Genomic DNA, 115,343 nt, shown 5'->3' with positions numbered 1-115,343 from the left:
GATCTCGCTCAGGCCAACGCTGGTGAAGCCCTTTTCGGCCATCATGCGGTGGCCGGTGTCGAGCAGGTGTTGGCGGGTATCGTCGTAGGTCGGTTTCATGGGGCGCAAAATACCAAACATTAGACCAGTCGTATATTTCTGATGAGCAGCAGTTTGCCACAGTGACCACTCGGGGACACGGTCGCAAAAATTTACTAGACGACCGGTCTAATATAAACCTATTCTGTGCCCGTCACTCCTTCCGAGGTGTCGCTGACGAACCCGTCGAGGACACCAGACCAACACAGGGCGCTCTATGAAAATCTTGATGGTTCTGACTTCCCACGATCAACTTGGCAACACCGGCAAGAAAACCGGCTTCTGGCTCGAAGAGTTCGCAGCTCCCTACTACGCCTTCAAGGATGCCGGTGCGCAGATCACCCTGGTATCACCGGCCGGCGGCCAGCCACCGCTCGATCCGAAAAGTGATGAGCCCGATGCACAGACCGCTGAAACCGACCGCTTCCGCAAGGACCCTGCTGCCCAACAGGCACTGGCCAATACCGGGCGCCTGGCGGATGTCAGCGCTGACGATTTCGATGCCGTGTTTTATCCGGGTGGCCATGGCCCGCTGTGGGATCTGGCCGAAGACGAACACTCGATCGCCTTGATCGAAGCCTTCGACCGCAGCAACAAACCTCACGGTTTTGTCTGCCATGCACCGGGCGTTCTGCGTCACGTGGTGGCTGCCGATGGCAAACCGTTGATTCAAGGCCGGGACGTCACCGGTTTCACCAATGCTGAAGAAGCCGCTGTGGGCCTGACGGATGTCGTGCCGTTCCTGATCGAGGACGAATTTCAGCGTCTCGGTGGGCGTTACTCCAAGGTGGCTGACTGGCAGGTTCACGTGGTGACCGATGGTCAACTGGTGACGGGTCAAAACCCTGCCAGCTCGGCAGCCGTCGCTGAAAAACTGCTGAAACTGTTGGCCTGAGCCCTCCAGCGCCCCAAACACCGTGCGCGTGACGCACGGTGTTTTTTTTACTGCATTACTAGTCGACTGGTCTAATAAGGTCAAAACAGGAATTACATGAAAAACAGCCCTTACTTCACCCCCGTCACCCTGGGCCTGCACACCTTGAAAAACCGCATCGTCCTGCCTCCCCTCACCCGCCAGCGCAGCACACAACCGGGCAATGTCGCCAACGCCTTGATGGCCGAGTATTACCAGCAACGTGCCGGCGCCGGTCTGCTGGTCACCGAAGGTACGCAGATCGAGCCTCGTGGTCAGGGCTACGCCTGGACGCCTGGCATTCATACCCCTGAACAAATTGTCGGATGGCGCAAAGTCACCGAAGCGGTGCATGCAAAGTACGGCGTGATATTCGCGCAGCTTTGGCACGTCGGACGTGTGTCCCACACCGCGTTGCAGCCCGATGGCGCGGCACCCGTTTCAGCTTCTGCCATCGCCACCGAGCGTGTCAGCGTGTTCATCGAAACCGCGCCGGGTGCTGGCGAGCTGGTTACACCCTCCGCGCCGCGAGCGCTGAGCACCGATGAAGTCCAGGAACTGGTTCAGCTTTATATTCAGGCGGCGCGCAATGCGATGGACGCCGGCTTCGACGGGATCGAACTGCACTGTGCCAACGGCTATCTGGTGAACCAGTTCATTTCTGCCCACAGCAATGTGCGCACCGATCAGTACGGTGGCTCGCTGCACAATCGCCTGCGTTTTCTGCGCGAAGTGGTATCGGGTGTCGCCGAGTGCATCGGCAAGGAGAAAGTCGGCGTGCGGTTCGCGCCATTGTTCACCACCACCGATGAAGCGCGAACCTATCTGGGCATGGTGGAAGAAGACCCGCACACCACTTATATCGAAGCGATCAAGGTGCTTGAGGATGTGGGCATTGCCTACCTGTCAATCGCTGAAGCTGACTGGGACGACGCGCCCGTGATGCCGCAGACCTTCCGCCGTGCAGTGCGCGACACCTTCAGTGGCGCGATCATCTATGCCGGGCGCTACAACGCTGAGTCCGGCGCACAATTGCTTGAGTCGGGACTGGCCGATCTGGTGGCTTTCGGTCGTCCGTTCATGGCCAACCCGGACCTGCCGGCGCGCATCGCTAATGACTGGCCGCTCAATCCGTTGAATCCCGCCACGGTCTACGGCGGCAATACCGAAGGCTATGTGGATTACCCGACCTACAGCGAATAATTCACCGAATTCGCAACGCGCTCCCATTTTCCCCGGGAGCGCATCCTCTTCTCCCTGCTACACCCGCAACCTCACGCGCTGCGATGTGAGGTTCGCGCATCTGCACAAAAAAGATCTCCGATTCATTGTCAGGTGGATTTTTTCAGCCTATCTTGAATAAAACCTATACAAAGCACTTCATTGCGTACAACTCTTCCGCTATGGATTGGCCCTCACGCACAGCACCGCCGCGAGCACCCTGAATGAACCCACTACTTGCCAGCCATTACCGTGAAATCCTCATCGGCGTCGGCGAAGACCCCGAGCGTGAAGGCCTGCTGGATACGCCCAAACGTGCGGCCAAAGCGATGCAGTATCTGTGCAATGGCTACACGATGAGCCTTGAAGACGTCACCAACGGCGCCCTGTTCGAGTCGCAGAGCGATGAGATGGTCATCGTCAGTGACATCGAGCTCTATTCCTTGTGTGAGCACCACATGCTGCCCTTCATCGGCAAGGCGCACGTGGCGTACATCCCCACCGGCAGAGTGCTGGGGCTGTCGAAGGTAGCGCGCGTGGTGGACATGTTTGCCCGTCGCCTGCAGATCCAGGAAAACCTCACCCGGCAAATCGCCGAGGCGATCCAGCAGATCACCGATGCCGCCGGTGTGGCCGTGGTCATTGAAGCAAGACACATGTGCATGATGATGCGCGGCGTGGAAAAGCAGAACTCGATCATGACGTCCTCGGTGATGCTCGGCGCCTTCCGTGACAGCTCCACGACGCGTCAGGAGTTCCTGCAATTGATCGGGCGGCGAAGTTGATTTCCGACCTTCGACAGGTGCGATAAACCTGTACACGGCAAACCCACTGTACAAGCACGATATTCCCAACTTCACCCTCCATACCTGTGCACTCAGGGAGAACGGCAATGGCCCGACTTGTGCTCTTACTGGCTCTGGTACTCGGCGTTGCGAGCTGCGGTAGCGTGGATGTCGCCCGCTATGCGGATCAGCAACCGGCGCTGGATCTGCAGCGCTTTTTCAGCAAACCCGTAAAAGCCTGGGGGATGTTTCAGAAGCGCTCCGGGGAAGTGGTCAAGCGTTTCGAGGTCGACATCGTCAGCCATCGTGAAGGCGACAACCTGATTCTCGATGAGCACTTCCTGTACAGCGACGGCACGCGCCAACGTCGCGTCTGGACCCTGACGCCGGAGGGCCAGGGACGCTGGAGCGGTCGTGCGGGTGACGTGGTGGGTGTCGCCACAGGCCAGGTCGCCGGCAATGCGTTGCACTGGCGTTATCACCTGAATCTGCCGGTCGATGGCTCGACCTATGAAATGAGCATGGACGACTGGATGTACCAGATGGACGAGGACACGCTGATCAACCGCACCAGCATGTCCAAGCTCGGTGTTGAAGTCGGCCAGGTGACCTTGTTCTTCCGTCGCCAGGGCGCGGGGGAAAACCAATGAACAGTGCTGAATTGATAGGCAAGGAGTGAAGCATGAATCTGCAAACCCTGACCGAGCGTGCGGCCAACAGCGAAATACGTGAGCTGGAACTGCTGTCGCTTGAAGGTGGTTTTTACCTGGCCCGCATCCGCTTGGATCACGGCCAGTTCACCTTGCTCGACGACGCGGCGAAACCGATGCACCTGCGCTCGATCACCCATCTGCGTGACTTGTTGCAGACCGTACCGGCATTCCCCTGCGTGCTGGTGCAGCAATGCGTGCACGACGAAATGTGCGGGCGTGATGCAGACCCGGTCGAAGAACTGCGCATTCCGTTTTCGCTGACCACACCGTTATGAAACGAATGCTGCCGGATCGCACTGAATGAACCAGAATCGTCGGTTGTGCCTGGTGCTGGGCGATCAGTTGTCCTTCGACCTGGCTTCATTGCAGGCACTTGATAGCGAGCGCGACACCGTGCTGCTGGTCGAGGTCATGGAAGAAGCCAGCCATGTGCCGCACCACCCGCAAAAGATTGCCCTGATCTTCAGCGCCATGCGTCATTTCGCACAGGCACTGCGAGACCAGGGCGTTCGTGTCGAATATGTGACCCTGGATGATCCGCACAACAGGGGTTCAGTGCCGGGGGAATTACACCGTTGGCAACAGCGGCTGCAGGCCGAGGAAGTGCACATCACCGAGTGCGGGGACTGGCGACTGGAGCAGTCGATCAAGGACTGTGGGCTGCCCGTTTATTGGCACGCCGACACGCGTTTTCTGTGCAGTCGTGCCGAGTTTGCCGCTTGGGCTGCCGGCAAAAAGCAGTTGCGCATGGAGTTCTTTTATCGCGAGATGCGCCGCAAGAGTCGCTTGCTGCTCAACGGCGACGGCACGCCGGTGGGCGGCGCGTGGAATTTCGATGCGGAGAATCGCAAGGCCCTGCCCAAAGGCGTGAAGGCGCCCTACCCGGCCCGCTTCAGCAACGACGCCATCACCCGTGAAGTGCTTGCGTTGGTGAAGACGCGCTTCAGCCAGCACTACGGCGCACTCGACGACTTCAACTACCCGGTCACCCATGCCGACGCGCAGGCGCTGTGGGCATACTTTCTGGATTATGGTCTGGCAGGATTCGGCGACTATCAGGACGCCATGGCCAGTGATGAACCGTTCCTGTTTCATGCGCGGATCAGCGCCGCACTCAACATTGGCCTGTTGGATTTGCGACAGCTGTGCAGCGATGTCGAATCGGCCTATTGGTCAGGAAGGATTGCGCTGAATGCGGCCGAAGGCTTCATTCGCCAACTGATCGGCTGGCGAGAATATGTGCGCGGCGTGTACTGGCTGAAAATGCCGGACTACGCACTGGGCAATGCATTCGGCAACAGCCGGCCATTGCCCGAGTTCTACTGGACCGGTGCTACGCAGATGAACTGCATGCGCCAGGCCATCGGCCAGAGTCTGCAGCATGCCTATGCGCATCACATTCAGCGGCTGATGGTCACCGGCAATTTCGCCCTGCTCGCCGGGATCGCGCCGAGCCAGATCTGTGAGTGGTACCTGGCGATCTACATGGATGCCTTCGACTGGGTCGAGCTGCCCAACACGCTGGGCATGGTCATGCACGCCGATGGCGGTTATCTCGGTTCCAAACCTTATTGCGCCAGTGGCCAATACATCAATCGCATGTCCGACTACTGCCGCGGTTGCGCCTACAAGGTCAGCGAAAGTACGGCTGACAATGCCTGTCCGTTCAATGCGTTGTACTGGCATTTCCTGATGCGCCACGGTGATCTGCTGCGCGGCAATCAGCGCATGGCGATGATGTACAAGAACCTGGACCGTATGCCGCAAGCCAAGCAGGATGCGCTGTGGCAACGCGGGCAGAACCTGTTGGCCCGCCTGGATAATGGCGAGTCGATTTGAAATGAACGCTCGCTTGCGCGGGTGGTGAAACTTAAGCACAGCGCGCCCGGTCAACGGATGATCGGCGCTCGAGTCGCCTGCGAGCGCAACGTCCACTGCTCGTGTTGTGCCTACGCGCGCTATGAAGCCAGACCCTGAAAATTCAACAAAGCAGGTCACATGGATACCCTTGAACACCTTAGCCGCGAAGCGCTTGAGTCAGAGGTAAGGCGATTGCGCGCGGCGCTTCAGAGCACCCTGGTCGACACGCAGGTCGTTGACCTCGATCGCGACATGGCGGCGCAACTGCAAGCCAGTCGGGATGCGCTCGCCCGCAGTGAGGCACGCTTCATCACCATTCTGGAAACCATCGAATCGGCGTTCGCCATCGTCAAGGTCAAATTCGACGCTGACGATAAACCCGTCGATTACTACTTCGTCGAAGCCAACCCGGCGTTCGAACACCAGTGCGGGGTCAACCTGCGCGGCAAATGGGTGACCGAGTTCGCGCCCAATCTGGAAAGTTTCTGGTTCGAAACCTACGGCCACGTGGCCAAAACTGGTGAGCCCGCGAACTTCGAAAATTACGCCAACACCTTTGAACGCTGGTTCGACGTGCGCGCGGTGCGTGTCGGCGATCCGGCCGACCGGCAGATAGCGATCCTGTTCAACGACGTCACCGAGCGGCGCGACGCCGAGGAGCGTTTGCGTGCCAGTGAAGCGCTGGCGCGGGAGAACGTCGAGCGTGTGCAACTGGCGCTCGCCGCCGGCGCAATTATCGGAACCTGGCACTGGGACTTGCCCACCGACCGTTTCGCGGTGGACGAAGCGTTCGCCCGGGTGTTCGACCTCGACCCGGCACTGGGCCGCGAAGGGCTCAGCCTCGAACAAGTGATCACCACCGTGCATCCCGACGACAAGGATGGACTGACCAGCGCGATCAACGAGGCCATCGGCCGTGGTGGCGCCTATTCCCACCAGTACCGTGTGCGCCGTGCGGACGGCAAGTACCAGTGGATCGAGGCCAACGGCCGTGTTGAATGTGCCGATGATGGAACCCCGCTGCGCTTTCCCGGCGTGCTGATCGACGTCGAGGAACGGCGTAATGTCGAAGCGGAGCGCGACCGCGCCATCGCCGCGTTGCGTGCGCTCAACGATACGTTGGAGCAGCGCGTGTCATCGCGCACTGCAGAACTGATGCAAGCCGAAGAGAAGCTGCGGCAGTCGCAGAAAATGGAGGCCGTCGGCCAACTGACCGGGGGCCTGGCGCATGACTTCAACAATCTGCTGGCCGGCATTTCCGGCGCGCTGGAGTTGATGGGCGCGCGGATCAGCCAAGGCCGATTGGGTGAAGTCGACAAGTACATGGTGACCGCACAGGGCGCGGTCAAACGTGCAGCCGCCCTGACCCACCGTCTGCTGGCGTTCTCCAGACGCCAGACCCTTGATCCGCGGCCAACCGACGTCAACACGCTGATGACCGGCATGACCGAACTGATCCAGCGTACGGTCGGCCCCAGCATCGTCCTGGAAACCCGCGCCGCGCCCGGGCTCTGGCCAACGCTGGTCGATGCCAGCCAGTTGGAGAATGCCCTGCTGAACCTGTGCATCAACGCCCGCGATGCCATGCCGGACGGCGGGCGCATCACCATCGAAACGGCCAACCGTACGCTGGACTCCGAGACTGCCCGCGCGCTGGACATGCCCGAAGGCCAATACCTGTGCCTGTGTGTGACCGATACCGGCACCGGCATGACCGCGGATGTCATCGCCAAGGCCTTCGACCCGTTTTTCACCACCAAACCGCTGGGCCAGGGCACGGGGCTGGGGCTGTCGATGATTTACGGTTTCGCCAAGCAGTCCGGTGGCCAGGTGCGTGTGCATTCGCAGGTCGGCCATGGCACCGAGATGTGCATCTACCTGCCTCGTTACCATGGTGAACCGGTGCCGAACCACGATGACCGGGATACTGCTCCGTTGGCATTACCAAAGGCCGGCGAAACGATTCTGGTGGTGGACGACGAGCCTACGGTGCGCGCGTTGTTGACGGATGTACTCGGCGATCTGGGCTACACCTTGATAGAGGCCGCTGACAGTGTGGTCGGGCTGAAGATGTTGCGCTCGGACATTCACATCGACTTGCTGATCACTGACGTCGGCTTGCCGGGTGGCATGAACGGTCGACAACTGGCCGATGCCGGCCGGGAAATCCGCCAGAACCTCAAGACCCTGTTCATTACCGGGTACGCAGAAAACGCGGTGATTGGCGCCGGTCAATTGGGCCCGGACATGCAGGTGCTGACCAAGCCGTTTGCCGTCGACACGCTGGTGGCGCGGGTCAGTGACCTGATGGCGATGAAATCCGAATGAGCGACCGTTGCGGCGCTATAACCCCAGACAGAGTGGCTGCGGCCAAGGAGTGACAATGGTGACTTTTCTGATTTTTCTGATCGCGTGCGGCGCTGCAGCAAGTACCGGGGTGATTTTCAAACCCGGTCAATGGTACGAAGGGCTTAACAAACCCGGATTCACCCCACCCAACTGGGCGTTTCCGGTGGCCTGGACGATTATCTATCTACTGCTGGCCTGGGCCGGCTATCGCTTGAGCCTGATTCCTGGCAGTCAGACAGTACTGGCGCTGTGGGCGGCGCAGATTGCCTTGAACACGTTGTGGACGCCGGTGTTCTTCGGCGCGCATCAGGTGGCGGCTGCCATGGTGATTCTGCTGGTGCTGTGGCTGGTGGTCGCGGTGATGGTGTTTATGGCGTTGCGCCTGGATTTGATCACCGGGTTGATCCTGTTTCCGTATCTGGCCTGGCTGAGTGTGGCGGCGGCGTTGAATTTTTCGATTCTGCGTAATAATCGTGGTTGATGGCGACAGCTGTCATAACTCACATTTTTTCTGACAAAAAGGCTTATTTGCAGGCATTCAAAATATCTTTCCAGCCCCTTGAAAGCGCAGGTCCCCGCTCAGGACGGGGATTTCGCAATGAACAACAGTTCATTACTGAATTAGTGATTTAACTAGGTAGTTACCTATCTATATAATGCACGCCTCATTTCAACGGGACATTCAACGTGAAGCAGAGTCAACGCCTCTCGGGCATATCAAAATTCATTCTGGTCGGGCTGGGGGTGATCATCGCCCTGCTCGGCCTGGCACTTGCGGCTGGCGGAGTGAAGCTGGTCAGCCTGGGAGGGTCGTGGTACTTCCTCGTGGGTGGTCTGGTGATGGCCGTTTCCGGTCTGCTGATCGCTCGCTTCAAGACTGCCGGCGCCTGGCTTTTCGCGGCATTTCTGGTGGGGACAGCGATCTGGGCGGTGAGCGATGTCGGGCTGGTGTTCTGGCCGGTGTTCTCGCGTCTGTTCATGTTCAGTGCCGTGGGCCTGGCGGTGACGCTGGTCTACCCGCTGCTCAAACGTGCCAACGGTGGTGTTCCGGGTCGTGGCGCTTACGGCGTTGCCGCTGTGCTGGCCGTGGGACTGGCGGTGGCTGCCGGCAACATGTTCGTTGCGCACCCGACCGTCGCTGCCACCGGCACTGGCCCGGGCTTGACCCCGGTTGAGCCAGACAAGGCGCAAAAAGACTGGGCGCACTACGGCAATACCGAAGGCGGCAGCCGCTTTGCTGCGCTGGACCAGATCAACCGCAACAACGTCGACAAGCTCAAAGTGGCGTGGACCTACCACACCGGTGACGTCGCCGAGAGCGATGGCAACGGTGCCGAAGACCAGCTCACCCCGTTGCAGATCGGCAACAAGGTGTTCATCTGCACCCCGCACAACAACCTGATCGCGCTGGATGCCGACACCGGCAAAGAGCTGTGGAAGAACGCGATCAACGCCAAATCCAAAGTCTGGCAGCGTTGCCGTGGCATGGCTTATTTCGATGCGACCAAGAGCATCGCTCAGCCAAGCAACTCGAGCATCATCGAAGCCAAGCCTGCGCCGGCTGCCAATTGCCAGCGCCGTCTGCTGACCAACACCATAGATGCCCGCCTGATCGCGGTCGATGCCGACACTGGCGAGTTCTGCCAGGGTTTCGGCAACAACGGCCAGGTTGATCTGAAGGCCGGTCTCGGCGATGTGCCGGACAGCTACTACCAGCTCTCCTCCGCGCCGTTGATGGCCGGCACCACTGTGGTGGTCGGCGGTCGAGTCGCCGACAACGTACAGACCGACATGCCGGGCGGCGTGATCCGTGGTTTTGACGTGATCACCGGGGCCATGCGCTGGGCCTTCGACCCAGGCAACCCGCAGGATAAAAAGGCCCCGGCGGAAGGCAGCACCTATGTGCGCAGCACGCCGAACAGCTGGGCGCCGATGTCCTACGATCCGGCGACCAACACCGTGTTCCTGCCGATGGGCAGCTCGTCCACCGACATCTATGGTGTCGAGCGCAGCAAACTCGATCACACCTACGGCGCCTCGATCCTCGCGCTGGACGCCACCACCGGTGATGAACGCTGGGTGTTCCAGACCGTGCACAACGATCTCTGGGACTTTGACCTGCCGATGCAGCCGAGCCTGATCGACTTCACCAAGGACGGCAAAACCGTTCCGGCGCTGGTCATCGGCACCAAGGCCGGGCAGATCTACGTGCTCGACCGTGCCACCGGCAAGCCGTTGACCGACGTTAAAGAAGTACCGGTCAAAGCCGCCAACATCCCGAACGAACCATACTCGCCAACCCAGCCAAAATCGGTGGGCATGCCGCAGATCGGAGCCCAGCACCTGACTGAATCGGACATGTGGGGCGCCACCCCGTACGACCAGTTGCTATGCCGGATCGATTTCAAATCGATGCGTTATGACGGCTTGTACACCGCACCAGGCACTGACAAATCGCTGAGCTTCCCGGGTTCGCTGGGTGGCATGAACTGGGGCAGCATCTCCACTGACCCGGTGCACGGTTTCATCTTCGTCAACGACATGCGCCTGGGTCTGTGGATTCAGATGATCCCGTCGCAGAACAAGGCGCAGGCCTCCTCTGGTGGCGAGGCGTTGAACACCGGCATGGGCGCGGTACCGCTCAAAGGCACGCCTTACGCGGTCAACAAAAACCGCTTCCTGTCGGTGGCCGGCATTCCGTGCCAGGCACCGCCGTTCGGCACCCTGACGGCCATTGACATGAAGACTCAGAAAATCGCCTGGCAGGTTCCGGTCGGCACCGTTGAAGACACAGGTCCCTTGGGCATTCGCATGCACCTGCCGATCAAGATCGGTCTGCCGACCCTCGGCGGCACCCTGTCGACCCAAGGTGGCCTGATCTTCATCGCCGGCACCCAGGACTTCTACCTGCGCGCCTTCAACAGCGCCAATGGCGAAGAAATCTGGAAAGCGCGTCTGCCGGTCGGCAGTCAGGGAGGCCCGATGACCTACGTTTCGCCGAAAACCGGCAAGCAGTACATCGTCGTCACCGCCGGTGGTGCACGTCAGTCGACCGATCGCGGCGACTACGTGATGGCCTACGCCTTGCCGTAAGCCGCAGCGCCCGTGCTGAACACGGGCGCTTTCTTTTTGCGCGCGGCACCTGAGGGTGCCGCGCCGCTTTCCGATAGCGCTACAGATTTGAGCAGGAAGATCTCCATGTTTGGTTTTACTCGTAACGGCTGGGTCAACGGCGTGCTGTTGGGCCTGACCTGCACCACCCTGCCCGCCTTCGCCGATACCGATTCGAACCTGTTGACCCGCAACACCCTGACCGGCGATTGGGGCGGTCTGCGGCATCAGATGGACGAAGACGGGATCAAATTCACCGGCGATTACACCGGGGAAATGGCCTACAACGCCGATGGCGGCCTGCACCGCTCCGGCCGTTACTCGCAGAACATCAAGCTCGGCGCGCAGTTCGACCTGAGCAAGTTGTATGGCGTAGAGAACGCCGGCAAGGTCCAGCTGACGATCAACGACCGCCGCGGCAACAGCGCCTCGGAAGATCTGGTTGGCAACCGTCTGCCGATCCAGGAAAACTACGGCGGCCTCTACACCCGCCTGACCGAACTGAGCTATGAGCGCAGCCTGTTCACCCCGGCGCTCAACGTGAAGCTCGGTTACATGGCCATGGGCAACGACCTCGGCGGCCTCGACAGCGGCATTCTGTGCAACTTCATGAACGCTGGTTTCTGCGGCCATCCGCTGAACATGTCCGGCGGCAGCGGCTGGACCAACTACCCGAACGCGCACTTGGGTGTGCGGGTGAAATACGACTTGTCGTCCTCGTGGCAACTGCGCGTGGCCGCGTTCAACGTCGATCCCGAAAGCAACGGCAACTCCAGCCGCGCCTGGCATCTGGGCCCGAAACACACCACTGGTACCGTGGTGCCGATCGAGTTGGTGTACAAGCACGCGGGTGAATTGCCCGGCGAATACAAGGTTGGTTACTACTACGACAGCTCCGACGTGAAACGCATCGGCAGCGACAAAGAAGTGTCCGGTCGTGGCGGTCACTATCTGCTGATCGATCAGGCCGTATGGAGTTCGCCAACGTCCGAGGGCCGCAGCCTGCATGCCTTCGGCCAATACTCGGCGGCCAGCGAAGCGGCATCGCCATTCAGCAAGTGGTACGGCACGGGTCTGGTGTTGTACAAACCGTTCGAAGGTCGCCCGCGTGACACCGTCGCTCTTGGCTACGGCCGCGCTGTGCCTAATCCGCGCAGCCGCGACGTGCAACAGGACGCCGCCATGGCCAATGGCACGCAGTTCCCGAACCTGGACAGTGGCGAGCAACTGATCGAACTCGGCTACGGCTATCAGGCCACGCCGTGGCTGACGCTGCGCCCGAACATGCAATACATCATCGAACCGGGCGCGTTTTCCGGGCAGAACATCGACAATGCGTTGGTGTTTGGCTTGCAGGTTAAAGCTTCACTCTGAGCCTTCTGGCGAAACTTCAGGCAATAAAAAGCCCGGCGTGATTGCCGGGTTTTTTATTGCTCGCAAATTGTCGTAACCAAGATGCTCGGTCAACACCGAACCTTTACCCCCGAACCAGCGTCCGAGCTAAGGCGTTCACGCTTACCGCTCGCCACGAGGTTCCCGTTTGAAAGCTGCCATCGTCAAAAAATACCGTCTGATGATCAAGACCATGGGCTATGTGGGCTGGTCGCTGTTCTGGCTGTTGCTCTGGGACATCGCCGTCACCGTCGATTTCATGTTGTTCCTCAACGCCAAGATCAACCTGCCGCTGATGCCTCTGACTTTGCTCGGTTCAGCGCTGGTGGTGCTGATCAGTTTCCGCAACAGCAGCGCCTACAACCGTTGGTGGGAAGCGCGAACGCTGTGGGGCATGATGATCAACAACTCCCGCAGCTTCGCCCGCCAGGTGCTGACGCTGCTGGATGACCCCGATAACGAAGTGAATCCGCTGAAAGCGACGCTGTTGCGCCGCCATGTGGCGTATGTCAATTGCCTAGCAGCGCACTTGCGCGGTCAGCCATGTCCGGAGGAAGTCCGCGCGTTCATCCCGGCAGATGAATTCGCCCGCAGCGGCACCACCAACAACTTTGCCAACAACATCCTCACCGGTTCGGCATCCCTGCTAGCCCGGGAATACAAAGCCGGGCGCCTGGACAGCATTCGTCTGGCACGGCTGGAATCGACGATGGTCGAGCTGTCCAACAGCCAGGGCGGAATGGAGCGGATCGCCAATACCCCGCTGCCCTACCCTTACGTTTACTTCCCGCGCCTGTTTATCTCGCTGTTCTGCCTGATCGTGCCGGTGGGGTTGGTGGAATCGCTGGGCTGGTTCACCCCGCTCGCCTCGACCGTGGTGGGCTTCATGCTGCTGGCCATCGAACGCATCGGCACCGATCTGCAAAGCCCGTTTCGCCATAGCGAGCACCAGATCCAGATGGAGGCCCTGTGCGAAACCATCGAGAAAAACCTGCAGTCGATGCAGCGTGATTCCTTGGGGGATGCGCGCAGGGTTGAAGAAACGGTTTGAAGACGTGATCTGAGGGACGCCAGGGCGTGAAGCCCTGGCGAGTCGCAAGTGTTACTTTTTCTTTTTCGCCGGCTTGTCTGCCTTTTTGGAGTCCTTGGCCTTTTCCGGCTTGCTATCGGCTTTTTTTGCAGACTTCTTCGGTTCGGCGTCTTTCTTCTTGTCTTTCTTGTCGGAAGACTTTGAAAGCGCCGAGGCTGCAGCTGACTTCTTGTCCGGCGAGGACTTTTTGTCTTTCAAATCCTTGCTGGCTTTCGAAGCGTCATCTTTGCTTTTCTTCTCGTCTTTAGCCACGTTTGACCACCTCTCGGAATATGCCGGTATTGGCACAGCGCCTGTGCAATTGATCACAGGTTGATCATTAGGCGTACGCGTTCGGACGGGGTTCAGATTATTTGGAGGCCTCGACTGGTTGAATCCACATCCGAAAGCGGTCATAGGGTTTTGCTGGCAGACGGCACCAGGCCCACGACAAGTGCCTCTATTAATGCACTGACCTTGGGAAGAGCCTGACGGCTCCTTGGCCAAATCAGATTGATCGCCAGACCACCGGTAGGTGAGTGCCCGATTGCCGCCTGTGCGGCAGGTTGCAACTGACTAGAATGAAACGATGGACATGAGAGCTGCAGGCACGGTTTCAGCTCCAATTCAAGCAAAGACGCTAACTCGCAAGCCCTTGGAATGTGCTGTCCATCGTGTGTCGGTCGTAACCCAACAGATATATATGATGCTGACGATACAGCTGTGAAAGAAAATCTTTGTTGGGGCCGACTACATCCATACCTCTGTCGTCGTACGGAAAAACCATGACGTGCTTCTTCAAATTGAAAAGGTATACAGCGCATTCGGGGTTAGGCTGAATTGCGCCAAAGTCACTAGCCAAAGCACACCAAAGAAATGCTTGAAGCAGAGTCGCTGGCGCTTCAAATGCAACGTTGATCCAATACTCCGGCTCACTTTCGCAAAGCCATTCCTCGGGGTCTATTTTTTCACTCCAGACTGAGCGTTGCGTGGGTATGTTGATACCGGCAGAACGGAGAGCGAGAATCCGGGATCTATGAGCAAATTGATTGCTACCAGAATGAACGCGCAGACAAGCAACAAGCGTCGCATCATCAAGGAAGATATCGCTGCAGATCTTCGTTGATTTTAGAAGTGCCGTTTGAAATTGCTGAATCACTCCACCCGTTTCAGAGAGTTCAAAACGCAGACCTCCTGGATAGGAATAGAAAAGTGGTCTGGCAAATGCGCATCCCCCAAACATCCTGTCAATTTCAAGTTGTAGATTCACTTTATCCCTCATGGCTAACTAATAGCCCGATTCTCTAGCCATGGGCGCTGCCAAGATCTCAGCCAAGCCGCAGCGCCCGCGTCGCTTTTAGCCGTTAACGGCCAATCAGCTGTTTAATGCCATCGACTTATCGCCTCCCCGGCCGCACACCCTCTTACTCACGCCTGATCCAACGCCTCGATCACACCTTTGTCCTCACCCAGGAAGCCGCCGCTCTGATGCGCCCACAGCCGCGCATAAACACCATTCTTCTCCAGCAATTCGGAATGGGTGCCCTGCTCGATGATGCGCCCGTCATCCATGACAATCAGCCGATCCATCGCCGCAATCGTCGACAGTCGATGGGCAATCGCAATCACGGTTTTGCCCTGCATCATTTCATCGAGGCTTTCCTGAATCGCCACTTCGACTTCCGAGTCCAGCGCACTGGTGGCTTCGTCGAGTAGCAGGATCGGCGCGTTCTTCAGCATCACGCGGGCAATCGCCACACGTTGGCGCTGGCCGCCAGACAGCTTGATCCCGCGCTCGCCCACCAAGGTGTCGTAACCGGTGTGTCCTTGCCGATCGCTCAACTGGCTGATGAACTCATCAGCCTGAGCGTTGGCAGCGGCGCGGCGGATCTGTGCGTCGGTGGCATCGGGGCGGCCGTAGGCGATGTTGTCGCGAATCGAACGGTGCAGCAGCGAAGTGTCCTGGGTGACCATGCCGATCGCACTGCGCAGGCTGTCCTGAGTCACGTGCGCAATGTTCTGGCCGTCGATACGGATCTCGCCGCTGTCGACATCATAGAACCGCAGCAGCAGGTTGATCAGCGTCGACTTGCCGGCGCCGGAGCGCCCTACCAAACCGATTTTTTCGCCGGGGCGAATACTCAGGCTCAGGCCATCGAGCACCTGACGCTCGCCACCGTAGTTGAACTTCACCTTGTCGAACGTCACCGCGCCGCCAGAAGTGACCAGCACGCCGGCGTCCGGCGCGTCCTGCACCTTGGTGCCTTGGGTCAGCGTGGCCATGCCGTCCTGAACGGTGCCGATGCTTTCGAACAGCGAGGTCATCTGCCACATGATCCAGTTCGACATGCCATTGATCCGCAACGCCATGGCAGTGATCGCCGCCACCGCACCGGCGCCGACATCGCCCTGATGCCACAGCCACAGGGCGTAACCACCGGCGGACATGATCAACCCGACTACCAGCGCCTGGTTGACGATCTCGAACAGGCTGACCAGACGCATCTGGCGAAAACCGGTCTGCTTGAAATCCTCCATCGCCGCCCGCGCGAAGTGCGCTTCGCGATTGGAATGGGAGAACAGCTTGACCGTGGTGATGTTGGTGTAAGCGTCGGCGATACGCCCGGTCATCATCGACCGCGCATTGGCTTGCTCCTGTCCGACCTTGCCCAGACGCGGTACGAAGTACCACATCGCCAAGCCAAACAGCACGACCCAAGCAAGAAACGGCAGCATCAGTTTCAACGCAAAGCCGCCGGCCAGGGCGATGATCGCGATGAAGTACACACCGATCCCAGGCAAGATCTCGATCATGGTGAACAGCACGTCGCGTACAGCGAGCGCCGTCTGCATCACCTTGGTCGTGACCCGACCGGAAAACTCATCGGAGAAAAACGAAAGGCTTTGCCGCAGCATCAGCCGGTGGAAATCCCAGCGCAGGCGCAATGGCAGGTTAATCGCCAGGATCTGATGCTGGACCATGGTGCGCAACGCCACCAGCCCGACACTGAGCACCATGACGATGCCCATGCCCCACAGCACGCGGCTTTCTTGCACAGCCGCTTCGCCGCCAGCCTGCCACGTCGAAAGCAGGTCCACGACCTGACCGAGGAACGAAAACAGCCACGCTTCGTAAATCGACACGGCGGCACTGAGCAACGCCAGCGCCAGGATGTAGCCGCGTGCACCCCGGGTGCAGGCCCACAGGAATTTAGCCAGACCGTTGGGCGGCGGTGGCACCTCGTCAGGCGGGAAAGGGTCGAGTCTTCGTTCAAACACACGAAGCATGGTGTTCTCCAAAACAGTCAAGTCAGGGAGATTCTGCCATCGAATGGAGGCTGGGAGGTCTTTGTGAAAAAGTGTGTGCTCCTGACCTGGCGAGTACCTGCCGTATCTACCAAACCGCGATATGCGAATCCGCCCTCGGCTCAGTCCCCCCACACAACACCCCCGTCACCGGATCACGCAGAATGATCTGCCCTCGTCCGTAATCCGTCAGATCACTGGCGATCTGCACCTCATGCCCGCGACGCGCCAACGCATTGGCCAGATCCCTTGAAGCGCCCTGTTCGATGCCGACCTTCATCCCGCCAAGCCACTGCCAGCGCGGCGCGTCCAGTGCCGATTGCGGGTTCAGGCCGAAATCCACCAGGTTCATGACCATCTGCACATGGCCCTGCGGCTGCATGTAGCCGCCCATCACGCCGAACGGCCCAAGCGCCTGGCCATCCTTGGTGAGGAAGCCGGGAATGATCGTGTGGAAGGTCTTTTTGCCGGGAGCCAACGCGTTGGCATGTTGCGGATCAAGGCTGAATTCCTGCCCGCGGTTCTGCAGGGCGATGCCACTGTCAGGCAGCACCACACCTGAGCCGAAGCCGTGATAATTGCTCTGGATGAACGAGACCATATTGCCCTGCCCGTCCGCCGTGGCCAGGTACACCGTGCCGCTGGCGTGGGGATCGCCCGGCTTCGGCGGCTGGGCCTGTTCGCCGATCTGTGCACGGCGGCGGGCGCTGTACTCGTCGCTCAGCAGATCATCCACAGCCACGCGCATGTGCAGCGGATCCGTGATGTAGTGCAGGCCATCGCTGTAGGCCAGTTTCATTGCCTCCAGTTGCCGGTGCCAGGTCTGCTGGCTGTCACGGTGATCGAAGTCGAAACCCTCGAGAATCTTCAGCGCCATCAAGGCGACCAGACCCTGCCCGCTCGGCGGGATTTCCCAGACATCCACGCCACGGTAATTGACGTGAATCGGCTCCACCCATTGCGCACGGTAATGCTCCAGATCCGTGGCGCGCAGATAGCCGCCCGTTGCCCGCGAATGCGCATCCAGGCGTTGCGCCAACGCGCCGCGATACAAACTCTCGCAACGGGTAGCCGCCAATTCTTCAAGGGTTCGCGCCTGCGCCGGGTTACGGAAAATCTCCCCGGCCTTGGGCGCGTGACCGTCAATCAGAAACGTATCGAACCAGGCCTGCAGCACTTCATCGCGATGGGGACTGAACTCATCCAGCGCGATCTGCCACTGATGGGCAACCACCGGCGACAGCGGAAAACCGTCTCTGGCCAGACTGATCGCCGGTTGCAGCAGATCGGCGAACGGCAACACGCCAAAGCGTTGCGACAGCTCGGCCCAGGCCGATGGGCAACCGGGAACCGTCACCGGCGTCCAGCCATACAACGGCATTTGCTCATGGCCGGCCGCTTTGACCGCTTCGATACTTAACGATGCCGGGGCGTGGCCGTTGGCATTGAGGCCATGCAACTGATCCTTGAACCAGACCAGCGCAAACGCGTCACCGCCCAGGCCACAGCCCGTAGGCTCGACCACGGTCAGGGCCGCCGCCGTGGCGATGGCGGCGTCGATCGCATTGCCGCCCTTTTGCAGCATTTCGATGCCGGCCTGTGCGGCCAGCGGCTGGGATGCCGCGACCATGCCACGACGGGCAAACACGCTTTGGCGTTGCGACGGATAGGGATATTCGTGAGCAGAAAATTTCAACATGGCAGAGGCTCTTCAAATCAGCAATTCATTGGCCGGACTTGATCCGGTTCCATTCGCGGGTGATCAGGCGCTGGATGTTTTCCGGCAGATCGGCGGAGACGAAGGCATGGTTGATCACTTCGTCAGACGGGTAGATCCCCGGGTTGCCGCTGACCTTCGGGTCCATCAGCGCCGTGGCGTCCTTGTTCGGATTGGCGTAGCCGACGTAGTCGCTGACCGGCGCAATCACCTCAGGGCGCAGCAAGTAGTTGATGAACGCATGGGCGTTGGCAACGTTACCGGCGTCCTTGGGGATCGCCAGCATGTCGAACCAGAGGTTCACGCCTTCCTTGGGAATCAGGTAACGAATGTCGATATTTTTTCCGGCCTCGCGTGCCCGGGTCTGGGCCTGCATCACGTCCCCGGAATAGCCGATCGCCACGCAGATATCGCCATTGGCCAGGTCGGCGGTGTACTTCGATGAGTTGAAGTAGGTCACCGAGGGACGCAACGTCATCAACAGTTTAGAAGCCTGTTTGTAGTCGTCGGGCTTGACGCTGTTGGGGTCCAGCCCGAGGTAAAGCAGGGCCTGGGGGATGATCTTCACAGGGGCATCGAGGAAGGCCACGCCGCAGTTTTTCAGTTTGGCGAGGTTCTGCGGATCGAACACCATCGACCACGAATCGAGCGGCACATCCTTGCCGAGCACGGAGCGCACCTTCTCCTCGTTGTAGCCGATGCCCACCGTGCCCCACATGTACGGCACGGCGTATTGGTTGCCGGGGTCGGCAGCCTGCAGACGCTGCATCAGACGTGGATCGAGGTGTTTCCAGTTATTGAGCAATCCGCGTTGCAGCGGCTGGTAGGCGCCGGCGCGAATCTGTTTCGAAAGAAACTGGCTGGACGGCACCACCACGTCGTAGCCCGAATGCCCGGAGAGCAACTTGGCCTCGAGCATTTCATTGGTGTCGAAGATGTCGTACTGAACCTTGATCGTGCTGTCTTTTTCGAAATTCTTCAGCGTGTCGGGGCCGATGTAATCGGACCAGTTGTAAACCTTCACCACCGAATCGGCAGCCTGAAGCATGGGCACCACGGCGGCGCAGCACAGCGCCGCGAAGAAGCTCGATAAACGCATCGTCGAAATCCTTGTGAAGTTCACAGCACGCGGCTGAGAAAGGCCTGGGTACGGGGATGGGTGGGACGACTGAAAATCTGTTCCGGCGGGCCTTGTTCGATCAGTTCACCCTGATCGAGCACCACCACCCGGTCGGCCACCTCGCGGGCAAAACCCATTTCATGGGTGACCACGACCATGGTCATGCCCTCCTCGGCCAACTCCTTCATCACTTGCAGAACCTCGCCGACAGTTTCCGGGTCGAGGGCGCTGGTGGGCTCGTCGAACAGCATCGCCTGTGGCTTCATCGCCAGCGCTCGGGCAATGGCGACGCGTTGCTGCTGACCGCCGGAAAGCATCGACGGGTAATGACTGGCCTTGTCCGCCAGACCGACCCGTTTGAGCAGTGCCTGCGCCTGCTCCAGCGCAGCCTGGCGCGGCACACCCAACACCTGAATCGGTGCTTCGATGATGTTTTCCAGGGCGGTCATGTGCGGGAACAGATTGAAGCGCTGGAACACCATGCCGATGTCCCGGCGCTGGCGAGCGATGTTGCGTTCAGAGTCGCGCACCAGACTGCCGTCAGCCCGCGTGCGATAGCCCATGGGCCGGCCGCTGACGCGAATCTCGCCAGCCTGAATGTCTTCGAGCAGGTTAATGCAGCGGATAAACGTGGTCTTGCCCGAGCCTGAGGCGCCAATCAGCACCACCACTTCGCCACGACGCACTTGCAGCGAGATGCCCTTGAGAATCTGCAGATCGCCGAAGGACTTGTGAATGTTCAGCGCCTCGATGATCAGTTCGTCACTTTGATGCGCCATGATTAACGTCCCCTCAACAGTTTCAGAGTGCTCCGGCCGAACATCCGGCTGGAGGCCGGCGGCGGCGAAGATGGTCTGTCGGACTGGCCGAAACGGTTCTCCAGCCAGCGCTGAAAGAAGCCCCACAGCGTGGTGAGCAACAGGAAATAAATCGCCACCACCAGGTACAACTCGAACACCCGAAAAGTCGCCGAGGTGACCATTTGCGTGCTGAGCAACAGCTCCTGCACGCCGATCACGCTGACCAGCGTGGTGTTTTTCAGCATCACGTTGAATTCGTTGCCCAGCGGCGGCACGATCACCCGAAACGCCTGCGGCAGGACGATACGGCGCATCAATTTGGCGAAGGTCATGCCCAGCGAGCGCCCGGCCTCGTACTGGCCCTTGTCCACGGCGCCGATCCCGGCACGAATGATCTCGGCCATGTACGCGCCTTCGTTGAGGCCCAGAGCAATGATCGCCGCCTGGATATTGCCGGGGATCACCAGCCCGAACAGCTCAATGTCTTCGAAGCGAAAAATCCCGCCCGCCGCCAGCGCCGTGTAGAGAAAGACGATTTGCACCAGCAGCGGTGTGCCGCGCATCAGCCACACATAAAGGCGCACCGGCAGATGCAGCAGAGGGTTCTTCGACAAGCGCAACAATGCGGCGGCCAGCCCCAACACACAGCCCAGCAACATCGCCAACACACTGATCAGGCAGGTCAGCCAGAGCCCGGTGAGGTACACGCCGCTTGGCTGCAACAGGTACTGCCAGAACACATCCCAATTGAAGTTCATCAACGCTTACCTCAATCGAGTGTGTCGCTGGAGACGTGCCACTTGTTCAGAAGCTGGTTGTAGCTGCCATCGCTGCGCATGTCGGTGATGATCTGCTGCACCGCAGCGCTCAGTTGCGGATCGTCCTTGCGAATGCCCAGACCGGTGAGGATCCGGCTGAAGGCTGGTACCCCTTCCTCGAACAGGTCCGGAGCCATCGCGGCGTAATAACCGGCGGTTTCCACCGTGGTGCCGTAAGCGTCGACCTGACTGATGCGCAGCGCCTGAAAGGCATCGGTGTCGGTGTTGTAGACCACCAGTTTCATCGGCGGCTTGCCGGCCTTGGTCAGGCTTTCATTTTCGGTGTCGAGCAAGGTCTTGATGGTCGAACCGTTGAGCACCGCGATCTTGTGCCCGCTCAGATCCGCGAGGGTTTTCAGCGCCTTCGGATTGCCCTTGGGCACCACCACCGCCTGACTGGAATACATGTAGTTGACGATGTCGATCACCTCGCGGCGCTCGGGCTTGTCGAACAACTGATCGACGATCATGTCGCACTGTTTGGCGAGCAACGCCGGGAGCAATCCGGAAAACGGAATCACCCGCCAATCAACTTTCTTGTCGCCCAGACGTTTGGCGATTTCCAGGCCCAGGTCGACGGTCAGCCCTTTGGGCTTCTGCGCTTCATCGAAGGACACCAGTGGCGGCGAATCCATGCCCGAGCAATAGGTGAGTTTGTCGACCTTGACCAGACGCTCCGGCACCGTCGGTGCGGCAAGCGCCCACTGCGAACAGAGCCCGAGGGAAATTGCAGCCAGTAACAGGCGAGACGTATGCATGACCAGACACTCCAGTTCGGTTAGTAACGGGGCAGTACTCAAAGTCAAAACATCGGCGGATTCGGGTTCCGCTCTGTGGTTATTTTTCCGATTGCAGAAACTTGATCAGCTCGGGCACCGTGCCTTCGATGTGTTCACGCACCACGGCCTCGGCCTTGTGGGCGTCGCCGGCGCGAATCGCATCAAGGATCATCTGATGTTCCTGGCGCGCACTCAGGGGCTTTTCGATGTGCTGCAGCCACAAGCGCATGGGCGCTTCGATCAGCGCGTAGAGGGCGCTGATCTGCTTCAGCAGCCGTGGGCGATCGCTGAGGCTGCACAGGTACTCATGGAACTTGCGATGGCGACTGACCCACGCCGCACTCTCCTCGCGGTAGTCATCCATTTCATCGAGAAGCCGCTCCAGCGCCGTCAACTGACGCTCGCTGATCTTTGGTACGGCGATGCGAATCGCCAACCCTTCCAGGGCGCTGCGCATCTCGAAGACCTCATGCATTTGCTCGACATCCAGACCGCTGACCACCGCGCCGCGGTTGGGCCGCAGCGTCACCAGGCCCTGCGCATCGAGGCGGCGAAAGGCTTCGCGCACCGGCATGCGGCTCATGCCGATTTCACTGGCAATGTCCTCGGCAATCAACCGGTCACCCTTGCGATAACGACCGCCGCAGATGCCTTCCAACAGAAAGTTGTAGGCCTCCTCCTCGGCGGTCATCGGTTGACGCTGGTCATAGGCGGGAGCGAATTGCATGGCAGCACCTTTTGTCTTTTTGTATCCAATTATCCACGGATACAAAAAAGCACGATGCATGCCAGATTTCTCCGCACCGTGCCAAGCGCTTGATTTGAATGATTTAAGCGGAAAACGGCGATCAGCTCCTGCTACGCCGAACTTGGGACGTGCTACCCAATAGCTCATTGCGAGCCCCGGAAAGGTGCAGATTGGTAGCTGAGTAACACTCAGGTCAGCAGCACCCTTCCGGTACGTTTTTCAGCAAGTTTTTCAGCGATCGCATTCACTGCGTCACCACCACCTTGCCGATCATCTGCGGATGCAACACGCAAAAATACTCAAACTCCCCCGGTGTATCGAACACCCAGGAAAAGCTGTCATTGGTATCCAGCGCCCCTGAGCGAAACACCTTGTGGGTTTCCGCCACCGTATGCGGAATCTGATCGTCATTGACCCACGTCACCTTGGTACCGACGGCCACGGTCAGGTCCTTGGGGCCGAACATGAATTCCTTGATGTCGATCTTCACTTCCGTCGCCCACACCGGCATCGCCAGCAGCAGGCCCATCAGCGCCAACAGTTGCCTTTTCATTTGCGTGTCCTCGGTTAAACCAGTGTTGAGTCAATCAGTGCCAGCGGGTGATCGCCCTGGGTCGCACGCACGTCGGTGATCCCCAGGTAATTGCGCAGTTGATCGGCCGCTACCGTCATCGGCCCCGGCGACGGTGCGGCACCCGGAGCCGGCTGCGGATAGGCGGTGCCACGGGCGGTGTGGAAGGTGATATTGCCTTCGACTTTCTGGATCACCTGATGGATGTGCCCGTTCAGCACCGTCACCGAACCGTACTTGCGCAGCATCGCAATCGCCTGATCGCCGTCCTCGGTGCCCCAGCCCCACGGCTGATAAATGGTCCACAGCGGGATGTGGGTGAACACGACGATGGGGGTGCTGCTGCTGACAGCGCGCAAATCATCCGCCAGCCAGGCCAGTTGATCGGCGCCGAGGGTGGCTTCGTGACCGGCCTGGAAGTTGAAGACGTTGATCAGCCCGATGAAGTGCACGCCGTGATCATCGAAGCTGTACCAGCCGTTGCCTTTGGTGCCTTTGCCGTAGCGCTCCAGGTAAAGCTTGCCGCCGCCCTCGTCGAGGGTGTCGTGCTCACCGGGCACGTAATGCACGGTGGATGGCAGGCCCTTGAGCAACTGCGCGGCGGTGTCGAATTCCTCAGGCTTGGACAGGTGCGTGATGTCGCCGGTGTGCAGAATCAGTGCGGGACGTTTGGGGAGCGCGATGACCTTGTCGATCGCCACTTGCAAGGTCTTCACCGGTTCCGGATTGGCTTCCTTATTGAAGCCGATGTGCGAGTCGCTGATCTGTACGAAGTGAAAGGTGCTGGCCAGGGCCTTGGGATCGCTGACGTTGCCCGCCTCGTCCAGCGCGAAGGCTTTTGGAACCCCGCCGCTCAAGGCCCAGATGACCCCGGCCCCGGCCCACGCCGAGCATTTGAGCAGGGTGCGCCGGTCCGGGTTGAGCAAGCCGTCGGTGCGCAATGGGTGTTTTGCTTGAATGTCCATCGGTATGTCCTCGCGGGCGGACTACAGTGAGGTAGCTGACACGAGGTAAACCATGCGACGCGAGGGTTTATTCCACGTCGTAAAACAAATTGTTTTTCGGGAATAAAAACCGGTGCAGCACGGTTATAGGGGTGTGACAGTGCGGAACCCACCATGAAGCGATTTGAGGAACTGATTGCGCCGCATCTGGACGCGGCCTACAACCTTGCGCGCTGGCTGACCGGCAACGACAGCGCCGCGCGCGACGTCGTGCAGGAAAGCGCCCTGCGCGCTTTCCGGTTTTTGCAGCGCTTCGCCGATGGCAACGCCAAGGCGTGGTTTCTGACCATTGTGCGCAATGAAAGCTACACCTGGCTCAAGGCGTCGGCCGGGCGCCATTGGGTTGCCATCGATGACGAAAGCGCGGCTGGCGACGGCGCATTGAGCCACAGTCAGACCCCGGAGCTGCTGGCGATTCACACTGAAAACGCCGCGCTGTTGCAACAAGCGCTGTGCGCCCTGCCGCCGGTGTTTCGCGAGGTGATTGTGCTCAAGGAACTCGAAGACCTGCCCTATAAGGACATCGCCCTGGTGGTCGATATTCCCATCGGTACCGTCATGTCCAGGCTGGCCCGGGCGCGGGCCATGCTCAAGCTCGAATTACTGAAGTTGCACGACCATGAATGAACTCGACTGCACGGTTTGCCAGACACAGCTGCACGGCTATCTGGATCAGGAACTTGATCCGGCGACAGCTGCGCAGGTGGCAGCGCACTTGAGCGCCTGCGCCGAGTGCGCGCGGCTGCATGATCAAGCGAAGTTGCTCAAGCTCAGCGTGAAGCGCCATGCGCCCTACTACCCCGCCCCCGCCTCATTGGCGGCCAGCGTGTTCGCCGCAGACAAACCCGCGCCGGGGTTCATCCAGCGCTGGCAAAAATGGCTGACCCTGGCCTTTTCCGCCACAGCGCTGGCCCTGGCGATGGTGCTGTATATCGCCACTCCCGGCAGCGAGCAACCACTGATCGACGAGGCCGTTTCCAGTCACGTTCGTTCGTTGATGGGCGAGCATCTGAACGATGTGGTGTCGTCCGATCGCCATACGGTCAAACCGTGGTTCACCGGCAAACTCGACTTCTCGCCTCCGGTGTTCGACTACACGGCGCAAGGCTTCCCTCTGCTCGGCGGGCGTCTGGATTACCTGCAACACCAGACCACCGCCGCCCTGAGCTACGGGCATGCCAAGCACATCATCAACGTGTTTATCTTGCCTACGAGCGAGGCTGATAAAGCCGTGCAAAGCCAGAGCGTGCGCGGCTTCAATGTGGTGTCGTGGCAGGCCGGACACATGCACTTCGTATTGGTGTCGGATGTGGAGAAAGGTGAGCTGGAGGCGCTGGGGCAGTTGCTCAGGAAAGGTGCCTGATCCGGGCGGCGTGCCGAATCAACACTACGTTTCCGAGCGCTTCACGGGCCTGCCAATAGGAACAGGCAATCCTCGCAGATAAACCGGCATACCCCTCTCGCCCCAGGCTGCCTACCATGGCCTCTCACTTATCCGTCGGAGATTGCCATGCACAGCAGCAAAACCCTGTTTATCACCGGTGTCAGCAGCGGCTTCGGCAGCGCCCTCGCGCAAGAAGCGCTCAACGCCGGTCACCGAGTGATCGGTACCGTGCGCAATGACGCCGATCTGAAGTCGTTCGAGGCCCTGTCCGCGGATCGGGCACACGGGGTGTTGCTCGACGTCACCGATTTCGAACGCATCGACGGGGTGATCGCCGATGTCGAAGCCACACTGGGTCCGGTCGATGTGCTGGTGAACAACGCCGGTTACGGACATGAGGGCATTTTCGAGGAGTCACCGCTGGCGGAGATGCGGCGTCAGTTCGACGTCAACGTGTTCGGCGCGGCAGCGATGATCAAGGCGTTCGTGCCGTATTTCCGGCAGCGGCGAGCCGGGCACATTCTGAATATCACCTCGATGGGCGGCACCATCACCATGCCCGGCATTGCCTATTACTGTTCGAGCAAGTTTGCCCTTGAGGGGCTCTCCGATACGCTGAGCAAGGAATTGCAACCGTTCAACATTTTTGTCACGGCGGTGGCGCCCGGTTCGTTTCGCACCGATTGGGCCGGTCGTTCGATGCAGCGCACGGCGCGTAGCATTGCCGACTACGACGCCAGCTTCGACCCGGTGCGCAAGGCCCGCGAAGAGAAAAGCGGCAAGCAGTTGGGCGATCCGCGCAAGGCTGCGCAGGCCATGCTGCAACTGATCGCCAGCGCCGCACCACCCGCACACTTGCTATTGGGCAGCGATGCGCTGAATCTGGTGCGCGATAAACTGCAACGCAGCCTCAGCGACATCGAGCAATGGGAAACCCTGACCCGCTCGACCGATGGCTGAGTCCCGGCACAGAGATCAATGCCCATGAGTCCATCCGATCCGTACACCGCGCGCATGGTGCAGTTGCTCGAACAGCTCGCGCCGCTGGAGGGCTACAACCTCAGTGCGCTGGAGGACGTGCGTTTTCTGCGCTCGAATCGGCCGCTGAGCAACACTCCGGTGCTGTATGACCCGGGCATCGTGATTCTCTGTCAGGGGCGCAAGCGCGGCTATCTGGGCGATGACGTCTACGTCTATGACGCCCAGCATTATCTGGTGGTGTCGGTGCCGGTGCCGTTCACCATGGAAACCGAGGCCAGTGCGGCTGAACCGATGCTGGCGGTGTATATGCGCCTCGACCTGAAATTGGCCAGCGAGTTGATGCTGCAGGTCGACGAGGTGTTCGGGCCGAGCGACGCTCCGCCAAAGGGCATGTACGCCTCGCCGATGGATGATCCATTGCGCGCCTCGACCCTGCGCTTTCTCGAAGCGATGAGCGATCCGGGCGACGCGCAGATCCTCGGGCCGGCGCTGGTTCGGGAGATCTACTACCGGATTCTGACCGGTGCCCAGGGCGGTTCGATGCGTGCGGCACTCCAGCAGCAAGGGCATTTCGGCAAGGTCAGCCGGGCGATCCGGCGGATTCACAGCAGCTATGAGCAACGTCTGGATGTCGAGTCCCTCGCCGAGGAAGCGGGGATGAGCGTAACGAGCTTTCATGTGCATTTTCGCAACGTCACCGACTCATCGCCGATGCAATACCTCAAGGCCACGCGTCTGCATCAGGCGCGCTTGCTGATGTTGCGTGGCGCCATGCCGGCCGCGACGGCAGCGTTCAACGTCGGTTATGAAAGCGCCTCGCAGTTCAGCCGCGAGTTCAAGCGCTTCTTCGGCCGCACGCCGCTGGCCGAGGTCGCGTGGATGAAAGCCACGTATGCCCTGCCCCAGTCCACCACGCCCTCCCTGTACGTGTCTTCGCACTGAGCACCAATCGCTCCCGGCCATCGAATGCCCGCCGCAGTCTCAAGGCAAAATCCCCGCGCATTCACTACGCTTGGGAAATCCGCCTCGGTGCAAACCCGGCAAACACATTGAACATTGCACGCAGGCCGCTGTTCCAGCTGATTCAGCTACGGATTCAAGGACGAGCATATGGATGTTTTCGCTCCTGCAACGCCGGTTCCACCTCAGCAAAGTGCAATCACTCGCCGTCTGGCCTTCGCGGTCGGCGCGCTGTTTGTCGTTGGGGTGATTGCCACTATCGGCACCTTGCTCAGCATCGCTACTCGACTGGATCGCGAGGATGTCGAGGAGACGCGGTTCTATACCGCCCGTGCGTTGGAAAATCGCATCAGCGCGTCGAAAAGCTATATCACCAGCTACGCCGACTGGACCACGGCCTACGAACACCTTCACGCCCAAGTCGACACCGACTGGGCCTTTACCCAGCAGAACATCGGCAAGACGCTGTTCACCACTGACGGTTATGACGGCGTGTTCGTGCTGGATCGGCAACGCACCAAATACGCCGTGGTGCAAGGCGAGCAAGAAAACGGCGACCTCTCGCGTTGGCTCAAGGTCACCGCCGCCGCGCTGGTGGATCAGGTGCAGAGCCAGGCTGATCTGACCGTGCCCATCAGCACCTACTCGCTGTTCGACGGCTGGCCGGCACTGGTCACGGCGGCGGCTATCCTGCCTAACGATGAGCGTCCGGTGGGCGATCCCAAACAAACCTCGGTACTGGTGTTCGTCGACAAGCTCACGCCCAGCAAACTGCAGGCACTCGGCACGGCCTATGGCCTGAACAACCTGATGCTGACCCAGGATGATCAACTCGCCAAGACGCAACCGCGCGTGCCGCTGGACAGCACCGGTTACAGCCTGACGGCGGATCTGGAACGCCCCGGCCAGCAATTGTTGTGGTCATTGCTACCATCACTCGGCGCGGTGCTGGTGGTGCTGATGCTGTTGACTGCGTATTTCCTGCGCTACGCCTTGCGCTCGTCCACTTACGTCGACCATAGCTTCAGCACCTTGCAGGCCTCGAACCAGGCACTGGAAGCGGCCAACCATGCGCTGGAAGCCAGTGAAGAACGTTTTCGCGCGGTCGCCGAAGCGGCGTCGGACTGGATCTGGGAGGTCGACAATCAACTGCGCCTGACCTATCTCTCGGCGCGCTTCAGCGAAGTGACCGGTTACCCGCAAACCCAATGGATCGGCCAGAGCATCGGGCAATTGGTGACGTGCGATACCACCCCGCTGGAGCTGTGGCTGAAGAAACTTACCGAAGACAGCAATGCCAGCGACCTGCGTTGCACCTACCGCGATCAGGCCGGGCAGCAACGTCATTGCCGGTTGTCGGCACGCCCGATCCTCGACAAGCACACCGTGAGCGGCTATCGCGGCACCGCCAGTGACATCACCGACGAAGTCGCTGCCCATGCGCAGATCCAGCACCTGTCGATGCACGACGCCCTCACCGGCCTGCCCAATCGCAACCAGTTGGCGCGTTATCTGGATGATGCACTGCAACTCAAGGAGCATGCGCCAGCGCTGTCGCTGCTGGTGATCGATCTGGACAACTTCAAGCCGATCAACGACTCCCTCGGCCACCCGGCGGGCGATGCGGTGTTGCAGGAAGTCGCCAGTCGCCTGCGCGAATGCACCCGTGAGCTCGACATCGTCGCCCGCCTGGGCGGTGACGAATTCGTCGTGGTGCTCAATGGTATGGACAGCCGTCAGGAAGTCGAGCGGTTTTGCACGCGGCTGCTCGACAGCCTGCACCAGCCGCTGATCTTCGAACATCATCCGCTGCACGTGGGTGCAAGCATCGGCATTGCCCTGAGCCGGCGTCAGGGCTTCGTGCCAAGCGAGTTGATCCGTTGCGCCGACATCGCGCTGTATCAGGCCAAGTCCGAGGGCAAGAACACCTGGTGCTATTTCGAAGCGCACATGAGCGACCAGATCCAGACACGCCGGCAGATGGAAAGCGATTTGCGCGGTGCGCTGAATAATGACGAATTCGTCCTGCACTACCAGCCGCGCTATACGGTCGACGGCAAGCACATCGTTTCGGTCGAAGCCCTGGTGCGCTGGCAGCATCCGACCAAGGGCCTGCTCGGGCCGGACCTGTTCATCGGCCTGGCGGAGCAGACCGACCTGATCGTGCCGCTGGGGCGCTGGGTACTGCGCGAAGCCTGTGAAACCGCCCTCACCTGGCCGGCGGACATCCTGTTGTCAGTCAATCTGTCGCCGGCGCAGTTTGCCCTCAGCGATGTCGTCGAAGACGTGCGCGAAGTGCTGGTGCGGACGCGTTTGCCGGCCAGTCGCCTGGAATTGGAAATCACCGAAAACGTGATGCTGGTCGACACCGACGGCGCGCTGGCCACGATGAATGCGCTCAAGCAACTCGGCGTGCGCCTGAACATGGACGACTTCGGTACCGGTTATTCGTCCCTCGGTTACCTGCGCGCCTACCCGTTCGACGGGATCAAGATCGACAAGCGTTTCATCGCCTCGATCAGCCTCGGCGCCAATGATCGCGCGGTGGTGCAGGCGATCATTGGTCTGGGCAAAGCCATGGGCCTGACCGTGACCGCCGAGGGCGTGGAAACCGAAGAGCAATTGGAGATTCTCGGCAAGGATCAATGCAACGAGGTGCAGGGCTACTTCATGAGTCGGCCGATCGACAAGAGCGCGTTTGCACAGTTGTTGAAAAGCGTCAGGACCGAGCCGGCCGATCACTCGTCACCCAAGAAAGGGCGCGTCATTTAGCCGGCCTTACATCACTGTCAATATTCAATCATTGAAATGCACAAAGCCCGTTTCGACACGCTTCGTTAATGCGGCTTTCCTGTTGACTTTAATCGGTTCTGTTCAGGGTGTGTTTAGGGCCGTCATGCTTGAATAGTCCTCGTTGCGGGCTAGGCTCGAAGTTAATCTCGCGCCACACACAAGTTCAATGCAGGCGTCACCGGACTGTCAGGATGGCGGTCAAAAGAACAACTTCACTAAAGGGTTAACGATGGATCGATATGATGCCCCGCTGGTTGTAGAGCGCACTTCGCGGGCTGGAATGTTGACGGGACTGATTACGAGAAATCCCTGCCTGAGCATTTTTTTCATGACACTGGCCGTGTTCATGGCATTGCAGTACAAACCCGCTGTCCTCAACTACACAACACGCTTTGTCGACTTTGCCGAGTACATGTTGCTGCACGGTGTCACGCTGTTCCCGATTGCCGACGACCTCAAGCCTTATCCCGACTACACGGTCCTCAATACCTTGTTGGTCTATCTGGTTTCCTTGCCGTTCGGCCGGGTGTCCGTTCTTTCCATGGGTTTTCCGTCCTGCGTGGCCGCGTCGCTGATGCTGGTATTCATTTATCGGCTGGGCGCGTTGCGCAGCAAAAAATGGGGCGCGTATGGCGTTCTTTTCAGCCTGCTCACCTGGGCCTTTCTTGACGGCGTCAACTCGCTGGCACTGGATATCTATCCGGCGTTGTTAACGGTGATGTGCTTCTATTTTGCCTATTCGGCGGAAATGAAAAAGGACCCGCGGCGCCTGGTGTTTCTGTACCTCGGTCTGGCGCTGGGATTCGCGTTTCGTGGGCCTATTGGCTTGATCGGACCTGCGAGTGTCATTGGCGCTTATTACTTGCTGAGCCGGCAGTGGCGCCTGCTGCTGCTGTTTTCATTGCTCTCGGGCGTGATTCTGGCGGTGGGGGTTGTGTTGCTGGCATGGGCGGCCTACTTGCAAGGGGGGCAAGCGTTCCTCGAGGAAGTGCTGAACATGCAAGGCATCGGACGCTTCGGTTCCGACCACGCGCCACGCTATTACTTCTACTTCTCCGCAGGCCTGTTGACCTACGGCATCACGGTGTTTTACGCCATCAACGTGATTCTCAGGAAGTACAAACTGTTCTTTCGCCCAACCCGCGATAAAGACATCGACCTGCTGCTCTATCTGAGCGGGTGGCTGTTGGTGCTGCTGGTGCTGTTCACTGTTCCCAGTTCCAAGAAAGCGCGCTACATCCTGGCAATCACCCCGGCCATTTCGCTGCTGGCCGCCTACCTCTTCGTCAGCAAGGAAGCCGTCTTCGTACGCGCCAGAAACGGCCTGCTGAACTTCTGCCTGAAGTTGCCCATGCTGGGGTTGGGGATGCTGGTGGCGGTGCTGGTCTACAACAACTTCGCCAATGTCCCGTTACAGCCCAACTACCTCGGCGCAGGCCTGGGGCTGTCCGCGTTGTTGAGCTTCTATCATGTTAAACAGGAGTACTTCGTCGAACATCCCTATCGCGAGTTCTTGACGCTTTCGTTTGGGGTAGCGGCATTTCTGATACTGGATATGTTTTTCTTCAACCCAATCACCTACCACTTGGAACTCATGATCGAACCCACGCCGAAGTTTCTGCCGTATTGGTTTTGGTGAAGCCTCTTCCTGATTCATGAGTCAGCGACACGACTGTCCAGTATCCATATGTTGGTATCTGACAGGGTCATGACGCAATCTGGCTACGGAATCGTCGGAAATGTTCGTCGGTTCAGGGCACGCCATTGCCGCAGCAGGGCCGGCACAAAAGCAGTCGTTTGCAGCAGTAAAAAAATAAAGGTGGCGCCCGCTTTCGCTAGCGACACCTTCATCCACTGCCCGCTAATCAGGCCTTCTTCCTCGCCTCTTCCAGCGCTTTTTCAGCGTTGAACCCGTCGAAGTTCTCGAATACGCCCAGAAAGGCCGATTCGTGTGCTCACTGAACTGCTGATCGAGTTCTTCGGCGAAACACCACACCTGGCAGTGCAGCCGCTGTCACATCAGGCAGACTTCAGGTGATGCGGGCAAGCTATCCAGAAATGCGCCAATCTGACGCTTGCATCGCAAGTGCACCGTCGGGATCTGCGGGCCAATGGCCTGACGCACCGCCTCGATACCAGGGCGATAGCCACGATCGAAATTCCATACGAAGTTCAGGAATGTCAGGTACGCCCGATCAAGCTTCTCTGTACAACCTGCAGCAAGGTCTGCACGAGGTCGATTCAATACGCTGCGCAGGATCACCCGAGTGAAGCAGGTGAGCCGCGGCGTATCGAGCCAAATGATCAGATCGGCACGAGGCAGGCGCAGGTCGAATGTGCGACGGGCATAGTTGCCTTCACAGATCCAGGCATCCGCTGATATCGCTTCTCTGACGCGTGCGCGAAACTGCTCGGCGTCTGGCTCGATCCAGCCGGGTTCCCAAAACAGGGTATCCAGATGCACCACCGGCAGACCGAGACGCCTGCCCAAGGCACGGGCAAGGGTAGATTTGCCGCTACCGGCATTGCCAAGAATTACAATCCGTTGCATGGGAACTCCCTGTCGAGAAAAAGCCGGCAATTGTGCGGTTTTTGCAGGGTCAGTTAAAGACTGATGGACAACCGCGCTATCGACGTAAATTTTTGCAGGCTGTTTTGCTATTTGCAGGCCGGGGCAACGTGTCGCCGTCGTTAAGCGGTTGCTTTCGGCCAAAAGCGGTCATCCTGCACCGTTAGGTGTCGACCCATTGCGACCATTCGTAGGAGCCACCACAATCGGAGGACTGTTGGTGGTGAGGTGACACATAGTGAGGATTGAAGTATCAGAGGAAGCCGACTGGAAGCTTTTCGAGGACTTGGCCCGGGTTATTGAGCAAGGGCTGGGCGGTTGCTGGAAAGAGAGGCTTGATGGTCCGGACCAACGCTATTGGGATCTGTTGGTGGATGAACACACGCTTACCCTGCACCTTGAACACTATTTAGGCATTTCAGTGGACATTCCCGATAGCGCAGATGACATTGCTCGAAGAGTATGTGCGTTGCTCAAGCAGCCTCCTTTACGGGTAAGCCCGCTCTAACAAAGATCCCAACTGATCTAGAAGGCAGGTGTGGGTCGATTTCTGTCTGTAGCCACCGTCAGCTTGTGGCCGACAGCGGTCGCTTGCCGATGTCCGCTTCTGGCCGATTTTTGTCTGTCGCCACCGTCAGCTTTGGGTCGAAAGTCGTCGTTCGGTAACCACATCGGAACCTCGCTACTCCCCGCAGGATCGGGTAACAGCGTGGAGATGTGAATCGACTGAGTCGTTGCGTGTTTAACAGATCGCCATCCTGGAAGCGGCTACTTTAGTGGAGATTGAAGTGGACATTGACTGTCTATTAAAAAAAGGCAACTGAACGTGCAAGAGCAAAATGCTCTTGTGGCCCACACACTCATTGTAACCGCCAAAGCTTGGCTGGCCAGAGGGGTCCCTCTCGCCTTAAAAAACTATGGCGAGTCGAAAGGCGTTAGATGGTCAGAAACCGTCGTACTCGGCCTTGAAGTTGACTTTCCCGGAATGCCACGCCTTTATGGTCTTTTGCTCACTCACGCAGAGCGGTTCATAGAGTTTGAAATTGATACCGATAGCACTCATAGGTACGTGGAATCGGTGAGTCAATGGGAGGATGTTTCTGCTAATCAGGACTACGCGTCCCGAAAGCGCGGCACTGGAAAGGGCTTCGCAGCAATTGCTCTCCAGGTGAGGCGCGAACTTCTATACGGCGTTTAGGTGTGAATCACTGAAGCAGAGACTCCATTGTTGATCGTAAGCCGCATTTAATGAGTGGCAGCTTTCGGCCAAGAGTGTGTAAAAACTCCAAAACCAGCTTGGATGATTAAAACTGCCCCCAAATGCGCATTGCCGCACCTGTCCGGCGTCAGTAGGATTCGGTCATCACTGAAACAAATGGATGTGAATATGGAAAGCATGCCGAGAATGGAAATTGAGCGCGTTGCGTATCAAGAGTTTTTAACTCTTTGGGAACGCGGAGCGTTCGATAATCAGCGCTTAGGCCAAGCGTTCTATAACCATTTTCGGCTTCATCGTCTGAGCGACCAAACGCGCCTGTTCGGTCTCTATGAAACTGACGGAGACAAGGCCATGACCGCGATCTCCCGCCTGTTCCAAATCTGATAACTCCGGCCCCGCGTTTCGCGAGAGCAGGGTCAGCCTTGGGTCAATAGTCGCCTCTCATAAGAGACTGAGTTGGCTCAGAGTGTGTAAACGCTTTTGCGAACCCTTGCTATGATTTCTGAGGATTTCATCGCAGGGATCGCCCATGAAGCGCTTTATCCAAGGTGAACATCGAGGCCAAGGCACCTTACTTCCCGAGAGCCTCGACGACTACGTCAGCGATACCAACCCGGTGCGCGTAGTCGACGTCTTTGTCGAAGAACTCGACCTGGTCAAACTGGGTTTTGAAGGTGCCATTCCAGCCGATACTGGCCGGCCTGCTTACCATCCCGCGATCCTCTTGAAGATCTACATCTACGGCTATCTGAACCGCATTCAGTCGAGCCGGCGCCTGGAACGAGAAGCCCAGCGTAACGTCGAACTGATGTGGCTGACCGGCCGCTTGATGCCCGATTTCAAGACCATTGCTAACTTCCGAAAAGACAACAGCAAGGCCATCCGAGGCGTCTGCCGCCAATTCGTGGTGCTGTGCCAGCAGTTGGGATTATTTGGAGAAAATCTGGTCGCCATCGACGGAAGTAAATTCAAAGCCGTCAACAACCGCGACCGCAATTTCACCAGCGCCAAACTGAAGCGGCGAATGGAAGAAATTGAATCGAGTATTAATCGATATCTGACTGCGCTCGACAAAGCCGACCAGCAAGAACCCACAGCTTCCGAGCCCAGTGCCGTGCGGCTGGAAGAGAAAATCGCCAAGCTCAAAACTCAAATGAAGGAGCTTCAAGCGATCGAAATCAAACTCAATGAATCGCCGGATAAACAGGTCTCGCTGACCGATCCAGACGCCCGTTCCATGATGACTCGCGGCACGGGAATCGTCGGTTACAACGTGCAGACAGCGGTCGATACCCAGCACCATTTGATCGTTGCACATGAGGTGACCAACGTCGGTTCCGACCGCGATCAACTCAGTTCGATGGCCAAGCAGGCCGGCGAGGCGATGGCGTCAAAAACGCTGTCGGTAGTGGCTGACCGAGGTTACTTCAAAAGCGAAGAAATCCTCGCTTGTCACGATGCCGGCATCACCGCCTATGTGCCCAAGCCGATGACCTCTGGAGCCAAAGCGGACGGGCGTTTCAATAACGATGTTTTCATCTATGACGCGGCAAAAAACGAATACATTTGCCCGGCTGGCGAGGCGCTGGTCTGGCACTACTCCTACGTTGAAAAGGCCTGAATTTGCATCGTTACTGGAGTTCGAAATGCCAGAGCTGCGCGTTGAAGTCGCAATGCACCCCGAGCACGGAACGACGAGTTCGACGCTGGGAGCATGAAGCCGTATTGGAGAAAATGCAGAACAGGCAGTAACGCCCCGGAGATGATGCGCAAATGTAAAGCACATCATCTATTTTACTTGTCATTGTCAGTATGTCGTCATCGGTCTCCATGAATCGAGCATAGACGGTAATGCAATATATGTTTTACGGGGCACATCTTTACTACTGGAATCGGTCGCCGGGGGCCAGCGGCCCCTCTTGGCCCAGAGTGTGTAAAAACGCTTCGCCAAAATTGAAGTGTGCGCGTCTACGTTAAATCTGAAATTTATCGGCACGTCAGCAGATGTGGATTTCGCGTAGAAGCGCGATTTTCAGTCCGGTTTTCAGTACCTGTCGCGCTCAAAAACGTTTTTACACAGCCTCGGCCGAAAGCTGTCTGCCCACAAGGCCCGCTTTCGACTCAAATCTGGCAATGGCGATACTGAATCGCCCCGGATTTCTTAGATATTGAATGACCGCTTCTGGCCGATAGCTGCCAGCCAAAATCAACTATTTCCAACTCAGCGCAGACATTGCACGGGATGGCGTTGGTTATCTCCAGACGTCATTCGAAGCCGTTCTTTCGCCATCTTCACGCCCGATGTTCAAAATACCTAGTGGCACGCTCATCAATTTTGATGAGCGATGGAATTCACCTGCGCTGAATTCCACCCGGTCATCGCGGGCCCCTGCACCCGATTCGAGTGGTGTGTTGAAACAGCAATCACAAATACCAGCGATACTCCCGCGCACTGATCTCCTGCATGAATGCCAGGTGATCCTGACGCTTGTTCTCGCAATACACGTCGACAAACTCGGCGCCCAGTCCCGCCCGCAGTTGCGGCTGATGCTGCAACGCGCGCACGGCATCGAGGATTTCCGTCGGAAAGTCGATGCCGCTGTTGCGGTCGTCGTTGAGTGGCGGGATCGGTTCCTTGCCTGATTCCAGACCATGTTCCAGGCCCACCAGAATCGCCGCCAGCACCAGATACGGGTTGGCGTCGGCGCCGGCCAGTCGGTATTCGATGCGCAGGTTTTTCGTGTCCGATTCGGGAATGCGCAGGCAGGCGTCACGATCCTCGTAACCCCAGCTCGCCTTGGTCGCGGTGTTCACCGTGCCGCTCAAGCGGCGCATGGCGTTCTGGTTTGGGGCGAAGATCGGCATGCTGTGCGGTAGCAAGTCCAGGCAGCCGGCCACCGCATGATGCAGCGCTTGCTGGTGATTGGCCGCCAGCAGGTTGTTGCCGACCGCGTCATACAGGCTGACATGCACATGCATGCCGCTGCCCGGATGCTCCACGTACGGCTTGGCCATGAAGCTGGCGCGATAGCCGTGCTTGAGCGCAACCCCACGGGTACTGCGACAGAACAGCGCCGCCCAGTCGGCTGCGCGCAAACCGTCGTCCAGATGGCCGAAATTGATCTCGAACTGCCCCGGCCCCAGCTCGGCGGTAATCACCGTGGCGTCGATGCCTTGAGCCCTTGTGGCCTCAACCATTTCGTCGAGCACCGGGGCAAAGCGTGACAGGCGCTCGATGTGCATGTTCGGCTGATCATCGGCGTCGTCGGTCAGCTCATCGCGAGGGAATTGCGGCAGGCCGTCGCGCAGTTTTTTGTCGAACAGATAGAACTCCAGTTCGAAGGCCACCACCGGGTGAATGCCCTTGGACGCCAGTCGATCCAGCACTTTCGCCAGCACTTCGCGGGGTTCGAACTCGATGGGTTTGGCGGTGCCGTCGGAGGTAATCAGCATCTGCCCCAGCGGCTGCGCTTCCCAAGTCACGGGCTTGAGTGTGCCGGGCACCAAACGGCGCACGGCGTCCGGGTCGCCGTCGTTGAAACAGTAATCGCCAATCTTGAACAGACCGCCCTGCACGCCCAGCAGCACACAGTTCTGCGGCAGTTTCAGTGCACTGCCCGCCGCGACTTTTTCGAGCATGTCCACCGGATAGCGCTTGCCGTAGAAGTGCCCCGGAATGTCCAGGGAAATCAGGTCGACATAACGCACCTCGGGGTAGCGTTGGCGAAACGCGCGCACTTCGGCGAGCAGGTCAGAGCAAACAGCGTCCATCGTGTTCATCCTTTGTTGTTATCAGGTGTAGACCCAGAGCACACGGGTGAGCTGCCCCGTGAGGTTGCCGTAGCGGCAATGGGTGTGACTGTCGAATTGAAAGCTGTCGCCGGCCCTTAAGGTGACCGGCTCGTCGTCGTTGCCCAGCCACAAGGTCAGCTCGCCTTCGAGCACGTAGCCGCCCTGCTCCGAGCTGTCGCTCATGTGCCGGTCGCCACTGCTCGCGCCCGGTTCCAGGTGACTTTCGAGCATGGAGAACGACGCGCGCATCTGCGGCGACACCAGAATGTCGGTGATGCCGTTGGCGTAATACAGCGTGCGGCGCTCGTCCGGGCGGGTTACCCACGGCAACTCCTTGGGCTTGGGCAGGCTGTAGAAATAGGTGGTCGGCACGCCGAGGGTTTCGCTGATGGCGGTGAGGTCGGCCACGGTCGGGCGCGACAGGCCGCGTTCGACTTGCGAGAGAAACCCCACCGAACGGCCGATTTTGTCGGCCAGCTCTTTGAGGGTGTATTTCTTGTGCTTGCGCAGGTCGTGGATCAGGATCGCCAGCGCAGCGATTTCTTCTTGTTTGTTCATGGCTGATCTTCTGGGAAAAGCTTCATCAGATACTGTCGCGCAGTCGATACCAGGCTTTGCCGACGGCTTCCAGCGGTGCGGCGAGGTATTTGCCGCCGGGGAAACGGCCATTGCTCAGGCCCTGATACAACGCCAATTCATCCTGCTTGCCGAGAATCGCCTCGGACACGGCGCGGGCGGCGGCCAGCGTCGGTAGCACGCCGTGGCCCGAGTAGCCCTGCAGCCAATAGCGATCGCCTTCGCGGCCAACGTCAGGCGTGCGTTTGATTGTCAGGTCGATGTGCCCGCCCCAGGCGAATGGCAGTTCGACGCCTTTAAGCTGCGGAAACACCCGTTCAAGAAACGGCCGAGTCGCCGCCGCAATGTCCTTGGGCATACCGCCCAGATAAGTGCAGCCGCCACCAAACAGCAGGCGGTTGTCGGGTGTGCGACGGAAGTAATCGAGGACGAACTGGTTGTCGGTCACACAGACGTTGCTCGGCAGCAGCGCAGTGGCTTGCTCCGGCGTCAGCGGCGCGGTGGCGACTTGGTAGGTGCCGACCGGCAGGATGCAGCTTGAGAGTTGTGGATCGAGTTGATCGAGATAGGCGTTGCAGGCCAGCACCAGCACATCAGCCTTCACCGAGCCGCGCTCGGTGTTGACCCGAAAACCGTTGCCCTCCTGCTGATAACTCAACGCTTTGCTTTGTTCATGAATGCGCCCGCCGGCACGCTCGATGGCGGCGGCCAGGCCCAAGGCAAGTTTCAGCGGATTGAGATGCGCGCCTTCGGCGTCAAAGAGCCCGGCCTGATAGCGCTCACTGGCGACCCATTGCGGCAGGTCTTCACGGGGAATGAACTGCAGACCATCGTGGCCCCATTTGTGACTGGCCTCGTGTTGCCATTCAGTCAGCAGGCTGACCCGCCGCGGCATCACCGACGTCCACAAATGGCCCGGGCGGTAGTCGCAATCGAAACCATGACGATCGGGCAGTTCACGCAGTTCCTGCGCGGCCCAACGCATGCCGTCCCACAGACGCCGGGCGCGCTCATATCCAAGCGCTGCCTCCAGTGGCGGCATGTCGCACGACCAACCCAGAATCGCCTGCCCGCCATTACGCCCCGACGCGGCCCACGCCACACGGCTGGCTTCCAGCACCGTGACACGTTTGCCGGCCAAGGCCAGGCGCAACGCGGTGTGCAGCCCACTGAAACCGGCGCCGATGATCACCACCTCGGTGTCGTGCTCACCTTCCAGAGCGGGCCGTGTGCTGAGGATATCGGCGCAACTGTGGGCGTAATAGCTGGCGACATGCTGCTGGGACTGCTGAAACATTCGGCGCCTCATGAAATTATGTTTTTATAATTTCATGAAAATCTATACGAATAATTTCACGCCAACAACCCTGACATGAATCTGCGCAGGTTCTATGCCTTTACTTGTAGGTAATGGTGAAATTCGCCGTGGCCGTCGCACTGCCCGGCTGTGGGCCTGTGGAATTGCCGGCGGTCTGGATGTAGCGTGCGCCAAATTCCAGCACGGTGTTGCCATCCTGCACCGGCATCACCGGCACTTCGACGCCCAGCGGCATCGGCGTGCCGTCCTTCTTCAACACCTGCACGGCAACGCCGCTGGCGGTGGCTTCGGAGTTGAGCCCGAGTACGCCTTGGGTGCCATCGACGATCATCGAACCTTTGGCGCCGTCGAGGCGGATGTTGGCAGTGTTGCCGCTGAAATAGTTCCAGGTCGGGTTACCGGTGTAGGTTCCGGCAATGCAGCTTTCCAGGGTGATGTTGAAGCCCTGAGTCTCGGTCACACTGCCGGGCCCGTTGAATACGCGGCGCTCCCAGTTTTTCATCGGCACGTCGATGATGCTGCCCACGCCTTCGGGCATGCTGCATCCGGCCACGGTCACGCTGCCGGTCAGGCGGCCGTCGATCCAGTCGAACGGCGTGCCATTGTTGTCGATCGTGACGGTATACACCTGCAAATTGCCGAAATCGTGGTTGCCCGCTGGAATGGGACCCGTCTTGATCAGGATCAGGCTGTTATAGGTATTGGAGCCAAAACCACCGCTGTTGCAGCCGACAAACGTCAGCGGAAAGTACCAACTGCCGGAGGTCAGACAGAGGTAGTTGGGGCGACTCTCGTTGACCATCCCTACCCCGACGCCGGGAATGTTCGTGGCGTAGAGCTGGCTACCTTGTACTGAGCCGATGGCTGCGGTGACCGTGGGCAACTTCGCACCCAGCATGTTGGCCTGGATCGAAAACGGTACGGTCGTCGTGCAGTTGATGATCGGGAACCGGGTGTACTTGACCAGACCGATGGTCGATCCCACACGCGCATCCTGGGGAATGTACACATCCCCGATGGGGTGCACGCTCTGGGTCGCGCTGGTTGACCTACAGTCGGCCAACGCCATCTCTGACAGCACAAACGGTACCGCCGCCAACGCGCTCAGCAGCAGGCGCTTTTTCCACGTTTTCATGTGTTTCATGGACGAACTCCTCGACACACGGCATCCATCACCCGGTAACCATCGGTGGCCGGGGTGTTGCCGATATCCAGTTGAATTTCACAGGTTTGTGCGGCTTTCTCGCCCCACTTCATGGTGTAGGTCTTGCCGCTGCCGGCGGACAGCAGCACCTGACCGGCCTGCCCTACCACACCGACGCTGGCGCCCTGCTCGTCATGTACCGTGGTGCCGAACGGCAGCAACTTGCCGTCCTGCAAACGCACGTTGAGCAGGATTTTTTCCGAACGGCTCGCAGCGAACGTCGCCTTGACCACCGCGCCGCGACGCGGCACCACGTTGGTCACGCCCTCGGCGATATCGACGCTGGTATCCAGTTCGCTGGTGTCGACTGCCACGCGGTTTTTGCGGTACGGCGTGACGTACGGCACCAGCGCGTAGCCCTTGTCGTTGGTCAGGGTGCCCGGCGCGTTGAGCACGCCGACCTTAGGCGTGTCCTTGACTTCGACCAGCGCCACGGTTTCGCCAAGGGTCTGGCCAAATTCAAGGCCATCGCTGTGCGCCAGCACCGAACCGGCGGCGCTGACCGACGTCTGCTTGTAACCCTGACCGACGCTGACCCCCGCGCCCAACTGGGCAAACGGTGCGCGATAGCCGACCATTGCCGAGCCGTTGTTGCCGGTGTTCTCCACGCGGTTGGCGTTGACGCTGTAGTTGAGGTTGCCGTCGCGTCCGCTCAGACCGGCACGCTGATCGAGGCTGCCATCGTTGTTGCGGGTCACGCTGAACGTACCAGTGTTGCGCGACTGGCCCAGCGGCATCGAGACGGTGAACACCAACTGGTTGTTGTCACCGAACGAGTCGGTCAGGGTCTTGCTGGCATACACGCCATAGGTCACGCCCTTGTACTGGGTGTTGAAGCCCAGTTGCATCTGCTTGTCTTCGCGCGAGGTGCCCCAGTAGTTCTGCTTGCTCATGTTCAGGTAGAACGAGCCATAGTTGTCCAGCGCCTGGTTGATGCTGGCCTCGACCTTGCTGCGTTTGGAGAACTGGCTGTATTCGTTGGGTTGCTGCAGATCCACGGCCTCGGCGAAATCCCGATAGCCTTCGGTGGAGTAGCGATAACCGGCGAAACGCACCGACGTGCCGGTTTCGAATGCCTTGCCATAGCGCAAGCCGACGCTTTGGCCTTTCTTGCTTTCACCCTTGGCCGAGACCGACGTCGGCACATCGGTCTGCGCCTGAGTCACGTCCATCGAGACCGCACCGAGGCTGCCAAGGCTCTTGCCGATACCGGCGGTGCCGGCGCGATAAAAGTCGGCACCCAGCAAACCACCGTACAACGTCAGGTCGAACGGCAAACCGTACGCCGCCGTAGCCTGGCCGAACATCGGGCGCTCGCCGCCGTTGGCCGCGTTGTACTCACCGGCCGTGACGCTGTAGCGCCAGGTTTTCTCGCGCAACATGTTGGCCAGCGTCGCGTACGGCTGGGTAAAGCGCCGCTCGCGGCCGTCGGCTTCGGTGATGATCACTTCCAGATCACCGCTGCCCGAGGCGGCGTTGAGGTCGTCGATCTCGAAAGCACCCGGCGCCACGTAGGTGGTGTAGAGCGAGTAGCCATTCTGGCGCACTTCGACCTTGGCCTGGGTTTCGGCAATGCCGCGAATGATCGGCGCATAGCCCTGCATCGAGTCCGGCAACATGCCCATGTCCGAGGCCAGTTGCACGCCACGAAACGGCACGCTGTCGAACACATCGCCCGGGGTAAAACTTTCGCCGAGGGTCAAGGTGCCCTTGAGCGAGGTGATATCGCGCTGCGCATAGGTGTTGCTGCGCTGCCAGTCACTGCCACCCTCCTTGTCCTGACGGAACGAAGAGCTGGAGCGAAAGCGCCAGTCGCCGAGGTTGAAGCCACCGTTGGCATAGAGGTTGTACTGGTTGCCGCTACCGCGCGCATCGCTGTGGGTCTGCGCTGCCGAAAACTGGTAATTGAGCATCGCTGCATTGATCCCGCGATCCCACTCCGAAGGTGCGACATAGCCGGCCGCATCGCGGCGCAAGGCGATCTGCGGCACGCTGATGTCCAGCGCGAGGTGACCGGCATCGAAGCTCACCGACGCACCGTCGATCAGCGCCGCCAGATCCATGCAATCGGGGAGGATTTCACCGGGTACCTGGAAGGCTTCGATCTTCACCCCCAGCTCCTGCAGAAATGCGGGTGACAGGCACGCGCGCACTTCGCCGCTGGCCTCGTCTTTGGCAAACGTCATATCGCGACGATCGAAGAAGCTCTGGTTCAGGCGAATCACCACCGGGTAGGCGCCCGGGCCGATGCTGCCGCTGTTGCCGATGGCGTCCAGGTCCAGGTTCGGACCGGCACTGGCACCGCCAAACGACTGCATGAAACCTGCATCGAACTTCGCCGGTTCACCGGCGTGGGCGACGTTGCTCAGGCACGCGGCCACGACGGCCACCCACAACGGCAGCGGCGCAAACGGCACGGAAAAACGGGAGCTGGAGGAGGCTTCGATTCGCATGGCAATACTCACTACTCTGCCGCCGCGCCACAGGTGTGGCACGCCGATTCAATCGCAGGGAAAAGGGATGAAGCGTCAGCGGGCGCCGCTCAGCGCAACGCTCTTGGGATCGGTGTAGCCGCCGTAGTCGTTGATCGCGGAGTACACCACTTCGCCGCTGGTGCCCTTGAAGCCCGGCAGCGGATAACGCTGGCTGCTCATCGGTGCGACCATTTTCGGTTCGGCGACTTCAACGCTCTGTGCACCCGACTTGGCTGTCACACCAATGAACGACACGTGGTACGGCGAAGGGTTGTTGACCACCAGTACGGCCTGGCCCTGCTCCTGCGTCAGGCTCCATTGCAACTGCGACGCGGCATCCAGCGCGGTGCCCTTGAGGCCCGTCGGGCGATAGAACAACTTGACCCGGGTGCGCATGGCGATCTTCAACGTGTTGGCATTGCCCTCGCTGGCCACCGGAATTTCCTGGGCGTTGAAGTAAAAGACCGATTCGCGATCCGTCGGCAGATTGCCCGCGACTTTCTGGATCCGCACCATCTGTTCTTTGCGCGGATCAAGGCGAAACAACGGTGGCGTCGAGACAAACGGCGTCGCCGTGGTCATGTCATCCGCCTCGGTGTTGACCCAGGTCTGCACCATGTACGGTTGCGAGGTGGTGTTGCTGACAGTGATGGACGCATCACGCTTGCTGCCGTCGAACACGATCCGCGTGCCGCCGAGCATCACACCGGCCTGACTGACGCTGCTCAGCAATGTGCTGCCCAGCAGCAGCGCGATGGCCGATGCGGTTTTGAAGGGGGAAGTCAGTTTTTTCATTTCGATCATCCTCTGGCCGCCCGGCCACTGGCACGAGCGAGGGGATGGCCGCTGCCATCCAGGACAGCAGCGGCGCATCAACAGGGCTTACTCGTAGTCGACGGTGAACGCCGCTTTGGCGTTGGCCGGACCGGAAGTCGCAGCACCGGTGGCGATGTAGTTGGCGGTGAAACGCAACGGCTGGGTCAGGTCCAGGTACGGAGCCGACTCAAGGCCCAACTGCACGTCTTTGCCAGTGGCGTCCTTGATCTGTACGGCGACGTTGGTCGCGGCGCCGGCGTCCGGGGTGATGCCAATCCACTGACCGCTGGAACCGGCATTGCCGCTCAGGGACAGGAACTTCACCGTGGCGCTTTTACCGGTGACGCTGCAGCCTGGGGCGCCGGTATCGATGGTCAGGGTGAAGGCGCCGCCGCCAGCGACGTCGCCGACATTGGCCAGTGCGGTTTTCGGTACGTTGCCCAGGCCAACATCGCCGGCACCGGCCGAGCCGTTGAGGTCAGTCACGACCACCGGGCAGGTGTTGTCGGTCACGGTGCCGACGAAATTGATTTCGCCGTCAGCCGCCATGGCAGCTTGAGAACCCGCGGCGAGAACGACAGCAGCAACCAGACTTTTGAGCGCAAACTTGTTCATAACGTTATCCAGATAATGAGGAGGCTTGGGAAACCCGCTCGGGCTTCATCCACTGGTGAATGGCTCACCGGGTTGCGGTTTGCCTTTCAACGGGGTTCATTATCGAGATGCGACAGGACAAACCCTGTAGGAACACGCCCGTCGCGTTGTAGGAAATTTCCTTGCGTGAGCGCTGGCTTCACGCACAAAAAACCCGCTGACCGACAGGCGGAAAGCGGGCGTTTCAGCGGCTGAATCCAGCCTTAATTGCGAGTGCCGACCACTGCGGCGCTATTCGACACGATCACTTCAACCCGACGGTTCAACTGGCGGCCATGGCTGCTGCTGTTATCGGCAATCGGATACTGCTTGCCGTAGCCGGCGGTGATGATGCGGTGGCTGTCGACGCCCAATTGCGCCAGGGCCGAAGCCACCGAGGCAGCACGGCGCTCGGATAGACGCAGATTCAGCTCATCGCTGCCGACGGTGTCAGTGAAGCCTTCGACGCGCACCTTGCGCTCCGGGTTGGCCGCGAGAAAATCCGCCAACTGCTGGAAGTTGCGCTGGCTGCCGTACTTCAGATCAGCCTTGCCGGTATCGAACAGCACATCGCCGAAAGTGATGACCTGGCCACGTTCGGTGGGCTTCGCCTTCAGCGCCTGCAACGCCTTGAGTTGCTGGGTGCGCACGTCCAGCTGCACCTGAGTGCGCTCGGCGGCGATGTTCTTCAGGCTCGCTTCGGCTTCGCGACCGAGAATGGTCTGCTCGGCCAACTCGATTTTCTGACTGGCCAGATACGCCAACTGATCAATGGCCGGATCACGACGATCGTTGTTCGACGCGGCGTCCGCCTTGTTCAGGGCGATGAACGCGTCTTTGGTTTCCAGTGCGGCCAACGTGTTCGATTGCGGCTTCGCTTGCAGCGCGCTGAACTGCGCGTGCGCCTGTTGCAGATGACTGTTGAGCGGTGGTGCGGCGCAACCGGCCATCAAGACTGCGAAAAGCGAAACGGCAGGAATACGTACTGAATGTCGCATGTTTTTTTCCTTATTCGCCGGCATTGGCCGATGGGGTGAAACCCGTATCCGGGGCCTGCAGCATTTCTTGTTTGAGCACCTGGATGCCGGCGCGGGACTGCTGCAATTGTTGCTGCCACTTCACTGCACGTGCCTGGCGTTCAGCCAGGTTGGCGTCGACCTCAATCTGTTCGGCCAGAGTACGCGCCTGTGCGAAGTTACGTTCGCCCATGGCCCGTTCCATGAGGAACAGCTTGTCCTGAGCGGCTTTCATTTGCAGCGGCGCGTACTGCGTGGCGTCTGCCGAAACGGCACGATTGACAGCGTTTTTTGCCAGGACAATCTGGTCGTCCGGTGCCGGCGCGCTGGCGCAGGCACTCAGCGCAGCGACCAGTGCCAGCAACGCTGCCCACGTACCTACCCGTTGTGTATTCGTCATCTACTGCTCCAGCCTGAAAAAGTAATCCCGGGGCAACCTCTCCCCTGCGGATTGATGCTTGTGGAACTGCCTGTGCACAGTCAGTGCCGACAAACTATCCGAAGGCTGCAAGCCGCTCTGTAGGACGTTTCCCAAGCAACGGTTTGAAAAACAAAAAATTTGCGCGCAGGACAGCCCCAAACCGGCCTCAGGCATAAGGCCGGTGTTTTGGGGGGAAAGTGCTGGGGAGTACAGAGCGTGGGAGACAGGCAATGGCCCGCCGCCCTTGGCGTTAGGATCAGGCGAGATAGTCTTCGAGGTGCCCGGCCAGGCGATCCATGTGTTGATGCAAGGCATCCACGGCCTCGGTCACCTGCACGGAGTCCGCGCCGTTGCAGGCCGTTTCCAGCGCCTCGCAACTGTGGATCAGCGCGTTGGCCTTGATGATGCGTGCCCCGCCCTTGACCCGATGGGCCAGGTCGGCCAGCCCCGGCAAATCATGTTTGCTGAACAACTGCATCAGTCGCGCCATGTCTTCGCTGTTGCTGCTGGCCAGGTCGCCCAACAGACTCTTGATCGACGCCACGTCGCCACGGGTCAGTTGCTCCAGGCTGGCAAGATCCATCACCTCGGTGGATTCGGGCATCGGCTCGGCACCGACCTCGACTGTTGTTTCGTCGCCCATCACCTGGCTCAGCCGCGCAGTGAGGTTCTTCAGGCTGATGGGTTTGAACAGGCAATCATCCATCCCCGCCTCGCGGCAGCGATCCTTTTCCTCCGGCTGTGCGTTAGCCGTGAAACCGAGAATCAATTTTGGCTTTAACCCGCGCGCGGCTTCATCGTCACGGATGGCCCGGGCCAGGTCGTAGCCATTCATGATCGGCATGTTGCAGTCGGTGATGACCACATCGAAGTTGCCGTTGCGCCACGCCCGAAGACCATGAGCACCGTCTTCGGCGTCAACCACCCGATGCCCCAGATAACTCAATTGCTGTGACAGCAACAGACGGTTGGCCGGGTAATCGTCGATCACCAGAATATTCAGGCTTTGCCCGGATCCACGGTTCTCGGTTTCTGCCGGCGGCAGTTCCGCCAGCGGTTCGAGGGTGGTCAGATCCAGCGTGACTTCGATCTGCGTGCCCTTGTGCAACACACTGGTCAGGGTCAACTGGCCGCCCATCATTTCGCACAGCGTGCGGCTGATCATCAGCCCCAGGCCGGAACCGCTGCGTGCGGACTGGTTGTGGTTGGCGGCCTGGGTGAACGGACTGAACAGGCGTTTCTGATCCTCTTCACTGATCCCGTGCCCAGTATCTTCGACCCGGATGACCACACTCAGGTGCTGATCATCGGCTTGAGGCTCGACCCGCACGCTCAGGCGCACCTGCCCTTCGGCGGTGAACTTGATGGCGTTGCTCAACAGGTTGGAAATGATCTGCTTGAAGCGCAAGGGATCGACCAGCACGTCACGATTGGCCCGCGCATCCAGGTCCAGTTGCAGTTGCAGATGCTTCTGCCGCGCCAGCCCTTCGAAAATGCGCACCACCGATTCGAGCAACTCGCGCAAGTTGGCGCGCTCCGGCGCCAGCGACAGGCGCCCAGATTCGATGCGGGCAATGTCGAGGATATCGCCGATCAAATCGAGCAAGCCGCGAGCGGCGCCGGAGGCGACTTCGATGGCAAAGCGATCCATCACCCCTTGATCGGCTTTTTTCAGCGCCAGTTCCAGCATGCCGATCACCGCATTCATTGGTGTACGGATTTCATGGCTCATGGTCGCGAGGAACGTAGTCTTGGCGCGGTTGGCGTCATCGGCCCCCTCCTTGGCTTCGCGCAACTCGGCAAGCAAACGCTGGCGCTCGCTGACGTCGATCCAGCCGGCAATCATCCCGCTGACGTCGCCATTGCTGCTGCGATACGGCAGCATCCAGTGGTAAATGGTCAGCACCCGACCGTCGACCATGCTCAGGCTGCGATCCTGGATCTGTGGCAAGCCATCCTGCATGACCTGCTGGTAATCGCGGTGATAGGTCGCCGCTTCATCCGGATTGCCCAGCACGCCTTCAAGTACCGTCTTGCCGATCACCTGCTCGCGCTCGACACCGAACACCTGCAGATAACCGGTGTTGCAGATCAACAAGCGCCCGTCACGATCGCGCACATAAATCGGATGCGGCGTGCCGTCGATCAGTACCCGCATGAACTCGACCTGATCGTTCAACGCCTGCTCGGCCTGCTTGCGCTTGCGCATCAGCATGCGCAGGTAGGCGATCCAGCCCAGCGCAATCAACAACAATGCGGCAGCCGCGACAAAGCCCTGAATGATCGCCGTGCGATTACGCAGCCAATAGCTGTCGCCCACCACCACTTCACTGCGCCAGCGGTTGGTCAATTCGTCCATTTCTTCCGGGGCGATACTCAGCAAAGCCTTGTCCAGAATCGAATACAGCTCCAGCGAGCCACGGGCGGTGGCAAATGCGATCCGGGCATTCATCACCCCCACGGTGCTGGTAATGCGCAGGCGATCACGGTACTGACGGGAAATCATGTAACGCGCGGTAATCAGCGAATTGACGGCCGCGTCGGCCTCGCCGTTGACCACCATGGCCATCGCGTCCTGAGCGTTATCGGCATCGACCAGGTGGATGTTCGGGTATTGCTCGGTAAGCATGTCGCGCGTGGCATTGCCGGTGATCACCGCCAGGCGTTTGCCGGCCATGTCGTCCAGCGTGCTCGGGCTGCCGGCGGTTGTGCGGCTGACCAGGACAAAGGGCGTGGCGAGGTAAGGCCGGGTGAAGCGCAGGACATTTTCGCGCTCGGCGCTGGGCGTCAGAGTGATCAGCAGGTCAGCCTTGTTGCTGACGATCGATTCGATCATTTCCCCAACCGAGTTCACCCGCTGCACATCGAACTTCAACCCGGTGCGCAACGAAACCTTGGACAGCACGTCGGCGCTGATCCCGCGAAACTCGCCCTCATCGGTGTAAAAGGATAACGGCAGAAAACTGTCGTCGACGACCACGCGCAGCCGTGGATGCTTGTCCAGCCAGCGCTGTTCGCTGACGCTGAAATGCAACTGATGCTGGCCCGGCATGCTTGCGCCGCCGGCGCTCCAGCGGCGCAGGATGGTCATGCGTTCGGTGACCGGAATCTCCAGCAGCGCGGCGTTGATGATGCGCAGCAGACGCGAATTGTTGCGGCTCAGGGCGAACGAGAAGTTGCTCACTTCCATCCGCGAAAAGTCGGCCAGTTGCACGTTGTTCAGGTAGTTCTTGTTGATCAGGTAATTGGCACTGATCGCATCGCCGAGGTACACATCAGCCTGCCCGAATGCCACCGCACCAAGAGCGCTGAGCGTTGACGGATACAGCTGCAGCTTCGCTTTTGGATAAAAGGCTTCGACGGTCTCTGGCGGCAAGTAGTGATAGAGCATGGCGACACGCTTGTCGGCCAGTTCCGGATCAAGGTTCTGGCTGTCGCCCACCCGGCTGACCAGCGTCGGCTGATCTTCGGCGTAGGCCTCGGACAGCACCAGTTCGGGGTCGGCGGCTTCAAACTCGTTGGCATTGCCCAGCAGGTCGATGTCACCGGCCTTGAGCGCCGACAACACCTCGGCCCGCGATGAGTAGCGCTGCACTCTGACTTTGACGTGCAACAGCTCGCCGAGCAAATGGGCGTAGTCGGCCGTTACGCCTTCATAATCCCGACCATTGGTGGTGATACTGAACGGCAAGTAATCCGGTGCCGCAGACCCGAGCACCAACGTGCCTTTGCTGCGCAGCCAGCTCCAGTCGGCCTCATCCAGGCCGACGCTGTAATCGCCCACGCTGGAGCGCCCGAGCAGGTGCAGGCTCTGTGGCGGAGCCGCCCACGCCAGGCCACCGGCCAGCGAACAGAACAGCACCGCGCCTGCCAGGCAACGTTTCAGAAGTCTGTTCATTCAGATGAGGTTGTTACGCTTGGCGAAGTCAGCCAGGTACACCACCGACTTGACGTTAAGCTTTTCGATCAGGCGGGTTTTGTAAGTGCTCACGGTCTTGTTGCTGATCAGCATCGCGTCACCGATTTCCTTGTTGGTCAGCCCCATGGAGAGTTGCTGCAGAATCACCAGCTCGCGGTCCGACAGACTTTGGATCAACTCCAGATCGGTCGCTTCGACATCGCTGCGGCGCACCGAGCTGTTGGCCAGATTGGGGAAGAAGGTGTAGCCGTCCATCACAGTCTTGATCGCCTTGACCAACTCATCCAGCTCATTGGTCTTGGAAATGAAACCGGCGGCGCCGGCCTTCATGCAGCGCATCGAATAGAACAGCGCTGACTGCGAGGTCAGCACCAGAATCTTGCTGGGCAGGCGCAATGCGGCGATACGGCTGAGCACTTCAAGCCCATCGAGCCTTGGGATGGCGATGTCGAGAATGATCAGATCCGGCAAGTGTTCGCGGGCCAGTTGCACGGCGTCGGCACCGTTGTCAGCCTCGGCGACCACTTCGAACTGCTCGTGCTGCAACAGCATCTTGACCGAAGAGCGAATGAACGGATGGTCATCCACAATCAAAGCTTTATACATGTAAACCCCTGTAAGACACGCCGGATGACTCCGGTGACAAGACGTCCATGGTGCAACGATGAACCCGTCGGCCAGTCGATAGCTCAACAAAAGTACACGAACCCGACTGAATTGTAGGAAATTTCTGGAAAGCGTCCGCCTAATCTGAGGGCACGTTCTGCGCCTCGAATGCTGCCTGGTGCAACCATTGCAGCAGGTCGTGCCCGGACATCGGCCTGGCCAGGTAAAAACCCTGGCCAATCTGGCAGCCCATGGCGACCAGTGCATCACGAATTTGCCGGCTGCTGACACCTTCGATCACCAGGGTCATGTCCAGCGACCGGGCCAGTGCCAGTGTGCTGGCCACCATGGCGCGATTTCGCGGTTCACTCAAGTTATGCACGAACTGGCCATCGAGCTTGATCTGGTTGAATGGCAGTTGGCACAACAGCTTCAGTGACGAGAAACCCGAGCCGAAATCATCGATCGACAGACCACACCCCAGCATGCGCATGTGCAGCAGGTTCTCCTGAACCTGGGCATGCAGATCCAGCAGACCGTTCTCCGCCAGCTCGAACATCAGGGCCGACCCGCAAATGCCATGACGCTGCAAGGTGCGCTGAATGTGCTCGATCAGACTCGGGCTGGACAATTGCGAAGCGTGCAGGTTGAACGCCATTTCCAGGGCAATTCCCTGTCGGCGCAAAATGCCGAGAATGTTCAGCCCCTGCTCGAACAACTGCTTGAACATCTCGTCAATCAAGTCGTAGGCCAGCACCGCAGCGAGAAAGTCCTTGGGTAACAACAGTCCTTTTTCAGGATGTTCCCAGCGCACCAATGCCTCGGCACCGGCCAGCCGGCCGTCCCTCATCACACGCTTGGGCTGGAACCAGCCACGGAACTCGCCCATGGCCAGGCCCCGGCGCACCTCTTCCTCGCTGGGCAACTCGGTGACGGCCAACGCCTGCAATAGAGGTGGCGGCGGACAACGGTAACGCTTGAGCAGCCGGCTCAACGCACCCAATTGCAACGGCACATCGAGAACACCGAGCAATTGCAGGCCCGACAGACTCGCCATCTGCCCCACCGCACGACGCAATTCCGGCTGGTGTTCGCTGAACAGGGCCACGGCTTTGACCAGTCCGATCGGACTGGCATAACGCAACAGCTCCAGGCAGTCGAGCCCCTTGCCCCCGAGGTCACACAGAACGATATCGACGCCGCCGCTACGTTGCATGGCGATCATCGCCTGCTCGGCATCTTCGGCTTGCAGCACGTCATGTATGCCGAGTTGGCGCAACATCCTGCCCAGAATATTGCGCTCGAACCCATGTTTTTCCATCACCAGAACACGTGGGGTGGTCATCGTCACCTCCATTATTTTGCAAACCTGAAGGCACAATGATGGCGGTTAGGCGGGCCTTTCGAGGAAGGATTTATCTCTGCGTCATGTAGGAAATTTCCCAAGACTTGTTCCGGCGTCCTCTGTGCCCGAGCCGTCGAGATCAGTGATACACGACCTGCACCACCACGATGGCATTGAACGGCCCGACCTGCGGGTCACCCAGCGACACCATGGACGCGCTCAATGGCACGTCGATATGGCTCACGTCCGCGGCAAAACTGGCCAGGTCGAACGGCTCGTTGATCGGCAGCAAGTTGTTTTTCGCATCGCGGATCTGGATCGCGAACTGGCTGTCCGCCGCCGGCAGAATGTTGTATTCGCCCTGCTGGTTGGCCGTCACGAACGTCGCACCGATATTGACCGGCGTGCTGCAATGCTTGTCCAGCGCCAGGCTGAACGGCTTGGTCGGGTTGGGCGGCGAGAAACCGGTGCTGGTTTTCTGCACCACGCCGAAGTCGACGATGCCCGGCTCCGGCGTCACGGTGACATCAACCGTGCAGGCAGTGCCGACGATGTTCTGCAAACCGCTGAGCTGATAACGGAAGTTGCCGGACGGGTTGGACGGCCCGCCGTTCAGACCGTATAGACCGTCGAACTGGAACACGTCGTAGGTATCCTGCGTCGGACGCTGCAACGGTAGCAGTCCGCGTTTGCGGATCACCACCTGAAACGCGATGTTGGGGTAGACCATCGAACAGGCTTTAACCTCATCGGCGGTGCCCGCCGTCGGACATCCCGGAGAAACGAACCCGGTGTTGACGCCCATCGCCGGGTTGGAACTCCAGTCGCCATCCCACGCCGTGACGCCTCGGTACACCAGACCGAACTCGATGCCCCATGGCGTGGCGTCCAGGCGTGCCGGGTTGCCGTAGAAATAGATCGGATCATTTTCGGCAAAGTGTATATCGTACGGCTTCCAGCACTGGGCCGGCACCACCTGGGTTCTTGAACGCCAGATGATCGTACCGTCGGGCACACTGTCCGGCACCGATACTGGGCCGATGTATTCGCTCAGATAGTCGCCATTGGTCATCGACTTGCAGAACAGCGCCATCGACGCCTGGGAAAACCCCAGCAGCAACGACGCGACGCACACTTGCAGCGCCTTGCGTCGATGCCGGCGCAACCAGCCCGTCATTTCTGCACGCCCTTGCACACGTTGGCGGCGCACTGGAACAGCGAATCAGTCTGACCACCGAAGTCGTTCATGTTCAGCACCCGCAAGGTGTTGAACCCGGTTTGGCTCAACGCAAAACGGGTATTGCTCATCGGTTTGAGCATCACCGTGTCGATCGGCATCGCGGTCTTCTCGGGGCCTGCCTGCAATCCGACGATGGTGATGTGAAACGGCGTCGGATTATCCACCAGCAACGCCTTGGCAGCCGGGTCGATCCTGATGTTCAGCCCCAACGCCAGATCGGCGCCCCGCTCTCTCTTCACCCCGCTGGGACGGTAGAACAGTTTGATTTTCGATTGCAGCGCAATCTGCATCGCGTTGACCGCCTGAGTCTTGGGCGGAATCTCGCGGATGTTCAGGTAGAACACCGATTCGCGATCCGTGGGCAACACGGTATCGGGCAGTTTGACGATGCGCAGAATCGTGCTTTCCTTGGCCTCGATCCGTTGCAGCGGCGGCAGCACCATGAATGGCGAGCTGATTTTCTTGCCGCTTTCATCCTCGATCCATGACTGAATGACGAAGGGCAGTTCCGGGCTGCGATTGCCGACGGTGACACTCACCGACGGCGCGCCTTCTTCGAAAATCACCCGGGTCCGATCCGGCACCACCGCGGCGTTGGCCAGTAGCGGCAGACTCATGGACAGCGTCAGGAGCAGCGATTTACAGCGCTGCAAGTTGGGTTGGCAATTCATAGGAAATCTCCAGAAAGTCAGGGCGCCGCCCTACAGGCAGCGCAAGGGATGCGAGACATTGGTCACGATGTCTTCGACGGGCAGTTCGGCCAGGGCGCAGCTTTTGCTGTCGTCCCAACGCGCCACAAGGCGAGCGTCGGTTTTCACGCCCAAGAGGTACGTCACTCCGTCCTCGCCGACGATGCCCACTTCCTTGTTGGTATTGCTGTCCTGAATCGAGGCCCCGAACGGCACTGCACTGCCATCTGCCAACAGCAGCGTGACGAACGCGTTGTGCCCCTGCCCCGCGGGGAAATTCACGTAGCCGATCGCGCCTTCGGTCAGCGCCAGCCGTTGAATCGGGTTGCTGACTTCAGTGTTGAGCGGCAGCTTTTCCATGTTGACCCGGGCCTCGTAGGCCTGAAACGACGGCAGGCCATCCATGACGGCGTAACCGTCCTGGTTGGTTCGGGCACGACCGGCAAACGCCACGTCCGGCACGCCGTCGGTGGACACCAGCAATCGGGTATCGCCGTTCGAGCCGTTGCCGTGGGCCGCCACGCCATAGCGGGTCACCACCAGCGAGCTATCAATTTCACCGGTGGCCGAGCTGTAGGTACTGCCATCGGTGGTGACCGAGGCATTGGCGCGATACGTCGAGGTGCGTTTGCCGACGTAGGCATTGACGTAGCGGTTGTCGCCGACGCCGCCGTAAACCTGATAGTTCACGCCCTCGCCAGTGTCGTGGCTGTAACCGACATTGCCGGCATAGCCACCGGAACCGCTGTGCTGGATGTTGCTCGACATCGTCGAATTGCCGCCCAGCGGAATGGTCACTCCGAGGTAGATCTGCGAGTCGTTCTGCAAGGCATTGCGCGTCTGGTACGCCGACAGGTTGACGTTGATGTTCTTGACGTTGCCCAGGGAAAAACTGCGCGCCAGCGACACGCCAACCCGATCGGCATCCGGCGCATCCCAATAGGTGGAATGGTCGAAGGACAGGCTGGTGGACAACCACGGGAAACTCTTGGCGAGGATCACCGAATAGCGCTGCTTGCCGGCGTTCATCGAGTAGGAGTCGGGGTCACCGATAAACTGCGAAAAGTTGGTGAAGGTCTTGTCGGAAAAGCGATAACCGAGGAAGCGCAGATCGGTGCCAATGCCATCGAAGTGCTTGGAATAGTTGATGCGGTACGAGTTACCGGTGACTTGCTCACCGTTCCAGCGCAACTTGGCGCGGGAGGTGGTGACGTCGGCCGACAAGGCGCCGAACGCGCCCAGATCCTTGCCCAGCCCGACGGCATGAGCCAGATAACCCGAGGAAGCGAGGACGCCGCCATACGCGGTCCAGTCATGGGGCAAGCCGTACGCCAGTTCCGAGGCGACAAAACCCGGTTCGATCCCGCGCGCGCCGTCCAGCCGTGGCTGGCCGCCGGACAGCTTGTAGCGCAACTCGCCTTCACGGGCGAGGAACGGCACCGCTGCGGTGGATACGGTAAATTTCTGCTCGGTACCGTCCTCTTCGCGCACAGTGACGTCCAGCGTGCCCTGGGCGCTGCTGTTCAAGTCCTGAATGCTGAACGCGCCCGGGGTCACGGTGGTGGAATACAGCACGCGCCCCTGCTGGGAAACCGTGACGGTGGCATTGGTGCGTGCCAGACCACTGATCAACGGTGCATAGCCGCGCAGATTGGGCGGCAACATACGGTCGTCACTGCTCAGGGTCGCGCCACGCAGGGCGAAGGTATCGAACACGTCCGAGTTCAGGTAATCCTCGCCCACCGACAGCTTCGAGCGGATCGAGGGCAGCGCGCGATAGGCGTACAAGCGGTTCAGCTGAAACGGCTTGTCGCCGATGTCATCACCCTGGCTGTCGTTGCGTACTTGAGCCTGATAGTCCGCACGCACGCGCCAGGTATCGAAGTTCAGACCGGCCGTGCCGTAGCTCTGCACCGAATTCGAACGAGTGGAATTGCCAGACGCCGATGACTGACGCGAGTTGGCGATCACCCGGTAATCGAGCAGCGCGCCATTCAAGCCATTGCTCCAGGCTGCCGGCGGAATGTAGTTGGGGTCGTCGTACTCGAACGATGCCTGGGGAATGCTGATTGCCAGGCGTGCCAGGTTCTTCAGGTATTTGATGCTCACGCCGGGCACGCTGGCCAGATCCACGCACTGCCCGTTCGCCGTACGCGGCAAGCTTTCCAGCAGTGGCGGCTTGAGGCCGAAGGTCTGCACCAGATCCAGCGTCAGACAGGCATAACTCTGCTGTGGGTCAGCGCCGGGTTTGAATTCAATCGAGCGCGTGCCGAAGTACCGTTGGTTGACAGCAATGTCGAGCAAGTAAGTGCCGGGCACGGTGTAGTCGGCATGCACAAACTGCCCGAGGCTGACATTCTTGTCGTTATCAATATTCAGAAAGTCCGAATTGAACTCGACAGCCTGTGCCTGGCTGATTGCCAACCAAAGAGAGGACAGAATGAAAGTGCGACGATACAAGGGAGAAACCCTATCGAATGATTCAAGCGCAATAAAAAAAGGGGTTTGCACCCCTTTCTCTTACAACTGATAAAGGCTTATCAGTTGTAAGCCACTGTGAAGTTGGCAACGCTGTCAGCTTCACCGGTAGTGACGGTGGCCGCCGTCGCTTCGTACATGGCAGCAAACGAAACGGTGTTGTTGCCGTTCTGCAGAACTACCGGAGCCACTTGTTCTTTACCGTTGTCGAGCATTTCGCCAGCACTGGCCTGCAGGCGGATGCCGACGTTCTGTGCCAGACCGGTAGTAGCGAACAGCTCTGGAACGGTTGGATCCTGCACACCGGTGAAGGTGAAACGGGCGTTTTTCTGAGTCGAGGTATCGCACTCGGTCAGAACGATGTCGAACTTCTCAGGACTCGAACGATCGCCGATTGCCTTGAAGGTGTTGGCAGGTACCTGACCCAGTGGAACGGTCTGGTCCAGGGAGTTGGCATCGATACCGCACGCGCCGGAAACGATCTCACCGGTGAAGCGAATAGTGCCCGGGTTGCCAGTAGGCGGAGTGGCGGCGTTCGCCAAGGAAGCCAGACCCATTACAACGGTAGCGGCAGTAACAACGACAATCTTTTTCATGACTGAATCTCGATGGGATAGTTATTTTTGAAACAACTACTCGCCCTTCTGAGTTCGCACCTGAAATACATTGAAAACACACCGTCGATTGTTTGACTTGTAACGGTCGATGCTGACAGCGAATCTTTCAGGGCGACGAAATGACGAGTACTTCGTTCCGCTGAAAATGATCGCTGACAGCCACTGGCGAACATGTAGGATTCGTCACTGCAAACTGTAGGAAATTTCCCGCTTAACCTGCCCGGGCCGGTGCACGTCCGGGTATGCGTCTATAGTCAAACCCGTGGCAACACCTCTTCAGGCGTTTCTGAATCCTGTTGAAAAAAACATCATTCAAAACAGGTGCGGCAGTCCTTCTCCCTGAGAAAAAAATGAACAATAAAACGCCCATCGAGAAGCCTGCGGTTGTCAGCCACGGTTCATGGGTAAAAAAACTCGGACCCGGGCTTATCACGGGGGCGGCGGATGATGATCCCAGCGGGATCGCCACCTACTCGCAAGCCGGCGCACAATTCGGCTTGAATACCCTCTGGACCCTGTTTTTGACGTTTCCGTTGATGGTTGGCATTCAGATCATCAGTGCCAGGATCGGTCGCGTCAGCGGGCATGGGCTGGCGACCAATATTCGAAGGCATTACCCTCGCCCGTTGTTGTTCGGGATCGTCGCGCTGTTGATGTTTGCCAATACCATCAATATCGCAGCGGACATCGCCGCCATGGGGGCGGCACTGAAGCTGTTGATCGGTGGATCGCCGCACTTCTATGCCGTTGGCTTCGGCATCGTGTCCCTGCTGCTACAGGTGTTCATTCCCTATAAGCGTTATGTGCGCGTACTCAAGTGGCTGACCCTGGTGCTGCTGGCCTATGTGGGGATCGTGTTTGCCGTGCACATTCCCTGGGGCCAGGTCGTTGAGCACACCGCCTGGCCTCAGCTGTCGTGGAAACCGGCGTACATCACCATCGTGGTGGCCATTTTTGGCACGACCATCAGCCCTTATCTGTTTTTCTGGCAGGCATCCCAGGAAGTCGAAGAACTGGAGGCCGATCCGCAGGCGCAGTCACTGATCGATGCGCCAAACCAGGCAAAAGCCAATTTCACCCGCATCAACACCGACACGCTGATCGGCATGGGGATCTCGAATATCGTCGCGTTTTTCATCATGCTGACCACCGCTGTCACCCTGCACCTGCATGGCCTCACGGACATCCAGACGTCCGAGCAGGCCGCGAGTGCCTTGCGACCGATTGCCGGCGAGTTCGCCTTCTGGTTGTTCAGCGCCGGCATCATTGGCACAGGACTACTGGCGGTTCCCGTCCTGGCAGGTTCTGCGGCGTACGCCGTCGCCGGAACATTTCACTGGCGCAACAGCCTGTCGGCCAAACCCCTGGCCGACAAAGCGTTTTACAGCATCATCGCGGCGTCGACCTTATTGGGTGTGTTGATCTGCTTTGCGCCGATTGACCCGATCAAGGCGTTGCTGTGGAGCGCTGTCGTCAACGGGGTGATTGCAGTGCCGATCATGTTCATCATGATGTTGATGGCATCGCACCCGAAGATCATGGGCTCCTTCGTCATTGCGCCCGGGCTTAAAGTTCTGGGCTGGAGTTGCACGGCGGCGATGGCGGTCGTGGTCATCGGCATGTTCTGGGGCCTGTTTGCAGCGTAGCGCCTGGGTATCCGCGTTATTCGCAGTGGGGATGGCGAAGCTGATCGGCATTGATGCGCATCCATTGCGCCAGCGAGTCCAGCGTCCCTTGCAGAGTGCTCCCCAGAGCCGTGATCCGGTATTCCACCCGGGGCGGTACCTGCGCGAAAACCGTGCGCGTCACCAGCCCGCGTTGTTCAAACAGGCGCAACTGGCGCGTCAGTTCCTTCTGGGTGATGGGCGCCACCGCACGCTGCAGATCACTGAAGCGCACAGGGCAGTCCAGCACGATCAGCCGGTACAGGATCGGAATGGCCCACTTGCCGGAAATCAGATTGACGAAATCAACCATCGGGCAGCCCGAGGGCGGTTTCAGCGGCAAATCGTTGGCGCCTGGCAGCGGTTGTTCAGTGTTCATGAGGATCAACTCCGTCCCTTGGTATGCAAAAGGTGCCTACTGGTCAAAGGATACTAATGCTCTGAGAATGGCTATCCAACCCGTTGCAGAGGCGCAAGATATGTCGAGGCTGAAGAACAAATTCGCGTTGATCACTGGCGGCACCTCCGGCATCGGCCTGGAAACCGCACGCCAGTTTGTGCTGGAAGGCGCGACAGTCGCAGTCACTGGACGCAGCGCAAGTGCCTTGCAGGCTGTCACGCACGAACTGGGCGATACCGTTCTCGCGATCCAGAGCGATGCGGGTGACAGCATTGGCCAACAGACGCTGGCGCGCAAACTCGCCGGGGTCTGGCCGCGGCTGGACGTGCTGTTCGTCAACGCCGGCGACGTCACTCACCGCTCTATCGAGGATTGGGACGAAGCGGCATGGGATCAGCTCATGCAGATCAACCTCAAGGGCCCGTTCTTTCTGATCCAGGCGCTGATGCCATTACTGGCCAATCCATCCTCGGTGATCCTCTGCGGTTCCGTCAGTGCCAGGATCGGTCTTGCACAAAGCAGCGCGTACGCCGCCAGCAAGGCCGGGCTGCTGTCACTGGCGCGCACGCTTTCCGGCGAACTGATCCAGCGAGGCATTCGCGTCAATGGCCTCAGCCCCGGCCCTACTGAAACGGCGGCGCTGGACAAACTCGGCTTGCCTGCCGCCGAGCAGCAGGCGTTGCGCGAGCGGATTCGCCAACTGGTGCCGATCGGACGCATGGGAACCCCGTGGGAACTGGCAAAAGCTGCCGTTTACCTGGCCTCTGATGAATCGGCTTACGTGGTCGGGACCGAATTGCTGGTGGACGGCGGCGTCGGCAATTTGTGATTGAAACCAGCGCCCGCAGACGTCATTCAGAAATCATAACGCGCGGTCATTCCCAGGGTTCGCGGCGTACCCAGCACGCCGGTATACGCACCGTTGGGTGAGTTCCACAGCGTTGTGTAGTACGTCTTGTCGAAGACGTTTTTCAGCCACAGCGAAACGTCCCACTGCCCCCTGCCCCAGTCGCCACGCACACCGGTGGCGACGTTCACCAGGCCGTATCCCGGCAACTGACCTTGCGCTGAGTCATCCACTGTGCCGACTGCATGGGAACGCCACGCGTAGCTACCGCTGACGTAGGGCTGCAAGCCGTCGTCCAGATTCCACTGGTACGCGGCGTTGCTGTTGAAGATCCATTTCGACGCGCCCACCACGGCATGCCCGCTCAGATCGCAGGCCGCCGGCGCCCCCGGACGCAAGGCGATCTCGGCCGGGCATGGGGCATCCTCGTAAGACAGATAACGCACATCGTTCCATGATCCATTGAGGTTGATCGTCAGGCCCCGCAGCGGGCGCCAACTGCTGTCGAGTTCCAGCCCGCGACTGCGTACCGAGCCGGCATTGGTCAGATAGCTGGTCAGATTGACGTCGTCGTAGGCATTGGTCTGATAGCCATGCACCACCGTCCAGAACAGGTTGGCGTTGAGCAACAGGCGTTGATCGAGCAACGTGGTTTTGATGCCCAGCTCGGCGTCGTTGGCCCTTTCGCTGCCGATCAACAATGAGTCGGCACCGGCGACCGGGGCACTGGCGACGCTGAGGTTCACACCACCCGACTTTTCGCCGTGGGACAGCGACGCATAGCCCAGCACCTGATCGTTCACATGCCACGCGAGGCTTGCCAGTGCCGATGGGCTGAAACTGTACAGGCTCAAGTCACCGGAATCGTAAGCGCCGACCCTTCCGGCCCGGGCACCCGCTGCGGCGCCGCTGACCGGACTGCCGCCCAAAGGCGCGTTGCGGGTGACCTCTGCCAGCTTGCGCTCATACGTGCCGCGCAGGCCCAAAGTGAAATCCAGGCGAGGGGTCAAATGCCAGGTGCCCTGAGCAAATGTGGCGAAGCTGTCGGTATCGACATTGCCATGCCCTACGCTGGTGACGTTGTTCAATGCACCTTGCGGGGTGCCGTTCCAGGTATCTGCCAGAGGGCCGTAGTCGGTGAAAACGCTGTTGTTCATTTCCTGACGGAAGTAGTAAGCACCGAGCACATAGTCGAAATGTTCCCCCACCGGGGAGGCCAGTCGCAGCTCCTGCGAGTACTGTTTATCGCGAGCGGACTGCCCGACGTTGTGCATCACATCAACGTTGAGTTCGTCATCATTGCGCGGGGTGAAATCCCACCACCGATAAGCGCTGATCGACGTCAGCGTGTAGCCATCAGGCAGATTCCAGTTCGCCTCCAGCGAAGTCCCGCCCTGAAACACCTTGACGCTCTGATCGGCGTTCAGATTGACCCGGCGACCGCTGACCAGCGTTGCCCCGACCGCCGCTGCACGCTGTTCGTAGCGGTTGACGCCATTGATGGTCGGCCCGGTGCTGAACAACGAACGTGTGCCGGCGCTGGAATCCTCTTCGTGATAATCAGCCAGCCAGCGCAGATTGAAGTCCTCGTTGGGTTGGAACAGCAACTGCCCACGCGCGCCCTGACGAACGCCGCCGCCCAGCGTGTGCCCGTCGTACTCGTTGTTCACGTAGCCGTTGTCATGAGTGCGATAAACCGCAAGGCGCCCCGCCAACGTGTCATTGAGCGGTCCGGAAAAACTCGCCTGATTTTGCGTGTAGCCATCCTCGCCCACCGAGGTGGAGAGGCTGCCTTGCGGCGTAAACGATGGGCGGCGCGTGGTGATGTTTAGCACCCCGGCCGTGGTGTTCTTGCCAAACAAGGTGCCCTGCGGGCCGCGCAGTAACTCGATCTGCTCGACATCCAGCAAATCGAACACTGCCATGCCGGGACGGCCGAGATAGACGTTGTCCAGGTAGATGCCGGCGCTGCCCTCCAGGCCGTCGCTGGCCGGGTTGTTGCCCAAGCCGCGAATCGACAGGCTCGATTGCCGCGCGTGCATGAACGCGACGTTGACGCTGGGCATCGCCTGCTGCAAATCCTGCAAGCGATACAAGCGCTGTTCCTCGAGGGTTTGTGCGCCGAGCACGCTCATCGCCGTGGGCACTTGCTGGGCATCTTCGCTGCGGCGTCGGGCCTCAACCGTGACCGTCTGCAGCACATCGGAATTGGCCGGCAGGTCATTGGCCGTTGCCGGCGAAAACGGCATCAGGGAGAACAGGCTCAGTGCGCCAGCGTTAAAGGTGCGCGAATAAAGAAGATTCATCGGTGGTTCCTGGAGCGGCCTCAAGCCGCTCTTCGAGAGGAGTCGATACTTCGCTGCGCGTGGCTTGCGTGAGCGTGATCGTTGCGGTGGGTTGAGTGGGTGTTCAGTCACGCAGCCAGGGAAGGTCCTGGCGCTGATAACGGTGCGCACGGAATATCGCGTTGTTCTCGCCCGGCAAGTAGCGGCGCGATGGCGCATCGGGATAGCTGGCGAAGTGCGGATTGACGTATTCCCACACCACTTCGCCGGCCCGGGTGACTTCGAACAACCGACCGAAGTTGGCCTCGGTCACCAGCGTGTTGCCGTTGTGCAGACGTTGCGCGCCGCCCATGAACGGCGTGAAGAACGCGTAGCCCGGCGTGTCGGCGTATTGCCATTCGATGCGTTGGGTGGCCGGGTTGATTTCCACAATGCGCGAGTGCGGCATGCTGACGTGGGGGCGGAAGATGCCGTTGTCGAACACCAGAACATTGCCGTTTTCCAGTTCGCTCGGGCAATGCTGTTGCGCGACCAGATCGTGCCCCAGACGCCACAGCACTTCACCGCTGCCACGTTGCACGGCAATCACTGAGGAAACGCTGCGCAGGCTGAGAATCACCTTGCCGTCGCGCCCCGGCGTCACGGCGTTGGTCATCGGCCAGTGATGACGCTCAAAGCATTCGTGCAACGGGTAATCCTCGGGGCGCAGGTGCTCCCAACTGCGCCACTCCCAGACCACGTTGCCCTGGCGGTCGACCTCCTTGACCACATCGGCATAGATCACCCCGCCCGGCGCCTCGCTGCCGGGAATACCACCGAGCACACGCCGGGCCAGCTCCGCACTCAAGGGCTCGGCGGTGGTGTACAGCAGGTGGCCGTTGTCCAGCCATTGCGCGTCGTGGTGATGCAGCAGATCGGTGTGCTCCCAGACCACCTCGCCTTCGGGGGTGACTTCGCTGAACGCACCGCCATGCCACACCGACCAGCCCGGAAACAGGTCCGGCGAATCCGGATGGTTACCGTTGTAGCCAAGGTTGCCGTTGCGCAGGATCACTGCGTCGCGCCCCGGGCGCTGAGGCAGTTTCCAGCGATGGACGATCTCGCCGTCAAGGTCGATCAAAAACACCTGGCCGTCCGCCGTTTGCGGGGCGAACAAGGTGTAGCCGCCGGCACTGCGGGCATGATCGACAGCGATCAGACCGGTCTTCTGGCGTTTGAGCGTGGTGGTTTGCACAGCAGGCATAGCTTTTCTCCAGACGTGTAAGCCCCGGCCGCCAGCGCAGCAGCACGGTGAACGGGGCATGAAAAAAGGGATTCAGGGCGTGGGCAGCACGCGGTTGAAGCGGTCGTCGAACATTTGCTCGACCTGCAGCGGATGCGGGATCAGGCGTTCGGTGGCAAACATGTCCGCCAGACGCTGCTGCGAGGCAATGACTGAAGGCTCAATTCGCACGTACCGCAAGTTCTGATGAGCGAGCATTTCACGCACCAGCTCGACGGGAAGCCGCGTGGTTTGCGCGAACACCCGGGCCCAGTCTTCGGGATGGGCCGTGGCCCAGTTCTGAGCACGGGCCAGCCTGGCCAGCAGATCACTCACCTGCCCTGCGCGCTCGGGATCATCCAGTGCAGGCTGGCTGGCAACGGTGAAGTTCAGACCGGTTTCCGGCCAGGCGCTGCCATCAAGCAGAATTCGCGCTCCCCGCGAAGTCGCCTGACCGACGAAGGGATACCACACCGACCAGGCATCGAGTTTGCCGCCGGCAAAAGCGTTCTGCGCGTCCACCGGGCTGACATAGGCAATGCTCACCTCACGCGGTGTGAGGCCGGCCTGATGCAGCGCGGCCAACAACAGATAATGGCCGCTGGTGCCTTTGGCAACTGCGATTCGCTTGCCTCTGAGGTCAGCCACGCTGCGCACCTCGGAGCCTTCGGGCACCAACAGCGCATTGTTGTTTTGCGCACCGCTGGCCACGCCGATGATCCGTACCGCGTAGCCGCCGGCCTGGGCAAACACTGGCGGCGCGTTACCCACCACACCGACGTCGATCGCAGCGGCGCTCAGCGCTTCGAGCAGCGTGGTTCCGGCCAGAAACGGATGCCACGACAACCCGTAGGCCAGATCCTGATCCTCGCCCGCCGCGTGCAGCAATGCCTGAATCAAACCGCTCTGATCGCCCATCTTCAACGGCCCGGCGATGGCAGAAACTGCCGGGGTCAGCAACAACGCGGCGCAGCACAGCAGCGCTTTCAGGCGCGCGGTAAGCGGATGCTTGGCAGCAGCAGTTTTTATCGGCATTGTCGCGCTCTCACTTGTGCATTGATTTCAGTATGTCGAGGCCCGCCGTGCCGCTCCATGCCAAACACCCCTCCTTTGCTGCCATGTCGGACATCCCGCGCACCGTCGTGGTATTGGCGTTCGATGATCTGCTGTTGCTCAATGCGGCGGGGCCGCTTGAGGTGTTTGCCGCTATACCGCGAGTGCTGGCCGGAGACTTCACGGCAAATCCGCCCTATCGGTTGCTGGTCGCTTCACCGCAGGGTGGCCAGGTCATGTCGATCTCGGGCATTACCGTGACGACCTGTTCACTTGAGCAGATCGACCAGATGGCTGCCTTGATCGACACGTTGATCGTCGCGGGCGGCCCCGGCATGGCCGCGCTGGAAGCCGACCAGCAAGCCTGCGACTGGTTGCGCCGTCGCGCTCCAGACATCCGCCGCCTCTGTTCGATCGGTACCGGCAGCTTTGCCCTCGCCGCCGCGGGACTGCTGGACGGCCGCAAGGTCGTGACCCACTGGAAGTTCGCCGATGAGTTGCAGGCGCGTTATCCGTCGGTGCAATGCCAAACCGATGCGCTTTACCTGCATGACGGCAACCTCTGGACCTGCGGTGGTGCCACGGCGGGTATCGACCTGGCGCTCGGCCTGGTCGAACAGGATCTGGGCGCCCACGCGGCGTTGGCGCTGGCGCGCTACTTCACGGTGTTTTTGTGGCGCAGCGCCGAGCAACCGCAACTCAGTGCTTCACTCAACGCCCAGTCCAAGGCGCTGCGCACCGATCCGGATGTGCGGCTGGCACGTTTGCATGGCTGGATTGCGGCGAATCTGAACGGCGATTTGCGCGTGGAGCGGCTGGCCGAACAGTTCGGCATGAGCCCGCGGCACTTTGCTCGCGCCTATGTCGCCGCGACCGGTGAGACACCGGCGCAAGCCGTGGAGAACCTGCGCCTGGAGGCGGCGACCTGGTTGCTCAAGACCACCCGCGAGCCGATCAAGCGAATCGCCGAAACCGTTGGCTTTGGCCGGGAAGAACGCATGCGCCGAGCCTTTCAGAAGCATTTGGGCTGCAGCCCTAACGCTTATCGCAGTCAGACCAATGCCCCGCTGGCCGGGCCTCGGCAAACGAACACCGTGACAATCGCCCTGGAAGGGCTGGCCCGTTAGGTTTTCAGTGGGTCTTGTCAGTGCTGCAGCGCATAACGCCGGCAATGCTCCAGATAGCCTTTTTCATGATTGCCGACCAACTGCACGACACTGGTCCACAACCACGACGGCGCATCCAGGGTCTTCGAGCGACACGCTTGCAGCTCGCGCATCCACGAAGCCCGTGTGCTCATGTCCATCTGCCGGGCATGGGCCAGCCCCACAACTCGGGCCAGATACCCGGCGGCGAGCATCGCGTCGGTCTGGCTCAACTGATCCAGTTCCAGTTTCATGTCCTGAGGCAGCAGTTCGCGGATGAAGAAGCCATGGTCGAGCACGCGGGTGGCGATCATCCGGTTGCCCAGGCCTGGCGAGAGAAAGCGCGCACCTTCGACTACGCGTTTGCCGTTGTCGCGAGGCATCGCGGCGCGGGCTACACGAGGTGCGGCGGCGGCAACTGCCTCCTTGATATCCAGCAGGCAATATTCCTGATCGTCGCCCTCGCCCACACCCAGCAACACCGCATAACGCTTGAGCCCCAGCGAGCTGCAGCCTTTGACCCAGTAGGCCGAATCGAGCATTTTCACGCTGTCATCCTTGGAGCGGCCCTTCAATGACGTCACCAGCGTGTGCAGATCCGGGGTGGCGCTAAGGGTCTTCAGCGCGCTGCGCTCTTCGCGTGACAGCGACCAGAAATGCTTGCCCAGCGGAATGGTCGGCTTGGTGTTCTCGATGCGTTCCTGCGCCAGATGCTTCCACGTGCGCTGCACGGCGCTGCGCATACCGGCCTTCACTTGCGCGGGTCTTGGCGGCTCTTTATCGACGTCGTCTTCAAACGCCTGCTCGTAGCCGCGCATCATCTCTTCCAACATGCGCGCGGTGGCGACGCCGGGCAGATCCGAGCCACGGGCGGCGGTGGCCAGGGACAGCGCCAGGCGTACCAGATCATGCGCCGGGTTGCCGATCACCGTTTGATCAAGGTCGCGGATGTGGATGTCGATGCGTCCCTTCAAATCCCCCGTCGGCCCCAGATTTCCGGCGTGACAATCGCCGCAGATCCACACCGCCGGGCCCTGCGGCAGGCTGCGCCCGGGCTGGCTGTGCAACCACTGGTAAAACTGCACCGTGCTGCCGCGAACGTAAGCGTGGGCGGAGCGAGCCATTTTCAAATTACGCAGTTGCGACAGCGGTTCAAGACGAGCGGAGGGCCGTGGGGTTTTCATGGACGCTTCTTGCAGAGAATGTGTCCTGTTGACCGCTCGTCATGGTCAAATGTTTCAATATATTACAAAGGCAATTCAACTCGAGCCCGCAAGCCACCGCTGCTGCGATTGCTCAACGTCAGTTCGCCGCCCTGCTCGCGCACAATCGCCCGCGCCGCCGACAACCCGAGCCCGACACCACCGGTTTCACGGTTGCGCGAAGTTTCCAGGCGGAAAAACGGATCGAACACCCGCTGCAACGACGCTTCGGGAATCCCCGGCCCATCGTCGCTGACGTCGATGCAGACGCTGTAGCCGTCACTGCTCAGAGCGATAGCCGGCTGCTGCGCGTACTTCTCGGCGTTTTCCAGCAGGTTGACGATCACCCGCTTGATCCCCAGCGGCCGGCCCTGGTAGACCAGATGCGCCGGGCCGCTGAAGTCAATGTCGATGTTCTGGTCGCGGTAGTCGTCGATGATGGTCTGCAGCAACTCCGAGAGGTCGAACGCGGTGCTTTGCTCCGGCTGAGTGTCTTCACGAAAGAACGCCAGTGCCGCGTTGATCATCGACTGCATTTCTTCGATGTCGCGGATCAGTTTGCTCTGGTGATCGAGATCCTCCATGAACTCGCTGCGCAGGCGCATGCGGGTCAACGGTGCACGCAAATCGTGGGAAATCGACGCCAACATGTGCGTGCGCTCGCTGATGTAGTGCTGAATCTGCGCCTGCATGGTGTTGAACGCGATGATTGCCTGGCGGATCTCGTCCGGGCCTTCGATTTTGATCGGCGGCGCGCGCAGATCACCGCCAAAGCGGCGGGCGGCGCTGGCGAAACGCTGCAGCGGCTTGGCCAGTTGCTGCGTGGCAAGCCAGGCCACCAGCACGGTGGCGATCAGGCCCAAAGCGATGATGATTGCGATGCGCGTGCCGATGTCCAGGCCCCAGGAGCGCTCGGGCGAGGAGAACAGCAGCCAGCTGGCATCCGGCAGTTGAATCAGCGCCGCGTACCGAGCCAGAGGGCTGCCGCTCGGCCAGTCAGCGGGATTGAACACCCGAATGTCTCGCTCATCGCCCAACAACTGATGCAACCCGGACGTTTTGTTGGCGATGAGCTGCGTGCCACCCGAGGGCAATCCGAGTTCGTCGCGGTGCGCACTCCAGGTCACCTCCTGCGTCGGGCCGTTTGCCGCGTGCGCCAGTTTCGGGCGTAAAGGCGCCGGTGCAGCCTCGATCACTTTGACGGTCGCGGCAATCTGCTCCAGCAACCCGGTGCGTTCAATCGGTGGCCGCGCCCAGGTCCCGGCAACCTCCACGAACAGGAAATTGAGTGCCAGCGAAGCGAGCATGGCGGCAACGATGGTCAGCGCGATCCGCCGACTCAGCGGATCACGGCGCAGGAATCGACGGATCATGAACGAGTGACCTTGGCGGTAAACATGTAACCACCGTTGCGCACGGTGCGGATCAGGTCCGGGCGTTTGCTGTCCGGCTCGATCTTGCGGCGCAGGCGGCTGACCTGCACGTCGATGCTGCGATCAAAGGCGTCGTGGCCCTGACCGCGAGACAAGTCGATCAGTTGCTCGCGGGTGAGGATGCGCTGCGGGTGTTCGAGAAACACCACCAGCAGATCGAACTCGCCACCGGACAGCGGAATCATCACGTTTTCCGGGGAGCGCAGCTCGCGACAGGTGATATCCAGATGCCAACCGGCGAAGGCGATCACCGGCCGTGACGGCTCGCTCGCGGGGCTGACCTGCTCACCGGCGCGACGCTGCACGGCGCGCAGGCGAGCCAGCAATTCACGCGGGGCGAACGGTTTGGTGACGTAGTCATCGGCGCCCAGTTCGAGGCCGACAATCCGGTCGCTCAACTCGCCCATGGCGGTCAGCATGATGATCGGAATGCCCATCTGCGCGCGCACTTTCTGGCACAGGCTCAGGCCACCTTCGCCGGGCAGCATCAGGTCGAGAATGATCGTGTCCGGTCGCTGCTGGGCAATTGCCGCCCACATCGCTGCGCCGTCGGCGGCGACATCGACCTCGTAGGCGTGCTGGACGAAGAACTTCTTCAGCAGGGCGAGAATTTCCACGTCATCGTCGACGATCAGCAGTCTGCTCACGGGCACAGGATCCTCAGGCCAAAAAAGAACGCATCTAAAACTATTCTGGCGGGCGGGTCATATATTTCAATCGAGCAACATTCCGTCGCCCCGGACATCAAGCGGACATGCAGCGGCAAAACCCCTTTGGCACCCTGCACGCCATCGACAACCGGGGGCATTCAATGAGCGCATTGCACAACCGTTATACCGCCGAGGGCCACGACGCCCGCTATCCGTTGATTCTCAGCCAGCGCACCACCGCGCCTGAGCAGGATACGCCGCTGTTGTTCCAGGAGTTTTGCCTGGGGCTGGCGAACGACCAGAGCCGGGTTGTCCTGCGCCGCTATTTCGAGCAGTACGGCCCCAGCGATTCGCAATGGGTGGAGTACGTGCATTCGATTCCGACCGCCGACCTGATCCACTGGATCATGACCCACGGCAAACTGCACATCGAGTGTTCGGACAATACCCCGTCGGCCGGGCAAGGATTGGCCCGATGAGAAGTCATTGCCTGATGACCTTGCTCTGCACCGCGTCCTTGAGCATGTCGGCCTGCAGCAATAAAAAGGTCGAACCCGAGAAGCCTCGCGGTTTTCTGCGTGACTACAGCGTGCTGAGCGAACGCCAGTCGCCTTCAGGGCAGCCTGTTCTGAGCTGGGTCAGCCCGGCATTGGCCCGGGGGCGTTACACTCAGGTGTACCTGGCGCCCAGCCAGATTTACCCCAAGACCGAGCCGACTCAACGGATTCCGCTCAGCACGCTTTCCGGTGTGACCGATTACTACGACGCGGCCCTGCGGCTCGAACTGGGCAAGGTGGCACAACTGGTATCCAGGCCAGGCCCGAATACGCTGACCGTCAGACCGGCGATCACCCGGGTGGCCGCCAGCACCCAGGGCCTGCGCTTTTATGAATGGCTACCGGTGACGCTGGTCGCTGCGGGTGTGAGCACCGCCACCGGCATTCGCGATCAGGACAGCGAAATCACCACCGAAGTCTCCTTCGAAGACGGCTCGACCGGCGAAGTGGTCGCCGAAGTCGTGGGCAAAGGCACCGGAATGCCACTGGAAAACGACAAGCAGGTGCTGACTGCCGATGACGTCAAGGCTGTTCTCGATGGTTGGGCCGGCGACCTGGGCCAGGCATACCTGGCGATCCGCCGCTAGACATTTTGTGGCGAGGGAGCTTGCTCCCGCTGGACTGCATAGCAGTCCTCCTCAACAGCGGGGCCGCTTCGCGCCCCAGCGGGAGCAAGCTCCCTCGCCACAGTTCATTCGTTGGGTCGGGAGTATCTTTCAGTCGTTTGCAATCGTTGAATCCACTCATGTTCGGGATGCAACCGAGCCAGATGTTGCACCAGCCATTGCCGGTCTTCGCGAGATAAATTCGGCAATGCCTGACTGAAATCGGTTTGATCCTTGGGACGCGTGTATTTGGCCTTGAACAGCAGAATCGCCGCAGGCCTGAGATAGGGAGTCCCCGTATCACTCAGTGCCACCATCGCCGCGCGTGGATAGACAATCGACGGATCTCTTTTATAGACCCACGTATCGGTCGTGCCAGATTCAAGCATCAGATCTACTCGCCAGACATGGGCAACGGCATCATATCCCCACACCTGAAAAATCTCCGCGCCTGGCGTCTGCCCCACTGGTAAAAACGCCAGTTCACCGGCCCGGACGGTATAGAAGTCCAGCTCGGCCAGCGCTTGCCGGAAGCGCTGAAAGTCGTCCCGCAGGAGGGTGAACTCCAGATCGCTGTGCGCACGGGTTGGCCGGCCCAGCCATAAATCCAGCGCCCATCCGCCCACCACGCACCACGGGCGCGAGACGTGTTTCAGGCGTTGCGCCAATTGCTCGGGCGTCCACGGCTGCCATGCTTGTTGATCCGGTACGCTCATGCGCCCTGCTCCTTGTTCGCCACCAGTCGGCCTCGGCATTTTAATCAGCTAGCCTTGGTTTCTGTGACTGAAGAAATTCAGCAAGGAGCTGCCATGTTCAAGTTCATCAAAACCACCGTGATTGGCGGGTTGCTGTTCATTCTGCCCCTGGTGCTGATTTTCGTCCTGCTGGAAAAAGCCATTCACCTGTTGCGTGGTCCCGTGGAAAAACTGCTGCCGATGTTTGCCGGGCACGACATTGCCGGCGTGACCCTGATCACGCTGGCTACGTTATTCGGCTTGATTGTGCTGTGTTTTCTCGCCGGGCTGCTGGCCCGGACTTCGACGGCGGCACGAGCGATTGAAGCCACCGGCGACAAGGTGTTGAGCAACCTGCCCGGCTACCAGTTGCTCAAGGACACCACTGCGCGGTTTGCGGGGATGGAGACTCCCGACGGTGCGAAGGTCGGCATGATTGCCGAAGAACAAGGCTGGCGTCTGTGTCTGGTGGTGGAGAGCGTCGGCGACTGGATGACGGTGTACATGCCGGATGGCGGAACGGCCGGTGGCACGGCTGGCGAAGTGCGCTTGCTGCACGCCTCTGAGGTGATCATGACCGAACTGTCGTGGCTGACCCTCGCGGCCGGACTGCGTCGTGGCGGACGTGGGTTGCTGCAACAGATGCAACAGTGGTTGCCGAAAGGCTCGTAGAACCCTCCGTCCATTGCGCAACGGAGGGTTCAGGTCAGACCGCTGCGCTTATTGCGGCAGCTTGTCTACCGGACCGCAGCCACCAATGATTTTCGAGACCGAAACCGAAGGGTGGAACAGGTAATCGTAAGTGCAATTCTTCGGTTGGTTGTAGACCTGGCCGGTGCAGCCCGACAGCAGTGCGACGCCGGTGACAACAGTGATGGCGATCGTTGCCTTGAAAATGCTTTTCATACTGGATTCCTATAATTGTCGATGCGCCGCCTTCATGGCGGCTCAATTACTGACGCCCATCTGCAAGCTGCATATGGGAGTCACTGCTGCCCCACCCGGTCTGGCCAGGTGAGTTGCAGCAGAGGAATGTTGAGGGGCGCGCGGGTTTAGCGTCTGTAGGCCTTTTCCCAAGATGCATTCAATGCGCGAGCATGCCGTGACACAGCAGACTCAGAACACCACGCATGTGTTCGGCGTGTGCAGCCCGATCCGGCTCAGGCTCGGTCGCCAGACGAATGAACGCCAGGTTCGCGTACTGATTGAACAGCGTTGCCGCCACGTCGATATCGACCGACTCGCGCACTTTGCCGAGAGTCTGGAAGTGCACCAGCAACGCCTTGGTTTCCTCGATCACCGCCGCATTCCACGGCTCCAGGGCCTGCGCCAGTTCGCCGGAAAACAGAAACGGCGCCAGTTCCCGCCAGAGTGATGCCGGCATGGCCTGCAACTGGTAACGGGTCATCAGCCCTTCGAACTCGCACAACGCCTCCAGTGGATCGCTGTCGTCATCCAGATTGGCCCGGGCGTCGCGCATCGCCTGCTCGTCCGGTTGCTTGAGCAACGCCAGCAAAATCTCCTGTTTGCCGCCGAAATAGTTGACCACCGTCGGCGCGGAAACCCCGGCCTGATTGGCGATCTGCTCCAGCGTGGTAGCGCCGAAGCCGTTGCTGATGAACAGCTCCAGCGCTGCTTGCGCAATGACTTCCCTGCGCTGTTCCTTTTGCCGTTCTCTGAGCCCGCTCATGGTGCTGGTGTCCTGTGTTGCTGATGGGCGTCAGCCTACGGATTTCTTTTTTCACCGACAAATATTTTCTTTACAAAAATATTTTTAAGTGACAAATATTGGCCGTGCACCGCTGGAATGAACGCGCACCCACTTGCCCCGTTTCTCTGGAGAACCGCCATGTCCGCCGAATTCGACCCGACCCGCAGCACCCGCGATTACCAGGCCGCTGACGCCGCCCACCACATTCACGCGTTCGTCGACCAGAAGGCCCTCAACGAGGAAGGCCCGCGGGTGATGGTCAGCGGTGATCGCCTGGCGCTGTGGGACAACGACGGCAATCGCTATCTGGACGGCATGTCCGGCCTGTGGTGCACCAACCTCGGTTACGGGCGCAAGGATCTGGCCGCCGCTGCCACCGCGCAGCTGCAACAACTGCCCTACTACAACATGTTCTTCCACACCACTCACCCGCAGGTGATCGAGCTCTCCGAGCTGCTGTTCAGCCTGTTGCCCAAGCACTACAGCCACGCGATCTATACCAACTCCGGTTCCGAAGCCAACGAAGTGCTGATCCGCACCGTGCGCAAGTTCTGGCAGGTGATGGGCCAGCCCGAGAAGAAAATCATGATCGGCCGCTGGAACGGCTACCACGGCTCGACCCTGGCCGCGACAGCGCTGGGCGGCATGAAATTCATGCACGAGATGGGCGGCACCATCCCCGACGTCGCGCACATCGACGAACCGTACTGGTTCGCCCACGAAGGCAACCTCAGTCCGGAGGAGTTCGGCCTGCAAGCGGCGCGGCAACTGGAAGACAAGATCCTCGAACTGGGCGCCGACAAAGTCGCTGCGTTTGTTGCCGAACCGTTCCAGGGCGCTGGCGGCATGATTATTCCGCCCGCCACCTATTGGCCGGAAATTCAGCGCATCTGCCGTAAGTACGACGTGCTGCTGTGCGCCGACGAAGTCATCGGCGGTTTCGGCCGCACTGGCGAATGGTTCGCGCACCAGGCCTTCGGTTTTGAACCGGACACCCTGTCCATCGCCAAAGGCCTGACTTCCGGCTACATCCCTATGGGTGGGCTGATTCTGTCGCGGCGCATGGCCGAGGCGCTGGTGGAAAAAGGCGGCGTGTTCGCCCACGGCCTGACCTACTCCGGCCACCCGGTGGCGGCTGCGGTGGCCATCGCCAACCTCAAGGCCTTGCGCGATGAAGGCGTGGTCACTCAGGTGAAAAACGACACCGGCCCGTACCTGCAGAACTGCCTGCGTGAGGTGTTCGGCAACCATCCGCTGGTGGGTGAGGTTCAGGGTGTCGGGCTGGTGGCGGCATTGCAGTTCGCCGAAGACAAAGCCACCCGCAAGCGCTTTGCCAACGAGAACGACATCGCCTGGCGCTGCCGCACCATTGGTTTTGAGGAAGGCTTGATCATTCGTTCGACGCTGGGGCGGATGATCATGGCCCCGGCGCTGATCGCCACGCGGGCGGAACTGGATGAACTGGTCGACAAGACGCGGATCGCGGTGGATCGCACAGCGCGCGAGTATGGCGTGTTGTAACCCGAAACCCATTACCCATTGCCCATTGCCCATTGTGGGAGTCGTCGCACCGCCGCTCCCACAGGGGATTTGTGCTGCGCTAAACAGCCTTGTTTAAGCAACACTTGCAGACACTCTCGCAGCCTACACATCCTTGCGTCGTTGCCTACGGCTACGCCAGAATCCGCCGGCTTGTGCGCTTTGGAGCGGGTCTCTATCGTTTCCGGGTCGCTGACTCATTCAGCGATCGGGTTTAGCGACTCGGGTTCAAATAGGCGCACTCAGCATTTCAAGCTTCATTACAGATTCCGTGTCTGTGATTTCGCTATGGTGGCTGTATGCGGGAGACCTCCGGGTCTACCGGGTGCCTATTTCCGGTTCGCTAACCCGCGTACAGCCGCCACCCTTACCTGTTTAGCGACGGGTTATGGCGGCTCCATTGCTAATAGGAGCTTCACCATGTTCAAGGTAACGCCCAACCCGCCGATGTCAGACCCGATCTCGCCGTACGAATCCCTCGACTCGAAAAAACTCCACGAAGCCGCCGACCGCGCCCTCGACCATTACCTCAAACCGCCCACACCAGACATCACCCGCCAATCCAGCAACCTGTTCCACGTCAATCCCGCCGCCGACAACGAAACCCTGCTGGTACACGCCAGTGAATCGCTGGCCTCGGCCAGCGTCATGCTCAGTGATTTCGCCGGTTTGCTGGATGCCCCCTACCGCAACACCCTGCTGGGCATTCAGCAAGTCGTGATGCTCGGCGAACTGACCGTCAACCGCGCCCTCGACAACCTCGACCCGCCCGCCTAAAACCCCGATCCCCTGTGGGAGCGAGCCTGCTCGCGAAAGCGGCCGATCAGCCGACTTTGAGGTTAATGACACACCGGCCATCACCAGCAGGCTGGCTCCAACCAGGGGATCGAGTGACATTTTGAACATTGCGTGATTCGCGGACGGAAGCCGACCTGCGTTATTGGCTAGCCAAATGCCACTACATCACTTAGTCTGCGCGCCCCGTAAAAAACGTTTGGCCAGGAAGGCTTTGATTGGCCTTCGCAACTGAGCGTCATCAATCACGCAGATTCAGGGATGTTCATGTTTCATGTCTTCAAAATAGTGGCCGCCGGCCTGCTGGCCTCGCTGCTCAGTGGTTGTATCACCCAAAGCGCGTCGTGGGTCAGCGAACCATTGCAGGCCAAGGCCAACGAGCCTGTGGCTTATTTGATCGGGTCCATCGGGCCGCGCTCGCTCAAACTGTCTCCGGCGGATAACCAACGCCTGTTTATTCGCAAACGTGGTTCCCAGTACGGCGCTGCCGGTATCTGGAAAATGGCCGGTGCCTATTCAACGCCGCAGGATATTCAGGACGGCAGCGGTGCCGCGAGTGTCTTCGTCCTTGCTTTGAAACCGGGCGACTACGAGTTCTACGATTTCCAGTTCTTCTCTGCGCGATACACACCGGGGCTTGGCACCGTTTACAGTTCGATGGAAGCGCGCGAGAAATTCAACCTCCCGCTGCGTCTTGAAGCCGGAAAAGCCTATTACATGGGTGAATACCGCTCGCTCTGCCTTAACGGCATCGGCTGCACCTTCCTCTGGCGCGATCAGCGCACCCGCGACGCCGTGATCGCCCAGCGCCAGGTTCCCGGACTACCACCTCTGCAATCACTGAAGCTCGATCTGAAAAGCGCCGAACCCTATATTTTTGCCGATACCCCGCCGGGTGTTGCCGCGGACATCAAACCATGAAAAAAATCACCACGCTTGCCACCGTCGCTCTGCTGGCCGGTTGTACCGCCACCAACACCTTGCCAGAGCGCACACTGGCCGACGGACAGGATTATCTGGCACCGATCCACGTCATGATCGACGACCCTCTGCAGTCTTCGTCGTTGCGCAATCATCTGCGCGAAACTGGCGTATTTCGTAACGTCGAAACTGGGTCCGGCCAAAACGATGCGTACAACGTCCAAGTCAAATTGAACATGCAACGCGAGTTCCCGCCGTTCCCGGTGGTGTTGTTGAGTTGTGCCACATTGTTCATGCTGCCGCTTTCGAAGGAATACGACACGCAGGCCGAGTTCTCGGTGTATCAAGGCGACAAGCGCCTCAAGCAGTACACCTATCGCAATAACACCCGGAAATACACCTGGTTGCTCGATCAGGGTGGCGAGTTGGAAGGACAGAACCTCAGCCGTATTGCCCGGGCCTTCGCCCAGGACGTTCAACATGACCGGTTGATCCCTGTCGTTGGGAGTGCCCAATGAAGCTGCCCTGGATCAAGACCGGTGCCCTGCTCAGTGCGCTAATGGCACTCGGCGGTTGCGCCAACACCCTGCCGCCCCTCGATTATCACGCCACGCAAGCCTATGTGCCGGTGACGTTGAGCCTGGGTCAGGCCAATACCCGGCACGAAGAATATCGCCAGGGCGAAACCATTTCTGCACTGAAAAACTCCGGCGCGTTTTCCATGCTCGACGGCGGTTACACCCGCAACGGCTACAGCCTGCTGATTACCCAGCCGTGGTCGGGCGAAACCCATTATCTGGCCATGTTCAATGTCCTGACCCTGTTCACCCTCCCTGTGCCTTATCACTACCAGAACAACTTGCGCGGCTCGGTCTTCAAGGACGGAAAACTGCTCAAGACCTATAACTATTCCCGCGAAGGCTGGAGCGTGTTGGCTTGGTACGTGCCGATCCCGGACAACAAGAACAAGCAGCAGATGCTGGATCAGTTTCTGGAAGAGTTGGAGAAGGACAAGCTGATTCCCTATCAGCCTTGACCGTTGGCTTTGCGCCGCCACAGCGAGCATTACTGCGGCGAGCACGAGAATAATTGGCGGAAGGCAGCCGGAGTCGAACCTGCCCGGGAACGGATGCCGTCCCCAACCGGGTTTGAAGCCCGGCCGCGCCACCGGGCGCGATTGCCTTCCTTTGAACTCAGGGTGCGTCGGCACTGGCCAGCGCGTTGTCGTGGCGGATCAAGCGAGATTCGCCGATGCGCCGGGTCAGGCCGAGGCGGTCGAAGTATTCCAGGTACTGAATACAACGTTTGCGTCCCAAGCCTAGCGCATCGCGGAACGTTGTCACCTGGATCGACGGATTTTCCTGCTCCAGTTGCAACAGAATGTCGGCCATGCGCTGCCGTTGCCCGTCAGACAGAAACAGGTCGCGCACCACCTGATGCATCAACCCCAACCGCGCCAGTTTGCGCAGCAGCAGACGCACCACGGCATCCTCCGTACCGAGCGTTTTGGCAACGTCGCGCACCCACGGCGGATCAAATCCGGCCTGCTCGAACAGTGGTTGCATCTGCTGCCACAGGGTCTCGTCTTCAGCATTCAACCGCACCTGATGATCGGGCAGATGCAGCCACGGCCCGCTGGCGTTGATCGACCCGGCAGCGCGCAGTTCGTCCAGCAGGCTGGCAAAGGTCGAACGCTCCAGCGCCAGACCACTGAAGCGCCGCAAGCGGTCGCGGTCCGGGCCCATCTGGTCGGGCTCCAGCTCATGAAACTTCGCCAGTTGCTCCAGCACGTTGAATTTCAGTTGTCCCCAGCGCTGCAGATTGAACAGCACCGGGCCTTGGCGGGTGTCGATCAGGCGCACGTTGGCCGGTAGCGACCAGCCCTCACGCGGGCGATTGAACTGACGCTCCAGCCGTTGCGGATCGAGGCCGCCAGCACTGTGGTTGAGCAACACCGGCAGCGCCTGTTCAAGACTGTCGCTGCGGGCCAGGGCTTGCAGTTGCGCCAGCCGCTCCGGGCTGCGGCGCTGGCGGGCCGGGGCGAACGGGTCGAGTACCTGACCTCCGCCGAGGGTGCGTTGCGCGCTCTGGTCACGCAGGATCACGCGATCCCCCTTCACCGCGTGCACCGGCGTGTTGATCAGCAGTTGCGCGAACATGCGCTCGCCAGGTAGCAGGCGCGTGCCTTCGAGCAACGCGACGCGGGCGATGACGTCCTGGGTGCCGAGATGCACGTGGACCGGGTGGAAATGTTCGAAGGTACGCTCGCCGGGCAACAGTTGAAATTCGATGTCCACGCGTTGCGTCGGTGCGAACAGCCAGTCCGCCAAAAGCCATTGGCCGCGATGGATCTGTTCCAATGTCAGTCGCTCGCCGCTGATATTCAACGCCACTCGTTGCCCGGCGAAGGCCTGTTCAGCGACTGTGTTTTGCGCATGCAAGCCACGCACTCGCAGCGCTTTACCGGATGGCCCGAGCGTCAGTTTGTCCCCGACGGAAACCGTCCCCGACAACGCCGTGCCAGTCACCACAATCCCGGCGCCCGCCACGCTGAAGGCGCGATCGATGGCCAGGCGAAAACCACCTTCGCGGCTGCGCTGATGCACATCACCCTGGGTTTGCAGCAAGCTCTGGCGCAGTTCATCGACGCCCTGCCCGGATACGCTCGACACCGCCAGTATCGGCGCGTCGGAAAACGGCCCGGTTTCGAGCAGATCGAGAATCTGCCGCTGAACCTGCTTCACCCTGCCCGTCTCGACCCGATCGCATTTGGTAATCGCCACCAGCGCCCGGGGAATGCCCAGCAACTGAACAATTGCCAGATGCTCACGGGTCTGCGGCATCACCCCATCGTCCGCCGCCACCACCAGCAACACCAGATCGATGCCCTGCGCCCCGGCGAGCATGTTGTGGGTGAATTTCTCGTGGCCCGGCACGTCGATGAACCCGGTCAGCCCGGCACCGGGTTCCAGCTCCGCGTAGAGATAACCGAGGTCGATGGTCATTCCGCGCTCGCGCTCCTGCGGCCGACGGTCGCCGGTTTGCCCTGTCAGGGCTTGCAGCAGCGAGGTCTTGCCGTGGTCGATGTGCCCTGCGGTGCCGACGATCACGACTCGACCTGCAACTGCGGCAACTGCGCCAGCCACGCCGCTTCGTCGTCGAGTTGCCGCAGATCGAGCCACAGCGCATCGTCGTCAATGCGCCCGAGCACCGGGATCGGCAACGCACGCAATGCCGCTTCCAGATTCAGCAGACAGCGCCCGCGCAAGCGTTTCGACACTTGCGGGCGCAGGCACAACGCCGCACTTGGCAACCGCGCCACCGGTTGGCTGCCGCTGCCGATCATGCCCAGCGCTTTCACTGCACTGACATTCCACGGTTCGCCGATGACCTGTAAGAGTGCCGGTAGCAGGCGCTCCGCTTGTGCGAGGATTTCGGCTTGCGGGCGAGTCAACAGCCGCAGGCTCGGCAGACGTTCAGCGAGGCGATCCGGGTCGCGATACAGACCCAGCACCGCTTCCAGCGCGGCCAGGGTTAACTTGTCGACCCGCAAAGCACGCTTCAACGGATTTTTCTTGATCTTCGCGATCAAGTCTTTGCGACCGACAATCAAGCCAGCCTGTGGTCCGCCGAGCAATTTGTCGCCGCTGAAAGTGACGATGTCCGCACCCTCCAGCAACGCCTGACGCACCGTGGGTTCCGCTGGCAGGCCCCAACGAGTCAGGTCCAGCAGACTGCCGCTGCCGAGATCCTCCAGCAGCGGCAAGCCATGCCGATGAGCCAGCTCGGCCAGCTCGGCGGTGGGTACGCGAGCGGTAAAGCCTTCGATGCTGTAGTTGCTCGCATGCACGCGCATGATCAAGCCGCTGCGCGGGCTGATCGCTGCTTCGTAGTCGCGGGCGTGGGTGCGGTTGGTGGTGCCGACTTCATGCAGGCGCACGCCGGCGCGGGCCATGATGTCGGGGATGCGGAACGCGCCGCCGATTTCGATCAGTTCGCCGCGCGAGATGATGCCTTCCTTGCGCGCGCCGAGGCTGTTCAGCGTCAGGAGCACCGCAGCGGCATTGTTGTTGACCACGGTGACGGCTTCGGCACCGGTCAGTTCGCGGATCAGGCCTTCGATCAGATCATCGCGATCACCGCGCTTGCCGCTGGCCAGATCGAATTCCAGATTGAGCGGGTAACGTGCGGCCATCTGCACCGCTTCGATGGCCTCTTCGGGCAGCAAGGCGCGGCCGAGGTTGGTGTGCAGCACCGTGCCGGTCAGGTTGAACACTCGCCGAACGTTACTGCGCTGTTGCTGGGTCAGGCGCTCGCCGACGCGGCCGGCGAGCACTTCGGGGCTGATTTCAATGGCAGACAGTTGACCTTGCAACACGCTGAGCCGCAGCTCATCAAGCAACTGCCGCAAGCCGCTCAGCAACGCCTCACGACCATAACGCTCGGCCAGCGGCAGACAGGCCGGGTGACGCAACAAACCATCAATGGAAGGCAACCGCAGGGCAACACTCGAAGACATCAGCCACTCCCGAAAACAAGACTCTCCGGCATGACCTGACGCAACGCGTCTAAATACTGCACACCGGCCCTCAATTGTGGGAGCGGGCTTGCTCGCGAATGCGGTGAGTCAGCCACAAATGATCTGACTGACACGGACCCTTCGGGAGCAAGCCCCTCTCACAAGTTTTTCAGGAGTGTAGACGCTCTGGTCATTCGTCTCCCGGCGCCAGCAACAGATTCGGTGCCAGACGCTGAAAACCGTCCTGCGCCAGACGCATGTCGAGCAGCAGGCTGCTGAGATCCGCCGACAACGCTTCGCCTTCGGCATCGTTCTCCAGGTACACCAGTTTCAGGTAGCTGTTGCAGCCCGGGCAGACCTCCGCGCGAATCGGCGCCTGATTGGCGGCGTGGCGATCGTCCTCCAGGCTCAGGTAATCGAGGCCTTTGCTCGATTCGCAATACACGCACTTGACACGCACCACATGCCATTCGCAGGCGCACAGCGAACACACCAGATAGCGCAGGCCGTTGTGTTTGCCGCGATGGCGGATCACCCCGGCCATCGCTGGCGAACCGCAGCCCGGGCACTGGCTGAGGCTGTCGCCGGGTTTCAGTTGCAAGTTCGCTGCGCTGAGCAGCCAGTGGCTCCACGCCGCTTGCAGGCCGGCGCCGAGAAACGGCACCAGCGCCGCCGGCACCATTGAATACTGGCCGCTGACCAGCGCCACCGCCCACGCACGCAACTGGCCGGCACTGGCGCCACGCAGCGTGGCCAACGCGTCGAGCACCGCCGGCTGTTCCGATGGCACATAGCGTTGCAGCAAAGCATCCAGATACGCCTGCCAGCCGTCCTCGCGCACCAGCGTATCGGCGGCAAATGGCGGCAAGCCGTGGCGCTGACAGACTTCAAGGCGTTGCGCGTCGATTGGCACCGTCAAGGGCGGCTCGTCCATCACCTGCTGCTGAGCCCGGCACAATCCGGCGATCAGACGCAGGTAATCAGCCAGCGGATGCCCTTCGGCCAATTGCTCCAGCCGCTGGGCGCGCAAAGTAAACAGGTTGTGCGGTGGCAGGTACAGAAACGGCGGCGAGCTGGCCGCCGCTTCGATTTCCCCGGGTTCAAGAATGGTTGCCAAAAGTCAGCCCTTTTTGGTGATCGGTCGCTCCGGCACGTCCGGATTGCGTTCATCGCGGGTGATGTCGCGATACCAGAGTTCGTGGTGCTTCTTCGCCCAGGCGCGGCTGACCCAGCCATGCAGCATTGCGTCCACCGAACCCTTGATCCACAGTCCGGCGTAGATATGCACGATGATGCTGAGGATCAGCACAAACCCGGCCAGTGCATGCAGGAGCATGGCCCAGCGGATCACGGTGATGCCGAAGTACGCACTGAAATACGCACGCCAGATCAGCAGCCCGGTGAACAGCAAACCGAGCATGCACAGCAGTAAAGTCCAGAACAGCATCTTCTGCCCGGCGTTGTACTTGCCCACCGGCGGGACGCTTTCTTCGTCGTTGACCAGCACCCGATCGATGCGGCGCATCCACTTCCAGTCGTTGTCGATGAAGAAGTTCGCGCGCCAGAAACGGAACACCAGGCCGAGGAATAACACGAACATCAGCACGCCCATGAACGGGTGCAGAATCCGCGTCCACGGCCCGCCGCCGAACAGGTTGGTCAGCCAGAACATCGATGGATGAAACAGCGCCAGCCCGGACAGCCCGGCCATGAAGAACAGAATCGCCACCAGCCAGTGATTGGTGCGCTGGTTGGCGGTGTAGCGCAGGATCGTCTTGTTGCTCATGGCCGGTCCTCCCCGCGTGGATCGAAGGTGTGCACCGCCGGATCGACAACATGCACCGAGGTATCGGGCGGCGTCGGATGGTCATCCTCTTCGGTACGGTTCGGCCCGATGCGCACGTAGTGGAAGAACCCGGCTAGCACCGCCGCGCCCATCGCCAGCAGGCCGAGCGGTTTGCTGATGCCTTTCCACAAGCCCACCAGCGGACTGATGGCCGGCGCATCCGGCAACCCGGCGTAGATCTTCGGCGTGTCGGCGTGGTGCAACACGTACATCACATGAGTGCCGCCGACGCCTTCCGGGTCGTACAGACCGGCGTTGTCGAAGCCTCGGCTTTTCAGGTCGACGATGCGTTCGGCGGCGTGTTCCTTCATGTCTTCCTTGCTGCCGAAGACGATGGCCCCGGTCGGACAGGTTTTCACGCACGCCGGTTCCAGCCCTACCGCGACGCGGTCAGAACACAAGGTGCATTTGTAGGCCTTGTGATCCTTCTGCGAAATCCGCGGAATATTGAACGGGCAACCGGTGATGCAGTAGCCGCAACCGATGCAGTGGTCCTGATCGAAATCGACGATGCCGTTGGCGTGCTTGATGATCGCCCCGGGACTTGGGCATGCCGCGAGACACCCCGGTTCGGCGCAATGCATGCAGCCGTCCTTGCGGATCAGCCACTCCAGGTTGCCGGCGTCGGTTTCGTGTTCGGTGAAGCGCATCAGGGTCCAGGTTTCTGCGCTCAGGTCTTGCGGGTTGTCGTAGGTGCCGTGGTTGTGGCCGACCTCGTCGCGCAGCTCGTTCCATTCCGAGCAGGCGACCTGGCAGGCCTTGCAGCCGATGCATTTGGTGGTGTCGATCAGCTTGGCGACTTCCTGCTGATTTCTCACCGAGGGCGGCACCGTGGTGGTGGCCGAGCGGGCAATGATGTCTTGGCTGGCCATTTACAGTTTCTCCACGTTGACCAGGAATGACTTGGATTCCGGGGTCTGGGTGTTGCCATCGCCGAGGAACGGCACCAGGGTGTTGGTCAGGTAGCCGTGACGCGTCTGACCGGTGAATCCCCAGTGCAGCGGGATGCCGATCTGATGCACCACCTGGCCGTTGACCTGCAGCGGCCGGATGCGTTTGGTCACCACCGCCACCGCCTCGATGAACCCGCGCTTGCAGCTGACCCGCACCCGATCTCCGGCGGCGATGCCCTTCTCCTTCGCCAGCACTTCGCCGATTTCGACGAACTGCTCGGGCTGGGCAATCGCATTCAACTTGCAATGCTTGCTCCAGAAGTGGAAGTGCTCGGTCAGCCGGTAGCTGGTGCCGGCGTACGGGAAGTCCTTGGCTTCGCCGAGGCTTTCCCAGACCGAATCGAAGATCCGCGCCGCCGGGTTGCTGGTGGCTTTCTTGTTTTGCGGGTGCAGCGGGTTGATGCCGATCGGCGTTTCGAACGGCTCGTAGTGCTCGGGGAATGGCCCCTCGTTCATCTTGTCGACGGCGAAGAACCGCGCGACGCCCTCGGGGTTCATGATGAACGGGTTCATCCCGGCTTCCGGCGGCACATCGGCCTTGTAGTCCGGCACATCGGTGCCACCCCAAGCCTTGCCGTTCCACCATACGAGGCGCTTTTTCGGATCCCACGGTTTGCCCGAGACATCCGCCGAAGCGCGGTTGTAGAGAATCCTCCGGTTGGCCGGCCACGCCCAGGCCCAGCCCAGATGCTGGTGCATGCCATACGGGTCGGCGTTGTCGCGCCGGGCCATCTGGTTACCGGCCTCGGTCCAGCTGCCGGCGAAGATCCAGCAGCCGGAGGCGGTGCTGCCGTCATCCTTGAGCTGAGCGAACGCGGCCAGTTGCGAGCCGGCCTTGACCGTCGCACCGCTGGCGTCGGTGAAGTCGGCCATGGCGCTGCCGTTGATCTCCTTGGCCAGTTCCTCCGGCGAGGGTTCGTCCGGGATCTTGTATGGCCACGACAGTTTCAGCAGCGGATCGGCGAACTTGCCACCCTCGGCCTGATAACGCTTGCGCAGGCGCAGGAACAATTCGCTCATGATGCGGATGTCGGTCTGCGCTTCGCCGGGGCCGTCGGCGCCTTTCCAGTGCCATTGCAGCCAGCGGCTGCTGTTGACCAGCGAGCCGTCCTCCTCGGCAAAACAAGTGGTCGGCAGGCGAATCACTTCGGTCTGGATCTCGGCACTTTTCACGTCGTTGTAGGGCCCGACGTTGTGCCAGAACTCCGAGGTCTCGGTGGCCAGCGGATCCATCACCACCAGCCACTTGAGCTTGGCCAGCGCGCCCATCACCCGGTTCTTGTCGGGCAACGCAGCGATCGGGTTGAAGCCCTGGCACATGTAGCCGTTGACCTTGCCCTGACTCATCAGGTCGAACATCTTCAGAACGTCGTAGTTGGGGATGTCGAGTTTCGGCAGATAGTCGTAATTCCAGTTGTTCTCCAGCGTGGCGTTGGCGCCGTACCACGACTTCATCAGGCTGACGTGGAATTTGCTGTAGTTCTGCCAATAGGACAGCTGCCCCGGACGCAGCGGCATTTGCGTGCGTTTTTTGATGAAAGCGTTGTAGTCCTGCTCGCCATCGCTGCCCAGGGTCAGATAACCCGGCAACGAGTTGGACAGCAACCCTAGGTCGGTAAGGCCCTGAATGTTCGAGTGCCCGCGCAACGCGTTAACGCCACCGCCGGGCATGCCGACGTTGCCCAGCAGCAGTTGCACCATCGCCGCGCTGCGGATGATCTGTGCGCCAATCGAGTGCTGCGTCCAGCCGAGCGCATACAGGATGGTCATGGTCTTGCCGGGCGTGGAGCACGTGGCAATCTCATCCCAGATTTTCTGCATCGCATCGACCGGCATCCCGCAGATCTGGCTCGCCAGATCAATGTTGTAGCGGCTGTAATGCTGCTTCATCAATTGATAGACGCACTGCGGATCCTGCAGGGTCGGGTCGACCTTGACGAAGCCGTCTTCACCCAGCTCGTAACCCCAGCCGGATTTGTCGGTGTAGCTGCGCTTGGCTGCGTCATAGCCGCTGAAGATGCCGTCTTCAAAGCCATAGCCGGCTTTGACGATGAACGACACGTCGGTGTAGTTGCGCACGTATTCGTGCTGGATCTTGTCCTGAGTCAGCAGGTAATTGATCAACCCGCCCATGAAGGCGATGTCGGTACCGGTGCGGATCGGCGCGTAATAGTCGGCCACCGAAGCGGTCCGGGTAAAACGCGGGTCGACCACGATCAGCCGGGCAGCGTTGTGCGCCTTGGCCTCGGTCACCCATTTGAAGCCGCACGGATGCGCTTCTGCTGCGTTGCCGCCCATCACCAGGATCAGATTCGCGTTGGCGATATCGGTCCAGGTATTGGTCATGGCACCACGGCCGTACGTCGGGGCAAGACTTGCCACCGTCGGGCCGTGTCAGACACGCGCCTGGTTATCGAACCCCAGCATGCCGAGACTGCGAATCACCTTCTGGGTGATGTAGCCCGCTTCGTTGGACGCTGCGGACGCTGCGAGGAATCCGGTGGTCAGCCAGCGATTGACCGTTTGCCCGCTGTCGTTCTTCTCGATGAAGTTGGCGTCGCGGTCGGCCTTCATCAGGTCGGCGATGCGATCCAGCGCTTCATCCCAGCTGATCCGGGTCCATTCGCTGCTGCCGGGCTTGCGCGTTTGCGGATACAGCAAGCGGCCCGGGCTGTGAATGAAGTCCAGCAGGCCTGCGCCTTTTGGACACAGGGTGCCGCGGTTGACCGGGTGGTCGGCGTCGCCCTCGATGTGGATGATGTTTTGCGCGACGTTCTTCGCGGCATCGCCCTGGCTGTACATGATCAACCCGCAACCGACCGAGCAATACGGGCAGGTGTTGCGGGTTTCATGGGTGTGGGCAAGCTTGAAGTGACGCACCTGCTCGGCGAAGGCCAGCGTCGGGGCCATGCCCAACGCGCCCAGGCTAGAGCCTGCAAGGCCGATACCGGCGACCTTGAAGAATTGACGACGGCTGAGATCCATCGTGCACTCCTGATCAGGTGGAACCCGGTACTTGAGCCGGGCTTTTTCTGGACAAACACGGTTACGGCAGAATGCCTGCCGGTTTTTTCACTGTAGACAATGACCACACGTTCTGTGTGAAAACCGACCGTCGGCGACAATCGGTCATGCCCTGAAAAACCTGTGGGAGCGAGCCTGCTCGCGAAGAGGCCCTGTCAGTTGAGACAAATATTGACTGACACACCGCCTTCGCGAGCAGGCTCGCTCCCACAGGTTTTGTGTATCCCCCCAGTGCCATGGGTTTATCATGGCGCCCAGGACCAATCCCGCCTTCACGAGACCGCGCATGACTTTCGATTTTGATCAGGTATTCGACCGCCACAACACCGGCAGCACCAAGTGGAGCCGCTACCCGGCCGATGTGTTGCCGATGTGGGTCGCTGATATGGATTTCGCCGCGCCTCCGGTGATCATCGAGGCATTGCAGCAGCGCCTGTTGCACCCGCTGGTGGGTTACAGCGTGGCGCAGGACAATCTGCGTGAAGCCATCGTCGCCGACCTGTGGAACAAGTTCGCCTGGCGGGTCAAACCGCAGGAGCTGATCTTCCTGCCGGGCGTTGAATCCGGTTTCAACATGGCTTTGAAAGCGCTGGTGCAACCGCAGCAGAACGTCGTGGTGCAGGTGCCGAACTACCCGCCGCTGCGGCATGCACCGGGGCATTGGGGGCTGAACAAGGTCGAGCTGGAATTCGTCGCCCAGGCCGATGGCACTTACGCCACGCCGCTGGAGACCCTGCGCGAATCGCTGAACGGTGGCGGTGCCCTGCTCCTGAGCAACCCGCACAATCCGATCGGCAAAGTGTTTGCTCGTGAAGAGCTGCAAGCGGTGGCGGATATCTGCGCCGCGCAGGACGCCTGGATCATCTCCGACGAGATCCACGCCGAGCTGTGCTTCGACGGCCGCGTACATGTTCCGACCGCCTCACTGAGCCCGGAAATCGCCAAGCGCACCATCACCCTGATGTCCGCCAGCAAGGCCTACAACATCGCCGGCCTCAAAACCTCGTTCATGATCATCCAGGACGCCGCCCTGCGCGAGCGCGTCAACCATGCACGTTGTGGCATGGTCGATAGCGTCAATCCGTTGGGCATGGAAGCCACCCGCGTCGCCTACAGCGAAGGCGCGCCGTGGCTGGCCGAACTGAAAACCTATCTGCAGGCCAACCGCGACTGGCTGGTGGACGCGGTGCGCAGCCGCTTGCCGGGCGTGACCATCAATGTGCCGCAAGGGACGTATCTGGCGTGGCTCGATTGCTCGGCGCTGGAGTTGGGCAATCCGCAGCAGTTCTTCCTCGAACAGGCCAAGGTCGGTCTGAGCGCCGGGTTGGATTTCGGTGATCAACACCAACAGTTCGTGCGCCTGAACTTCGGCTGCCCACGGTCGTTGCTTGAAGAAGGCATCAGCCGCATGGAGCGTGCCCTGACAAACCGCAATACCTGAATCCACAGTAAAGCCCCCTGTGGGAGCGAGCTTGCTCGCGAAAGCGTTGGTTCAGTCAACCTTGATGTCGGCTGAAACTCCGTATTCGCGAGCAAGCTCGCTCCCACAGGGTTTTGCATTGTCATCGCCAAACAATCCAGCGCAAATCCGATCGAACTCACGGCAAACCGTCCGGGTCAACCGCCCATACCTGCCCTGAGACCTCGGAGATTTGTGATGACCGATTACCCAAAACCACCCTTCCCCACACAAGCTCAAGCCGTGCCGGGTTTGCAAAGCAAAATGCAGCCCTCCCCCGATTGCGGCGAACAAAGCTACGTCGGTTCCGGGCGGCTGGCCGGCAAGATTGCGCTGATTACCGGTGCCGACAGCGGCATTGGCCGCGCGGTGGCGATTGCCTTCGCCCGTGAAGGCGCCGATGTGGTCGTGGCCTATCTGAATGAACATGACGACGCCAAAGAGACCGCACGCTGGGTCGAACAGGCGGGTCGCCAATGCCTGCTGCTGTCCGGCGATCTGGCGCAAAAGGCTCATTGTCAGGAACTGGTGGACAAGACTGTCGAACGCTTCGGGCGCATCGATATTCTGGTCAACAACGCTGCGTTCCAGATGACCCATGAAACCTTCGAGGAAATCCCCGACGAAGAATGGGTGATGACCTTCGACGTCAACATCACGGCGATTTTCCGCCTGTGTCAGGCGGCGATCAAACACATGCGCCCCGGTGCGTCGATCATTAACACCAGCTCGATCAACTCGGACATGCCCAAACCGACCCTGCTCGCCTATGCCACCACCAAAGGCGCAATTGCCAACTTCACCGGCGGGCTGGCGCAGATACTCGGGCCGAAAGAAATCCGCGTGAACTGCGTGGCCCCGGGACCGATCTGGACGCCGCTGATCGTCTCGACCATGCCCGATGAAGAAGTACAGAATTTCGGCAGCGAAACTCCGCTCGGTCGCCCCGGACAACCGGTGGAAGTGGCGCCGATCTATGTGCTGCTGGCCTCTGATGAAGCCAGTTACATCACCGGTCAGCGCTACGGCGTCACCGGCGGCAAGCCGATGTTGTAAGCCTCATGAGCTTTGTCATTTGGGTCGCGGTGCTGGGCGCCGTCTTGCTGACCCTTGCGCTGACCTCGTCCTACCTGCGCTGGATGCCGGTCACCACCTCGGCGGTGTGCCTGTTGCTGGGGATTGTCATCGGCCCGAGCGGGCTGGATCTGCTGAAACTGTCACTGGAAAACGCTTCCGTATGGATGGAACACCTTACGGAAGTGGCGGTGCTGTTTTCCCTGTTTGTCTGCGGCCTCAAGCTGCGTTTGCCATTGCGCGACAAGCGCTGGCGGATTGCTTTCGGGCTGGCCGGCCCGGTGATGGTGTTGACCATCGCCGGGGTCAGCGTATTGCTGCATTGGGGCCTGCAACTGCCTTGGGGGCCGTCACTGCTGATCGGCGCGATTCTCGCACCGACCGACCCGGTGCTGGCCGCGCTGGTGCAGGTCAACGACGCACGGGATGTCGACAGCGTGCGCTTTGGTCTTTCCGGTGAAGCCGGACTGAACGACGGGATCGCGTTCCCGTTCGTGATTCTCGGCCTGCTGCTGGTACAGGCCGATGCTCATCCCGGCGCGCTGACCGATTGGGTGCTGCACGGTTTGCTCTGGGCGGTGCCGGTCGGCTTGCTCACCGGTTACTGGATGGGCCGCGGCATTGGTCGGATCACCTTGTCACTGCGCATCCGTAACGACGACAGCACCCTGAGCCCGAATGATTATCTGGCGCTGTCGCTGATTGCCTTGGCTTACGTCGGCGCGGATGCCATCGGCGGTTACGGCTTTCTGTCGGTGTTCGCTGCCGGCCTTGGCCTGCGTCAGGAAGAAGTCAAATCCACCGGCGCCAGCCAACCGCCCGCCGAACATCTGGTGCAACCGGTGGTGGGCCATCAGAACATCGAACCGCAGCACGCGGTACACGGTGATACCGAACGCCTGGAAAGCAGTCAGGTCGCTGCCGGGATCATGATGGGCGACATGCTCTCCTTCGGCAGTCTGGTGGAACGGGCCATGGAAGTGTTTCTGGTGACCCTGCTCGGCGTGGTGCTGGTGCCGCATTGGGATTGGCGGGCATTGGTCATTGGCGCGGTGCTGTTCTGCGTGGTGCGTCCGCTCTGCGTGGTGTTGATGCCATGGGGCACCTTGCTCGACGGCGGTCAGCGTCTGTTGATCGGCTGGTTCGGCATCCGCGGGATCGGCAGCCTGTTCTATCTGTTTTATGCCTTGAACCACGGCCTGAGTCCTTCGGTCGCGACGTTGTGTACCAACATCACCCTGTCCGTGGTGGCACTGAGCATTTTGCTTCATGGCATCAGCACTCAGCCGCTGCTGGCGCGCTATGAGCAACGGCAAAAACGAAAAAACTGATTTTTCAGGCGGCAATATCTTGGGCAATCCATCGAAGTTTTTTCTGTAAATAAATGGATCCCTCTGCAGATTCCGGCAGTCACAACCATAACCCCTCGCTGTAAGCACTCGGCGGGGTCCGGCAGGTTCGGTTCCCCTGCGGCTTGCAGCCCATGAATAGGAATCTTTGGATAACAAGGTCACGGTCATGAAGGAATGCTCGACTCCGGCACAAATCAAGGCTTGCAGGGCTTTGGCCCTGGAACGCAATCGTCAACTGTTCGAAGACGCCCACGCCCTCAACCGCGCCGCTTACGAGCTGCTAGAAGCGGACAATCTGGACCTCGAACAGTTTGAGCACTATCGAGCCATGCGCCGCAAAGCCGATGCGAAGTTCGCCGAAGCCATCGATCACTTGTGCGTCCTCAACGAGGACTTCCCGCCGATTCCGATGTCGCCGCATCACTCGCAGGCGTTGCGCCGGCAGCTTGAAACCGTCGAATAAAGCGCACAAGAAAAAGCCCGGCTGCGAAGTCCGGGCTTTTTCTTTGGGCGGCGTTCAGCCCCCGGGGTTGGTCACCTGAATGAACACCGCGTAAGCCCCCAGCAGGATCCAGAACGTGGCGAAGATCCATGGCGTGCGCACCGAAAACAACAGCGACTTGCGATAGCCCTTATGGCTGGATTCCATTTCACTGAACAGCGGCGACTCGTCGTAAGCCATGCCCATGATCGGCTCGCTGCGCAACAACTCGCTCTGCTTGTAGTGCCAGTGATCGATGATGTCGTACGCGGCACGAATCCCCGGCCAGGCATTGAGCGAACTGAGCAGCCCGAGCAGTGCGAGGAACGGCGGCACCACCAGCGTAAACAGCTTGCCCCACTCAGGGTTGAGGTTGGCCATGCACGAGGCAAAGGCAATCACCAGAAACGACTGCGCCGCCAGATAGGCATCGGTACGGTTGGCCAGGATGCTGGTTTCGTACTGGATTTCCTTGCGATAGAAATCCAGCCGTTCCTTGGGTGAGCCGAACATCTTGGCGTCGTGTTCGGTCAGGTGCTCTTCTGCGGTGGGCTGGGTCAGTATGCGAGGCAAGGGACGCGCACTCCATGGCGGGGAAACCTTTTAGAAGGCCCTCGCCACGGACAAGTTCAGGCGGATTCATTTCATCGACTGGGCGATGATTTCCACCAGATTGAGTTGGGTGAACGGCTTGGGCAGACGCGGCAACTTCGCGGCAAACCCCTCCAGTCGTTCGGCGTAACCGGTAGCGAGGATGATCGGCAGATCCGGTTTGAGCAGACGTACTGCATGGGCCAGTTGCGCGCCGCTCATCTGTGGCATGGCCATGTCGGTGATCATCAGGTCGATGACTTCACCCTGCTCGAACAGCATCAGCGCCTTGGCCCCGGATGTCGCGCTGACCACACGATGGCCGAGGTCTTCGAGCAGCAGCGTGGTGCTGGTCAATACCAGCGAGTCGTCGTCGACCACCAGCACGCTGAGGCGTGGCACCAACACCGGTTTGACCGCCGGGTAAAGGTTTTTTGCCGTCTCCCCGGCCAGCGCCACCGGTATCCACATTTCTGCGCGGGTGCCATGGCCTTTTTCGCTCTTGAGAATGAAACGACCACCCAGTTGCTCGATAAAGCCATGCACCATCGACAAGCCCAGCCCAGTGCCCTTGCCCACGCCCTTAGTGGTGAAAAACGGATCTCTGGCCGAACCCAGCGTGGCTTCGTCCATGCCCTCACCCGTGTCGATCACGCTCAGGCACACATAGCGCCCCGCCGCCATTGACGAAAGGCTTTGCTCAAGCACGACTTCCGGCTGCGCGGTAATGGTCAGGCTGCCCCCGTCCACCATCGCGTCGCGAGCGTTGGTCGCCAGATTGAGCAGCGCCAGTTCCAGTTGGTTGCTGTCCGCCAGCACCGGTTGCAGATCCTCGGGAAACCGCGTTTCGATACGAATCCCCGGTCCAATCGAACTGCGTAGCAGCCCGGTGATGCCTTGCACCAATTTCGGAATATCGACCGGTTCGGTCTTGAGTTCCTGCCGTCGGGCAAAGGCCAGCATGCGCTGGGTCAGCGATACGCCACGCAGTGCACCCTGCGTGGCGTTTTCCAGCAGCCGACTGTTTTTCGGATCGTCACCGATGCGCTTTTGCAGAATCTCCAGATTCCCCAGAATCACCGTCAGCAGATTGTTGAAGTCATGGGCGATGCCGCCGCTGAGCTGACCGATGGCCTGCATCTTCTGCGCCTGGAACAGCGCTTCACGGGTTTTCTCCAGAGCCAGTTGCGACTCATGGGCTTCGGTGACATCGCGGGTGATCTTGGCAAACCCGAGCAGCGTGCCGGTTTCGCCGCGAATGGCATCGACCACCACGTGTGCCAGAAACCGCGTGCCATCCTTGCGCATGCGCCAGCTCTTGTTTTCGAAACGACCCTCGCGGGTGGCAATCTCCAGCGCCCGTTGCGGTTCGCCGGCGATGCGGTCTTCAGGGGTGTAGAAAATCGAAAAATGCTGGCCGATGATTTCTTCCGGCTTGTACCCCTTGATCCGCTGGGCGCCCTGATTCCAGTTGCTCACGCGACCTTCGGGGCTGAGCATGTAGATCGCATAATCGGTGACACCCTGCACCAACAGGCGGAACTGCTGCTCGCTTTGCCTGAGGGTTTCCTCGGCCATCTTGCGATCAGTCAGGTCGCGGGTGATCTTGGCGTAGCCGAGCAGTTTGCCGTTGGGATCGATGATCGGATCGATGACCACGTGACACCAGAAGTTGGTGCCATCCTTGCGCACCCGCCAGCCCTCGCCTTCGAATCGTCCTTCGTGCAGCGCGGTGTCGAGCGCGCGTTGCGGCAGGCCCGCCGCACGATCAACGGCGGTATAGAAGCGCGAGAAATGCTCGCCGAGAATTTCCGCCTCTTCGTAGCCCTTGAAGCGTTTCGCGCCGGAGTTCCAACTGGTGATGATGCCGTCCGGGTCGATCATGTAAATCGCATAATCGACCACCGCATCGATCAGCAGACGGAAACGCATCTCCTCGATCGCGGCAGTTTTGCTCGGGTTGTCACTCATCAGGTTCACCGCTGGTTTTCATTAGCGCAAGTATGCGGCAATCCAGCGCCATGGGAAGGTGCAAACGCGCTTCAATTCACGCTTTGATCTGAGGCCGGGTCTGTACCGAGCGCCCACCAGCGCGGCAACAGTTGCTGAATGCGCGGTTCGGCGAAGCGGTCATCGATCAGCATCACCACGCCGCGATCCTGCCGCGTGCGGATCACTCGCCCGGCAGCCTGCACCACTTTCTGCACACCCGGATACAGATAGGTGTAATCGTAACCGGCACCGAAAATCGCCGCCATGCGCCGTTTCAACTGCTCGTTGACCGGGTTGAGCTGGGCCAGTCCCAGGGTCGCAATGAACGCGCCGATCAGCCGTGCTCCTGGCAGGTCGATGCCCTCGCCGAACGCACCGCCCAACACGGCGAAGCCGATGCCCTGACTGTCGGCGGTGAACTGATCAAGAAAGGCCTGACGCTGCCCTTCGGCCATGCCCCGGGACTGCTGCCACAGATTGATCTGCGGATGACGTTTGGCGAGCAGGGTCAGCACCTGTTGCAGGTAATCGAAGCTGCTGAAGAACGCCAGGTAATTGCCCGGACGCTCGCTGAACTGGCGGGCGATCAGCTCGACGATCGGTTCCAGCGACGCCTGCCGATGATTGAAGCGCGTGGAAATGCGGCTGACGATCTGCACCTGCAGTTGATCGGCGCTGAACGGCGATTCGACGTCGATGCATACCGTGTCGGCGGGCGTACCGAGCAGGTCGGCGTAATAGCGCCGCGGGCTCAGCGTTGCGGAAAACAGCACGCTGCTGCGCGCCGCTTTCAGGCGCGGGCCGATGAACGCTGCCGGCACCACATTGCGCAGGCACAGCTGCGACAGCGGCCGTTTGCGCTCGAGGTCACGTTTGCTGATGTCAAACAGGTAATGCTCGTCGAACAGCTCCGCTACCCGGCCGAACTGCAGCATGTCGAAGTAGAAGGTTTGCAGCGCGCTGTCGAGTCCCTGCGGATGGTCGTTGAGGTAATCGCCAATGGCCGCGCTGCACAGGGACACCGCTTGCAGCAGTTTTTCCGGAGCCTTGTCGTAGGCCTGATACGGCGCCAGTTGCGGCTGATGCAGCGCGTTCCATTCGCGGTTGACCCGTTGCAGGGATTTTTTCAGCACCTCGGGGGCCGTCTTGCGCACACTGGCCAGCGCAGCCTGATCGAGACTGGCGCTGTACATCGAACGTCCGCGCTCGACCAGGTTGTGCGCTTCATCCACCAGCACCGCGACTTTCCACTGATTGAGCTGGGCCAGACCGAACAGCAACGCACTGAAATCGAAGTAATAGTTGTAGTCCGCCACCACCACGTCGGCCCAACGGGCCATTTCCTGGCTCAGGTAGTACGGGCAAACCGTGTGCTGGCGAGCCACTTCGCGCATCGCTGCCTGATCCAGCAGATTGATCCGGCTGGCCGCTTCACGGACGGCGGGCAGGCGATCATAGAAGCCTTGGGCCAACGGGCAGGACTCGCCGTGACAGGCTTTGTCCGGGTGTTCGCAGGCCTTGTCGCGGGCGACCATCTCCAGCACCCGCAACGGCAAGCGTTCAGACTGATCGAACAACACCTGACTGGCATCCAGCGCCAGTTTGCGCCCCGGGGTCTTGGCGGTCAGGAACAACACCTTGTCCAGTTGCTGCGGCGCCAAAGCCTTGAGCATGGGGAACAGCGTGCCGAGGGTTTTACCGATCCCGGTCGGTGCCTGCGCCATCAGGCAACGGCCGGTGCTGACCGCTTTGAACACCGATTCGGCCAGATGCCGCTGGCCGGGGCGAAAGTCGGCGTGGGGAAAGCTCAATTGCTGCGCGGCCCGATTGCGCGCCTCGCGATGGGCCATTTCCTGCTCGGCCCAATTCAGGAACAACCGGCATTGTTGTTCGAAAAAGTCTTGCAAGACTGGCGCAGTGAAGGCCTCGACCAGACAGGTTTCCTTCTCGCTGACGATGTCGAAATACACCAGCGCCAGATTGATCTGCTCAAGCTCGAGCTTGCGGCACATCAGCCAGCCGTAGACTTTTGCCTGCGCCCAATGCAGCTGGCGATGGTTGGCCGGCTGCTTGCTCAGGTCACCGCGATAGGTTTTGACTTCTTCCAGACAGTTCTGCGCCGGGTCGTAGCCGTCCGCCCTGCCCCTGACTTTCAATTGCAGAAACTCGCCTTCCAGCGCCACCTCGCTCTGGTACTTGTCGCTGCGCCGCGAGGCCACGGTGCGGTGCCCGAGCATGCCTTCGAGCGCAGTCGGCGAAGGGGTAAACCGCAGGTCGAGGTCGCCGGTCTTGGCGGTGAACTCGCACAACGCGCGGACGGCAATGCTGTAGCTCAAGCGCTCTGCTCCGCCCATTGCACGTAGCACACGGCGACCGGCATCTGGTGTTGGTGGCAGAACTCCAGCCAGCGCAGTTGGTTGTCCTGCAGGCGGTCACCGGGGCCTTTGACTTCGATCATCCGGTAGGTCTTGTGCTGCGGCCAGAACTGGATCAGATCGGGCATACCGGCGCGGTTGGCCTTGATGTCGAGCAGCAGGCGATTGAACCAGTGCTTGAGATGTTCGGCCGGCAAGCACGCCAGCGCCTGCTCCAGCAGTTGCTCATTCAAGGCGCCCCAGAACACGAACGGCGACTGCACGCCCCATTTGGCGACGAAGCGCTCACGAATGGTCGCCGTATAACGGCCATCGTCGAGTTGCTCGAGGCACGCCTGGAACAGTTCGGCGCGGCGTTGCTGGAAGTCTTCGTTGAGCAGATCCACCGGCCCGCGCTGAAACGGATGAAAAAACGCCCCCGGCAGCGGCGCAAAAATCGCCGGCCAGCACAGCAGGCCGAACAGCGAGTTGATCAGGCTGTTCTCGACGTAATGCACCGGGCCGCTGTCTTCGTGCAGATGCGCCTGCACATAAAACTCCACCGACAGCGACGGATCGGTGCGCGGCAATTGCAGATCGAGGCGCTCGACCGGGCGCGGCGTTGCGCGCTTGAGCGGTGGCCCGCCGAGTTTGCGCCGCAGCCGGGGCAGCATTCGCTGCAGACTCTGCTGTTCGGCGGCGCTTTCCGGCGCCTGTTCGGCGCGAGTGGCAAGCTCCAGCGCCAGTGCGTATTCGCCGCAGCGCTCCAGCACCCGAATCATTCGCTGGCGGGCGCCGGGGTAGGCGCAATCGCGGTAAATGCTCAGCGCCAGGGCGAACTCCGTGATGCGCTCGCAATACTGGCCGATCTGGAACAGCACCTTGCCGCGCCGCCGTTGCAGCCACGGGTTGGCGAACTGCAATGCGCTGACCTGCTCGACAATGGTTTCCAACGGTTCACCGGCCTCGAAGCGTTGCTGGCACTGATGCAGGAACAGGCAGGCGTCAACGTCTTCACGGCTGCGCAGGCCACGGGAGTCGGCGCAGAACTCGACTTTTTCGTAGGTAAAGATGCCGAGGTCGGCGAGGACGAATTCCGACCAGTCCTGGTACAGGTTGCCGAAGAACATCAGGCGCAGGCGGTCACACAGGTCCATGATGGTCAGGCTGAGCAAGCGCTCGCCGAGCGTCGGCGCCCAGTCGGACAGGCTGCGCGATGCGCTGAACTGCTCGGCCAGCGCCGGCAGCCAGTCGTCCTTGCGCCCCTTGGGTTGTTCGATAAAAGCACCGAACGCTTGCAGGAGTTCGGCCTTGAGCAACACGTCGAACACTTCGGCCACGCTCAACAGAGCCTGATCGTCGAGCCAGCCGTGACTCAGCAACGGCTGCGCGGCGTCGCTGATGTCCCCGATTTCCGGGTAGTTGAGTTTGCCGAGGCGGAAATGCACGCCCTTGCGCATTACCATGCGCACCAGCAGACCCTGTGAGGCGCGTGGCAAAGCCTTGAAGTGGCGGATAAAGCCGTGCTCGGATTCGCTCATCACATCGGCATAGCGCAGCTCAAGCCAATCAAGCACTTGCCGGAAGTTGTTGAGGTAATAGAACGGATCGTCGAGCGGGTTGGCAGTCACGGGAATTCAGGGCCATGGCGAGCGAATACTGGTTATGCGTACAGATACCAGCTCTGCCCTGTCGCGTGCAAACGGAAAAAGATCAGTGGCAGCGGCAATCGGAATTTTTTCAGGGTGCCATCGAACTTTTCCCGGCTGGATGGCACCAACCGCGTTAGAGACCGAAGTCGGTCAATTGATATGGAATGAGGTATTTGAGGTGGGTATGAAGATCAAGACTCTGGGTATTCCCCTGGCGGTAGCGGCCCTGCTGGCATTGAGCGGCTGCTCGACGCCGACAGTGGTCACCTTGCAGAACGGCACCCAGTATTTGACCAAGGACATGCCGAAAACCAAGAACAAGGATGGCTTCTATGAATTCGAGGATATTTCCGGGACCAAGGTGAGAGTCCGCGGCGACGAGGTCGCGACGGTGCGCAAGGAAGACTGACCATCCTGCTGTACGTGTAGGAGCTGCCGAAGGCTCGGGCCGCGATCGGACGATCTTTTGACTTTGTTTTTCAAGATCAAAATCAAAAGATCGCAGCCTTCGGCAGCTCCTACAAGAAAAGTGTTATCCGCCTGGGTTACTCGAAAGCAGGCAGGCCCACAAGGCTGTGATCGCAACTGAAATGCTGCTCACCGCGCCGCGCCAGTTCTGCTTGCAGACGCCGGCAGCGTTCCAGATCCAGCTGGGTCATGCGGTCAATGCTCAGGTTGCCAGTGGCTTGCGCTTGTTTGCCGTCACCCGGCCGGAACGTCACGAACGGCTGTTCGGGCTGAATCTGAAACAGGCTTTTCTCTTCCACCGGTTCGACCACTTCGGTCTTTTCCGGTTTCGGCAGTTGATCGGTGCTGATCCCGTAACGGCTCAGAATCGAGGTTGGCGGCAGATCGGCCCAGGCATTGGCCGATAACAGCGCCAGTCCGACAATCCCGACATACCCCTTGAACCTTCTCACGTGTGAATCTCCTGTACTCGATGGCGGCTAGCTATAGAACGTGTGGGCACGTGCTGGCTTTAGGCCGCTTTTGCTGTTTGCACAGCTTTTGAGTCAGGGTGTGGCCATCGAGTCACTTTTGATACTGGGTTGTGGCGAGGGAGCTTGCTCCCGCTTGAGCGCGTAGCGCGCACAAAGTCTTCAGGGCCGCTTCGCGACCCAGCGGGAGCAAGCTCCCTCGCCACAGGTTACGGGTGCATCAGGCGATCACAATTCCATCGGCACTGAGGCTATTCAGCGCCACTCCAACCAGCGTCACCGAGTCAGCGCCAAACTTCAGCACCGTGTCCTGCCCCACCATCGAGGCATGCGCGCGGAAGTCGTCATTGGGCAACACGCCCTGCACGCCAAGGAACACCAGTTTGTCGTTGGACGTAAAACCCACCACCCGATCCTGACCAAACGCGCCGTTGAACAGGAACGTATCCGCCCCGCCCCCGGACTCCATCAGATCGTTGCCAGCGCCACCGACAAACACGTCGTTGCCGGCACCGCCGATCAAGTGGTCGTTGCCGTCCAGACCGAACAACCAGTCACCACTGGCATGAGCCTTCAGCGTATCGGCGCCGCTGGTGCCTTTGACGCTGGACGCGTACTGCGTGAGGTTGTTGCCGACCTTCAGGCCGCTGGCCGTCACGCTGTGGGTCACGTCGTCCTTGAACAGGCCCCAGAGGAAGCCCGGCTCCTTGGTGACGATGCTGCCGATGTCGCGGGTGATACTGATCCCGCCCTTGGCATCGCGGATGTACAGGTTGCCGGCGCCGTCGTTGGCGAAGTCGAACTTATTCACCGACTGCTGCAAGTCGAGGGTGTTGTTGCCGGCGCCGCCGAGAATGACGTTGTAGCCGCCACTGTCACGGAAGGTGTCGTTGCCGGCGCGACCTTCGAGATAATCGTTGCCGCTGCCGCCCTGGATCAGGTCGTTACTGTCGCTGCCGATGATGAACGTGCTGCCCTTGTGGGTTTCGGCGTTGCGGTTGAGATCCTGCACCCAGGTGTTGGCCCGCGCCGGGTCCGACAGGTTGGCGACGATGATCGTCGAGTCCTTGCTGGTCAGATCGTAGAACTTCGACTCGATGATCCGGTTCATGCCGTCGCCGTAAGCGGTCGGCAGATGCGAGATCCAGGTCGGGATGTTGAGGATGGAGAACGGCAACAGATTCCACGCGGTCGAGGCGTAGTGATCGTTGAAACTGACGATATTGTCGGTGGCCGATTCCTTGGGCGCGTCGTGCACGCCGACCGAGGCGCCGGTGAAAGTCGAGCCGTCGAGGGCGCGGAACACCGGATCGTTTTCGTAACCGACGTTGAGCACCTTGTCGGTGCCGCTCTGAGTGGGCGAGGCGTAGGCGATGTAGTTGGAATCGGCGAAGAACCCGCCCCACTTGCCGCCGCTGAGGTCGGCCATGCTGTTGACCGCCAGTCCGCCAAGGCTGTGGCCGCTGACTAGCACGTCCTTGCCGCTGAGGCCGTTGGCCTTGGCGAACGCCACCACGTCATTGAGCAGATTGCCGAACGCTTCGCCGACGTAATTCTTGGCGTAGTCCTTGGGACCGAAGGCTGCCAGCAGGTCGTTGATCACATCGCCGATGGAGTCGAGGATCAGGTTTTCCCGCGGGCCGCTGGTGCCGCGAAAGGCGATACCGATTTCGGTGAGATGGCCCTGGGTGTCGTACTTGCCGAGGATTTCCACTTGGGCGGTGGTGTAACCGGCCTTCTCGCCGAAGAAGGTGCCACGGGCATCGGTCTTGCCGTCGTAACCCAGTTGCGAGGCGGTGATCGGTGTCCAGCCAGCCTTTTTCACGGCGTCGAGGGCGAGTTTTTCCGAGTCGGGATTCCACGGAATACCGGGAATCACCCCTTGCGAATCAGTACCGCCGAGCAGTGCGGTCACCAACGTGGCGGGCAGGCCGAGACCGAAGCCGTTGTGCTGATAACCGGCGGCAAAGCCGTTATCGAGGTTGTGGTAGGAATACAGCGTGATCGCCATGGCATCGCTGAACAGCGCCTTGGAATCGGCTGTGCCGAAGTTCTTGTAGTCATACACACCCATTGCTATTGCCTCTCTTTTGTTGGAATTGTCAGAGATAGCTCACAGCCAGGGCGCCCCTCGCGGGCACGCCCCGGAGCATTTCAGTACTACTTGTTGCAGATCTTCCCTTGTGGGAGCGGGCTTGCTCGCGAAAGCGGCGTATCAGTTACAGCAATGTTGACTGACACGGCCCCTTCGCGAGCAAGCCCGCTCCCACTTTGGAGCTAGGCAAACACGAAAGACGAGTCCGACAGGTTAGCCACCCCAACCCCGATCAGGGTCACGGCATACTCGCCAATCTTCAGCACCGTATCGGCCCCCGACTGTGCAGCATGCTGCTTGTAGTCGTAGCCCTGCCCCGCGCCTTCGACGCCCATGAACACCAGTTTGTCGCTGCCCTGGTAGCCATTGATCGCGTCGAAACCGAACGCGCCACTGAACAGGAAGGTGTTGTTGCCACCCACCGCCGTCATCACGTCATTGCCGGCGCCGCCGACGAAGGTCACGTGGCCTTTGTCGCTGATCAGCTTGTCATCGCCGCCCAGCCCGAACAGCCAGTCACCCTCGGCACTGGCGTGCAGTGCATTGCCGTACGCATCGCCGTTGAGCGAATGGGTGTACTGGGTCAGTTCGTTGCCATTGGTCAAACCCTTGGCCGTGACGCCCCAGGTGATCTCCTTGCTGCCCCACCACGAACCCGATTCCTTGCTCACCAGCGCGCCGATGTCGCGGGTCATGCTGATACCGCCGTAGGCGTCGCGCACGTACAGCGTGCCGTCGCCGTCGTTGGCAAAGCTGAAGTTCTGCAGCGGTTTCTGCAGCTCGAAGGTGTTGTGGCCCTGACCGCCGAGGAGGATGTTGAAACCACCGTCATCACGGAACCGGTCATCGCCGCCCAGGCCTTCGAGGAAGTCGTTACCCGCCCCGCCCTTGAGCCAGTCGTTGCTCTGCGTGCCAATGATGAAAGTGCTGCCGGTGTGTGGCTCGCCACTGCGCCCCAGATCCTCGACCCAGGTCTTGCCCCGGGACGCTTCCTCAAGGTTGGAGACGATGATGGTCGAGTCCTTGTGGGTCAGGTTGTAGAACTTCGAGTCGATCACCCGATTCAAGCCATCGGCATAGCCCAACGAGCCATGGGCCGACCAGCTCAGCGGATTGGCAATGCTGAACGGCACCAGGTTCTGCGCGGTGGACGCGTAATGGTCATTGAAGTTGACGATGTTGTCGGTGGTCGACTCATGCGGCTTGTCGTGCTTGCCCATTGAGCTGCTGCTGAAGGTGGTGCCATCGAGCACACGGAACACCGGATCGTTTTCGTAACCGATGTTCAGCACGTTGTTGCCGGTGCTGCTCTGGGTCGGCGAAGCGAACGCAATGTAGTTGGCGTCCTTGAAGAACCCGCCCCAGTTGCTGGCGCTCAACTCGGCCACGCTGTTGACCCCGAGCCCGCCAAGGCTGTGACCGCTGATCAGTACATCTTTGGCGGCAATGCCGTGTGATACCGCGAACGCGGCGACAGCCTTGAGCAGATTATCGAAGGCATTTTTCGCGTAGTTGCTCGCGTAATCCGATGGCCCGATGGCGGCCAGCAGGTTGTTTTTCAAGTCGCCGAAGGTGTCGCTGAAACCGAGCCCGCCGGTACCACGAAAGGCCACACCGATACCGGTCAGCTTGCCTGTTGCGTCGTATTTGCCAAGCACTTCGGCTTCGGCGCTGGTGAAGCCATCCTTCTCGCCGAAGAACGTACCCTGCGCCCCGACCTTGCCCTGATAGCCCAGCGCTGTCGCACTGAGCGGTTTCCAGGCCGTGCCCGGCAATGCTTGCCCGGTCGGGGTGTAGGCATACAGCGTCAGCGCGATAGCGTCGCTGTACAACGCTTTGCCATCGGCATTCTTGTAATCGAACAGTCCCATGTTGTGCTCTCTCTTCCTTCAAAACCGGCAGCCCCAAGGGACTGCCGGCATTGCTTTTAGAACTGCCAGTCGAGCGTCAGACCCACACCGTGATCCTTCTCGTTGTTACCGATCAGTCCGTTATAGTCCAGGTTAACCCGGACATCGCGATTGAGCGCCAGCCCGGCGCGTACACCGACCACGGCAGCATCACGATCCATCGACACACTCTGCACGGTGAACGCGCTGTTGCCATTGGCAAACGCCAGGTGACTGTCAGCATCGACACTGCTCAGGTTGTGCTGCCAGCCCAGGGTCGCGCCCAGTTCCAGCTGATGTTTGTCCGACAGCGCGAAGGTGCGCTTGGCGCGTACGCCAAGGGTCGACAGCACCACATCGCGGTTGTCTTCAGAGCTCTTGAGCGCCGCCGCATCACCCTTCTCGGTGAAGCTGTCGGTGTTCAAGTGCACGTACGACAGATTGGCGAACGGCTCCAGATTCATCGGTTGCAGGCGCAGATCATAAGCCGCTTCGGTGAACACTTGGGTAGTCGCCGCATCGTGCTTGGTTTTCTGTTTACCGCTGACGTCACCGAATTGCAGGTCACGTTTCACATCCACGCGATGCCAGCTGTAGGCCGCACCGGCGGTCAGACGCAGCGCATCGATCTGATGCCCCAGGTACGCACCCAGGTGGTAGCTGTCGACCGAGGCCGACGAATGCGTGCCGCCGCCCATACCCAACGAGCTGTCGCTATAACCGGTAACGAAACCCAGACGCGTATCTTCAGCAATCAAGCCGTCGACGCCAGCCAGCAGCCCGCTGATGGAGCTGTTGGAGTCGGCATTTTCATGCCCACCGTCGCTCTTGCCCCACGAACCCAGGACCTTGACCCAGGCGTTGCTGCGATCGTCGGTCGGCGCATTGGCATTGAACAGATCACGCTCACGCAAACGCTCGCCCACGGCTTCACGCAGGTAGCGGCTGTCGTTGATCAGCAGCGTGCCGATGGCTGGATGGATCTCGCCGGACAGTTGCTGGAACGCTTGTTGCGCCGACGCCGCGTTCGGCGACAACAGCAGGGTTTCGAACAGCGCATTGCCCGCGCCCAGACGCTCGGCAGCCGCGCCGACCGCACGCTGGTTCGGCGTCAGACCGACACTGGCGAACGACGCGCCATTGCGCCCCACCTCCAGTTGTACGCCGCTCGCCGAGTACGCCAGGGTGCCGCCGAGGAACGCGTAATTCGGCAGCACTTGCCCGAACTGCCCTTGAATGCCACCGGCCGCTTGCAGGATGTTGAACTGCGTGCCGAGCAGGCTCTGCACTTCAGTGGTGGTCAGCAAGGTCGGGCTGTTTTCCAGCGACAGACTGACCGTGGCGCCATCGATCACCGCTTTGCCGCCGGCAACGATCTTGTCGCTGCTGGTCGGCGATACTTCTACCGCGTAGGTCGAACCCGGTTCAAAGGTCACGTCACCGGCGACGTTCAGCGTGCCGATCGAGTTGCCCGGCGCGACGGTACCGCCGCTTTTCGCGGTCAGTGCGCCGATGCGGCCGTTACCGCCGAGGATGCCGCTGTCGTTGACCGTGACCGCCGAAGCCAGCGAGCCGTTGATCGCCAGACGCCCCTGATTGACCAGGGTCGGGCCGCTGTAGGTGTTGTTGCCGGTCATCACCAGGGTGCCGATGCCCTGTTTGGTCAGGCCGCCGTGACCGGAAATGTCGTTGCGCCAGGTGTCGAGGCCGCAAGTGATGTCGGTGCACAGGCGCTCGGTCGGTTTGCCCTTGTCGATGATCGCGCCAATGCCCGGCAAGTCCGCGACGAACTGCCCGGTACCGTAGGCACCCTGGATGCGGAATTCTTCCGGGACGTCTTTCTCGGTGACGAACATCGCCGGGCCATCAATGCCCTTGCGCAGGTTGATCATGCCCCAGCCGTACAAGGCGTCGATGCCTGGTGCACCGAGGTCGGTGGCGGTAGTGCGCAACACCGTGGCGACCTGATCGCCAGTCATGTACGGGAAGCGCTCCATCAGCACCGCCATCGAGCCGGCCACGTGTGGCGCGGCCATCGAGGTGCCGTTGTAGTTGGCGTAGCCAGTGGTCAGGTTGTCAGCGTTGGTGCCGCTGATGATCGAGCTGTAGATCTGCGTCCCCGGCGCCGAGACGCAGAAGCTCGCGGTGTAGCCGCAACGCGAAGAGAACGTACTCATGATGTACGGATTGGCGCTGGCCAGGTCCGGGTTCTTCTGCAACGCAGCGACGGTGATCCAGTTTGGCGCGATGTCCGGCACGAAGTAACCGAGGCCGGCGATGGCGTCCGGGTTGTTCAGGTTGTAATCGTTACCGGCGGCGAAGATTGTCACGATACCGCTGCGGGCGGCGGCGATGGCGCCGTCGTAGGCACCGCCGGGCTTGGTGCCGAGCAGTGTGCGGATTTCGTTGAACTGCAATTGCGCGTCGTTGACGGTGAAGTGCGGATACGCCGGGTTGCGGCCACCGAGGTCGAAACGGTCGGTGATGCCGATGCCCCAGCTGTTGTTGATGATCCGCGCGCCGCTGGCGATCAGCGCATCCCAACCGGCCTTGTACACCGCGCCGTCGTTGCCACGGACGATGCCGTCTTCCGGTCCCGGGTCACCGTTGTCGGCGCTGATGATCTGCGCACCGAACGCCACCCCGTGCATCGGCCCGCCGTCACGGCTGCCGGCGGCAATACCGCCGACGTGGGTGCCGTGGGCGCCGAGCTTGCCGTTGGAACCGACCGAGGGCGAACCGTCATAGCGGAACGCGTCCCCGGCTTTGACCGGGATGTACGGGTCGGTGTATTCGCGGATCCCGCTGGTGACCAGGGTGATGACTTTGTTAGCGCCGGAAAACTCCGGGTGCGCGGCGTACACCGGCTGGTCGAAGATCCCCAGTTTCACGCCTTTACCGGTATAACCGGCGGCGTAGGCGTAATCCGCGCCGATGGCGCCCAGGCCCCAGTCAGCCTTGAATTCGGCACTGCGCCAACTGGCGGGATCGCCAGTGCGGCCGCTTTCCACATAAGGCGCCGCGTGTGCGCTGCCCCAAGTGGTCAGCGCACAAATCACGGCGCAATTAAGCGTTTTCATGGCGAAGCGACCGCCCGTTTGCGCGGGGGTTTTGTTGTTATTCATCCAGCGACCTTCCTTAGTGTTGTTGCGAAAAATCCGTGTACTTCAATCTCATGAATGCTGCTTTTTGTGGCGAGGGAGCTTGCTCCCGCTGGGGCGCGAAGCGGCCCCCTGCATGTTTCCAGTCGAACCCGGTTTGGCGAATTTGCGACTGCTGCGCAGCCGAGCGGGAGCAAGCTCCCTCGCCACAGGTATGTGCTCCTACAGGGAGACGTGTACACCGTCCGTCAAAACTGCCAATTCAGGCTCAACCCAACCCCATGGCTCTTCGCGCGATTGGCCAGTTGCCCGTTGTAATCAAGGTTGACCCGCACGTCCTTGCTCAAGGCCAGGCTGGCTTGCACACCGACCAGCGCCGCATCACGCACCAATGGCGAACTCTCGACCGAGTACGGTGTGCTGCCGCTGGCAAAGCGCAGATGTTGTTCAGATTCGATGTCGCTGAGGCTGTGCTGCCAGCCGAGATGCCCGCTCAGGTCCAGCGCCTGCTGATTCGACAGGTTGAAGCGCTTGACCGCGCGCACACCGAGCGTACTGAGCACCGCATCACGCTGGTCGCCAGAGCTTTTCAGCGCCGCCGCGTCACCCTTTTCGGTGAAGCCGTCAGTGTCCAGATGCACGTACGCGAGATTGGCGAACGGCTCCAGTGCCAGCGGTTGCAGGTTGAGCCGGTAAGCCGCTTCACCGAAGACCTGAACAGTGGTCGCATCGACCTTGGCTTTCTGTTTGGCGCTGACGTCGCCGTATTGCAGATCGCGCTTCACATCGGCGCGATGCCAGCTGTAGGCCGCGCCGGTGCTCAGGCGCCAGGCGCCGATTTCATGACCGGCGTAAGCGCCGAGGTGATAGCTGTCGACCTTGGCCGACGAGTGCGTGTCCGAGCCCATGTTCAGCGAGCTGTCGCTGTAACCGGTGACCAGACCTATGCGGGTCTGCTCGTCCAGCGCACCGTCGACACCGGCGAGCAAGCCACCGATCGAAGTGCTGTAGCGCGCCGTGTCGTTACCGGAGTCGGTCGAACCCCAGGCACCGAGGGCCTTGATCCAGCCATTGCTTTGTGAGGCGCTGGCATCGTGCAGACGTTCGCCCACCGCGTCGCGCAACTGGCGGCTGTCATTGATCAGCATCGAACCGATTGCCGGGTAGATCTCCCCACTCAGTTGCTGGAAAGCTTGCTGCGCCGAGGCGGCAGACGCTGAGAGCAGCAGGCTTTCGTACACCGAATTGCCAGCGCCCAAACCTTCGACGGCAGCCGCTACGGCGCGCTGATTCGGGGTTTGTCCGACGCTGGCAAACGATGTTGCATTGCGCTGGATGTCGAGCTGAATCGCGTTGGCCGCGTAGTCGAGGTTGCCGCCGATGAACAGGTAGTCCGGCAGCACCGCGCCGAACCGGCCCTGAATGCCGCCAGCCGCTTGCAGAATGTCGTACGAGTGGCCGAGCAGGCTGCGAGTTTCAGTGGTGCTGAGCAGAGTCGGGCTGTTTTCCAGCGACAGGCTGACCGTGGCACCGTTGATGCTCGCGACGCCGCCGGCGACGATGCGGTCGCTGCTGGTCGGTGACAGCTCCACCGCGTAGGTCGAGCCCGGGGCGAAGGTCACGTCACCGGTCACGTTCAAGGTGCCGATGGAGTTGCCGGGCGCCACACGGCCGCCGCTGTTGGCGAGCAACGCGCCGATGCGCCCGGAGCCGCCCAGGGTGCCGCTGTCGTTGACCGTCACCGCCGACGCCAGCGAACCGTTGACGCTGAGCAAGCCGCCATTGACCGTGGTCGGGCCACGGAAGGTGTTGTCGCCGGTCAGCAGCAAACGCCCTGCTCCGGACTTGATCAAACTGCCCTGATACACCCGGGTCGCCGCGGCGGCATCACGCGCCATACCGACCGCGTAGTCGGTCTGATCCTGCTGACTGGCGCCGGCCGCAATGCCGTTCTGCCAGCCCTTGTCCTGCAGGGTTTGCTGCCAGGCGCTGTGTTCGGCGAGGTCTTCGCGCTGACGCTGAATCAGTGCCTTGTCGGAGATGTCATTGCTCCAGACATCGCTTTGCCCGGCCGCCAGGTTGGCATCGAACGCGCCAAGCAACTGCCCCGGCCCGTGCATCGCCCGATTGAGGTTGGCCACGCCCCAGCCGACCCGTTCGGTGGGTGCATCGGTGACCGAGCCGTCGAGTTGCGTGGCGGTGGTCAGCAGCACTTCCAGCGCTTGCTGGTTGTTCATGTACGGGTAGCGTTCCATCACCAGCGCCAGTGCCCCGGTGGCGTGCGGCGCGGCCATCGAGGTGCCGGACTTGATCGCATAATCGCCACCCGGAATGGTGCTGTCGATCTTCGCCCCCGGTGTGGTGATGCACCAGTATTTGGCGATGCCGCACTGGTTGTATTTCTGCTGATTGCTTTGGTCCAGCCCGGAGACTGCCAGCCAGTGGCCTTCGAGATCCGGCTGAAAGTACGGCAATGCCGAGCGCACGCTGGCGTTCGGATAGCCGCTGTTGCCGGCGCTGAACACGTTGATCACGCCACGGCGCGAGACGTCCGCCGCTGCATCGAGCCAGGTGCCCTGATTCCAGTGTTGAGCATAAGCGGCATGCAGATCGGCCAGGGTGCGATAGCTGACATCCGGCGGCTGACTGCCCCAACTGTTGTTGATCGCGCGCACGCCGGCAGCGGCCAGGGCGTCGTAGGCCGCTTTGAAATAGCGCGGATCGGGTTTGGGGCCGAACAGAAAGCTGTCGTTGTTGTTGGTGTTGCCGACGTAGATTTGCGCGTTGTACGCCACGCCATGCATGCCGGTGCCATCACGACTCGCGCCCATGGTGCCGACCACGTGAGTGCCGTGGGAATCGTTGTTGGGGTTGAGGGTGCCGTTGACACTGAACAGCGAACCATCGACGTAACTGCCGGAGGCCAACACCGGGTGATAGCGGTCGCTGGCGAACTCGGGATGGGCGGCATCGAAGCCGGAGTCGAGAGCGCCGATCTTCACGCCTTTACCGGTGATGCCGGCGGCGTAGGCCTGATCCGCCTGCATCCGCGCCAGGCCCCAGTCGCGCTGGAATTCGGCGCTGCGCCAACTGGCGGGATCGCCGGGCTTGCCGGTTTCAAGGTACTGCGCGTTGGCTTGCGCAATGGAAACTGCGAGCAACAGAGTGCCGACCGCTGCCGGCTTGATGCGTACGTCCATGTTCACCACTCACTTTTCTTATGTTTTTGTTATGACCCGTTTCGCCGGGCGAGCATTTCCTGAAATATCGAGCGCGTCTCCATTCGTGGCGAGGGAGCTTGCTCCCGCTGGCGGCGCAGCAGCGCAAAATCCGGTGAGCGCTGCGCACTCAAGCGGGAGCAAGCTCCCTCGCCACAAGTTCAGTGCCAAGCATTAACGCGGGTTGCTTTTCGGGCCTTGTCCGAAGGCCTCATCCACCCGCGCCAGATCCTGTTCGTTCAAGGTCCCCGCGTAGTAATGCAGCTTGGTCCAGGCCATCAAGTAGTCGTAGCGTGCCTGAGCCAGATCGCGGCGGGTGGTAAATAGTTGTTGTTCGGCATTCAACGCATCGAGATTGGTCCGCTCACCGCCGAGAATGCTTTGCTTGGTCGACACCACCAGCGCTTCAGCCGAGGCCAAGGCCTTCTGGTACGCGCGCAGCTTGTTGACACCCGACAGGCAGGCGCTGAACTGGCGGCGCAATTCGATCAAGGTTTCGCGGGTCTTGCCGTCGAGTTCGTATTCCGCCTGCTCCATGGTGCGGCTTGCCTGACGGGTCGAAGCCGATACCCCGCCACCGGCATACAGCGGCACGTTGACTTCAAAACCGATGGTATTGGTGTCATAGCGCTGGTTATAGGTGTTGCCGCTGTCCGATTCAGTCTGGCGGATCGAAGCATAGGCACTGACTTTCGGCATGTGCCCGGCGCGGTTGCGCTCCACTTCGTACTTGGCCACTTCAACCGCCTGACGCTGCGACGCCAGGTTCGGGTTGTTGCTGATCGCCAGTTCGTGCCAGGTGTCGTAGTTGGCCGGCATCAGGGCGAACGTCTGGAAATTCTGATCCAGTGGCGCCAGCTCGCTGATGTCCACCGTCGGCACGCCGACCAGCGCACCCAGCTCACGCAGCGCCGCGTCCTGCTCATTGCGCGCCTCGATCTCTTCGGCGGTCGCCAGTTCATAGCGCGACTCGGCTTCCAGAATGTCGGTGCGCGTGCCCTCGCCCTGCTTGAACATGTGTTCGTTCTGCTGGAACTGCTGCTCGTAGGCTTTCTTCTTGGCCTGGGCGATGTCGATCTGATCCTGGGCGAACAAGGCTTTGGTGTAGTTATCCAGCACCCGCACCAACAGCTCCTGACTCTTGCCGCGAAACGCCTCGTCGGCGAACAGCGACTGGGCCACGCCTTTGCGATATGCCGCATAGGCTTCGTAGTCGAGCAACGGTTGCTGCAAGGTCAGAGTCGAGCCGTAGCTGTTGTAGTTGCGGTCTTCGGTGAGGTTGCCGCGGTTGGTCAGTTGCGTGGCCTTGGAGGTGTTATGACCACGGTTGTAGTTGTAACCCAGTCTCGGCAATAGCCCGGCGCGGCCGATGATGCGGTTTTCCAGGCCCGCGTCGCGCTCCTTGATCGCGCCGAGGAACACCGGGTCGTTGCGCAATGCCTGCTCGTAGATCTCGAATGGCCCCATGGCCGCCAGCGCGCTGTTTCCTGCGAGCAGCGCGAACGCTGCTCCCAACATCGAAAGCTTATTCATACAGCCGAACATCCTTATTCTTCGGTCAACGCGGAGCCGGCCCGATCGAGCAGCGGTTTGAACAGGTAGTTGAGCAGTGAGCGTTCGCCAGTGCGCACGAACATTTCCGCCGGCATACCGGGCTTGATCACCAGACCGTGAAGCTTCTCCATGGCCTGATCACTGACGCTGCTGCGCAACACGTAGTACGGCACGCCGGTTTTCTCGTCGACCATCTGGTCGGCGGAAATCAGACTGACCTCACCCGGCACACGCGGGGTCTTGCTCTGGTTGAACGCGGTGAAGAGGATATCGACCGGCAGATGCGTGCCGACCTTGTCGATCAGGTTGATCGGCAAGTGCCCTTCGACTTCCAGGGTGGTGCCTTGCGGGACGATCTCCAGCAGGGTTTCGCCCTGACGCACCACGGCGCCTTCGGTGTGCACGCCGAGGTTGACCGCCACACCATCGGCGGTGGCAAGGATCTCGCTGTGTTGCAGGTCGAAACCGGCAGAAGTCAGTTGTTCGGACAGGGTCACGCTTTTCAGCTGCGCGTCGGCCAGTTGCGTGCGCACTTCCTTCTGGTATTCCTCGCCATGCTGTTGCAGCTTCAGACGCGACTCGAGGATGCCCTGCTCGACCCGGCCGCTTTCACCGGTGTTTTCCGCCAGTTGCTGCTGCACTTGCGACAGCTGCCGCTGGTACTCCATCAAACGGTTGCGCGGGATGTAGCCGTTGTCCGCCAGCGGTTGCAGGTTGCTCAATTGCTGTTGCAGCGAATCGGCCTGGGCATTGAGGTCGGTGCGCGCGCGTCGCATGCCCGCCAGTTGCGCGGTGGCACCTTCGATGCTGGCGCGCAGCCCGGCCTGCTCGCGGTAGAACGCTTCGCGGCGGCTGCTGAACAGTTGACGCTGACCTTCCAGCACCAGTGCCAGACGCGGGTCCGGGTCGTTGCTCAGCTCGGCAGGAAAGGTGATCTCTTTAAGGTTGTCGCGTTCGGCCTGCCAGCGCGCGAGGCTGGCCCACGCCATGCGGTATTGCGCCTGCAGCGACTGCACGTCGGCGGCGACCTGGGTCTGATCGAGGCGAAACAACGGTTGCCCCTGCTTCACGATTTCGCCTTCACGTACCAGAATCCGGCTGACCACGCCGCTGCTCATCGACTGCACAGCCTTGCGCTTGCCCGACACCACCACGGTGCCCTGCACCGGAATGCCTTGATCCAGCGGCGCCAGTGCGGCCCAGGTGAAGAAACTGCCGGCGCCGACGATGGCCAGAATCCAGCCCATGCGCGCGAAGAATTTCGCATCGCGCTCCGGGCGCTCGGTGACGTACGCGTGTTCCATGGAGGCTTCGTTTTCAGTGTTCATGCTGGCGCTGCTCATACACCCGAATTCCTTGTCGTGGGCTGGTACTGCCGGCTCATGCTGAGCCCGCCCGGTGCCTGCGCAGATTTTTCCCGTTGTTGTTCCTGGGCGCCGGACAGCGCCTTGAGGACATCCTGACTGTTGCCGAACGCCTGCAAACGACCATCGTTGAGCACCAGCAACTTGTCGGCCTGGGCCAGTACCGAAGAGCGGTGCGTGACCAGCACCACGGTGGTGCCCTTGGCCTTGAGCTGGGCGATGGCGCTGGCCAGCGCGGCTTCGCCAACGGTATCGAGGTTGGAGTTCGGCTCATCGAGCACGACCAGACTCGGATCGCCATACATGGCCCGAGCCAGAGCGACGCGCTGCTTCTGACCACCGGACAGGCCGCTGCCGTCCTCCCCCAGTTGCGTGTCGTAGCCTTGGGGCATACGCAGAATCATCTCGTGGACACCGGCCTGTTGCGCGGCGGCCACGACTTTTTCCGGGTTGGCTTCGCTGAAACGGGCGATGTTCTCGGCGATGCTGCCGCTGAACAGTTCGATGTCTTGTGGCAGGTAACCGATGTATGGGCCGAGTTCATCGCGGTTCCAGCGGTGGATATCCGCACCGTCCAGGCGCACAGTCCCGCCAAGGGTCGGCCACACGCCGACCAGCACCCGGGCCAGGGTCGACTTGCCGGAACCAGAGGCGCCGAGCACGCCCAGCACTTCGCCCGCGCCGATGCTGAAGTTGACCATCTGCAGGGTCGCCGCGCGCTGCCCCGGAGGGCCGGCACTGACTTGCTCAAAGGCAATCTGGCCTTTTGGCGCCGGCAACGCCATGGCGTCATCGCTCGGCGGGAACGCCTGCAGCAACGAGTCCAGACGACGGTAGGCCAGCTTCGCCCCGCTCCACTGTTTCCACACGGCGATCAACTGGTCGATCGGGCTCAGCACCCGGCCCATCAGGATCGAACCGGCGATCATCATCCCGGCGGTCATGTCGCCCTTGATCACCAGCAACGCACCCAGGCCGAGCACCAGCGATTGCAGGCACAGACGCAGGGTCTTACTGATCGAGCTGATTACCGCGCCAGTGTCGCTGGCCTGATTCTGCAGGCCAAGGAAGCGCGAATGCACACCAAACCAGCGCTTGCGCAGCGCGCCAAGCATGCCCATGGCCTGAATGGTTTCGGCGTTATGCAGGTGGCTGGTCGCCAGTTGGCTGGACTTCTGCGAGTAACCGGCAGCTTCGCCCAGCGGCTTCCTGGTCATGTATTCGTTGAGGCACGCCAGCGCGATCAGCAGCAGCGCCCCAGCGGTGGCGAGCACGCCCAGCCAGACGTTGAACAGGTAGATGACGAACAGATAGACCGGGAACCAAGGTGCGTCGAAAAACGCAAACAGCGCCGGCCCGGTGACGAATTGGCGAATATGGGTCAGGTCGCCCAGCGATTGCCCGGCATTCCCCTCGCCCTTGAACAGGTTGCGCTCGAACGCCGCCTGATAGACCCGCAGGTTGAAGCGGCGCTCCAGTTGGCTGCCGATACGGATCACGATGAAACTGCGCACTACCTCCAGCATGCCGATGAACGCAAAGAATCCAACGACCATCAAGGACAGCATCGCCAGGGTGGTTTCGTTCTGCGAAGACAGTACGCGGTCGTAGACCTGCAGCATATAAATCGAGGGCACCAGCATCAGCACGTTAATCAGTGCAGTAAAGCACCCGACGCTGATCAGAATGCCTTTATAGTCACCCAAAGCCTTGAATAAGGGAGCGGTGGCTGGGGCCTTCGCCATCTTCATTGAATATTCCTGAAATTATTCCCCGCCATTCTTTGACGAGGCGCTTCCATTAATTATCCGCGCACATGCCGGACTAGTTCTTGCAACTTTCACTGACACTTCAATAACAACTTCCGTCATTTAAACGGCCATTCGTTGTATTGAGCTGTTGCTTATAACTGCAACGCACAACCTTATATGCAACTGCTCAGTCGGTGGCGCTGTTCACGGCTGCGGCGTATGGCGCGTGAGCGTAATCACCAGCCCCGACTTCAAAGTGCTCAGATAAAGCCCATCACGTTGTCGGCTGAAGAATTGGATTCTTGAACCTTCCTTGCCGGTAATCGACAGGCCGTCCGGATCAGGAAACCAGCCGATCGGCGCTTGCTCAAGCCATGCCCCCAGGCATTCGGCGCCCTTGCCCAGCGTCTGGTTCGGTTCAAGATCGATCAGGCAGGTGTTCGACGGTTTGTCTTGCAATGCCTGCGCCTGCAGGGAGTCATCAGGCGCAGTCAATACAGCCTGCCATTGCCCGGCAAAAACCGATGGATCTTCAAGTCTGAGGCTGCTTGCCATGGTTGTTTCTCCAGAAATCATGATGAACGCCGCCGAAAGCCACGCCATTGCCTTGTAGGTAAAAGCTTTATAGATCATGAGAATATTCGCTCCGGCACGTAGCCTTGCCCAGCAGCCAGGACGATGCAAGTAAAGAAAGCGGCGCATTGAGCGCCGCTTTCCCGTTTCACATCACGCCACGATGTCGCTGGTCGCTGCCTGGCCAACGGTGCTGACCTGGAAGTCCGCCACGCCGTGCCCGGAGAAGTCCACCGACAACAGGCTGTTGCCGCCCGACGAAGTCAGGATCGCGTCGCCGGCTGCACCGGTGAAGCTGTTGACGAAGTGCAGGCCGGAACCGCCGGTGATGGCGCTCAGGTCGATTTTGTCCAGACCGCTGACGAAATCGAGGATCTGATCGATGGCACCCGGTTTGGAGTCGGAGCTGGCTGCGAACACAAAGGTGTCCGAACCTGCGCCGCCCCACAGTTTGTCCGCACCACCGGCGCCGTAGATGATGTCGTTGCCGGCACCGCCCTTCAGCTCGTTGGACACACTGTTACCGATCAGCAGATCGTTGCCCGAACCGCCGATGGCGTTTTCGATGGTCACGCCCTTGGCGATGGACACGTTCCCCACCATGCCGCCAACGTCGGAGAACGAGGCTTCATTGAGGTTGATCTTCTGGTTCTGAGTGAAACCCGAGAAGTCGAAGGTGTCCTTGCCGCCCGCGTCCCACACCGAGAACACCAGCTTGTCGCTCGACGACGAGGCGCTGAGGAAATCGCGCCCGGCGTTGGAGTTGAAGCCGTAGGTGGTGTCACCGGCACGGGTGCTCATATTGGCGCCGTACAGCTTCTGGATCGCCGCAATGTCATCCATCAGCGGGCCGGAGGCATAGGCTTCCACACCGCCCTTGCTGAAGTTCTGGGCGGTGTTGCTTTCGCTCCAGTAGCTCATGAGGCTGTAACCGCGGGTGTCCTGACCGTAGGACGCATCCTTGTAGGTCGGGTTGCCTTCGCCGGCGTTATAGTCGCCAGGGTGAGACAGCCCCAATGTGTGGCCGATTTCGTGCGTCAGGGTTTGACGCCCGTAATTGTTCACCCCCGGGGTTTTGTTGACATCGTAGCCACTGCCGGTCAGGTACCAGGATTGACCGTCATAGCCAGGCTCGGTGCCTGGCAGGAAAGCAAACGCCGCCGCGCCTTCCTGACCACCGCTGTAGTTACCGAATGTCATGTGACCGTCGCCACCTTTGGCAGCCTCGGTAAACGTGACATTGGCAACGTCAGCCCAGGATTGCATGGCGAGCACGGCCTGAGCTTTTTGCAGGGCACTGAACTGACTGAAACCGGTGACGCCCAAGCCGCTGAAGTTGGCGGTTTTGGCGGTCAGA

At 60.4% G+C, this 115,343-nt stretch carries 94 protein-coding genes, 1 tRNA gene and 1 pseudogene (2 of these 96 running past the window's edge); 36 read left to right on the top strand and 60 right to left on the bottom strand.

What is annotated here, in order from left to right; all coding sequences use genetic code 11:
• A protein-coding gene (locus AC27VU_RS01005; protein WP_103483554.1) for a TetR/AcrR family transcriptional regulator crosses the window boundary here: on the bottom strand, nt 1-99 show its start. The gene continues 486 nt to the left of window position 1, outside the view; the window shows 99 of its 585 coding nt (coding positions 1-99); the start codon lies at nt 97-99; its stop codon lies beyond the left edge, outside the window.
• A 196-nt stretch (nt 100-295) separates the two neighbouring features.
• On the opposite strand from AC27VU_RS01005, the gene AC27VU_RS01000 reads away from it, so the two are divergent.
• From AC27VU_RS01000 to AC27VU_RS00950, 11 genes are all read left to right on the top strand, one after another.
• Nucleotides 296-973, top strand: a complete 678-nt coding sequence (locus AC27VU_RS01000; RefSeq protein ID WP_488723184.1) for a type 1 glutamine amidotransferase domain-containing protein — start codon at nt 296-298, stop codon at nt 971-973.
• A gap of 96 nt (nt 974-1,069) precedes the next feature.
• Complete coding sequence (locus AC27VU_RS00995) at nt 1,070-2,194, top strand: alkene reductase (RefSeq protein WP_488723183.1); 1,125 nt, start codon at nt 1,070-1,072, stop codon at nt 2,192-2,194.
• A 242-nt stretch (nt 2,195-2,436) separates the two neighbouring features.
• Nucleotides 2,437-2,997, top strand: a complete 561-nt coding sequence (gene folE / locus AC27VU_RS00990; protein ID WP_103483412.1) for a GTP cyclohydrolase I FolE — start codon at nt 2,437-2,439, stop codon at nt 2,995-2,997.
• Between the two features lie 107 nt (nt 2,998-3,104).
• Nucleotides 3,105-3,647 (top strand): DUF3833 domain-containing protein, encoded by a 543-nt coding sequence (locus AC27VU_RS00985; protein WP_488723182.1) that lies wholly within the window; start codon nt 3,105-3,107, stop codon nt 3,645-3,647.
• Nucleotides 3,648-3,679: 32 nt separating this feature from the next.
• Nucleotides 3,680-3,985: a DUF6482 family protein gene (locus tag AC27VU_RS00980; RefSeq protein WP_003224897.1), complete on the top strand. Its 306-nt coding sequence runs from the start codon at nt 3,680-3,682 to the stop codon at nt 3,983-3,985.
• Between the two features lie 25 nt (nt 3,986-4,010).
• Nucleotides 4,011-5,549 (top strand): cryptochrome/photolyase family protein, encoded by a 1,539-nt coding sequence (locus AC27VU_RS00975; protein WP_488723181.1) that lies wholly within the window; start codon nt 4,011-4,013, stop codon nt 5,547-5,549.
• Between the two features lie 159 nt (nt 5,550-5,708).
• The gene (locus tag AC27VU_RS00970) at nt 5,709-7,898 is read left to right on the top strand and encodes an ATP-binding protein (RefSeq protein ID WP_488723180.1); all 2,190 of its coding nucleotides are present in this window, start codon (nt 5,709-5,711) and stop codon (nt 7,896-7,898) included.
• Between the two features lie 58 nt (nt 7,899-7,956).
• Entirely contained in the window at nt 7,957-8,400 is a 444-nt protein-coding gene (gene tspO, locus AC27VU_RS00965) for a tryptophan-rich sensory protein TspO (protein WP_488723179.1), read from the top strand.
• Nucleotides 8,401-8,606: 206 nt separating this feature from the next.
• A complete protein-coding gene (locus tag AC27VU_RS00960) occupies nt 8,607-11,012 on the top strand; it encodes a glucose/quinate/shikimate family membrane-bound PQQ-dependent dehydrogenase (RefSeq protein WP_488723178.1) in 2,406 nt (801 codons plus the stop codon).
• Nucleotides 11,013-11,117: 105 nt separating this feature from the next.
• Nucleotides 11,118-12,404, top strand: coding sequence for a carbohydrate porin (locus AC27VU_RS00955; protein ID WP_488723177.1), 1,287 nt, complete (start codon nt 11,118-11,120; stop codon nt 12,402-12,404).
• A gap of 166 nt (nt 12,405-12,570) precedes the next feature.
• Nucleotides 12,571-13,473, top strand: a complete 903-nt coding sequence (locus AC27VU_RS00950; protein ID WP_488723176.1) for a bestrophin family protein — start codon at nt 12,571-12,573, stop codon at nt 13,471-13,473.
• A gap of 51 nt (nt 13,474-13,524) precedes the next feature.
• On the opposite strand, the gene AC27VU_RS00945 is transcribed toward AC27VU_RS00950, so the two are convergent.
• The 11 genes from AC27VU_RS00945 to AC27VU_RS00895 all read right to left on the bottom strand — a co-directional run bounded on the left by AC27VU_RS00945 (nt 13,525) and on the right by AC27VU_RS00895 (nt 24,315).
• Nucleotides 13,525-13,764 (bottom strand): hypothetical protein, encoded by a 240-nt coding sequence (locus tag AC27VU_RS00945; protein WP_103483556.1) that lies wholly within the window; start codon nt 13,762-13,764, stop codon nt 13,525-13,527.
• A 367-nt stretch (nt 13,765-14,131) separates the two neighbouring features.
• Nucleotides 14,132-14,761, bottom strand: coding sequence for a DUF3885 domain-containing protein (locus AC27VU_RS00940; protein ID WP_488723175.1), 630 nt, complete (start codon nt 14,759-14,761; stop codon nt 14,132-14,134).
• A 158-nt stretch (nt 14,762-14,919) separates the two neighbouring features.
• Nucleotides 14,920-16,779, bottom strand: coding sequence for an ABC transporter ATP-binding protein (locus AC27VU_RS00935; RefSeq protein ID WP_488723174.1), 1,860 nt, complete (start codon nt 16,777-16,779; stop codon nt 14,920-14,922).
• A 106-nt stretch (nt 16,780-16,885) separates the two neighbouring features.
• Nucleotides 16,886-18,496 carry a gamma-glutamyltransferase family protein gene (locus AC27VU_RS00930; RefSeq protein WP_488723173.1) on the bottom strand — a complete coding sequence of 537 codons (1,611 nt, stop codon included), beginning with the start codon at nt 18,494-18,496 and terminating at the stop codon, nt 16,886-16,888.
• A 25-nt stretch (nt 18,497-18,521) separates the two neighbouring features.
• Complete coding sequence (locus tag AC27VU_RS00925; RefSeq protein WP_488723172.1) at nt 18,522-19,613, bottom strand: polyamine ABC transporter substrate-binding protein; 1,092 nt, start codon at nt 19,611-19,613, stop codon at nt 18,522-18,524.
• Nucleotides 19,614-19,633: 20 nt separating this feature from the next.
• Nucleotides 19,634-20,413 carry an amino acid ABC transporter ATP-binding protein gene (locus AC27VU_RS00920; protein WP_488723171.1) on the bottom strand — a complete coding sequence of 260 codons (780 nt, stop codon included), beginning with the start codon at nt 20,411-20,413 and terminating at the stop codon, nt 19,634-19,636.
• A gap of 2 nt (nt 20,414-20,415) precedes the next feature.
• Nucleotides 20,416-21,192, bottom strand: coding sequence for an amino acid ABC transporter permease (locus AC27VU_RS00915; protein ID WP_488723170.1), 777 nt, complete (start codon nt 21,190-21,192; stop codon nt 20,416-20,418).
• Between the two features lie 11 nt (nt 21,193-21,203).
• The gene (locus AC27VU_RS00910; RefSeq protein WP_003224912.1) at nt 21,204-22,010 is read right to left on the bottom strand and encodes an ABC transporter substrate-binding protein; all 807 of its coding nucleotides are present in this window, start codon (nt 22,008-22,010) and stop codon (nt 21,204-21,206) included.
• Between the two features lie 79 nt (nt 22,011-22,089).
• On the bottom strand, nt 22,090-22,758 hold the full coding sequence (locus AC27VU_RS00905) for a GntR family transcriptional regulator (protein ID WP_103483426.1): 669 nt from the start codon (nt 22,756-22,758) through the stop codon (nt 22,090-22,092).
• Nucleotides 22,759-23,023: 265 nt separating this feature from the next.
• Nucleotides 23,024-23,332: a plastocyanin/azurin family copper-binding protein gene (locus tag AC27VU_RS00900; protein WP_488723169.1), complete on the bottom strand. Its 309-nt coding sequence runs from the start codon at nt 23,330-23,332 to the stop codon at nt 23,024-23,026.
• Nucleotides 23,333-23,346: 14 nt separating this feature from the next.
• Complete coding sequence (locus AC27VU_RS00895) at nt 23,347-24,315, bottom strand: metallophosphoesterase family protein (protein WP_488723168.1); 969 nt, start codon at nt 24,313-24,315, stop codon at nt 23,347-23,349.
• A gap of 153 nt (nt 24,316-24,468) precedes the next feature.
• Between AC27VU_RS00895 and AC27VU_RS00890 the strand changes: the two genes are divergently transcribed.
• The 6 genes from AC27VU_RS00890 to AC27VU_RS00865 all read left to right on the top strand — a co-directional run bounded on the left by AC27VU_RS00890 (nt 24,469) and on the right by AC27VU_RS00865 (nt 32,111).
• A complete protein-coding gene (locus AC27VU_RS00890) occupies nt 24,469-24,981 on the top strand; it encodes a sigma-70 family RNA polymerase sigma factor (RefSeq protein WP_400496603.1) in 513 nt (170 codons plus the stop codon).
• Complete coding sequence (locus tag AC27VU_RS00885) at nt 24,974-25,717, top strand: anti-sigma factor family protein (protein ID WP_488723167.1); 744 nt, start codon at nt 24,974-24,976, stop codon at nt 25,715-25,717. The genes AC27VU_RS00890 and AC27VU_RS00885 overlap by 8 nt, the downstream gene beginning before the upstream one ends.
• 147 nt (nt 25,718-25,864) lie before the next feature.
• A complete protein-coding gene (locus tag AC27VU_RS00880) occupies nt 25,865-26,698 on the top strand; it encodes an oxidoreductase (protein ID WP_488723166.1) in 834 nt (277 codons plus the stop codon).
• Nucleotides 26,699-26,722: 24 nt separating this feature from the next.
• Nucleotides 26,723-27,661 (top strand): AraC family transcriptional regulator, encoded by a 939-nt coding sequence (locus AC27VU_RS00875; protein WP_488723165.1) that lies wholly within the window; start codon nt 26,723-26,725, stop codon nt 27,659-27,661.
• Nucleotides 27,662-27,829: 168 nt separating this feature from the next.
• Nucleotides 27,830-30,451 (top strand): bifunctional diguanylate cyclase/phosphodiesterase, encoded by a 2,622-nt coding sequence (locus AC27VU_RS00870; protein ID WP_488723164.1) that lies wholly within the window; start codon nt 27,830-27,832, stop codon nt 30,449-30,451.
• Between the two features lie 349 nt (nt 30,452-30,800).
• A complete protein-coding gene (locus tag AC27VU_RS00865) occupies nt 30,801-32,111 on the top strand; it encodes an ArnT family glycosyltransferase (RefSeq protein WP_488723276.1) in 1,311 nt (436 codons plus the stop codon).
• A 375-nt stretch (nt 32,112-32,486) separates the two neighbouring features.
• On the opposite strand, the gene AC27VU_RS00860 is transcribed toward AC27VU_RS00865, so the two are convergent.
• Complete coding sequence (locus AC27VU_RS00860; RefSeq protein ID WP_201138513.1) at nt 32,487-33,023, bottom strand: P-loop NTPase family protein; 537 nt, start codon at nt 33,021-33,023, stop codon at nt 32,487-32,489.
• A 256-nt stretch (nt 33,024-33,279) separates the two neighbouring features.
• Between AC27VU_RS00860 and AC27VU_RS00855 the strand changes: the two genes are divergently transcribed.
• The 3 genes and pseudogenes from AC27VU_RS00855 to AC27VU_RS00845 all read left to right on the top strand — a co-directional run.
• Nucleotides 33,280-33,549 (top strand): DUF3630 family protein, encoded by a 270-nt coding sequence (locus AC27VU_RS00855; RefSeq protein ID WP_342216043.1) that lies wholly within the window; start codon nt 33,280-33,282, stop codon nt 33,547-33,549.
• 879 nt (nt 33,550-34,428) lie between these two features.
• Nucleotides 34,429-34,644: a hypothetical protein gene (locus AC27VU_RS00850; protein WP_207866938.1), complete on the top strand. Its 216-nt coding sequence runs from the start codon at nt 34,429-34,431 to the stop codon at nt 34,642-34,644.
• A gap of 145 nt (nt 34,645-34,789) precedes the next feature.
• Nucleotides 34,790-36,031, top strand: a pseudogene (locus AC27VU_RS00845) (IS1182 family transposase); the annotation flags it as partial.
• A gap of 653 nt (nt 36,032-36,684) precedes the next feature.
• On the opposite strand, the gene AC27VU_RS00840 reads toward AC27VU_RS00845, so the two are convergent.
• The 16 genes from AC27VU_RS00840 to AC27VU_RS00765 all read right to left on the bottom strand — a co-directional run bounded on the left by AC27VU_RS00840 (nt 36,685) and on the right by AC27VU_RS00765 (nt 57,383).
• Nucleotides 36,685-38,031 (bottom strand): glutamine synthetase family protein, encoded by a 1,347-nt coding sequence (locus tag AC27VU_RS00840; RefSeq protein ID WP_488723163.1) that lies wholly within the window; start codon nt 38,029-38,031, stop codon nt 36,685-36,687.
• A gap of 21 nt (nt 38,032-38,052) precedes the next feature.
• Nucleotides 38,053-38,610, bottom strand: a complete 558-nt coding sequence (locus AC27VU_RS00835) for a helix-turn-helix domain-containing protein (protein WP_488723162.1) — start codon at nt 38,608-38,610, stop codon at nt 38,053-38,055.
• Between the two features lie 25 nt (nt 38,611-38,635).
• The gene (locus tag AC27VU_RS00830) at nt 38,636-39,925 is read right to left on the bottom strand and encodes an NAD(P)/FAD-dependent oxidoreductase (RefSeq protein ID WP_488723161.1); all 1,290 of its coding nucleotides are present in this window, start codon (nt 39,923-39,925) and stop codon (nt 38,636-38,638) included.
• A gap of 100 nt (nt 39,926-40,025) precedes the next feature.
• Complete coding sequence (locus AC27VU_RS00825) at nt 40,026-41,090, bottom strand: fimbrial protein (RefSeq protein WP_262141835.1); 1,065 nt, start codon at nt 41,088-41,090, stop codon at nt 40,026-40,028.
• A complete protein-coding gene (locus AC27VU_RS00820; RefSeq protein WP_488723160.1) occupies nt 41,087-43,603 on the bottom strand; it encodes a fimbria/pilus outer membrane usher protein in 2,517 nt (838 codons plus the stop codon). The genes AC27VU_RS00825 and AC27VU_RS00820 overlap by 4 nt, the downstream gene beginning before the upstream one ends.
• Nucleotides 43,604-43,678: 75 nt before the next feature.
• Entirely contained in the window at nt 43,679-44,419 is a 741-nt protein-coding gene (locus tag AC27VU_RS00815) for a fimbrial biogenesis chaperone (RefSeq protein ID WP_103483446.1), read from the bottom strand.
• Between the two features lie 87 nt (nt 44,420-44,506).
• A complete protein-coding gene (locus AC27VU_RS00810) occupies nt 44,507-45,055 on the bottom strand; it encodes a fimbrial protein (RefSeq protein ID WP_201137657.1) in 549 nt (182 codons plus the stop codon).
• A gap of 242 nt (nt 45,056-45,297) precedes the next feature.
• The gene (locus AC27VU_RS00805) at nt 45,298-46,071 is read right to left on the bottom strand and encodes an OmpA family protein (protein ID WP_103520685.1); all 774 of its coding nucleotides are present in this window, start codon (nt 46,069-46,071) and stop codon (nt 45,298-45,300) included.
• A 10-nt stretch (nt 46,072-46,081) separates the two neighbouring features.
• Nucleotides 46,082-46,489 (bottom strand): DUF4398 domain-containing protein, encoded by a 408-nt coding sequence (locus AC27VU_RS00800; RefSeq protein WP_103520684.1) that lies wholly within the window; start codon nt 46,487-46,489, stop codon nt 46,082-46,084.
• A gap of 277 nt (nt 46,490-46,766) precedes the next feature.
• Nucleotides 46,767-50,408 (bottom strand): transporter substrate-binding domain-containing protein, encoded by a 3,642-nt coding sequence (locus AC27VU_RS00795; RefSeq protein WP_488723159.1) that lies wholly within the window; start codon nt 50,406-50,408, stop codon nt 46,767-46,769.
• Complete coding sequence (locus tag AC27VU_RS00790; RefSeq protein ID WP_103483451.1) at nt 50,409-51,035, bottom strand: response regulator transcription factor; 627 nt, start codon at nt 51,033-51,035, stop codon at nt 50,409-50,411. It abuts the gene before it with no gap.
• Nucleotides 51,036-51,174: 139 nt separating this feature from the next.
• The gene (locus AC27VU_RS00785) at nt 51,175-52,380 is read right to left on the bottom strand and encodes an EAL domain-containing response regulator (RefSeq protein ID WP_262141831.1); all 1,206 of its coding nucleotides are present in this window, start codon (nt 52,378-52,380) and stop codon (nt 51,175-51,177) included.
• Between the two features lie 139 nt (nt 52,381-52,519).
• Nucleotides 52,520-53,557: a fimbrial protein gene (locus AC27VU_RS00780; protein WP_201137654.1), complete on the bottom strand. Its 1,038-nt coding sequence runs from the start codon at nt 53,555-53,557 to the stop codon at nt 52,520-52,522.
• The gene (locus AC27VU_RS00775; protein ID WP_226499326.1) at nt 53,554-54,291 is read right to left on the bottom strand and encodes a fimbrial biogenesis chaperone; all 738 of its coding nucleotides are present in this window, start codon (nt 54,289-54,291) and stop codon (nt 53,554-53,556) included. The genes AC27VU_RS00780 and AC27VU_RS00775 overlap by 4 nt, the downstream gene beginning before the upstream one ends.
• 30 nt (nt 54,292-54,321) lie before the next feature.
• Nucleotides 54,322-56,769 carry a fimbria/pilus outer membrane usher protein gene (locus AC27VU_RS00770; protein WP_226499325.1) on the bottom strand — a complete coding sequence of 816 codons (2,448 nt, stop codon included), beginning with the start codon at nt 56,767-56,769 and terminating at the stop codon, nt 54,322-54,324.
• Between the two features lie 80 nt (nt 56,770-56,849).
• On the bottom strand, nt 56,850-57,383 hold the full coding sequence (locus AC27VU_RS00765) for a fimbrial protein (protein WP_103483453.1): 534 nt from the start codon (nt 57,381-57,383) through the stop codon (nt 56,850-56,852).
• A gap of 371 nt (nt 57,384-57,754) precedes the next feature.
• Here AC27VU_RS00765 and AC27VU_RS00760 point away from each other — a divergent pair, with 371 nt between their 5' ends.
• A complete protein-coding gene (locus AC27VU_RS00760; protein ID WP_488723158.1) occupies nt 57,755-59,050 on the top strand; it encodes an NRAMP family divalent metal transporter in 1,296 nt (431 codons plus the stop codon).
• Nucleotides 59,051-59,066: 16 nt separating this feature from the next.
• Here the strand turns inward: AC27VU_RS00760 and AC27VU_RS00755 are convergent, their stop codons facing one another.
• Entirely contained in the window at nt 59,067-59,447 is a 381-nt protein-coding gene (locus tag AC27VU_RS00755) for a winged helix-turn-helix transcriptional regulator (RefSeq protein ID WP_400496590.1), read from the bottom strand.
• Nucleotides 59,448-59,547: 100 nt separating this feature from the next.
• Here AC27VU_RS00755 and AC27VU_RS00750 point away from each other — a divergent pair, with 100 nt between their 5' ends.
• The gene (locus AC27VU_RS00750) at nt 59,548-60,297 is read left to right on the top strand and encodes an SDR family oxidoreductase (protein ID WP_488723157.1); all 750 of its coding nucleotides are present in this window, start codon (nt 59,548-59,550) and stop codon (nt 60,295-60,297) included.
• Between the two features lie 26 nt (nt 60,298-60,323).
• Here the strand turns inward: AC27VU_RS00750 and AC27VU_RS00745 are convergent, their stop codons facing one another.
• The 3 genes from AC27VU_RS00745 to AC27VU_RS00735 form a co-directional block, all read right to left on the bottom strand.
• A complete protein-coding gene (locus AC27VU_RS00745; protein WP_488723275.1) occupies nt 60,324-62,564 on the bottom strand; it encodes a TonB-dependent receptor in 2,241 nt (746 codons plus the stop codon).
• A 160-nt stretch (nt 62,565-62,724) separates the two neighbouring features.
• The gene (locus AC27VU_RS00740; protein WP_488723156.1) at nt 62,725-63,843 is read right to left on the bottom strand and encodes an aryl-sulfate sulfotransferase; all 1,119 of its coding nucleotides are present in this window, start codon (nt 63,841-63,843) and stop codon (nt 62,725-62,727) included.
• 72 nt (nt 63,844-63,915) lie between these two features.
• The gene (locus AC27VU_RS00735; protein WP_488723155.1) at nt 63,916-64,896 is read right to left on the bottom strand and encodes an ABC transporter substrate-binding protein; all 981 of its coding nucleotides are present in this window, start codon (nt 64,894-64,896) and stop codon (nt 63,916-63,918) included.
• 32 nt (nt 64,897-64,928) lie between these two features.
• Here AC27VU_RS00735 and AC27VU_RS00730 point away from each other — a divergent pair, with 32 nt between their 5' ends.
• Complete coding sequence (locus AC27VU_RS00730) at nt 64,929-66,041, top strand: GlxA family transcriptional regulator (RefSeq protein ID WP_045122456.1); 1,113 nt, start codon at nt 64,929-64,931, stop codon at nt 66,039-66,041.
• A gap of 17 nt (nt 66,042-66,058) precedes the next feature.
• On the opposite strand, the gene AC27VU_RS00725 is transcribed toward AC27VU_RS00730, so the two are convergent.
• From AC27VU_RS00725 to AC27VU_RS00715, 3 genes are all read right to left on the bottom strand, one after another.
• Nucleotides 66,059-67,243, bottom strand: coding sequence for a DUF2252 family protein (locus tag AC27VU_RS00725; RefSeq protein WP_103483459.1), 1,185 nt, complete (start codon nt 67,241-67,243; stop codon nt 66,059-66,061).
• Between the two features lie 62 nt (nt 67,244-67,305).
• Nucleotides 67,306-68,634 carry an ATP-binding protein gene (locus tag AC27VU_RS00720; RefSeq protein WP_488723154.1) on the bottom strand — a complete coding sequence of 443 codons (1,329 nt, stop codon included), beginning with the start codon at nt 68,632-68,634 and terminating at the stop codon, nt 67,306-67,308.
• Entirely contained in the window at nt 68,631-69,341 is a 711-nt protein-coding gene (locus tag AC27VU_RS00715; RefSeq protein ID WP_027614282.1) for a response regulator, read from the bottom strand. The genes AC27VU_RS00720 and AC27VU_RS00715 overlap by 4 nt, the downstream gene beginning before the upstream one ends.
• A 164-nt stretch (nt 69,342-69,505) precedes the next feature.
• Here AC27VU_RS00715 and AC27VU_RS00710 point away from each other — a divergent pair, with 164 nt between their 5' ends.
• Nucleotides 69,506-69,823, top strand: a complete 318-nt coding sequence (locus AC27VU_RS00710) for a hypothetical protein (RefSeq protein WP_488723153.1) — start codon at nt 69,506-69,508, stop codon at nt 69,821-69,823.
• Nucleotides 69,820-70,488 (top strand): DUF3313 domain-containing protein, encoded by a 669-nt coding sequence (locus AC27VU_RS00705; RefSeq protein ID WP_262141821.1) that lies wholly within the window; start codon nt 69,820-69,822, stop codon nt 70,486-70,488. The genes AC27VU_RS00710 and AC27VU_RS00705 overlap by 4 nt, the downstream gene beginning before the upstream one ends.
• A 104-nt stretch (nt 70,489-70,592) precedes the next feature.
• Here AC27VU_RS00705 and AC27VU_RS00700 read toward each other — a convergent pair whose 3' ends face one another.
• Entirely contained in the window at nt 70,593-71,222 is a 630-nt protein-coding gene (locus AC27VU_RS00700) for a nucleotidyltransferase domain-containing protein (protein WP_488723152.1), read from the bottom strand.
• Nucleotides 71,223-71,315: 93 nt separating this feature from the next.
• Between AC27VU_RS00700 and AC27VU_RS00695 the strand changes: the two genes are divergently transcribed.
• A complete protein-coding gene (locus tag AC27VU_RS00695) occupies nt 71,316-71,912 on the top strand; it encodes a DUF502 domain-containing protein (RefSeq protein ID WP_488723151.1) in 597 nt (198 codons plus the stop codon).
• Between the two features lie 48 nt (nt 71,913-71,960).
• Here AC27VU_RS00695 and AC27VU_RS00690 read toward each other — a convergent pair whose 3' ends face one another.
• Both AC27VU_RS00690 and AC27VU_RS00685 read right to left on the bottom strand, forming a co-directional pair.
• Nucleotides 71,961-72,146 carry a YhfL family protein gene (locus AC27VU_RS00690; RefSeq protein ID WP_003224965.1) on the bottom strand — a complete coding sequence of 62 codons (186 nt, stop codon included), beginning with the start codon at nt 72,144-72,146 and terminating at the stop codon, nt 71,961-71,963.
• Between the two features lie 178 nt (nt 72,147-72,324).
• A complete protein-coding gene (locus AC27VU_RS00685) occupies nt 72,325-72,930 on the bottom strand; it encodes a TetR/AcrR family transcriptional regulator (protein WP_045122457.1) in 606 nt (201 codons plus the stop codon).
• Between the two features lie 159 nt (nt 72,931-73,089).
• Here AC27VU_RS00685 and AC27VU_RS00680 point away from each other — a divergent pair, with 159 nt between their 5' ends.
• The 5 genes from AC27VU_RS00680 (at nt 73,090) to AC27VU_RS00660 (ending at nt 77,242) form a co-directional block, all read left to right on the top strand.
• A complete protein-coding gene (locus tag AC27VU_RS00680; RefSeq protein ID WP_488723150.1) occupies nt 73,090-74,472 on the top strand; it encodes an aspartate aminotransferase family protein in 1,383 nt (460 codons plus the stop codon).
• 438 nt (nt 74,473-74,910) lie between these two features.
• Entirely contained in the window at nt 74,911-75,267 is a 357-nt protein-coding gene (locus AC27VU_RS00675; RefSeq protein WP_201137643.1) for a DUF6124 family protein, read from the top strand.
• 285 nt (nt 75,268-75,552) lie between these two features.
• Nucleotides 75,553-76,206: a hypothetical protein gene (locus AC27VU_RS00670; protein WP_201137642.1), complete on the top strand. Its 654-nt coding sequence runs from the start codon at nt 75,553-75,555 to the stop codon at nt 76,204-76,206.
• A complete protein-coding gene (locus tag AC27VU_RS00665) occupies nt 76,203-76,724 on the top strand; it encodes a hypothetical protein (RefSeq protein WP_488723149.1) in 522 nt (173 codons plus the stop codon). The genes AC27VU_RS00670 and AC27VU_RS00665 overlap by 4 nt, the downstream gene beginning before the upstream one ends.
• On the top strand, nt 76,721-77,242 hold the full coding sequence (locus AC27VU_RS00660; protein ID WP_103483467.1) for a hypothetical protein: 522 nt from the start codon (nt 76,721-76,723) through the stop codon (nt 77,240-77,242). Before AC27VU_RS00665 ends, AC27VU_RS00660 begins: the two co-directional genes overlap by 4 nt.
• A gap of 54 nt (nt 77,243-77,296) precedes the next feature.
• Here the strand turns inward: AC27VU_RS00660 and AC27VU_RS00655 are convergent.
• From AC27VU_RS00655 to fdnG, 7 genes are all read right to left on the bottom strand, one after another.
• A tRNA-Sec gene (locus tag AC27VU_RS00655) sits at nt 77,297-77,392 on the bottom strand.
• A gap of 7 nt (nt 77,393-77,399) precedes the next feature.
• Nucleotides 77,400-79,316 (bottom strand): selenocysteine-specific translation elongation factor, encoded by a 1,917-nt coding sequence (selB, locus tag AC27VU_RS00650; RefSeq protein WP_488723274.1) that lies wholly within the window; start codon nt 79,314-79,316, stop codon nt 77,400-77,402.
• Complete coding sequence (selA, locus tag AC27VU_RS00645; RefSeq protein WP_488723148.1) at nt 79,313-80,725, bottom strand: L-seryl-tRNA(Sec) selenium transferase; 1,413 nt, start codon at nt 80,723-80,725, stop codon at nt 79,313-79,315. The genes selB and selA overlap by 4 nt, the downstream gene beginning before the upstream one ends.
• Before the next feature lie 190 nt (nt 80,726-80,915).
• Nucleotides 80,916-81,842, bottom strand: a complete 927-nt coding sequence (fdhE, locus tag AC27VU_RS00640) for a formate dehydrogenase accessory protein FdhE (protein ID WP_488723147.1) — start codon at nt 81,840-81,842, stop codon at nt 80,916-80,918.
• Between the two features lie 3 nt (nt 81,843-81,845).
• A complete protein-coding gene (locus AC27VU_RS00635; RefSeq protein WP_488723146.1) occupies nt 81,846-82,511 on the bottom strand; it encodes a formate dehydrogenase subunit gamma in 666 nt (221 codons plus the stop codon).
• Complete coding sequence (fdxH, locus tag AC27VU_RS00630) at nt 82,508-83,443, bottom strand: formate dehydrogenase subunit beta (RefSeq protein ID WP_003224976.1); 936 nt, start codon at nt 83,441-83,443, stop codon at nt 82,508-82,510. The genes AC27VU_RS00635 and fdxH overlap by 4 nt, the downstream gene beginning before the upstream one ends.
• Nucleotides 83,444-86,509: a formate dehydrogenase-N subunit alpha gene (gene fdnG / locus AC27VU_RS00625; protein WP_146774699.1), complete on the bottom strand. Its 3,066-nt coding sequence runs from the start codon at nt 86,507-86,509 to the stop codon at nt 83,444-83,446.
• A 325-nt stretch (nt 86,510-86,834) separates the two neighbouring features.
• On the opposite strand from fdnG, the gene AC27VU_RS00620 reads away from it, so the two are divergent.
• From AC27VU_RS00620 to AC27VU_RS00605, 4 genes are all read left to right on the top strand, one after another.
• Complete coding sequence (locus AC27VU_RS00620; protein WP_488723145.1) at nt 86,835-87,989, top strand: MalY/PatB family protein; 1,155 nt, start codon at nt 86,835-86,837, stop codon at nt 87,987-87,989.
• Between the two features lie 216 nt (nt 87,990-88,205).
• On the top strand, nt 88,206-89,063 hold the full coding sequence (locus AC27VU_RS00615) for a glucose 1-dehydrogenase (protein WP_488723144.1): 858 nt from the start codon (nt 88,206-88,208) through the stop codon (nt 89,061-89,063).
• 5 nt (nt 89,064-89,068) lie between these two features.
• Nucleotides 89,069-90,412, top strand: a complete 1,344-nt coding sequence (locus AC27VU_RS00610) for a cation:proton antiporter (protein ID WP_488723143.1) — start codon at nt 89,069-89,071, stop codon at nt 90,410-90,412.
• A 187-nt stretch (nt 90,413-90,599) separates the two neighbouring features.
• Nucleotides 90,600-90,896: a hypothetical protein gene (locus tag AC27VU_RS00605; protein ID WP_488723273.1), complete on the top strand. Its 297-nt coding sequence runs from the start codon at nt 90,600-90,602 to the stop codon at nt 90,894-90,896.
• 54 nt (nt 90,897-90,950) lie between these two features.
• Here the strand turns inward: AC27VU_RS00605 and AC27VU_RS00600 are convergent, their stop codons facing one another.
• From AC27VU_RS00600 to AC27VU_RS00585, 4 genes are all read right to left on the bottom strand, one after another.
• Nucleotides 90,951-91,487 carry a hypothetical protein gene (locus AC27VU_RS00600; RefSeq protein ID WP_003224989.1) on the bottom strand — a complete coding sequence of 179 codons (537 nt, stop codon included), beginning with the start codon at nt 91,485-91,487 and terminating at the stop codon, nt 90,951-90,953.
• Nucleotides 91,488-91,553: 66 nt separating this feature from the next.
• Nucleotides 91,554-93,476: a hybrid sensor histidine kinase/response regulator gene (locus AC27VU_RS00595; RefSeq protein ID WP_488723142.1), complete on the bottom strand. Its 1,923-nt coding sequence runs from the start codon at nt 93,474-93,476 to the stop codon at nt 91,554-91,556.
• A 71-nt stretch (nt 93,477-93,547) separates the two neighbouring features.
• A complete protein-coding gene (locus tag AC27VU_RS00590; RefSeq protein ID WP_488723141.1) occupies nt 93,548-95,833 on the bottom strand; it encodes an ATP-dependent DNA helicase in 2,286 nt (761 codons plus the stop codon).
• Nucleotides 95,830-97,482, bottom strand: coding sequence for a VRR-NUC domain-containing protein (locus AC27VU_RS00585; protein ID WP_488723140.1), 1,653 nt, complete (start codon nt 97,480-97,482; stop codon nt 95,830-95,832). Before AC27VU_RS00585 ends, AC27VU_RS00590 begins: the two co-directional genes overlap by 4 nt.
• A 205-nt stretch (nt 97,483-97,687) precedes the next feature.
• Between AC27VU_RS00585 and AC27VU_RS00580 the strand changes: the two genes are divergently transcribed.
• Nucleotides 97,688-97,912, top strand: a complete 225-nt coding sequence (locus AC27VU_RS00580; RefSeq protein WP_103483478.1) for a YgdI/YgdR family lipoprotein — start codon at nt 97,688-97,690, stop codon at nt 97,910-97,912.
• A gap of 136 nt (nt 97,913-98,048) precedes the next feature.
• On the opposite strand, the gene AC27VU_RS00575 is transcribed toward AC27VU_RS00580, so the two are convergent.
• The 10 genes from AC27VU_RS00575 to AC27VU_RS00530 all read right to left on the bottom strand — a co-directional run.
• Nucleotides 98,049-98,423 (bottom strand): hypothetical protein, encoded by a 375-nt coding sequence (locus AC27VU_RS00575; RefSeq protein WP_103483479.1) that lies wholly within the window; start codon nt 98,421-98,423, stop codon nt 98,049-98,051.
• A gap of 238 nt (nt 98,424-98,661) precedes the next feature.
• The gene (locus tag AC27VU_RS00570) at nt 98,662-100,515 is read right to left on the bottom strand and encodes a polyurethane esterase (protein ID WP_488723139.1); all 1,854 of its coding nucleotides are present in this window, start codon (nt 100,513-100,515) and stop codon (nt 98,662-98,664) included.
• Between the two features lie 203 nt (nt 100,516-100,718).
• Complete coding sequence (locus AC27VU_RS00565) at nt 100,719-102,407, bottom strand: polyurethane esterase (RefSeq protein ID WP_488723138.1); 1,689 nt, start codon at nt 102,405-102,407, stop codon at nt 100,719-100,721.
• A gap of 56 nt (nt 102,408-102,463) precedes the next feature.
• Nucleotides 102,464-105,550, bottom strand: a complete 3,087-nt coding sequence (locus tag AC27VU_RS00560; protein WP_488723137.1) for an autotransporter domain-containing protein — start codon at nt 105,548-105,550, stop codon at nt 102,464-102,466.
• A gap of 224 nt (nt 105,551-105,774) precedes the next feature.
• Entirely contained in the window at nt 105,775-108,726 is a 2,952-nt protein-coding gene (gene eprS / locus AC27VU_RS00555) for an autotransporter serine peptidase EprS (RefSeq protein WP_488723136.1), read from the bottom strand.
• A 192-nt stretch (nt 108,727-108,918) separates the two neighbouring features.
• Nucleotides 108,919-110,289, bottom strand: coding sequence for a TolC family outer membrane protein (locus AC27VU_RS00550; protein WP_488723135.1), 1,371 nt, complete (start codon nt 110,287-110,289; stop codon nt 108,919-108,921).
• 2 nt (nt 110,290-110,291) lie between these two features.
• Nucleotides 110,292-111,641, bottom strand: coding sequence for an HlyD family type I secretion periplasmic adaptor subunit (locus AC27VU_RS00545; RefSeq protein WP_003225006.1), 1,350 nt, complete (start codon nt 111,639-111,641; stop codon nt 110,292-110,294).
• Nucleotides 111,638-113,413: a type I secretion system permease/ATPase gene (locus AC27VU_RS00540; RefSeq protein WP_488723134.1), complete on the bottom strand. Its 1,776-nt coding sequence runs from the start codon at nt 113,411-113,413 to the stop codon at nt 111,638-111,640. Before AC27VU_RS00540 ends, AC27VU_RS00545 begins: the two co-directional genes overlap by 4 nt.
• A 204-nt stretch (nt 113,414-113,617) precedes the next feature.
• Entirely contained in the window at nt 113,618-114,046 is a 429-nt protein-coding gene (locus AC27VU_RS00535; RefSeq protein ID WP_488723133.1) for an AprI/Inh family metalloprotease inhibitor, read from the bottom strand.
• Between the two features lie 93 nt (nt 114,047-114,139).
• A protein-coding gene (locus AC27VU_RS00530) for a serralysin family metalloprotease (protein WP_488723132.1) crosses the window boundary here: on the bottom strand, nt 114,140-115,343 show its 3' portion. It continues 260 nt past the right edge of the window; 1,204 of the gene's 1,464 nt are visible here — the last part of the coding sequence; its start codon lies beyond the right edge, outside the window; it ends in the stop codon at nt 114,140-114,142.

The sequence above is a fragment of the Pseudomonas sp. 14P5.3.2 genome (genome assembly GCF_057799175.1).
The sequence above is the reverse complement of the archived record's forward strand: the minus strand, read 5'-3'. Positions and strand labels throughout refer to the sequence as shown.

Coding starts and splice junctions, on each gene's coding strand:
- AC27VU_RS01000 (WP_488723184.1), top strand. CDS start 296: ATGAAAATCTTGATGGTTCTGACTTCCCACGATCAACTTGGCAACACC.
- AC27VU_RS00995 (WP_488723183.1), top strand. CDS start 1,070: ATGAAAAACAGCCCTTACTTCACCCCCGTCACCCTGGGCCTGCACACC.
- folE (WP_103483412.1), top strand. CDS start 2,437: ATGAACCCACTACTTGCCAGCCATTACCGTGAAATCCTCATCGGCGTC.
- AC27VU_RS00985 (WP_488723182.1), top strand. CDS start 3,105: ATGGCCCGACTTGTGCTCTTACTGGCTCTGGTACTCGGCGTTGCGAGC.
- AC27VU_RS00980 (WP_003224897.1), top strand. CDS start 3,680: ATGAATCTGCAAACCCTGACCGAGCGTGCGGCCAACAGCGAAATACGT.
- AC27VU_RS00975 (WP_488723181.1), top strand. CDS start 4,011: ATGAACCAGAATCGTCGGTTGTGCCTGGTGCTGGGCGATCAGTTGTCC.
- AC27VU_RS00970 (WP_488723180.1), top strand. CDS start 5,709: ATGGATACCCTTGAACACCTTAGCCGCGAAGCGCTTGAGTCAGAGGTA.
- AC27VU_RS00955 (WP_488723177.1), top strand. CDS start 11,118: ATGTTTGGTTTTACTCGTAACGGCTGGGTCAACGGCGTGCTGTTGGGC.
- AC27VU_RS00935 (WP_488723174.1), bottom strand. CDS start 16,779: ATGCTTCGTGTGTTTGAACGAAGACTCGACCCTTTCCCGCCTGACGAG.
- AC27VU_RS00930 (WP_488723173.1), bottom strand. CDS start 18,496: ATGTTGAAATTTTCTGCTCACGAATATCCCTATCCGTCGCAACGCCAA.
- AC27VU_RS00925 (WP_488723172.1), bottom strand. CDS start 19,613: ATGCGTTTATCGAGCTTCTTCGCGGCGCTGTGCTGCGCCGCCGTGGTG.
- AC27VU_RS00920 (WP_488723171.1), bottom strand. CDS start 20,413: ATGGCGCATCAAAGTGACGAACTGATCATCGAGGCGCTGAACATTCAC.
- AC27VU_RS00915 (WP_488723170.1), bottom strand. CDS start 21,192: ATGAACTTCAATTGGGATGTGTTCTGGCAGTACCTGTTGCAGCCAAGC.
- AC27VU_RS00910 (WP_003224912.1), bottom strand. CDS start 22,010: ATGCATACGTCTCGCCTGTTACTGGCTGCAATTTCCCTCGGGCTCTGT.
- AC27VU_RS00905 (WP_103483426.1), bottom strand. CDS start 22,758: ATGCAATTCGCTCCCGCCTATGACCAGCGTCAACCGATGACCGCCGAG.
- AC27VU_RS00900 (WP_488723169.1), bottom strand. CDS start 23,332: ATGAAAAGGCAACTGTTGGCGCTGATGGGCCTGCTGCTGGCGATGCCG.
- AC27VU_RS00895 (WP_488723168.1), bottom strand. CDS start 24,315: ATGGACATTCAAGCAAAACACCCATTGCGCACCGACGGCTTGCTCAAC.
- AC27VU_RS00890 (WP_400496603.1), top strand. CDS start 24,469: ATGAAGCGATTTGAGGAACTGATTGCGCCGCATCTGGACGCGGCCTAC.
- AC27VU_RS00885 (WP_488723167.1), top strand. CDS start 24,974: ATGAATGAACTCGACTGCACGGTTTGCCAGACACAGCTGCACGGCTAT.
- AC27VU_RS00880 (WP_488723166.1), top strand. CDS start 25,865: ATGCACAGCAGCAAAACCCTGTTTATCACCGGTGTCAGCAGCGGCTTC.
- AC27VU_RS00875 (WP_488723165.1), top strand. CDS start 26,723: ATGAGTCCATCCGATCCGTACACCGCGCGCATGGTGCAGTTGCTCGAA.
- AC27VU_RS00870 (WP_488723164.1), top strand. CDS start 27,830: ATGGATGTTTTCGCTCCTGCAACGCCGGTTCCACCTCAGCAAAGTGCA.
- AC27VU_RS00865 (WP_488723276.1), top strand. CDS start 30,801: ATGACACTGGCCGTGTTCATGGCATTGCAGTACAAACCCGCTGTCCTC.
- AC27VU_RS00860 (WP_201138513.1), bottom strand. CDS start 33,023: ATGCAACGGATTGTAATTCTTGGCAATGCCGGTAGCGGCAAATCTACC.
- AC27VU_RS00850 (WP_207866938.1), top strand. CDS start 34,429: ATGGAAAGCATGCCGAGAATGGAAATTGAGCGCGTTGCGTATCAAGAG.
- AC27VU_RS00840 (WP_488723163.1), bottom strand. CDS start 38,031: ATGGACGCTGTTTGCTCTGACCTGCTCGCCGAAGTGCGCGCGTTTCGC.
- AC27VU_RS00835 (WP_488723162.1), bottom strand. CDS start 38,610: ATGAACAAACAAGAAGAAATCGCTGCGCTGGCGATCCTGATCCACGAC.
- AC27VU_RS00830 (WP_488723161.1), bottom strand. CDS start 39,925: ATGTTTCAGCAGTCCCAGCAGCATGTCGCCAGCTATTACGCCCACAGT.
- AC27VU_RS00825 (WP_262141835.1), bottom strand. CDS start 41,090: ATGAAACACATGAAAACGTGGAAAAAGCGCCTGCTGCTGAGCGCGTTG.
- AC27VU_RS00820 (WP_488723160.1), bottom strand. CDS start 43,603: ATGCGAATCGAAGCCTCCTCCAGCTCCCGTTTTTCCGTGCCGTTTGCG.
- AC27VU_RS00815 (WP_103483446.1), bottom strand. CDS start 44,419: ATGAAAAAACTGACTTCCCCCTTCAAAACCGCATCGGCCATCGCGCTG.
- AC27VU_RS00810 (WP_201137657.1), bottom strand. CDS start 45,055: ATGAACAAGTTTGCGCTCAAAAGTCTGGTTGCTGCTGTCGTTCTCGCC.
- AC27VU_RS00805 (WP_103520685.1), bottom strand. CDS start 46,071: ATGCGACATTCAGTACGTATTCCTGCCGTTTCGCTTTTCGCAGTCTTG.
- AC27VU_RS00800 (WP_103520684.1), bottom strand. CDS start 46,489: ATGACGAATACACAACGGGTAGGTACGTGGGCAGCGTTGCTGGCACTG.
- AC27VU_RS00795 (WP_488723159.1), bottom strand. CDS start 50,408: ATGAACAGACTTCTGAAACGTTGCCTGGCAGGCGCGGTGCTGTTCTGT.
- AC27VU_RS00790 (WP_103483451.1), bottom strand. CDS start 51,035: ATGTATAAAGCTTTGATTGTGGATGACCATCCGTTCATTCGCTCTTCG.
- AC27VU_RS00785 (WP_262141831.1), bottom strand. CDS start 52,380: ATGACCACCCCACGTGTTCTGGTGATGGAAAAACATGGGTTCGAGCGC.
- AC27VU_RS00780 (WP_201137654.1), bottom strand. CDS start 53,557: ATGACGGGCTGGTTGCGCCGGCATCGACGCAAGGCGCTGCAAGTGTGC.
- AC27VU_RS00775 (WP_226499326.1), bottom strand. CDS start 54,291: ATGAATTGCCAACCCAACTTGCAGCGCTGTAAATCGCTGCTCCTGACG.
- AC27VU_RS00765 (WP_103483453.1), bottom strand. CDS start 57,383: ATGAAAAAGATTGTCGTTGTTACTGCCGCTACCGTTGTAATGGGTCTG.
- AC27VU_RS00760 (WP_488723158.1), top strand. CDS start 57,755: ATGAACAATAAAACGCCCATCGAGAAGCCTGCGGTTGTCAGCCACGGT.
- AC27VU_RS00755 (WP_400496590.1), bottom strand. CDS start 59,447: ATGAACACTGAACAACCGCTGCCAGGCGCCAACGATTTGCCGCTGAAA.
- AC27VU_RS00750 (WP_488723157.1), top strand. CDS start 59,548: ATGTCGAGGCTGAAGAACAAATTCGCGTTGATCACTGGCGGCACCTCC.
- AC27VU_RS00745 (WP_488723275.1), bottom strand. CDS start 62,564: ATGCCGTTTTCGCCGGCAACGGCCAATGACCTGCCGGCCAATTCCGAT.
- AC27VU_RS00740 (WP_488723156.1), bottom strand. CDS start 63,843: ATGCCTGCTGTGCAAACCACCACGCTCAAACGCCAGAAGACCGGTCTG.
- AC27VU_RS00735 (WP_488723155.1), bottom strand. CDS start 64,896: ATGCCGATAAAAACTGCTGCTGCCAAGCATCCGCTTACCGCGCGCCTG.
- AC27VU_RS00730 (WP_045122456.1), top strand. CDS start 64,929: ATGTCGAGGCCCGCCGTGCCGCTCCATGCCAAACACCCCTCCTTTGCT.
- AC27VU_RS00725 (WP_103483459.1), bottom strand. CDS start 67,243: ATGAAAACCCCACGGCCCTCCGCTCGTCTTGAACCGCTGTCGCAACTG.
- AC27VU_RS00720 (WP_488723154.1), bottom strand. CDS start 68,634: ATGATCCGTCGATTCCTGCGCCGTGATCCGCTGAGTCGGCGGATCGCG.
- AC27VU_RS00710 (WP_488723153.1), top strand. CDS start 69,506: ATGAGCGCATTGCACAACCGTTATACCGCCGAGGGCCACGACGCCCGC.
- AC27VU_RS00705 (WP_262141821.1), top strand. CDS start 69,820: ATGAGAAGTCATTGCCTGATGACCTTGCTCTGCACCGCGTCCTTGAGC.
- AC27VU_RS00700 (WP_488723152.1), bottom strand. CDS start 71,222: ATGAGCGTACCGGATCAACAAGCATGGCAGCCGTGGACGCCCGAGCAA.
- AC27VU_RS00695 (WP_488723151.1), top strand. CDS start 71,316: ATGTTCAAGTTCATCAAAACCACCGTGATTGGCGGGTTGCTGTTCATT.
- AC27VU_RS00690 (WP_003224965.1), bottom strand. CDS start 72,146: ATGAAAAGCATTTTCAAGGCAACGATCGCCATCACTGTTGTCACCGGC.
- AC27VU_RS00685 (WP_045122457.1), bottom strand. CDS start 72,930: ATGAGCGGGCTCAGAGAACGGCAAAAGGAACAGCGCAGGGAAGTCATT.
- AC27VU_RS00680 (WP_488723150.1), top strand. CDS start 73,090: ATGTCCGCCGAATTCGACCCGACCCGCAGCACCCGCGATTACCAGGCC.
- AC27VU_RS00675 (WP_201137643.1), top strand. CDS start 74,911: ATGTTCAAGGTAACGCCCAACCCGCCGATGTCAGACCCGATCTCGCCG.
- AC27VU_RS00670 (WP_201137642.1), top strand. CDS start 75,553: ATGTTTCATGTCTTCAAAATAGTGGCCGCCGGCCTGCTGGCCTCGCTG.
- AC27VU_RS00665 (WP_488723149.1), top strand. CDS start 76,203: ATGAAAAAAATCACCACGCTTGCCACCGTCGCTCTGCTGGCCGGTTGT.
- AC27VU_RS00660 (WP_103483467.1), top strand. CDS start 76,721: ATGAAGCTGCCCTGGATCAAGACCGGTGCCCTGCTCAGTGCGCTAATG.
- selA (WP_488723148.1), bottom strand. CDS start 80,725: ATGTCTTCGAGTGTTGCCCTGCGGTTGCCTTCCATTGATGGTTTGTTG.
- AC27VU_RS00635 (WP_488723146.1), bottom strand. CDS start 82,511: ATGAGCAACAAGACGATCCTGCGCTACACCGCCAACCAGCGCACCAAT.
- fdxH (WP_003224976.1), bottom strand. CDS start 83,443: ATGGCCAGCCAAGACATCATTGCCCGCTCGGCCACCACCACGGTGCCG.
- AC27VU_RS00620 (WP_488723145.1), top strand. CDS start 86,835: ATGACTTTCGATTTTGATCAGGTATTCGACCGCCACAACACCGGCAGC.
- AC27VU_RS00615 (WP_488723144.1), top strand. CDS start 88,206: ATGACCGATTACCCAAAACCACCCTTCCCCACACAAGCTCAAGCCGTG.
- AC27VU_RS00610 (WP_488723143.1), top strand. CDS start 89,069: ATGAGCTTTGTCATTTGGGTCGCGGTGCTGGGCGCCGTCTTGCTGACC.
- AC27VU_RS00605 (WP_488723273.1), top strand. CDS start 90,600: ATGAAGGAATGCTCGACTCCGGCACAAATCAAGGCTTGCAGGGCTTTG.
- AC27VU_RS00595 (WP_488723142.1), bottom strand. CDS start 93,476: ATGAGTGACAACCCGAGCAAAACTGCCGCGATCGAGGAGATGCGTTTC.
- AC27VU_RS00580 (WP_103483478.1), top strand. CDS start 97,688: ATGAAGATCAAGACTCTGGGTATTCCCCTGGCGGTAGCGGCCCTGCTG.
- AC27VU_RS00570 (WP_488723139.1), bottom strand. CDS start 100,515: ATGGGTGTGTATGACTACAAGAACTTCGGCACAGCCGATTCCAAGGCG.
- AC27VU_RS00565 (WP_488723138.1), bottom strand. CDS start 102,407: ATGGGACTGTTCGATTACAAGAATGCCGATGGCAAAGCGTTGTACAGC.
- AC27VU_RS00560 (WP_488723137.1), bottom strand. CDS start 105,550: ATGAATAACAACAAAACCCCCGCGCAAACGGGCGGTCGCTTCGCCATG.
- eprS (WP_488723136.1), bottom strand. CDS start 108,726: ATGGACGTACGCATCAAGCCGGCAGCGGTCGGCACTCTGTTGCTCGCA.
- AC27VU_RS00550 (WP_488723135.1), bottom strand. CDS start 110,289: ATGTTCGGCTGTATGAATAAGCTTTCGATGTTGGGAGCAGCGTTCGCG.
- AC27VU_RS00545 (WP_003225006.1), bottom strand. CDS start 111,641: ATGAGCAGCGCCAGCATGAACACTGAAAACGAAGCCTCCATGGAACAC.
- AC27VU_RS00540 (WP_488723134.1), bottom strand. CDS start 113,413: ATGAAGATGGCGAAGGCCCCAGCCACCGCTCCCTTATTCAAGGCTTTG.
- AC27VU_RS00535 (WP_488723133.1), bottom strand. CDS start 114,046: ATGATCTATAAAGCTTTTACCTACAAGGCAATGGCGTGGCTTTCGGCG.